This window comes from Myxococcales bacterium, assembly GCA_016706225.1.
In the GTDB taxonomy this organism is placed as follows: Bacteria; Myxococcota_A; Polyangia; order Polyangiales; family Polyangiaceae; genus JADJKB01.
In genome coordinates, this window is record JADJKB010000003.1 from 344673 (window position 1) to 460015 (window position 115343).

Annotated in this window: 96 protein-coding genes and 1 tRNA gene (2 of these 97 cut by a window edge); 54 read left to right on the forward strand and 43 right to left on the reverse strand. The window is 67.2% G+C overall.

The annotated features are described in order from the left end of the window. The 3 genes from IPI67_03330 to IPI67_03340 all read left to right on the forward strand — a co-directional run. Positions 1-1034, forward strand: the 3' portion of a protein-coding gene (locus IPI67_03330) for an ABC transporter substrate-binding protein (protein ID MBK7579216.1). The gene continues 451 nt to the left of window position 1, outside the view; 1034 of the gene's 1485 nt are visible here — the last part of the coding sequence; its start codon lies beyond the left edge, outside the window; the stop codon is at positions 1032-1034. 95 nt (positions 1035-1129) lie between these two features. Beyond that, positions 1130-1672, forward strand: a complete 543-nt coding sequence (locus tag IPI67_03335; GenBank protein MBK7579217.1) for a hypothetical protein — start codon at positions 1130-1132, stop codon at positions 1670-1672. Between the two features lie 191 nt (positions 1673-1863). Next, the gene (locus tag IPI67_03340; protein MBK7579218.1) at positions 1864-3528 is read left to right on the forward strand and encodes a CTP synthase; all 1665 of its coding nucleotides are present in this window, start codon (positions 1864-1866) and stop codon (positions 3526-3528) included. 18 nt (positions 3529-3546) lie between these two features. Here IPI67_03340 and IPI67_03345 read toward each other — a convergent pair whose 3' ends face one another. After that, positions 3547-4479 (reverse strand): hypothetical protein, encoded by a 933-nt coding sequence (locus IPI67_03345; protein ID MBK7579219.1) that lies wholly within the window; start codon positions 4477-4479, stop codon positions 3547-3549. A 20-nt stretch (positions 4480-4499) separates the two neighbouring features. On the opposite strand from IPI67_03345, the gene IPI67_03350 reads away from it, so the two are divergent. From IPI67_03350 to IPI67_03370, 5 genes are all read left to right on the forward strand, one after another. Next, on the forward strand, positions 4500-5777 hold the full coding sequence (locus tag IPI67_03350; protein ID MBK7579220.1) for a hypothetical protein: 1278 nt from the start codon (positions 4500-4502) through the stop codon (positions 5775-5777). 100 nt (positions 5778-5877) lie between these two features. Next, on the forward strand, positions 5878-6807 hold the full coding sequence (locus tag IPI67_03355) for a hypothetical protein (GenBank protein ID MBK7579221.1): 930 nt from the start codon (positions 5878-5880) through the stop codon (positions 6805-6807). A gap of 173 nt (positions 6808-6980) precedes the next feature. Beyond that, positions 6981-7964 carry a TRAP transporter substrate-binding protein DctP gene (gene dctP, locus IPI67_03360; GenBank protein MBK7579222.1) on the forward strand — a complete coding sequence of 328 codons (984 nt, stop codon included), beginning with the start codon at positions 6981-6983 and terminating at the stop codon, positions 7962-7964. A 134-nt stretch (positions 7965-8098) separates the two neighbouring features. Continuing rightward, on the forward strand, positions 8099-9655 hold the full coding sequence (locus IPI67_03365; protein ID MBK7579223.1) for a hypothetical protein: 1557 nt from the start codon (positions 8099-8101) through the stop codon (positions 9653-9655). Then, the gene (locus IPI67_03370) at positions 9655-11334 is read left to right on the forward strand and encodes a TRAP transporter large permease (GenBank protein MBK7579224.1); all 1680 of its coding nucleotides are present in this window, start codon (positions 9655-9657) and stop codon (positions 11332-11334) included. Before IPI67_03365 ends, IPI67_03370 begins: the two co-directional genes overlap by 1 nt. Before the next feature lie 32 nt (positions 11335-11366). Here the strand turns inward: IPI67_03370 and IPI67_03375 are convergent, their stop codons facing one another. The 3 genes from IPI67_03375 to IPI67_03385 all read right to left on the reverse strand — a co-directional run bounded on the left by IPI67_03375 (position 11367) and on the right by IPI67_03385 (position 17743). After that, on the reverse strand, positions 11367-13235 hold the full coding sequence (locus IPI67_03375; GenBank protein ID MBK7579225.1) for a DEAD/DEAH box helicase: 1869 nt from the start codon (positions 13233-13235) through the stop codon (positions 11367-11369). A gap of 97 nt (positions 13236-13332) precedes the next feature. Then, positions 13333-14775: an MATE family efflux transporter gene (locus IPI67_03380; GenBank protein ID MBK7579226.1), complete on the reverse strand. Its 1443-nt coding sequence runs from the start codon at positions 14773-14775 to the stop codon at positions 13333-13335. Between the two features lie 115 nt (positions 14776-14890). Then, positions 14891-17743, reverse strand: a complete 2853-nt coding sequence (locus tag IPI67_03385) for a protein kinase (GenBank protein MBK7579227.1) — start codon at positions 17741-17743, stop codon at positions 14891-14893. 140 nt (positions 17744-17883) lie between these two features. Here IPI67_03385 and IPI67_03390 point away from each other — a divergent pair, with 140 nt between their 5' ends. The 3 genes from IPI67_03390 (at position 17884) to IPI67_03400 (ending at position 22538) form a co-directional block, all read left to right on the forward strand. Beyond that, positions 17884-18300 (forward strand): hypothetical protein, encoded by a 417-nt coding sequence (locus tag IPI67_03390; GenBank protein MBK7579228.1) that lies wholly within the window; start codon positions 17884-17886, stop codon positions 18298-18300. A 234-nt stretch (positions 18301-18534) separates the two neighbouring features. Next, positions 18535-20505: a thioredoxin domain-containing protein gene (locus IPI67_03395; GenBank protein ID MBK7579229.1), complete on the forward strand. Its 1971-nt coding sequence runs from the start codon at positions 18535-18537 to the stop codon at positions 20503-20505. Then, positions 20502-22538 (forward strand): thioredoxin domain-containing protein, encoded by a 2037-nt coding sequence (locus IPI67_03400; protein ID MBK7579230.1) that lies wholly within the window; start codon positions 20502-20504, stop codon positions 22536-22538. Before IPI67_03395 ends, IPI67_03400 begins: the two co-directional genes overlap by 4 nt. 10 nt (positions 22539-22548) lie before the next feature. On the opposite strand, the gene IPI67_03405 is transcribed toward IPI67_03400, so the two are convergent. Continuing rightward, positions 22549-24720, reverse strand: coding sequence for a protein kinase (locus tag IPI67_03405; protein MBK7579231.1), 2172 nt, complete (start codon positions 24718-24720; stop codon positions 22549-22551). Positions 24721-24815: 95 nt separating this feature from the next. Beyond that, a complete protein-coding gene (locus IPI67_03410) occupies positions 24816-26222 on the reverse strand; it encodes a TIGR02266 family protein (GenBank protein MBK7579232.1) in 1407 nt (468 codons plus the stop codon). Between the two features lie 208 nt (positions 26223-26430). Here IPI67_03410 and IPI67_03415 point away from each other — a divergent pair, with 208 nt between their 5' ends. Continuing rightward, positions 26431-26766 (forward strand): PilZ domain-containing protein, encoded by a 336-nt coding sequence (locus IPI67_03415; protein ID MBK7579233.1) that lies wholly within the window; start codon positions 26431-26433, stop codon positions 26764-26766. Positions 26767-26770: 4 nt separating this feature from the next. Here the strand turns inward: IPI67_03415 and IPI67_03420 are convergent, their stop codons facing one another. Together IPI67_03420 and gloB are read right to left on the reverse strand one after the other, a co-directional pair. Continuing rightward, positions 26771-27790 carry an esterase gene (locus IPI67_03420; GenBank protein MBK7579234.1) on the reverse strand — a complete coding sequence of 340 codons (1020 nt, stop codon included), beginning with the start codon at positions 27788-27790 and terminating at the stop codon, positions 26771-26773. Next, positions 27787-28560 (reverse strand): hydroxyacylglutathione hydrolase, encoded by a 774-nt coding sequence (gene gloB / locus IPI67_03425; protein ID MBK7579235.1) that lies wholly within the window; start codon positions 28558-28560, stop codon positions 27787-27789. Before gloB ends, IPI67_03420 begins: the two co-directional genes overlap by 4 nt. 142 nt (positions 28561-28702) lie before the next feature. Here gloB and IPI67_03430 point away from each other — a divergent pair. The 4 genes from IPI67_03430 (at position 28703) to IPI67_03445 (ending at position 30183) form a co-directional block, all read left to right on the forward strand. Continuing rightward, a tRNA-Arg gene (locus IPI67_03430) sits at positions 28703-28776 on the forward strand. A gap of 61 nt (positions 28777-28837) precedes the next feature. Then, positions 28838-29071 (forward strand): hypothetical protein, encoded by a 234-nt coding sequence (locus tag IPI67_03435; GenBank protein ID MBK7579236.1) that lies wholly within the window; start codon positions 28838-28840, stop codon positions 29069-29071. Beyond that, positions 29064-29495: a type II toxin-antitoxin system VapC family toxin gene (locus tag IPI67_03440; GenBank protein MBK7579237.1), complete on the forward strand. Its 432-nt coding sequence runs from the start codon at positions 29064-29066 to the stop codon at positions 29493-29495. The genes IPI67_03435 and IPI67_03440 overlap by 8 nt, the downstream gene beginning before the upstream one ends. 385 nt (positions 29496-29880) lie before the next feature. Next, a complete protein-coding gene (locus IPI67_03445; GenBank protein ID MBK7579238.1) occupies positions 29881-30183 on the forward strand; it encodes a hypothetical protein in 303 nt (100 codons plus the stop codon). Positions 30184-30201: 18 nt separating this feature from the next. Here IPI67_03445 and IPI67_03450 read toward each other — a convergent pair whose 3' ends face one another. Continuing rightward, a complete protein-coding gene (locus IPI67_03450; protein ID MBK7579239.1) occupies positions 30202-30426 on the reverse strand; it encodes a hypothetical protein in 225 nt (74 codons plus the stop codon). Between the two features lie 398 nt (positions 30427-30824). Next, positions 30825-31811 (reverse strand): hypothetical protein, encoded by a 987-nt coding sequence (locus IPI67_03455; GenBank protein MBK7579240.1) that lies wholly within the window; start codon positions 31809-31811, stop codon positions 30825-30827. A 60-nt stretch (positions 31812-31871) separates the two neighbouring features. On the opposite strand from IPI67_03455, the gene IPI67_03460 reads away from it, so the two are divergent. After that, positions 31872-32666: a hypothetical protein gene (locus IPI67_03460; protein MBK7579241.1), complete on the forward strand. Its 795-nt coding sequence runs from the start codon at positions 31872-31874 to the stop codon at positions 32664-32666. Here the strand turns inward: IPI67_03460 and IPI67_03465 are convergent. The 4 genes from IPI67_03465 to IPI67_03480 form a co-directional block, all read right to left on the reverse strand. Further along, the gene (locus tag IPI67_03465) at positions 32650-32955 is read right to left on the reverse strand and encodes a hypothetical protein (protein MBK7579242.1); all 306 of its coding nucleotides are present in this window, start codon (positions 32953-32955) and stop codon (positions 32650-32652) included. The two genes, IPI67_03460 and IPI67_03465, sit on opposite strands and share 17 nt — an antisense overlap. Positions 32956-32983: 28 nt before the next feature. Further along, complete coding sequence (locus IPI67_03470) at positions 32984-34516, reverse strand: hypothetical protein (GenBank protein ID MBK7579243.1); 1533 nt, start codon at positions 34514-34516, stop codon at positions 32984-32986. Positions 34517-34532: 16 nt separating this feature from the next. Further along, a complete protein-coding gene (locus tag IPI67_03475) occupies positions 34533-36449 on the reverse strand; it encodes a hypothetical protein (GenBank protein ID MBK7579244.1) in 1917 nt (638 codons plus the stop codon). 118 nt (positions 36450-36567) lie between these two features. Beyond that, on the reverse strand, positions 36568-38397 hold the full coding sequence (locus tag IPI67_03480; GenBank protein MBK7579245.1) for an IgGFc-binding protein: 1830 nt from the start codon (positions 38395-38397) through the stop codon (positions 36568-36570). A 149-nt stretch (positions 38398-38546) separates the two neighbouring features. Between IPI67_03480 and IPI67_03485 the strand changes: the two genes are divergently transcribed. Continuing rightward, entirely contained in the window at positions 38547-39173 is a 627-nt protein-coding gene (locus IPI67_03485; protein MBK7579246.1) for a glutathione S-transferase family protein, read from the forward strand. 112 nt (positions 39174-39285) lie between these two features. Here the strand turns inward: IPI67_03485 and IPI67_03490 are convergent, their stop codons facing one another. Beyond that, the gene (locus tag IPI67_03490; GenBank protein ID MBK7579247.1) at positions 39286-41742 is read right to left on the reverse strand and encodes a hypothetical protein; all 2457 of its coding nucleotides are present in this window, start codon (positions 41740-41742) and stop codon (positions 39286-39288) included. Positions 41743-41855: 113 nt separating this feature from the next. On the opposite strand from IPI67_03490, the gene IPI67_03495 reads away from it, so the two are divergent. The 6 genes from IPI67_03495 (at position 41856) to IPI67_03520 (ending at position 45757) form a co-directional block, all read left to right on the forward strand. After that, positions 41856-42809, forward strand: a complete 954-nt coding sequence (locus IPI67_03495; protein MBK7579248.1) for a hypothetical protein — start codon at positions 41856-41858, stop codon at positions 42807-42809. A 40-nt stretch (positions 42810-42849) separates the two neighbouring features. Continuing rightward, the gene (locus IPI67_03500) at positions 42850-43800 is read left to right on the forward strand and encodes a carbon-nitrogen hydrolase family protein (GenBank protein MBK7579249.1); all 951 of its coding nucleotides are present in this window, start codon (positions 42850-42852) and stop codon (positions 43798-43800) included. Positions 43801-43869: 69 nt separating this feature from the next. Further along, positions 43870-44511: a pyridoxamine 5'-phosphate oxidase family protein gene (locus IPI67_03505; GenBank protein MBK7579250.1), complete on the forward strand. Its 642-nt coding sequence runs from the start codon at positions 43870-43872 to the stop codon at positions 44509-44511. A 93-nt stretch (positions 44512-44604) separates the two neighbouring features. Continuing rightward, the gene (locus tag IPI67_03510; protein ID MBK7579251.1) at positions 44605-45057 is read left to right on the forward strand and encodes a hypothetical protein; all 453 of its coding nucleotides are present in this window, start codon (positions 44605-44607) and stop codon (positions 45055-45057) included. Between the two features lie 107 nt (positions 45058-45164). Further along, complete coding sequence (locus IPI67_03515) at positions 45165-45404, forward strand: hypothetical protein (GenBank protein MBK7579252.1); 240 nt, start codon at positions 45165-45167, stop codon at positions 45402-45404. Positions 45405-45412: 8 nt separating this feature from the next. Next, complete coding sequence (locus IPI67_03520) at positions 45413-45757, forward strand: hypothetical protein (GenBank protein ID MBK7579253.1); 345 nt, start codon at positions 45413-45415, stop codon at positions 45755-45757. Between the two features lie 48 nt (positions 45758-45805). On the opposite strand, the gene IPI67_03525 is transcribed toward IPI67_03520, so the two are convergent. Continuing rightward, positions 45806-46261, reverse strand: coding sequence for a hypothetical protein (locus tag IPI67_03525; protein MBK7579254.1), 456 nt, complete (start codon positions 46259-46261; stop codon positions 45806-45808). Between the two features lie 101 nt (positions 46262-46362). On the opposite strand from IPI67_03525, the gene IPI67_03530 reads away from it, so the two are divergent. From IPI67_03530 to IPI67_03550, 5 genes are all read left to right on the forward strand, one after another. Beyond that, positions 46363-46791 (forward strand): acyl-CoA thioesterase, encoded by a 429-nt coding sequence (locus IPI67_03530; GenBank protein MBK7579255.1) that lies wholly within the window; start codon positions 46363-46365, stop codon positions 46789-46791. 6 nt (positions 46792-46797) lie between these two features. Then, positions 46798-48168 (forward strand): flavin monoamine oxidase family protein, encoded by a 1371-nt coding sequence (locus tag IPI67_03535; protein MBK7579256.1) that lies wholly within the window; start codon positions 46798-46800, stop codon positions 48166-48168. A 232-nt stretch (positions 48169-48400) separates the two neighbouring features. Continuing rightward, on the forward strand, positions 48401-49264 hold the full coding sequence (locus tag IPI67_03540; protein MBK7579257.1) for a glycerophosphodiester phosphodiesterase: 864 nt from the start codon (positions 48401-48403) through the stop codon (positions 49262-49264). An 84-nt stretch (positions 49265-49348) separates the two neighbouring features. Continuing rightward, complete coding sequence (locus IPI67_03545; protein MBK7579258.1) at positions 49349-50302, forward strand: hypothetical protein; 954 nt, start codon at positions 49349-49351, stop codon at positions 50300-50302. After that, complete coding sequence (locus IPI67_03550; protein MBK7579259.1) at positions 50299-50751, forward strand: hypothetical protein; 453 nt, start codon at positions 50299-50301, stop codon at positions 50749-50751. Before IPI67_03545 ends, IPI67_03550 begins: the two co-directional genes overlap by 4 nt. A gap of 49 nt (positions 50752-50800) precedes the next feature. Here IPI67_03550 and IPI67_03555 read toward each other — a convergent pair whose 3' ends face one another. Next, positions 50801-52411, reverse strand: coding sequence for a hypothetical protein (locus IPI67_03555; GenBank protein ID MBK7579260.1), 1611 nt, complete (start codon positions 52409-52411; stop codon positions 50801-50803). Beyond that, the gene (locus IPI67_03560) at positions 52408-53412 is read right to left on the reverse strand and encodes a hypothetical protein (GenBank protein MBK7579261.1); all 1005 of its coding nucleotides are present in this window, start codon (positions 53410-53412) and stop codon (positions 52408-52410) included. Before IPI67_03560 ends, IPI67_03555 begins: the two co-directional genes overlap by 4 nt. A gap of 295 nt (positions 53413-53707) precedes the next feature. On the opposite strand from IPI67_03560, the gene IPI67_03565 reads away from it, so the two are divergent. From IPI67_03565 to IPI67_03585, 5 genes are all read left to right on the forward strand, one after another. Next, entirely contained in the window at positions 53708-54403 is a 696-nt protein-coding gene (locus IPI67_03565; protein ID MBK7579262.1) for a hypothetical protein, read from the forward strand. Between the two features lie 25 nt (positions 54404-54428). After that, complete coding sequence (locus tag IPI67_03570) at positions 54429-55424, forward strand: B-box zinc finger protein (GenBank protein MBK7579263.1); 996 nt, start codon at positions 54429-54431, stop codon at positions 55422-55424. 83 nt (positions 55425-55507) lie between these two features. Further along, entirely contained in the window at positions 55508-57316 is a 1809-nt protein-coding gene (dauA, locus tag IPI67_03575; GenBank protein MBK7579264.1) for a C4-dicarboxylic acid transporter DauA, read from the forward strand. Between the two features lie 19 nt (positions 57317-57335). Further along, positions 57336-58235, forward strand: coding sequence for a hypothetical protein (locus tag IPI67_03580; GenBank protein ID MBK7579265.1), 900 nt, complete (start codon positions 57336-57338; stop codon positions 58233-58235). Between the two features lie 15 nt (positions 58236-58250). Further along, positions 58251-58859 carry a hypothetical protein gene (locus tag IPI67_03585; protein ID MBK7579266.1) on the forward strand — a complete coding sequence of 203 codons (609 nt, stop codon included), beginning with the start codon at positions 58251-58253 and terminating at the stop codon, positions 58857-58859. Between the two features lie 4 nt (positions 58860-58863). Here the strand turns inward: IPI67_03585 and IPI67_03590 are convergent, their stop codons facing one another. Next, positions 58864-59544 (reverse strand): hypothetical protein, encoded by a 681-nt coding sequence (locus IPI67_03590; GenBank protein ID MBK7579267.1) that lies wholly within the window; start codon positions 59542-59544, stop codon positions 58864-58866. Here IPI67_03590 and IPI67_03595 point away from each other — a divergent pair. After that, positions 59543-60358, forward strand: coding sequence for a DUF4336 domain-containing protein (locus IPI67_03595; GenBank protein MBK7579268.1), 816 nt, complete (start codon positions 59543-59545; stop codon positions 60356-60358). The two genes, IPI67_03590 and IPI67_03595, sit on opposite strands and share 2 nt — an antisense overlap. A gap of 28 nt (positions 60359-60386) precedes the next feature. Here IPI67_03595 and IPI67_03600 read toward each other — a convergent pair whose 3' ends face one another. Next, entirely contained in the window at positions 60387-62612 is a 2226-nt protein-coding gene (locus IPI67_03600) for a hypothetical protein (GenBank protein ID MBK7579269.1), read from the reverse strand. 306 nt (positions 62613-62918) lie between these two features. Between IPI67_03600 and IPI67_03605 the strand changes: the two genes are divergently transcribed. Further along, a complete protein-coding gene (locus tag IPI67_03605; protein ID MBK7579270.1) occupies positions 62919-63419 on the forward strand; it encodes a hypothetical protein in 501 nt (166 codons plus the stop codon). Between the two features lie 2 nt (positions 63420-63421). Here IPI67_03605 and IPI67_03610 read toward each other — a convergent pair whose 3' ends face one another. The 3 genes from IPI67_03610 to IPI67_03620 all read right to left on the reverse strand — a co-directional run bounded on the left by IPI67_03610 (position 63422) and on the right by IPI67_03620 (position 66145). Further along, positions 63422-64207: a hypothetical protein gene (locus IPI67_03610; protein ID MBK7579271.1), complete on the reverse strand. Its 786-nt coding sequence runs from the start codon at positions 64205-64207 to the stop codon at positions 63422-63424. A gap of 256 nt (positions 64208-64463) precedes the next feature. Continuing rightward, positions 64464-64646, reverse strand: coding sequence for a hypothetical protein (locus tag IPI67_03615; protein ID MBK7579272.1), 183 nt, complete (start codon positions 64644-64646; stop codon positions 64464-64466). 302 nt (positions 64647-64948) lie between these two features. After that, entirely contained in the window at positions 64949-66145 is a 1197-nt protein-coding gene (locus IPI67_03620; GenBank protein ID MBK7579273.1) for an HNH endonuclease, read from the reverse strand. A gap of 941 nt (positions 66146-67086) precedes the next feature. On the opposite strand from IPI67_03620, the gene IPI67_03625 reads away from it, so the two are divergent. Continuing rightward, positions 67087-67446, forward strand: coding sequence for a PilZ domain-containing protein (locus IPI67_03625; protein ID MBK7579274.1), 360 nt, complete (start codon positions 67087-67089; stop codon positions 67444-67446). A gap of 7 nt (positions 67447-67453) precedes the next feature. Here IPI67_03625 and IPI67_03630 read toward each other — a convergent pair whose 3' ends face one another. Beyond that, positions 67454-68182: an N-formylglutamate amidohydrolase gene (locus tag IPI67_03630; GenBank protein ID MBK7579275.1), complete on the reverse strand. Its 729-nt coding sequence runs from the start codon at positions 68180-68182 to the stop codon at positions 67454-67456. A gap of 48 nt (positions 68183-68230) precedes the next feature. Further along, positions 68231-69868 carry a hypothetical protein gene (locus IPI67_03635; GenBank protein ID MBK7579276.1) on the reverse strand — a complete coding sequence of 546 codons (1638 nt, stop codon included), beginning with the start codon at positions 69866-69868 and terminating at the stop codon, positions 68231-68233. Positions 69869-70215: 347 nt separating this feature from the next. Here IPI67_03635 and mdh point away from each other — a divergent pair, with 347 nt between their 5' ends. From mdh to IPI67_03650, 3 genes are all read left to right on the forward strand, one after another. Further along, on the forward strand, positions 70216-71157 hold the full coding sequence (gene mdh, locus IPI67_03640; GenBank protein ID MBK7579277.1) for a malate dehydrogenase: 942 nt from the start codon (positions 70216-70218) through the stop codon (positions 71155-71157). Between the two features lie 131 nt (positions 71158-71288). Further along, the gene (locus tag IPI67_03645; protein ID MBK7579278.1) at positions 71289-72560 is read left to right on the forward strand and encodes a hypothetical protein; all 1272 of its coding nucleotides are present in this window, start codon (positions 71289-71291) and stop codon (positions 72558-72560) included. An 81-nt stretch (positions 72561-72641) separates the two neighbouring features. Continuing rightward, positions 72642-73574 carry a hypothetical protein gene (locus IPI67_03650; GenBank protein ID MBK7579279.1) on the forward strand — a complete coding sequence of 311 codons (933 nt, stop codon included), beginning with the start codon at positions 72642-72644 and terminating at the stop codon, positions 73572-73574. A gap of 9 nt (positions 73575-73583) precedes the next feature. On the opposite strand, the gene IPI67_03655 is transcribed toward IPI67_03650, so the two are convergent. The 3 genes from IPI67_03655 to IPI67_03665 form a co-directional block, all read right to left on the reverse strand. Further along, entirely contained in the window at positions 73584-75257 is a 1674-nt protein-coding gene (locus IPI67_03655) for a hypothetical protein (GenBank protein ID MBK7579280.1), read from the reverse strand. Between the two features lie 64 nt (positions 75258-75321). Further along, positions 75322-75786: a CBS domain-containing protein gene (locus IPI67_03660; protein ID MBK7579281.1), complete on the reverse strand. Its 465-nt coding sequence runs from the start codon at positions 75784-75786 to the stop codon at positions 75322-75324. A gap of 169 nt (positions 75787-75955) precedes the next feature. Continuing rightward, positions 75956-77725 (reverse strand): acetate/propionate family kinase, encoded by a 1770-nt coding sequence (locus IPI67_03665; protein ID MBK7579282.1) that lies wholly within the window; start codon positions 77723-77725, stop codon positions 75956-75958. A 120-nt stretch (positions 77726-77845) separates the two neighbouring features. On the opposite strand from IPI67_03665, the gene IPI67_03670 reads away from it, so the two are divergent. Both IPI67_03670 and IPI67_03675 read left to right on the forward strand, forming a co-directional pair. Further along, positions 77846-78634: an intradiol ring-cleavage dioxygenase gene (locus IPI67_03670; protein MBK7579283.1), complete on the forward strand. Its 789-nt coding sequence runs from the start codon at positions 77846-77848 to the stop codon at positions 78632-78634. A gap of 103 nt (positions 78635-78737) precedes the next feature. Continuing rightward, complete coding sequence (locus IPI67_03675; protein ID MBK7579284.1) at positions 78738-82196, forward strand: hypothetical protein; 3459 nt, start codon at positions 78738-78740, stop codon at positions 82194-82196. Positions 82197-82235: 39 nt separating this feature from the next. Here the strand turns inward: IPI67_03675 and IPI67_03680 are convergent, their stop codons facing one another. Continuing rightward, complete coding sequence (locus IPI67_03680) at positions 82236-82655, reverse strand: peptidylprolyl isomerase (GenBank protein ID MBK7579285.1); 420 nt, start codon at positions 82653-82655, stop codon at positions 82236-82238. Between the two features lie 167 nt (positions 82656-82822). Here IPI67_03680 and IPI67_03685 point away from each other — a divergent pair, with 167 nt between their 5' ends. Then, entirely contained in the window at positions 82823-83176 is a 354-nt protein-coding gene (locus IPI67_03685; protein ID MBK7579286.1) for an aminotransferase class I/II-fold pyridoxal phosphate-dependent enzyme, read from the forward strand. Between the two features lie 27 nt (positions 83177-83203). Here the strand turns inward: IPI67_03685 and IPI67_03690 are convergent, their stop codons facing one another. Together IPI67_03690 and IPI67_03695 are read right to left on the reverse strand one after the other, a co-directional pair. Further along, positions 83204-84055: an NAD(P)-dependent oxidoreductase gene (locus IPI67_03690; GenBank protein MBK7579287.1), complete on the reverse strand. Its 852-nt coding sequence runs from the start codon at positions 84053-84055 to the stop codon at positions 83204-83206. Positions 84056-85299: 1244 nt separating this feature from the next. Continuing rightward, entirely contained in the window at positions 85300-85584 is a 285-nt protein-coding gene (locus IPI67_03695) for a hypothetical protein (GenBank protein MBK7579288.1), read from the reverse strand. A 379-nt stretch (positions 85585-85963) separates the two neighbouring features. On the opposite strand from IPI67_03695, the gene IPI67_03700 reads away from it, so the two are divergent. After that, positions 85964-86506, forward strand: a complete 543-nt coding sequence (locus IPI67_03700; protein MBK7579289.1) for a hypothetical protein — start codon at positions 85964-85966, stop codon at positions 86504-86506. A 125-nt stretch (positions 86507-86631) separates the two neighbouring features. Here IPI67_03700 and IPI67_03705 read toward each other — a convergent pair whose 3' ends face one another. Then, a complete protein-coding gene (locus IPI67_03705) occupies positions 86632-87528 on the reverse strand; it encodes an SDR family oxidoreductase (GenBank protein ID MBK7579290.1) in 897 nt (298 codons plus the stop codon). A gap of 93 nt (positions 87529-87621) precedes the next feature. Here IPI67_03705 and IPI67_03710 point away from each other — a divergent pair, with 93 nt between their 5' ends. Continuing rightward, entirely contained in the window at positions 87622-87957 is a 336-nt protein-coding gene (locus tag IPI67_03710) for a hypothetical protein (protein MBK7579291.1), read from the forward strand. A 16-nt stretch (positions 87958-87973) separates the two neighbouring features. Here IPI67_03710 and IPI67_03715 read toward each other — a convergent pair whose 3' ends face one another. The 3 genes from IPI67_03715 to IPI67_03725 all read right to left on the reverse strand — a co-directional run bounded on the left by IPI67_03715 (position 87974) and on the right by IPI67_03725 (position 95295). Continuing rightward, on the reverse strand, positions 87974-89515 hold the full coding sequence (locus IPI67_03715; protein MBK7579292.1) for a DNRLRE domain-containing protein: 1542 nt from the start codon (positions 89513-89515) through the stop codon (positions 87974-87976). Between the two features lie 60 nt (positions 89516-89575). Beyond that, positions 89576-91486: a hypothetical protein gene (locus tag IPI67_03720; protein MBK7579293.1), complete on the reverse strand. Its 1911-nt coding sequence runs from the start codon at positions 91484-91486 to the stop codon at positions 89576-89578. 74 nt (positions 91487-91560) lie between these two features. Beyond that, positions 91561-95295: an Ig-like domain-containing protein gene (locus IPI67_03725; protein MBK7579294.1), complete on the reverse strand. Its 3735-nt coding sequence runs from the start codon at positions 95293-95295 to the stop codon at positions 91561-91563. A 260-nt stretch (positions 95296-95555) separates the two neighbouring features. On the opposite strand from IPI67_03725, the gene IPI67_03730 reads away from it, so the two are divergent. From IPI67_03730 to IPI67_03750, 5 genes are all read left to right on the forward strand, one after another. After that, positions 95556-96392 carry an acyltransferase family protein gene (locus tag IPI67_03730; protein MBK7579295.1) on the forward strand — a complete coding sequence of 279 codons (837 nt, stop codon included), beginning with the start codon at positions 95556-95558 and terminating at the stop codon, positions 96390-96392. Next, positions 96392-97342, forward strand: a complete 951-nt coding sequence (locus IPI67_03735; protein MBK7579296.1) for an NAD-dependent epimerase/dehydratase family protein — start codon at positions 96392-96394, stop codon at positions 97340-97342. The genes IPI67_03730 and IPI67_03735 overlap by 1 nt, the downstream gene beginning before the upstream one ends. A 16-nt stretch (positions 97343-97358) precedes the next feature. Next, complete coding sequence (locus IPI67_03740; GenBank protein ID MBK7579297.1) at positions 97359-97964, forward strand: Hsp70 family protein; 606 nt, start codon at positions 97359-97361, stop codon at positions 97962-97964. A gap of 71 nt (positions 97965-98035) precedes the next feature. Then, entirely contained in the window at positions 98036-99469 is a 1434-nt protein-coding gene (gene cls, locus IPI67_03745) for a cardiolipin synthase (GenBank protein ID MBK7579298.1), read from the forward strand. A gap of 212 nt (positions 99470-99681) precedes the next feature. Then, positions 99682-100335: an AgmX/PglI C-terminal domain-containing protein gene (locus IPI67_03750; GenBank protein MBK7579299.1), complete on the forward strand. Its 654-nt coding sequence runs from the start codon at positions 99682-99684 to the stop codon at positions 100333-100335. A 17-nt stretch (positions 100336-100352) separates the two neighbouring features. Here the strand turns inward: IPI67_03750 and IPI67_03755 are convergent, their stop codons facing one another. Further along, positions 100353-101015 (reverse strand): NAD-dependent epimerase/dehydratase family protein, encoded by a 663-nt coding sequence (locus IPI67_03755; protein ID MBK7579300.1) that lies wholly within the window; start codon positions 101013-101015, stop codon positions 100353-100355. Positions 101016-101193: 178 nt separating this feature from the next. Between IPI67_03755 and IPI67_03760 the strand changes: the two genes are divergently transcribed. Then, on the forward strand, positions 101194-102084 hold the full coding sequence (locus IPI67_03760; GenBank protein MBK7579301.1) for a family 16 glycosylhydrolase: 891 nt from the start codon (positions 101194-101196) through the stop codon (positions 102082-102084). On the opposite strand, the gene IPI67_03765 is transcribed toward IPI67_03760, so the two are convergent. Beyond that, positions 102014-102418, reverse strand: a complete 405-nt coding sequence (locus IPI67_03765; GenBank protein MBK7579302.1) for a CBS domain-containing protein — start codon at positions 102416-102418, stop codon at positions 102014-102016. The two genes, IPI67_03760 and IPI67_03765, sit on opposite strands and share 71 nt — an antisense overlap. Before the next feature lie 109 nt (positions 102419-102527). On the opposite strand from IPI67_03765, the gene IPI67_03770 reads away from it, so the two are divergent. Next, entirely contained in the window at positions 102528-103226 is a 699-nt protein-coding gene (locus IPI67_03770; GenBank protein MBK7579303.1) for a hypothetical protein, read from the forward strand. Positions 103227-103243: 17 nt separating this feature from the next. Here IPI67_03770 and IPI67_03775 read toward each other — a convergent pair whose 3' ends face one another. Beyond that, positions 103244-103843 carry a DUF924 domain-containing protein gene (locus tag IPI67_03775; protein MBK7579304.1) on the reverse strand — a complete coding sequence of 200 codons (600 nt, stop codon included), beginning with the start codon at positions 103841-103843 and terminating at the stop codon, positions 103244-103246. Positions 103844-103952: 109 nt separating this feature from the next. Here IPI67_03775 and IPI67_03780 point away from each other — a divergent pair, with 109 nt between their 5' ends. Together IPI67_03780 and IPI67_03785 are read left to right on the forward strand one after the other, a co-directional pair. Further along, positions 103953-106043, forward strand: coding sequence for a TonB-dependent receptor plug domain-containing protein (locus IPI67_03780; protein MBK7579305.1), 2091 nt, complete (start codon positions 103953-103955; stop codon positions 106041-106043). Further along, complete coding sequence (locus IPI67_03785) at positions 106043-106945, forward strand: hypothetical protein (GenBank protein ID MBK7579306.1); 903 nt, start codon at positions 106043-106045, stop codon at positions 106943-106945. The genes IPI67_03780 and IPI67_03785 overlap by 1 nt, the downstream gene beginning before the upstream one ends. Positions 106946-106970: 25 nt before the next feature. On the opposite strand, the gene IPI67_03790 is transcribed toward IPI67_03785, so the two are convergent. From IPI67_03790 to IPI67_03810, 5 genes are all read right to left on the reverse strand, one after another. Beyond that, entirely contained in the window at positions 106971-108722 is a 1752-nt protein-coding gene (locus IPI67_03790; GenBank protein MBK7579307.1) for a class II glutamine amidotransferase, read from the reverse strand. A gap of 126 nt (positions 108723-108848) precedes the next feature. Continuing rightward, positions 108849-109898, reverse strand: coding sequence for an aldo/keto reductase (locus IPI67_03795; protein MBK7579308.1), 1050 nt, complete (start codon positions 109896-109898; stop codon positions 108849-108851). A 61-nt stretch (positions 109899-109959) separates the two neighbouring features. Continuing rightward, positions 109960-110940, reverse strand: a complete 981-nt coding sequence (locus tag IPI67_03800; protein ID MBK7579309.1) for an alpha-E domain-containing protein — start codon at positions 110938-110940, stop codon at positions 109960-109962. Continuing rightward, positions 110937-112400, reverse strand: a complete 1464-nt coding sequence (locus IPI67_03805; GenBank protein ID MBK7579310.1) for a circularly permuted type 2 ATP-grasp protein — start codon at positions 112398-112400, stop codon at positions 110937-110939. Before IPI67_03805 ends, IPI67_03800 begins: the two co-directional genes overlap by 4 nt. Next, positions 112397-115343, reverse strand: partial view of a transglutaminase family protein gene (locus IPI67_03810; GenBank protein ID MBK7579311.1) — the 3' portion only. It continues 332 nt past the right edge of the window; only the last 2947 of its 3279 coding nucleotides appear in the window; the start codon falls outside the window, past its right edge; its stop codon occupies positions 112397-112399. The genes IPI67_03805 and IPI67_03810 overlap by 4 nt, the downstream gene beginning before the upstream one ends.

A 115343-nucleotide genomic window follows, 5' to 3' on the forward strand; every position in this document is an offset into this window, starting at 1 on the left:
CCCTGCTCACGGATCTCGAGGTCCCCATCTTGCGGGAGGATCAAGCGCGGCTCGGGCCAAGGCCGCTCGGTGATCTGGACGGCCTCGGCCCGTACCGCGTGCAGAGCGCTACCCCCTCCGTGGTCGAGCTCGAGCCTGCGGACACCGGGCTCGTTCCCAAACCTCGGCACGCCCTGGTCATTCGCAGCATCCGCGACGAGAACGCCCGCGCGCTCCGGCTGTTGGCCGGGCGCGCGGACATCGCGCCCAACGCCCTCTCCCCCACGCTCTTGCCGTCGCTCGACGGCCGAGCAGGGCTTACCGTGCGTTCGCGGGCAGGCGCCAACGTGAGCTACCTGCTGTTCCAGAACGATCGTCCGCCGTTCGATCGCCCCGAAGTGCGGCGAGCAATCGGGCAGGCCATCGATCGCGAGCGCATCGTACGAACCTTGCTGGCGGGACGGGGCGAGACGGCGCGCGGTCTGTTACCCCGCGGACACTGGGCCGCACCGGCATCGGCGGTTGCGCTGGCCTACGATCCGGCGGCGGCGAAGGCGGTGCTGTCGAGTCTGCCGCCGGTCACCCTCGTCACGAGCACGGATCGCCTGCGCTTGACCATTGCACGGGCGATGGCGCAGATGCTCGGAGACGCCGGCCTCGAGGTCCGCGTGGTGTCCCTCGACTTCGGCGTGTTGCTCGCCCGCCTCGACAGCGGTGATTTCGAAATGGCGACGCTGCAAATGCCGGAGCTGACCGAGCCCAACGTGCTCAGCTGGTTCTTCCACCCCCGCGGGGTTCCGGGGGAAGGAGGCGAAGGGAAGAACCGCGCTCGTTATCGCGACGCCGACGTGGGGCGCTGGCTCGATGACGCTGGCAAGACGCGCGATCTCGCAACCCGGCGCGCGCGCTACGGCGAAATTGCGACCAGCATGGCGCGCGATTTGCCCGTCCTACCGCTCTGGCACGAGGATCAGGTCGCCGTGGTCTCCGAGCGCGCCGCGAAGTTCTCACTCTCGGCCGAGGGCCGCTGGCTGCAGGTCGCGCAGCTGCCCTGAAGTACCGGCGTTTTTCCCGAGCTGGCGTGACAAAGCAGACGATCTCGAGCCGGACGGCTTGCGCTCCGGCGGCCGCCTGGACGATAAGGCGATCCGTGCGGCTCAGCCCCCTCTGCCCAGTTCTCGCGCTCAGCGTCTGTCTGACGGCGGTGACCACGGTGCGCCCTGCCCACGCCGACGAACCCCAGCGCCCGACCCGAGTGGCGGCAGACGTCTATCCTGCGCCGAACACCCAGCTCGACCTCGCATTGGTTGGTGTGGGCGTGACGGCCGCCTGGTACGGAGCAGCCCTCGGATTTTCGTACGCCTGGCCCGACGCACCCGGCGCGGACAACCTGCGCATCCCGGTGGCGGGCCCGTGGATGGCACTTGGTGAGACCGGCTGTGCGAATGACGATCCGAACTGCTCCACCTTCACCGTCGTGCTGCGGGCCATCCTGACCACGTTGGACGCGGTCGGGCAGACCGGCGGCGTGCTCGTGGTCGCGGAAGCGGCGTTCTTGCCAACGCAGGAACCCTCCGCCTCACCCAGACGTCCGCGACCCAAGCTTCGACGAGAGCAGGGGCTACGTGTCCTGCCCGTGCCGTACACGGCTGGCACTGACGGGGTTGGCCTCGGCCTCGTCGGCCGATTCTGAAGCGTCACGCGCCCGGCGCTTGCGGCGGCGAGAGCACTCCGGAGTGCGCTCGGTCGGCGCGCGTGAAACTTGCGTGACGGCGTTTCACGCGCGTCGTGGGCCAGCGTTTCCGCGCACATGGTCGTGGTCGAAATATCGGGGGTGCCAATCTCGCTCAGGCGTGTTACTCCGCCACGCTTGGAGGTCGAGCGGTGAGCCGACGGACGAAGTTCGTATTCATCACCGGCGGAGTCGTCTCCTCCATCGGCAAGGGACTGGCAAGCGCGTCAATCGGCGCGCTGATGGAAGCGCGTGGCCTGAAGGTCACGCACATGAAGCTGGACCCCTACATCAACGTCGATCCGGGGACGATGTCGCCGTACCAGCACGGCGAGGTCTACGTCACCGACGACGGGGCCGAGACCGATCTCGACCTCGGCCACTACGAGCGCTTCACTGCGTGCCGCCTGACCCGTCAGGCCAACATCACGACGGGGCGCATCTACGAGGCCGTGATCAGCAAGGAACGCCGCGGCGAGTACCTCGGCGCGACGGTGCAGGTGATTCCTCACATCACCGACGAGATCAAGGCCCGGGTCAAACAGGCGACCAGCAATGTCGACATTGCCATCGTCGAAATCGGCGGCACCGTCGGCGACATCGAGTCCCTGCCGTTCCTGGAGGCCATCCGGCAGTTGAAGCTCGAGGCCGGGCACGAGAACGCCATCAGCGTGCATGTGACCCTGGTCCCCTTCATCGCCACCGCCGGTGAGCTGAAGACCAAGCCGACCCAGCACTCGGTCCGAGAAATGCGCGAGATCGGCATCCAGCCCGACGTGCTCATCTGCCGCTCTGATCGGCCGGTTGCCCGGGGACTCAAGGAGAAGATCGCCCTGTTCTCCAACGTGCCGGTCGGGAGCGTGTTCAGCGCCGTGGACGTCGGCTGCATCTACGAGCTGCCGTTGGTGCTCCACGCCGAGGGCCTCGACACGGTGATCGCAGAGCGCCTGAACATCTGGTCTCGCGACCCGGAGCTGAGCCACTGGAAACGAACCGTCGAGAAGTTCAAGAAACCTCAGAACGGCAGCGTGAAGATCGGTGTGGTCGGCAAGTACGTCCACCTGAAGGACAGCTACAAATCCCTGCACGAGGCCCTGGTACACGGCGGTCTCGGCAACGACTGCGCGGTCGAGCTGGAGTACATCGACTCGGAGCAGATCGAACGCGGCAGCGCACCGGCAATGCTCAGCGGGCTGGACGGCATCTTGGTACCGGGCGGGTTCGGGGATCGGGGTGTCGAGGGCAAGATCTCGGCAATCCGCTTCGCGCGCGAGAACAAGGTGCCGTTCTTCGGCATCTGTCTCGGCATGCAGCTCGCGGTCATCGAGTACGCGCGCCACGTGTGCAACCTGAAGGGCGCGAGCTCGACGGAGTTCCAGAAAGACGCACCCCACGCCGTCATCGACCTGATGCCCGACCAGCAGGGCGTGATGGACAAGGGCGGTACCATGCGCCTCGGCGCCTACCCCTGCGCGCTCTTGCCCGGCAGCCGGGCGGCGCAGATCTATGGCGCGGGCGAGATCAGCGAGCGCCATCGCCACCGCTTCGAGTTCAACAACGAGTACCGCGAGCCGCTCTCGAAGGCCGGCCTGGTGCTCAGCGGAACCAGCCCGGATGGGCGTCTGGTGGAAATCGTCGAGCTGCCGGAGCATCCCTACTACGTCGGCTGTCAGTTCCACCCCGAGTTCAAGAGCCGCCCGATGGCGCCGCATCCGCTCTTCAGTCAGTTCGTCGCCGCGGCGCTCGCTCGTCGGGACGAGCTCTCCGCCAGCGCGCGGGAAGACGCAAAAGCCGAAGCAACACCCAGCGTGAACTGAGTCCCCTCCGAGGGGTGCTCAGCGGACCACGAGCATACGCACCCGCGGGCCTGCGCTGACCGTGAGGCGTTTGGCGCTCAGTAGCTCGCCGTCGAGCACGTACGGTCCCTCGGAGTCGGGGAACTCCACCGAGAAGCTACCCACCAGGTCATCGAAACACCCGGCGCCTCGCAGCCGTTTGCCCAGCAGCACCCGCGGCGCTTGGGGGCCGAGCGCTCGGGCCGAGAGTGGAGCGGCGACCAGATGTGGGCGCTCGGGGTCCTCCGCCGCGCGGTGGGCCACCAGCATGTGGAGCCCAAGATCGCGCACGACGGCGCACACAACGAGGCTGTAGGCAGCGGGGGCGAGCTTCTGCCCATCCACCTCGAGCTTGCAGGGCAGCGGCTCGAGGACGCTGCGCGAGTAGCCGTCACCGATGAACGAACCGACGAACACCCGCGCGACGATTCGTGCAGCAGTGGCGTAGCCGCCAGCGCCGGCCGCGTAATAACGTCGGAAGAAGCGCGCAACCAGCCCGGTGCCAAAGATGAACCCGACGCGCGTGGCACCGCCCTCTTCGCTCACACGGAGGGTCGGCTGCAGCCTGACGTCGAGCACCTCGGATGCGCTGGTTGCGCGACGCACACTCTCGACCAGGCCAGCGCGCTGACCCAGATTCTTCGCGACAGTCGCGACGGTGCCGCCGGGCGCCAGGCAGATCTCCGGCAGTGGATCGCTGCCACACTCGGCGAGCGCGCTGAGCGATGCCATGAAGGTGCCGTCCCCGCCGCACAACACGACGCGCTCGGTGCCCGCCGCGCGGATCTCCGCCGCCGCGGCGCGAAGCTCCGCCATGGTATGGGTGACGAACACCCGGGCGCGCTCACCCGCCGCCCGGGTGACCTCGAGGGAAAGCCGCCGATCCGCGGCAAATGCGGCGGCATTGGGGTTGACGACGACGTCGGTCCTCACTGTGCTATCACCGTCCGAACATGCGTTCGCGCTCTGTGAATTGGCTCATCGGTTCGGCCCTACTCCTCGCCGGCTGCGGGACGGCCGGTGTCGTACAGACCGCCCTACACGGGGACCTCGCCTCGCTCAAGCGAGAGGTGCGAGAGAGCCGCGAAGCTGGGCGATTGAACAAGGCCACGGTCGAGGATCTGGCCGCCGCGGTCGCCGGTCGTGAGGTTCGCTCGTCGACTGGGAACGCGGCCGTCGATCGCATCAAGGACGTGCGGCCGTGCGCCAAGCCGCTCGTCTCGGTGCTCGAGGCGCGCGCGGGACAAGCCGACGATGCCGCCGCCCAGGCGACCTGGACGCTGTTCGAGCTCGGCCGCCGTGACGGCGACGAGCTCGTCCGGAAACACCGTGACGCATCGAGCGGCGCGTGGCGTGCACTCGCAGCCCGCGCGAGCGGTCGCAAGGAGCACGGGCCGCTGCGGCGCAAGTACTTCACCGATCCCGACGAGCGCGTGCGACGCGGAGCTCTCGCGGCCGCCATCGAAGCCCGTTCGGTGGACGATCTCGATCCGGCCCTCGAAGCAGCACGCCTCGACCCGGACCTGTTGAGCAAGGCCTTCGCGACCCGAGCGGTCGGGGCCATCGGCGGACAACGCGCGGTGCTCGCCCTCGTCGACCACTGGGTGCGGGCCGACGAGAGCACCCGAATGACGATCATCGACGCGTGGGCGATGCCCGCCTCGTACGCCGCCGGCGGCGAACACGAGCTCACCAGCCTTGCCGAAAACAAACAGGGCCTGCTCGCCCTCGTGGCCGCGGACGCCCTGGTGCGCTCACGCGGCCGGTTCGTCGCGTCTGGAGTGGCGACTCTTCTGCGCGCCGTGAAAGAGGGCACGGAGGCGGAGCGGCGCCTGGCGATCCAGCTGATCCCCTTCTCGGACAAGGACGCGGTACTGGCCATCGAGAAGGCCAGCGCGGACAGCGACAAAGAAGTGAAGGTCATCGCCCTGGCGCGCCTGGCAGGCGAAGGCTCCACCAAGGCAAAGGCCCTGGGCGGCCTGCGAGAGCTCGCCAAGCTGGACGATGACCTCGGGCTCCAGGCCCGTGCCGCTCTTGCCGCAGCGGGGGACACCGGGGTCAAGAAACAGCTGACGGATCTGCTCACCGCGCCCAAAGCCCGAACCCGCACGGTCGCAGCTCGGGGGCTACTCGCCCTCGGGGACTACGGAAACGCCGCCACCGCCCTGGCGGACGACGACCCTGGGGTCCGCACCGCGGTAGCTTGTGCGGTGCTCGCGGGGCGGGACTGAGCACTTTCGGGGCCAGCATCCGGGTGTGGGCTGCGGGTTTCACCCTGATCCCGATCCCCACCGTTGAAATCCCGGGGAAATGCGGCTATCCCCGCGCACCATGAAGCTAGCACGGGGTTTGGGTGTGCTGTGCCTCGCGGGCCTCGGCCTGACGAGCACCGGCTGCCTCAAGGCATTGCTCCTCAAGGGGCAGATCAAGGGCACACGCGACGGCTCCGCCGCGGTGAACACGCTGCACGACTGGGAGATCGCTCGCGGCGTCGCAACGGCCGGCATCGGTCAGCTCGAGGGCATGCACAAGCTCGCCCCCGACAACACCGACGCCCTCTTCATGCTGACCCGTGGCTGGGCCGGTGTCTCCTTCGGTTTCACCGAGGACGACTACGAGGAGGCCTACGAGAAGGGCGATGACGTGATGGCCGAGTACCATCTGCTGCGCGCCCGAGCCGGCTTCGCCCGAGCGAAGCACTACGGCATCGAGCTCCTGGGTCACCACGCCGAAGGCTTCGACGCCGCCAAGCGCAACCAGGAGACCATTGCGAAGTGGCTGCAAGAGAACTTCACGGACAAAGAGCAGGCGGAAGACCTGCTCTGGATCGGGTACGCCTGGATCGGCCACGTGTCGACGTCGAAGGACGTGCCCGAGATCGTCGGAGAGCTCTACATCGGCGTCGAGATGATCAAGCGCTCCGCCGCGCTCGACGATCAGCTCGCCTACGGGACCGCTTACACGGTGCTTGGCGCCTACCACGCGCGCACGGCCATGGCCGAGCTCGATCAGTCGAAGGCTTCCTTCGAAAAAGCACTGGCCATCAACGGCGGGAAGTTCCTGGCCACGAAGCTGAACTTCGCCCAGCGCTACTACTGTGCGAAGGGCGACAAAGAAAACTACGTCAAGCTGATGAACGAGGTCCTGGCGGCCGGCGACGACCTGCCCGAGGCCCGGCTTCAAAACGTGATCGCCAAGCGGCGGGCCCGCCGCTACCTGGGGAACAAGATCTGGCAGGAAGAGTGCGGATTCCGCATGTGACGCACTGCGGCTGAACAGGGAGTCAGGGTTGCCCCGCCTGGCCAGCCGAAAGAATTTCGCATATGCGTTGATGGGTTTTGAGCGCCGCTCCGTCTCACACAGAGCCGGCGTCTATCTGGCTGACCTGCCATTGCCGGCCCGCCATTCGTTTGGAATCGAGGAGGTAGTTCGAGATGGTTCGAAAGGTTCTCGCGGCAGTCTTGGCCGCTGGTTTTGTGGTTGGTTCGGCCGGCGTCGCGGAAGCGAAGTCGACACTGAAGATGGCGACCCTCGCTCCGAAGCGGAGCCCGTGGGGTAAGGTCTTCACGACTTGGTCGAAGGCAGTCGCGCAGAAGACCAACAACGAGGTCGCGGTCGACTGGCTGTGGAACGGCACCGGCGGCCCCGAGGGCGGCGTGGTCGGCAAGATCAAGTCCGGTCAGCTCTCCGGCGCGGCCATCACGGCCATCGGACTTGCCTCCATCGACAAACGCTTCATCGCGTTGCAGATGCCCGGTGCGTTCGATAGTTGGTCCGAGCTCGACAAGGCCCGCGAGAAGCTCGCCGCCGAGATCCTCAACGACGAGGACATGAAGAAGAAGTTCCACATCGCCGGCTTCGGTGACGTCGGAATTGGCCGCGTGATGAGCAAGGGCTTCGCGGTCTCGGTTCCGTCGGACCTCAAGGGCAAACACCCCGGCATGATCAGCGAGGACATCATCGCCCCGAAGGTCTACGAGGCCATCGGCGGCGTGTCCGGCGTTCCTTCGCCGGTGACCGGATTTCTGCCCAAGCTGAACAGCGGCGCCATCGACGTGATGAACACCCCCTCACTCGCAGCCGAGCAGCTGCAGTGGGCGTCCCGCCTCGACAACATCAACACCGGCAATACCTACTTTGGTATCGGCGCCGTGGTCATGAGCCAGAAGGCGCTCGACGGTCTCACCAGCGATCAGCGCGAAATCCTCAAGTCCACCGGCAAACAAGCGGCGGACGCGCTTACCAAGCGCATCCGTAAGGCGGACGACCAGTCCTTCGAGCGGCTGAAGAAGAAGATGACCGTGCACGAGTCGACCGCCGCCGAGAAGAAGCAGTGGAAGGACGTCTTCAAGAAGGCGTGCCAGAACCTGAAGAGCTCGATCCCCGGCGACGCGCTCGGCAAGATCGGCGCCTGCTGAGTTTCAGGCAGCAGGTACCCACGAGCGGGCTCGGGCAGTCGCCTGGGCCCGCTGTTTTTTGTGGGCGGAGGCGCCCGGTTTTGGCCCGAAAGGGTGACGTCGGGCCCCGATTCCCCTAACGTCCGGGCCCAGGGATGTCGGACAAAGACGAGACGGCCGACAAGGCCGAGGGCGAGGGCACGGCAAAGCCAGCGGACGGGGACGCGGCGAAGGCTGAGGCTGAGGCCGAGGGCGAGGGCACGGAGAAGGCAGAGGGCGCCAAGGACTCCGCCAAGGACTCCGACGCAAAGAACGCAGAGAACACAGAGAACGCAGAGGACGCGAAGGACTCGAAGGGTGGCGAGCTGGCGGTCTCCGATGCAAAGGCGGAGGGCGCCAAGAACTCCGACGCCAAGGACTCCGACGCAGAGAACGCAGAGAAGGCAGAGGACGCAGAGGACGCGAGGGACTCGAAGGGTGGCGAGCCGGCGGTCTCCGATGCAAAGGCGGAGGGCGCCAAGGACTCCGACGCCAAGGACGCAGACACTGAGGGCACCGCTGCCGCCGAGACGGAGCCGAAATCCAAGCGGTCGCCCACCGTGGAGGCGGGTCCCCCGGAGGAGCGCAAGGCACAGGCCTGGGGCCGCCCCCTCGTGCGCTTCGACGCGGCCTGGACCAAGTGGGAGATGTGGCTCTGCGCCGTCGTCGTGATCGCAGAAATCCTGGTGCTCACGCTGTGGGTGGCGCTGAAGGGGCTCTCCACCGCATCCGACGGGAGCAGCAAGGCGGGCCTCGTATTCCGTGCGCTGACCGGCGCAATCGTGCTGGGGCTGGCGGCGAGGCTGACGCTGAAAAAACAAGCGGAGTCGGTGCGCGCCGGCGGCACGGTGGCTGCGGCCGTCGTCGGGCTCTTGCTGGCCAAGACCTGGGGCCAGTTCGGCGTCGAGTGGGCATCGAACATGCTCAATTGGTTCCAGCAAGCCTCGTTCCTGACGCTACTGGGTGGCCTGCGCGGAGTGGGCACGCGCCTCACCCTCTTGCTCACGCTGCTCGGCGGCTCCCTCGCGACCGCGGCCGGAAAACACATCACCATCGACCTCCTGACCCGTTACCTCGGCCCCAAGCGCCGCCTGCCGGTCGTGATCGTCGGTTGGATTGGTGCGAGCATGATCGTCGGCACCGCCTCCTGGGGTTTCTTCGATCACATCGCGATCGACGAGTTTGACGCCCGCGCCGAGGCCGGCCCGGGAGAGAAGGTCTCCGCGGTGACGACCCGCCTCGGTGAGCACTTCTTCGTCGCCAGAAAACAGCTGGCACTGGACGTCAAGACGTTGCCCCACGTGCTCAAGGGCGAGCGTTATTCGGAGTGGATGAACGCCAACGAGTGGAACGCCTGGGTCGACAGCGCCGGCTTCGACGAGCGCTACGGCCGGGAAAAGTCCCAGGTCTTGAAGATCAGCGGCGACATGAAGAAGACGCCGATCGTCGTGGTGCCGGAGAAGGGTGAACCTCGCGCAGAGCTGGTCAAGGCGGCGAACCTGGTCTTCCCGATTGGCCTCTTGATCATCGCCCTCAGATTCCTCCTGCTCTCGCTCTTGACCTTGAGCGGCCACCGCAGCGTCGCCGGTGACGGGCACGCCGACATGAACGTCGTGCCGGGCGGCAAGACCAGCGCAAAGCTCGAAGAAGAGCCGGTCAAGGAGGATGCCTGATGTTGATCCTCCTCTTCGTGTTGGCGTTCGGGCTGATCGGTGCGCCCGTGTTCGCGGTGATGGCGGGCGCGACGGAGCTCGCCTGGCTCAATCATCCCGATACGACCAAACACTTCATGCGCTTCCTCGCGCCGGACGTGCTGGATGAACGTTTCGCCGGCTCGCCGATCTTGGTGACCGTGCCGCTGTTCACCTTCATCGGCTACGCGCTCGCCGAGTCCAAGGCCCCGGAGCGCATCGTGCGCGCATCCGAGGCGTTCTTCGGCTGGATGCCCGGCGGACTCGCGATCGTTTGTATCATTGCCAGCGCCTTCTTCACCACGCTCACCGGCGGCAGTGCCGTCACGATCGTCGCAGTCGGCGGCTTGCTCTACCCCGCCCTGGTCAAGTCTGGTTACCCGAAGGACTACTCCCTCGGTCTGGTGATGACCGGCGGCTCGCTGGGGCTGCTGCTCCCGCCCTCGCTGCCAATCTTGATCTACTCGATGGTCGCCGGCATCGACTTCAACAAGGCCTTCAAGGCCGGTGTCGTGCCGGGCCTGTTGGTGGTCGGGCTGCTCGCCATTCACGCGGGCTACGTCGGGCTGAAATACAAGATCCCGCGCACCAAGCCGAATCTGAAAGAGATGGCGGGCGCGCTCTGGGCCATCAAGTGGGAGATGGGCATCCCCGTGATGATCCTGGGTGGCCTCGCCACGGGCCTCACGGACATCGACGAGGCCGCGGCGCTCGCCGCCTTCTACGTGCTGACGGTCGAGCTGTTCGTCTACCGGGACCTCAAGGCCAAGGACCTGCCGCGGCTCGCCGCCAACTCGATGGCGCTGGCGGGTGCGCTCGTCTTGATCATGGCCATGGCCATGGCGCTCACCACGTACCTCATCTACGAGGGCGTTCCGACGAAGATCTTCCAGTGGTTTACCAGCTTGGGCATCACCAAGCCTTGGCACTTCCTGGTGATGCTGAACTTCTTCATGTACATCCAGGGCGCGCTGATGGAGGGCTTCAGCTCCATCCTGGTCGCCGTGCCGCTGCTCTTGCCGTTCGGCGCCGAGTTCGGCCTGTCGCCGTTCCACCTGGCGATGATGTTCTTGCTGAACCTGGAGATCGCGTTCCTGAGCCCGCCGTTCGGGCAAAACCTGTTCGTCACGAGCTTCCGGTTCAACAAACCGATGGCCTCGCTGTACCGGATATCCCTGCCATTTTTGGGCATCCTGATCGTCGGGCTCCTGATGATCATGTACATCCCTCGCCTCTCGACCATCGCAGTGGAGAAAGACATTGCGGCAGCCAAGGCAAAGTCCGCCGAGCTGGGCGAGGCGCCGCGCGAAGCCTGGATGATGGAGTGTGTGCAGGAGGACCGGAACAACCCCCTGCCGTGCACCGCCGAGGACAAGGCCAAGTGGGGGACGGGCAAGGACGTCAAGCCGGCGGCGGAAGAACCGGAGACCCCCATTCCCGACCCGAGCGCGGAGCCGGGTGGCAACACGGACGACGACCTTCTCGATCAGATGATGGGCGACGCCGGCGAGAAGAAATCCGGCGACACCGACGACGACCTGCTCGAGGAAATGCTGGGCGACGGCAAGAAGAAAGAGACCGACGCAGGCGCTGCGGAAGAACCGAAGCAGGGCGGCGAAGGCGACAGCGACGACAAGCTGCTAGAAGAGATGCTCAAGTAGCGCGCGCGTCGCGGCCGCTAGCAGAACCCGCGTCAGGATTTGGGCTTCTTCTTGGCGCCCGGCTGCGAAGCGTAAGGCTTGGGGGCGTAAGGCTTGGGCGCGTAGGGTTTCGGCGCGTAGGGTTTGGGGCCTGACGGGCCGTAGGGCTTGGGGCCACGCTCGGGTCGGAAGGGGCGCGGAGAGGGACCACGCGGGGAGCCACCGTGGCGAGGTGGACCCCGGTCGGGGCGACCGTGCTCGGGACCGCGCTCGCCGCCGCTGCTGGACAAGAGGCGAATGACGACGTTGGGTTCCCGGGGATCGGGCTTGGCCGTCGCCCGCGCAAAACCCTCCGCGACGCGCGCGTCGACGTCGACGATGGAGTGCCGGCGGAGCACCCGAATGGCGCCGACATCGCTGCCGTGAATCTGGCCGCGCCGGCACGACAGCGCGAGCAGTCGGCGGGGCTCCGCACCGTGCTCTTCACCCCACGAGATGTGAAATGACACCCACTCGGTGGCCTGGCGCTCGGAGCGCGTCGGTCGCGCTTGAGCGTGCCGCCCTCGCTGCGCGCCGGGCTCCGGCTGGTGTAACTCGCGGGGTTCGGTCGGCCCGACCTGTCCGGCTCGAAGCATCAATCGAGCGAGCACCCGCACCACACTCGGGTGCTGCGCCAAACGCTTCGCCAGTGTCCAGGTGGTCGGATCGAAGGCTGTCACCACGCCGTCCGCCTCGTCGGCCACCAGATCTTCGTACCAGCGCGCGCTGCGCAGTGCGCGGATCTCGTCTGCGCTGGGGATCGGCAGAAAGCGCGCCTCGACCCCGGTGCGATTGAGCATCGACACGACGCGCGCGACGCCACCTGGCGCCACCAGGACCGAGCTCACCCCCTTGCGCCCGGCTCGTCCCGTGCGACCGCTGCGATGAGTATAACTGTCACGGTCGGTGGGCGGTTCGAAGTGAACGACGCGGGCGATCCCTGCGACGTCGATGCCGCGGGCGGCGACGTCGGTGGCAATCAAGGCTCGATAACGACCCGTCTTGAAGGCGCTGAGGGCGCGAGTGCGCTCGGCTTGCTCCATCTCGCCGGACAGCGAGGCGACGACGAAGCCCACCTGCATCAGCTCCGAAGTGATGCGCGCCACGTCGGCCCGCGTCCGAGCGAACACCAACATCTGCTCGTCCGGGTAGGCCAGGAGCAGGTTGACCAGAGCATCGAAGCGCTCGCGCGGTTCGATCATGTGAATCACGTGCTCGATGTCCTGATTGGCAGCCCCCTGCGGCGTGCCGAACACCTCGCGTGGCTCGTGCTGCACGCGATCGGCCAGCGCCTTCACCTCCCGCGGAAAGGTCGCGGAGACGAGGTGCGTGCGGCGCCGCGACGCGGCCAGCGCGAAGATGGCTTCGATGTCGTCCCGGAAGCCGAGATCGAGCATGCGATCCGCCTCGTCGAGCACGACCGCATCGAGCCCCGTGGCAAGCAGTGCTCCGCGCTCCAGATGATCGAGCAACCGGCCGGGCGTGCCGACGACGACGGCCGGCGAGCCGGCGAGGGCTCGGCGCTCGTCGCGATACGAAGCGCCACCCGTCACGGACGCGACGGTGACGGCGTACGGCGCCAGCAGCCATGACAGCTCCCCCTCGACCTGTTTGGCGAGCTCGCGCGTCGGAGTCACGACGAGGGCGACGGGCGGCGCAATGCGCTCGACCCGGGTGGCGTGTCGCTCGACCGCCTCGCGCAGCAAGAACCCGATGGCGACCGTCTTGCCCGATCCGGTCTGTGACGAGAGGCGCACGTCGTGCCCGACCAGCTCCTCTCGGAGCACGGCCTCCTGCACCGGTGTGAGCTCGGCGTAGCCTTTTTGCTCCAAGGCGCGCGCCATCTGCGGGCCAATGCGTTCTTCTATCTCGAGGGATGCCATGGGAAGGGGCGCGCCGCTTTCGGAGGTCCGCAGGCGCCAGTGCGGGTACTCGTACTCGCACTCGTGCGCGCGTTCGACCTATTTCTCGACCGAAAGCTCAAATCTTGATGTTCTTCCAGTCTCCGCTCGCGAACTTCCAGACCATCACCGAGCTCAGGAGCACCACGTAAGTGACGGCCGCACTCCAGATGCCGATCAGGCCAAAGCCGAGCGTGATCCCGAGCAGCCAGGCCAGCGGGACCAGACACAAGAAGTGGAGCACGAGCTCGACGAGCATCACGAAGCGGGTGTTGCCCGCGCCGAACAGCGCCTGAGTCAGGATCATGCCGACGGCGATGGCCGGCGTGCAAATCCCCATGACCCGCATGGGGAGCAGCGCCGCCTCGATGACCGGCGGACTGTGACTGACCACTGCCAGGATCTGATTCGGAAAGACCACACCTTCGAGCAGGCCGACGACACCGAAGATCATCAGGCCGAGGCGCACGCTGACCCAACCGAAGCGCGACGCCTTGTCCGGGTTGCCTTCACCGAGGGACTGGCTGACCAGCGTGGCGGTCGAAGTGCCAAACGCCAAACAAGCCGTGAAGGTGAGCTTGAGAACGCCGACGATCACCGTCGTGGCCGCGCTGTTGACGGCCTCGGCTTGGCCGCCCGGACAGGCCGGATTCACGACGGCGTTGGCGCCCGCGATGCTGTCGAGCTTGCTGACGATCATGGCGAACAGCGCGAACCCGCTCATCACGGCCACGGTCGCCACCGCGCTGGGGATCGACAGCTTGAGCACGTCCCAGGTCAGCGACTTGTCGAGGGAGCTCAAGGCGAACGGGCTGAACGGCGCGCGGTACTTCTTGAACGCCACCCACCCGATCATGATGAACAGGCCGACCCAGGTGGAGACGAAACCGGCAAAACCGGCGCCGGCGATGCCCATGCGGGGCGCACCGAAGCGACCGAAGATGAACACCAGACACAGCACGATGTTGAGGGCGTTCATCACGATGGCGCTGACCATGTGAACGTGGGTCTTGCCGATCCCATCGAAGAACGACTTGAAGCTGAACGTCATCGCCATGCTGACGATGCCGAGCAGGCGCCAGTGCAAGTACTCGGTGGCCGCCGTCCGCACCTCGGGCACCTTGATCAAGGCCGAGAGCACGTAGGGCAACACCAGGTAGCCGGCGATCGTGAACAGGATGCCCGCCGTCAGCGCAAAGAACCACGAGTTGACCAGGACAGCCCCCGCATCGGCGCTGCGATGTTGCGCGAAGCGCCGTGCGGCGATGGCCTGGGTACCGACGGAGATGGCGGACAGGGAGCCGCCGAACATCCAGAGCAAGATCAGCGACGGCAAGAGCGCCGCCTGCGCATTCGACGACTCCGGGCACGGAAGCCAGGAGAAAAAGACGATGTCCACCTCGTTGACGACGCTCTGCGTGAGCATCGCCAAGACGGTGGGGGCCGCGAGCTTCAGCACCACCTTGTACGGCGATCCGGTGGTGACGAGCTGAACGCCGGATTGTACGGGGACGGTGGCCATCGAGCCGATCGGGGAGGCAGGCTCTTAAAACCGGCGCGCCGGGCTGTCCACAAGGACGACCCGGCGCACGCTGGTTTTCACAGAGGTTGAGACGAAATCGGCGGAATCAACGGATTCAGCGCTGGGCGACGCGCGCTTCCGGGCTGAGGCCCTTCAGCATGGCGCGCGCCTCCTGACAGCCCGGGCGCTCGGTGATCAGCGCGTTCAGGGTCTTGATGGCGTCCTCACGCTTGCCGACCTTCTTCTGCATGCTGGCCAGGAAGATGCGGGACTCGATGCCTTTGTCCAGGGCCGCCCATTGTCTGGCAACCCGCAGTGACTCGCCGTAACCCTTCATCTGCGCCGCTGCCTCGCTCCACGCCTTGAGCGCTCGCGGGTCCTTGCGGTTCTTCTTGCCGATCTTCCGGTACTCGTTCAGCGCCTTCACCTTCTTGCCGCTCTGCAAGAACTCCGCGGCCTTGGCCAGCTGTCCTTCGACCTGATCACCACTGTCGGCCTTGACCGGCTGCGCACTGAACATTTCGTCGTCGGCACCGGCGGCGTTCTTCGCGCTCTGCTCGGGCTCGGCTTTGGTCGGCTTCGCGGTGTCGGCCTCGGCTTTGTCGGCTCCGGGCTCGGCGTTCTCGGCGTCATCGTCCGCCGTGTCCGCCTTCGCGGTCTCCTCACCCTTGTCCTCAGCCGGAGTATCACTCGCGGTCTCGTCGCTGGTGTCCGCCGCTGGGTCGACCTTCTCCGCGGTGGCCTCCTCGGCCGGAACCGCGGCGGAGTCGTCGACCGTCTCACCGGTCTCTCCGACAGGAGCCTCAGTCGCAGCAACCTCGGGAGCCGCGGGCGGCGGGCCCTTGAAGCGATCGATCATGGGCTTGGCCGCGGCGTAGGCGCGGGCGCGCACGTCCGGCTTGGCGGCGGCAACGCCACCGAACACACCGATGGCCACGAGCGCCGCACCGACCACGGACATCCCGATCCGGCGCCGACGGCGCCGCCGCTCCACAGGCTCTCTGAGCGCGGCTTCTAGCGCTTCGCGCATTTGCTCGGCGCGCTCGAAGCGTTCGTCGGTGTTTGGCTCCATGGCCTGGGAGATGGTCTTGTCCAGCATCTTCGGTATTCCTCTCTGTGAAGCCCGCAGGCTCGGTGCCTCGGGTTTGGTTCGGGCTTTTGCGTCGAGCAGAGCGACGGTGTTCGGCGCATCGAATGGCAGGCGTCCGGTCACGAGCTCGTAGAGCACTGCGCCGAGCGCATAGAGATCACTCCGGTCGTCGGCATCACCGCCGTGACCTTGCTCCGGCGCCATGTACTCTGGGGTACCGATGATCGAGAGCGCCTCGCCGACGTTCTCCACTTCGACGCCCCGAGCGACCTTGGCAACGCCAAAATCGAGGAGCTTCAGCGTCCCGGTGTGGGTCAAGAGCAGGTTGCCTGGCTTGATATCGCGGTGAATCACCCCGGCGCCGTGGGCAGCCTCGAGGGCGTGACACGCTTGCACACCAATGCGGGCGACCTCGCGCCAGTCGAAGATCTCACCCTGCGCCAAGCGGCGGTCGAGGGTCTCGCCTTCGAGGAACTCCATCACGTAGAAGGCACGTCCATCGCTGGCGATCCCGAAGTCGACGAGGCGAACCAGGTTCTCGTGCTCGACACGGGCAATCGCGCGCGCCTCGGCCCGCAGGCGTTCGGACGCGGCCTCCGACGACTGCTCGGGTGGCAGCACCTTGATTGCAAAACGACGGCCGAGGTCGACGTGACACGCCTCGTGCACGACCCCCATGCCGCCTGCACCGATCTCCCGCAGCAAGCGATAACGCGTCCCGGGCAGTAGCGTGGAGTCGGCGTCAGCGGGGGGCGGTGAGGGGGACGGGGGCGGCAGGATCAGCCTGGGTTTGTCGAGCTTTCGGGCCTGGGCCAGCAGGCGCCCGAACTCCGCGCGGCTGCGCGCGGGCTCTGCGGGATACAACCGCTGCATCAGCTGGGCGATCCGGCTGCGCACACCTCGCTCGCCGTTCGGCAGGCTGGGGGCACGTTTCATCAACAGCGCGAGATCCGTGAGCGCCTCGCGCGCGGACGGGTAGCGGTCCTCGATCTTCGTCGCCGTCAGCCGCGCAATGATCGAGTCCAGCTCCGGCGGTGCGTCGCAGAGCGGCGCTACCGGTGTCGGGACGCGTTTGCCGGAACCTACGGCGGCCATGTGCTCCGAGGCCTCACCGGTCAGGAACCGGCGCCCAGCGATCAGCTCCCAGAGCATGATGCCGAAGGCGTACAGATCTGCGGGTACACCCCCGGGGTTGTTGTTCGCAACTTCGGGCGCCACGTAGCCAGGCTTCGCGAAGACGATCCCCGCCACCGTGTGGCAGCGGCGGTTCTCCCCCCGCGCCGTACCGAAGTCGATCAGCTTGAGCTCACCGCCGTAGCCGAGCATTGCGTTCTGCGGGCTCAGATCGCGGTGAACGATCTCGAGCGGGCGCCCCGCTGCGTCAGTGCGCTCGTGCACGTGGGCGAGCCCTTCAGCTAGCGAGAGCCCGATTGCCAGCGCCTCGGGCCAGGTGATCCGCGCACCGAGCTGTTGCACGCGACTGCGGACCTCGCCCAGGTTCCGCCCTTCGACGTGCTCGACCAAAACGAAGGGCTGTCCCGTGGCGTCGGTGGACGCCTCGAGGATCTGCGCGACACCCGGGTGGTGGAGCTGCGCTTGGATGCGCGCCTCGTCCAGGAAGCGCGCCAGGAAGGAGCGGTCTCCGGCGTGCTCGCGCCGGATGATCTTCACGACACAGGGCCGCTCGGCTCCCTCGATGGCCCCGGTCGCCGCCAAGAACACCTCCCCCATGCCCCCTCGGGCCAGGAGTCGGAGCAGGGTCAGGCGGCCGAAGCGACGAGGCAGCGTCTCCCCGGCATCGCCTGACCCGGTCGCGCTGCTTTCAGCGACATTCTTTGCCGATTTCGCTGAGGTCTGCACAGAGGGCTCACCGGACATGGGCGCATGGTGCCAATGTAGGCGAAGGTGGCCAACTAAACGACACCTGTGCTTTTCGTGGGAACACTCGACGCGCGAGGCGGGTTGAGCATCGCCTTCCTCGGAGTAGACTCCGCCGGCCCAGCAACGGAAACGATTCGGTGTTTCAAGGCGTCCTCATCCAGACCACTCGCCGCGCCAAGGCGCGGAGCGTCGCCGTGCTGGCTGCGCTTGCGGTGCTGTTGGTCACGGGACTCGCAGCGGCCACGCCGGCCCCGATGTGCGACGAACACGCCCAGAGCATCGCGGCGCCGTTCCCACTGTTCCCAAGCTTCAACGGCGAGGTCCGCGGCGTTCGTCCCTGCGCCGGCCGACAGGCGCATCAACTGGGCCAGGCGCCGACGCCAGAGCGCGACCACCCTCGAGCCAGCGCTGAGACCTTCGACCGTGCCCCGCCGAGCGAGCGCTTCGTGGTCGTGCGCGTGCGTGGCCAGCTCCAACCGCCAGCCCGAGCCGACGGCTCGGGCCCGCGCGCGGGAATTCAGAACAACGTCTTCCGCCCGCCGCGCGCGCGCTGAGTCGTCGAGACGTATCCAGGCCCGCGCGCGGTCAGCCGCGCTCGTGAGCCTGGCAACACTCGTCGACTCGAAGCTCCGCGACTCGAAGACGAAACAACTCTGGCGCCAAGCGAATGCCCGGCGCGCAGGTCATCGAGCCCGCAATCGTCGTCTCGACCCGTTAGCGGGTGGAGGTCGACGCTGGCGTCGCTCCTACGACTCTTTTTCAAGTGTGAGTATTTTCAGGAGATTGAAATGAACAAAGGAACCGCAATCGTAGGCTTCTTCCTCTGCTTCTTGGCAGGGATGGGGCTGATGTGGGGCGTCGATCGCAGCAAGGGCGTAGCGATCAGCGCCGAGAGTGGGGCTGAAGCCGGCTCCCTCGACCACAGTGCCTCGCCCGTACCCGTCAGCGGCAAAGACCCGTCCTGGGGCAATGCCGATGCGCCGGTCACCATCGTGGAGATCAGCGATTTCCAGTGCCCCTTCTGCAGCCGCGTCGGACCGACGATGAAGCAGATCAAGGACACGTACGGGCCCCAGAAGGTGCGCATCGTCTGGAAGCACCAGCCGCTGCCCTTCCACGACAAGGCTCGCCCGGCGCACGAGGCCGCGGCGACGGTGTTCGCGCTGGCCGGTAGCGACGCGTTCTGGAAGTTCCACGACAGCGCGTTCGCCAATCAGCAGGCGCTGACCCCGGAGAACCTCGAGAAGTGGGCGCAGGCTGCAGGCGTCGACATGACCAAGTTCAAGGCGGACTTCGCGGCCAAAAAATACGCCGCCAAGGTCGACGAGGACATGGCGATGGCAACCAAGATTGGCGCGAGCGGCACCCCCGCGTTCCGCATCAACGGCGTGACCGTCGTCGGCGCGCAGCCGTTCGAGAAGTTCAAGGAGGTCATCGACGCGCAGCTGGGCGAGGCGCAGAAGCTGATCGCTTCGGGTACGCCGAAGGAGAAGGTCTACGTCGAGCTGTCCAAGAAGAACGCCACGGCCGCACCCGAGGAGGCTCGCCCGAATCCCAACAAGCCTGCAGACAAACCCCAGGCGCCGCCCGAGGACACGACCGTCTACAAGGTCAACATCGGCGCGGACGATCCCATCCTCGGACCGAAGGACGCGCTCGTCACCATCGTCCAGTGGTCGGACTACCAGTGCCCGTTCTGCAAGCGCGTCGAGGACACGATGAAGCAGGTCGTCGACACCTACAAGAGCGACGTCCGGGTGGTCTGGAAGGACAACCCGCTACCGTTCCACCCCCGCGCCATCCCGGCAGCCTACGTGGCGATCGCCGCGTACAAGGCCAAGAGCGACAAGGGCTTCTGGGACGCGCACCACGCGCTGTTCGAGAGCGCGCCGAAGCTCGAGGACGAAGACCTCAAGGGTGTGGCCGAGAAGCTCGGTCTCTCCTGGGACGCCATCAAGAAGGACGTGGACGCCAAGAAGTACGCGGCGAAGATCGACGCCAACATGGAACAGGCGGGAGATCTGGAAGCCCGCGGTACGCCAGCGTTCTTCATCAACGGTCGCAAGCTCTCCGGCGCACAGCCCTTCGAGGCGTTCAAGACTCTGATCGACGCAGAGCTCGCCAAGGCCAAGGCCCTGGTCGCGAAGGGCACGCCCAAGGCGCGCGTCTACGAAGAGATCATGAAAGAGGGCAAGGAGCCGCCGCCGCCCGAGAAGAAGGACGTGCCGCCCCCGGACGCCGACAGCCCGTGGAAGGGTGGGCAGAATGCCAAGGTCGTGATCCAGATGTGGAGCGACTACCAGTGCCCGTTCTGCAAGCGCGTCGAGCCGACGGTCAACGAGATCGAGAAGGAGTACGGCAGCAAAGTGAAGATTGTCTGGCGCGACATGCCACTGCCGTTCCACCAGGAGGCTCCGATGGCAGCACAGGCTGGTCGTGAGGCGTACGCACAGAAGGGCAACGCCGGTTACTGGAAGTTCCACGAGAAGGCCTTCGAGGTTCAGGGGAATCCCGACGGGATCAAGCGCCCGGGCCTCGAGAAGATCGCTCAGGAAATGGGCCTCGACATGGACAAGTTCAAGGCGGCGCTCGACAGCGGCAAACACAAGGCCCGCGTCGACAAGGACAACGAGGTCGGCAACAAGGCGGGTGTCAGTGGCACCCCCTCGTTCGTCATCAACGGTTACTACATCAGCGGAGCCCAGCCGGCCTCCGCCTTCAAGAAGGTGATCAACCGCGCGTTGAAGGAAGCCAAGTGACAGTCAGCCGAGCAGCAAAGGCCATCTTCGTACTTGGGCTGCTGCTGCTCGGCGTCGCCTGCGGGGGGAGCCCCGGCTCCCCTGCGCACGCGAAGCATCCGAAATCGACAGAAGTCGATCTGACGAAGGCCGACACTTCCGAGACGAACCTCGGTGAGGTCGCGGCCCACGGCACCTGGACGAAGCCGACGAGCGGCGGCGCGACGAGTCGCGAGGTTCCGGTCGATGCCACTGACGCTGTGTGGGGCACAGGTGATGCCCCGGTCACCGTCGTACTCTTCACGGACTTCCAGTGTCCGTTTTGCTCGCGGGCTCACCCGCGCGTCACCCAACTGATGAGAGACTACGGTCCGGACAAACTCCGGATCGTCTTCAAGCACAACCCGCTGCCCTTCCACCAGGACGCCGTACCCGCGGCGCTGGCTGCACAGGCAGTGTACGAGATCGCCGGGCCCCAGGCGTTTTTTGCCTACGTCGATCTGTTGTTCCGAGGCCAGAGTCAGCTCACGGATGCGAATCTGCTCGCGTGGGCCCAGGACGTTGGCGTCGACCGCAACGCGCTGCTCAAGGTGGCAATGTCGAGCGAGGTCCGCGCGAAGATCGACGCGGACATGGCGCTGGCGAAATCCGCCGGGCTGTTTGGGACTCCGGCGTTCCTGATCAACGGCGGGAAGCTGGTTGGAGCCCAGCCCTACGAGGCGTTCAAGGAGCGTGTCGACGCCGAGCTCGCGGCTTCGCAAGCGCTTCGAACCAGCGGTGTCGCACCCGCGTCGGTGTACGCGAAGCGGGTCGCGGAGAATTTCAGCAAGCCCGAGCCCGAGGACGACCGGCCAGCTCGGCCCGCGGCCCCGCCCGATACGACCATCTGGAAGGTGCCGGTCGGCAAGTCTCCCAGCGTTGGACCCGCCAGCGCGCTGGTGACCATGGTCGAGTTTTCGGACTACCAGTGTCCATTCTGCAAGCGGGCGCAGGCCACGGTCGACGAGCTCCTGCGCCGCTACCCGACCAAGCTCCGCGTGGTGTGGAAACACCAGCCGCTTCCGTTCCACAATCGCGCGCTGCCCGCCGCACAGCTGGCAATGGAGGCGCGAGCCCAGCGCGGCGACAAGGGGTTCTGGGAGGCCACCAAGCTGTTGTTCGAGTCGCAGCGCGGACTCGAGGACGATGACCTCTTGACGATCGCGCGACAGCTGAGGCTGAACGAGGCGCGGGTGAAGGCCACGCTGGCGAAAGAGGCCCACAAGACCGCCATCAACGCGGACATGGACCTCGCCGACGAAGTGACCGCGAAGGGCACGCCAACCTTCTACATCAACGGGCGGAAGCTCTCGGGCGCGCAACCGCTCGAGCGATTCCAGAGTTTGATCGATGAGCAGCTCGCGCTCGCCGAGGCCAAGGTCAAGGCGGGTACACCCGCGGCTCAGCTGTACGCCACGCTGATCAAGGACGGCCGGGCGGGCGAGCCCCTCGAGCTCGCTAAGTCCACGCCAGCCGTGGGTAAAGGCAACCCGACCCGAGGCTCGGCCAGGGCGCCGGTGACGCTCCAGATCTTCTCGGACTTCCAGTGCCCGTTCTGCTCGCGGGTAATGCCGGCGCTCAACCAGGTCGAAAAGACGTACGCGGGGCGGCTTCGCATCGTCTGGCGCAACATGCCGCTATCGTTCCACCAGGACGCACGTCCGGCCGCAATGGCTGCCATGGAGGCCTATGCGCAGAAGGGCGACGCCGGGTTCTGGAAGATGCACGAGCTGCTCTTCACGAACCAGTCGAACCTGGACCGCTCGAGCCTCGAGACCTACGCACAGAAGGCAGGACTCGACCTCACCCGGTTCCGCGATGCCCTCGATCAGAACAGCCACGACGCATCGATCAAGTTGGACGAGAGCGCCGCGAGCGCCGCCGGCATCGACGGCACGCCGGCCTTCATCATCAACGGCTACCACCTGAGCGGAGCGCAGCCGTTCGCGAAGTTCAAGAAGGTCATCGACCGGGCACTGGAAGACGCGCGGCTCAAGAGAAAAGCCGCTCCCTGACGCCACGCGGCTACTTCTTGCCGCGCCCCTTGACCGCTTCGATGGCCTCTTCAAGGCGGCCGTCGGAGCGCATGCAGTCGTTGCAATCGTCGCGCCTCTTCTTTCCACACCCAGTCTTGTCGCGGTAGCGCACGAACAGCCCGAGGGCCCGCTCGTCGCCCTGGTTCTTGGCCCGCAACAAGAGCGCGTAGCGCTGTTTGCAGGTCTGCGCCTTTTCCAGCGCGACCAGCACGTTCAGCGCGGGGGTCGAACGTTTCTGGAAAGCCTCGGTGCCGAGCCAGCGGTCCGCCCGCAGCTTGACCTCACGTCGCACGCCGCGGGTGGTCGCCAGATCATGGAGCATGTCCGCACCGCGCGAGCCCATCGAGCCTTCGAGGAGCGCGAAGGTCGCATCTTCGGAGTCCCTGGCCTGCGCAGTAGTCCACAGTGCACTAGCCAGCTCGGGACTGTCGTTCTGCCCGGGGTCCACGCCCAGGATCTTTCCGAGTGTTCCCACCGCCTCGGTGTGTTTTTTCTCGCTGATCTGCAGCTTGGCCAGGGCGAGCAGGACTGCCGTGTCCTTCGGGTACCGGGCGGAGAGCTCCGCGAGGGCGGCAGCACCCGCAGCCGTGGCCTGCGTGAGCTCACGCTCCGGAGCCACGGCCGAGCTCGGCGCTGATTCCTCCGAAGCGATCGGATCTGGCGCCGAGCCCGATGCCAGCGCCGATGGGCTTGGCTTTGGATGTTTGTCCCGGCTGCCGCCGACGACGAGCCCAACGAGCAGCACCAGAGCGAGCACCCCGCCCCCGACGAGTGCAAGCGCCCCGAAGAGCAGCGCAGTCGCCGAGACCTTCGACAGCGGCTCGCGCACCGCCGGAGGCAAGCGCAGTCGCTGCGCGTCAATCCACGACAGCGTGTCGCCAAAGCCAGTCTTTGCCTTTGCAACGATGTCGTCCAAGGCTGCACGGAAGCGATCCGGAGACGCCGAGGTCGGAGGCAGCGCCAGGCTGGGGCTCGATGGATTCTCGAGATCCGCTTCCAACACGTCGGGCACCGAGGCCGGGCGCCCGAACGCCTCGGGCGCCGGAATGATGGCGATGTCGTGTCCTGGCGAGCTCGGTAACACCCCCGGCGACGACGGCAGCCTGCGCAGTGCATCCGGGGGCACCAGCACGGGCACCGGGTCGTCCAGATCGGGGATCGACCCAACACGCGGGTTGAACGGCGATGAAGGGGGCGAGCCCGCCGCCATCGTGAACAGCCGCGCACCGCTCTGGGGGGCCGGACCGAGCAGCGCGTCGATAGCGGCCACGACATCACTCGCAGTCTGCACGCGCTCGGATGCCTCCCGCGCCAACATGTGTTGCACCAGGTGCTCCACCGTGGGCGGCACGAACAGCCCCGGCACACGCTCGGCGATGCTGGGGGGGGTCTTGGAGAGTTGTTGGCCGAGGATCCCCACGGGGCTCTTGCTGCTGAACGGGCGCACGCCCGCGACCATCTCGTAGAGGATCACACCCAGCGCGTAGACATCGGCGCGACCATCGACGCTCTGACCGAGGGCTTGCTCGGGGGCCATGTACTCCGGCGTACCAAAGACCATTCCGACCTTGGTGATCGGCTTGCTGCCGCGGTCGTCCCCCCCAACCTCGCCGATCGGAACCTTGGCGATCCCGAAATCGAGCACCTTCGCGAAATCAGGATCACCCCCTTTTTCGATCAGCATCACGTTCTCGGGTTTCAGATCCCGATGCACGATCTCGAGCGCGTGTGCGGCGGTGAGTCCGGCTGCCATTTGACGAGCGACCGAGAGCGCCCGTTCGATGGCCATGGGGCCCTTGGCAATCTCGTCGCGCAAGTTGCGCCCCTGGACGAACTCGAGCACCAGGAACACCGAACCATCGGCGAGCTTACCGAAGTCAGTCGCCGCGGCGACGTTGGGGTGATCGATGTTCGCAGCCGCCATTGCCTCGCGCTCGAATCGAGCGACCACCTCCGGCACCGCCGTCAGCTCGCGGTGAAGTACCTTCACCGCCAACCGCTTGCGCATCATGACGTGCTCGGCCGCGTACACCTTGCCCATGCCGCCCTCACCGAGGAGCGAGTCGAGGCGATACCGATCCGACAGCACCGTCCCCACGCGCGGATCGTCGCTCTGGCCGCCCCCGGCGGCGTCCGAACCTGGGGTCGTCGGGGGCGACATTGGGCGGCGCGCTTAAGTGTGTTCTCGACCGGTGGAGTCGGGGAGGTTGACCGATTCGTGGGCGGGCGGCTTCCGTCGATGCCGAGCGAACGCGATCAGTAGGGGTTGTCGCTGGTATTGACGGGTGGCGGGGGTTTCGGCGCGACCGGCGGAGGCGCGACCGGCGGAGGCACGACCGGCGGAGGCTTCGGAGCAACCGGCGGAGGCTTGGGTGCAACCGGCGGAGGCTTGGGTGCGACCGGCGGAGGCTTGGGGGCGACCGGCGGAGGTTTCGGAGCAACCGGCGGAGGCTTGGGTGCAACCGGTGGGGGCGCCGCAACGCTCTCGGCCGGAGTGGGCTCCGGCGCGGCGCTTGGCTCCGGTGCCGCGGTCTCGGTCACGGTGGGAGTGGGCTGGGGCGCCGGCTCGAGGGTCGCGGCCGTTGTCACCGCTGGAGTGGGCTCGGGCGGAGGTGTGGTGGTCGGCTCGGGCGGCTTTTCGCGTGTGAACAGGAAGACTGCGCCCGCGATGATGCCGACCGCGGCGACGAGTGCGATGCCCTTTCCGGCACCACCACCCGACGCTGCGGGAGCAGCCGCTGCAACTGCCGCCGGCCGCACGCTGACCGGCTTCTTCGTTTTTTCTTCGACGGCCTTGGCGGCCGCCGGTCGCACGCTGTCCTTCTTTGCGACGTGGGACTCCGGTGCCGCATCGGACTCGGCCGCGGGGCGCACGGAGGGCTTCTTCTTTTCGTCAGCGGCTGCCGCCGCAGCTGGCTGCTCGCTCTTCTTGTCGGGCGGGGGGTCGCTCGCCTGTTTCGCCGGGGGTTTCTCCGAGGCTTTTGGCGCGGGGGCTTCACCGACTTCATCCATCGAGCCGCCGGCCTCGCGGAGCGCGTCTTTCAACAGCTCCGCCGCCTGTTTCATCACGGTCCGATCTTCCGGCGGAGGCATGTCCTTTTCGGAGTCGGTCTTGGGGAAGAAGGAACCGCCGTCCGGCTCTTTGGCCTTGGCGGCGGGCGCGGGCTCCGATGCTTTCGGGGCCGCGGGAGCCGTGGACACCGCACCAAGACCGATCATGGTCGCCTTGCGCTTGGCCGGCTCTGGACCCTTCGCCGCTGCAGCAGGCGCCGCGGCAGCCGCCGGTTGCTTGTCGGCAGCCGCAGCCGCCGGCTCGGGAGCGCTCCCTCCGTCGCTCTCGCCCGCCTCGAAGGCCGCGCCACCCTCGCCTCGGCCTTTGACCAAGGTATCGATGACTTTCGTCGACTCGTCATCGATTTTGATGAACTTCACGCCCATGCCCGACGGCTGCTCGGCGTCGGTCGAGCCGGCTTCGCGTTTCCAAACCACGCGACCGACACCCTGCATGACCTTCTTGTCCTCGGCGATCTTCACCTCGAACTTGAGCAAGGTACCCGGGGGGAATGGCGACGGAGTCTTGATGAACATGCCGCCGCGGCTGACGTCGTGGGAGTGGTGCTCGATGAATTCGTCAAGGGTCGCGCTCTTGTAGCGGACCGTCATTGTCAGCACCTTCGCGCGCGGGTCTTTTCGCGTGTCCTGGGACATGTAGCTCTCTTCCGTACTCTGACGCGCCGCTTCTTTGCGGCCTTGGGCGCCGGCCGGAGGCCAGCATTGGGACGTTATCCTACCCCCACCTGTGCGGCGACCCCAAGTCCATCACGGTAAAGCCCGAGGTTCGTGGCCCCGTGCTAGCTTGGTCCGGCGAAGCATGAGCGGACACGGCCATTTCCGAGGGCTCTGGCGGCGCCCGGCCCGGCTGGCCGGGGCGCTCGGCGGAGCGGACGGCCTGTGGCGAAGGCCGGCGACCATCGTCGATCTGTCGCTGGGTGGTGCTCGGGTGCACACCGACGCCGAGATCCCGGCGGGGTCGGTGGTGCGGCTCGAGGTCGAGAGCCCGAATCGCTGGGATCCGCTCGAGGTGAGCGCCCGGGTTGCCTGGACCAACGTCCGGGAGGGCGGGACCGAAATGGGGCTGGCCTTCGAGGTCTCTTCCAGCGTGATCCGCGGACTCGTCGACCTGTTGGCGGCCGACGGTTACGGCTGAGCTCTCATTCGATCGGCGCCACTCCGCGCAGTACTCGATCGTGGAAGGTGAGCATCTCGTACACACCCGGACCCCGGTTGAAGATGTAGTCGTGGGGCCCGGGGATCACGTCGAGCACGTGGTCGACATCGGCGGCGCGCAACGCCTTGGAGATGTTGCGAGTCGAATTGAGAAAGAAGTCGTGATCGCTAGTCAGGAAGCGGAGCGCGAGCTTCGGGTTCTTCTCCCGCGCAGCCTTCGCGCGCCGTGTCAGCTCCGGCGCGTCCGCTGAATCGAATGCCGCCTGAAGAGCCGCGACGGCACCGAACGATTCGGGGTACTCGAGCCCGATCAGGACGGATGCGCGTCCTCCCAGGCTGACCCCGTCGATGCCCGTCGATGCCGGCGTGCCCAGCGCGGGAGTCTCACGGTAGACCCTCGGCAAGAGCTCGTTCACCACAAAACGCGCAAACGGTCGCGCGGAGCTGAAGGGTTTGTCACCGCTCAAGATGTCGGGCGTGAACGGACACACGACGATCAAGTCTCGGTAGGGCTGCCGCGCGAGCGCCTGATTCAGGTGCGCCAGCCGCTGTTTGTCCGCGAGCCCTTCGAGATCTTCATCGACCAGCGGCGGCGCGTGCAGGCGATCGAGCGCGGTCACCAGTCCGTAGTCGTCGATCCAGCCGCGAGCGCCATGCGCCGGGCCTTTGAACGACTCACCCCGCCCGTGCATGGCAACGAGCACGGGAAAACGCTGCCCTTCTCGACGCGCTGGCAGGCGAACGACGACCTGCATCGGTCCGGCCTGGGTCGAGTCGTAGACCCAGGTGAGCTCACTCGCTGGTAGCAGGCGCGCGAGCGGCGCAGCGCTCGCCGAAGCCGGCGCTGCGCTTGGCTTGGCGACCGCCGAAGGCGTGCGCGTCGTGCGTGCGGACGTCACCGACGCCGGGGGCGCGCCTGACGGGCTCGAGCCACCGCGCGCTCCACAGCCATCGCAGGCCGCCAGGAGCAAGGCGCAGAAGATCGGGGCCCGCCGCCCGCTCACCGGAAGCTGTCTTTCTCCGCTCTGATGGCGCCGAGCACATCTCCAGGGCTCGCGTCGGCGGCGAGCTCGGCCGCGAGGTGCTTGCGGAGCTCGGCGCTGTCGCAGCGCATGAAGGGGTTGGTGCGGCGCTCGTCGCCGATGCTGGAAGGCACGCTCGGCTCACCGCGCTCGCGCAGCGCAGCCACCCGCTCGGCCTTGCCCCGCACGTCGTTGTTGCTGGGCTCGAGGTGTGCGGCGAAGCGCAGGTTGGCCGCGGTGTACTCGTGGCCACAGAACACGCGCGTGGCGTCGGGCAGCGCGCCGAGCTTCTCATTGAGTGACTCGTACATCTGCGCCGGCGTACCCTCGAACAAGCGACCGCAACCGGCGGCGAAGAGGGTATCCCCGGTGAAGACGGCATCACCGCACACGTAGGCCACGGCACCCGAGGTGTGTCCAGGGACGTGCAGCGCTTTGAAGGACAACCCGAGCTCCTCGAACTCGTCGCCGTGGTTGTGCTGCACGTTGAGGAGCGGGATGCGGCCGGCGTCGGATGCGTGCCCATGCACGGGCAGCTCGCCGAACGCCTGACACAGCGCCTCGTTGCCGCCGGTGTGATCCCAGTGGTGGTGGGTGTTGAGGATGGCGCCCAGCGTCAGCTCGTTGCGGGTGAGTGCGGCGATGACGGGATCGGCCTCGCTCGGATCGACGACCAGCGCGCGGTTGCTGCCGTCGGCGACGATGAGGTACGCATAGTTGTCTTGGAGGCAGGGGACGGTGATCACACGCATGAGGCGAGGGAGCCTAGCGCAGCGCGGCCGACATGACAGGTCCGAGAAGCGCGCTGATTCGCCGCCCGATCCATCGCAGCAACAGCCAAATTCCGCCGGGATTGCCCCGCGCCACCCCCTGAGCTAATGAGAGCGCCCTTTTGCGCCCGTAGCTCAGCTGGATAGAGCGACGGCCTCCGGAGCCGTAGGTCAGAGGTTCGAATCCTCTCGGGCGCGCTGAATCGGTGCCAGGCGCGGAGCCCGGCTGCGTTCATCGTGGGGTGCTATGATCCCCTCGATGGCGCAACCGAAGCTCCCCGCCGAACTGGTGCCAGCGGCGCTGAAGCCCCTGGTCGATCAGCTCGCGTCGTTGCCCGAGGAGCAGCGGGAAGCCGTCATTCACGCGGCGCGGCGCGAACGGAGCGCCCTGAGGCTCCGGCCGGTTCCCTGGGATCACCTGCTCGCTGCGGTGGGCAAAGTGAACCTCGGCGGGGACGCCATCGAGGACTGCAAAGCCCTCTACGATGGCTGAAGTCGTCCTCGACGCGAACGTCCTCGTCGGGTTGCTCGACGCCGGGGACGTGCATCACGCACGTGCAAGGGCGCTCGTCGATCGGCTCCAGGCCGACGGGCATTCCACGGTGCTCTTGGATGTGCTGGTGGGGGAAGCCGTGTCGGTGCTGTGCCGGCGACGGGACCGGCGCACGCAGCCACCGCAGCTCGAGCCCGCCCTCGGGTTCGTCCGGGAATGGTTTCAAGCGGGCGATGTGACGAGCGTGCAGGGCGAGGCCACGCGGCTGGCCGAGGACATCCTCGACGTGGTGCTAGCGACGCAGGGCACGTTGAACTTCAACGACGCCCTGCTGGTGGTGCTGCGGCGCGAGGGTACCATCGACAGCGTCGCGTCCTTCGACCAGGGGTTCGACCAGGTCGAAGGGTTCGCTCGCATAGAATAGCGTCGTAACAGCGTGGAAACGACCTTGCCAGGTCGCTCCGGTCGCTCCCGCGCCGGGCCGACATCCAGAAGAGAGCGACGCGTTTTCGCGATCCTTGCATCAGGGTCTACGGATACTCTGTGCCCGCCGCGGATGGGGCACGCGAAGTGGACGCGTCCTGGTACTACTCGGCCGACACGGCGATGCGGTGAGCACATGAAAGCCACACTCTGCGCGATCGTGCTCAGCGCCTTCTGCGCGTGCTCGACATCCGACGACGCATCCTCACCCCGTGACGCTTCGCCCGATGACGGAGTCTCCGACGTCTCGACGACCGATGGCCCCGACTCGGGAGGCGACGCGAGGGGTGGCAGTTCGGGCGATGCCGGGGCAGAGCACGCCAGCGATGCGAACCAGGACGTCGATTCGGGCGAACCTGACCCCCCTCTGCGAGGGACTTGATGAGTCAACCTGCAAGAATACGCCGGGTTGCATCGCCCTGACGGGCCAGCAGTACTCGACCGGAAAGTACGGCTTCGCGGGCTGTGCACACTGGTGCGCAGGCTCCACGTCTCCCACGTGCGGGATCGCTCCCGACAAGTCCTGCTGGCAGTTCGTCGATGCCTGCGTGCCGGACGGGTGGAAGCTGATTGAATTCTGTTCGTCGCAGGCGAAGTGCTCGGCGATCTCGGATGCGGCGGCGGAGTAGGGCAGGCCGCGGGCCGCATTACTCGCCCTTGGTCTTCAGCATCGAAGCACGCTCACCGCAGAGGCGGCCGGTGGGCCACCGCCTCGCCACCTCCCAGAGTTGCTTCTCCGCGTCCATCCTCGCAACGGGCCTCAGCGCCCGCTCGGTGATCAACCTCGGCGGCGTACCCGGTGGGAGCAATCGGAGCCACTTCTGGATGTCCGGATGCAGCTTGAGCAACGCCAAGATGGACCCCACCCGCATCGCCGAGACCCCTTCCCTTGCTGCGATCGCCGCCCGGCTCCTCACGGCCCCGGCATCGAGCTCACACTGCCACTCCTCGGCCTGAGCCAGCAGCCGGGTGATGGGCGGCGGCTCGGTCGGCCGCGGCCAGCGTCATCGTCGGCGCGTTCATCGGAACCCACCGGGCGCACTACTTCGAACTCCAGCACGTCGATCTCTGGGGCAAGCGCTACCGCGACGTACGAGACGTGCTCGCTGACATCGAGGAGTTCTTGCCGCCCGCCGAGCGAGTGCACTCTCCGATTCATCGCTCCGAGCGACTTCCGCCGCGGTCATCTCCATGACGCGAAGCCGGCCTCGCTGTTCCGCGATAGAACATTTGCAAACCCTTCGGCACCACGTCGTTGCCGCCACGCTGCTCAGGGCTGCACGCTCCGCGGCGACAGCCCGGCGACGTTCGTATACGTGCCGGCGCCGACTTCGAAGTCCAGGGCGGCCACCGGGGTCGTCGCGCCCGCCAGGGTCTCGTGCATCGTGTGCTTTCCCGGAGCGACGTTCCACCATACGGGCCACGCTGACTTCGTTGCGCCCAGGCTCCCGTCGGGCTGCACGTACCCGGTGGGTTGCACGCCGTCGAGATCCACCGTCACGTCACTGCGCCAAGACAGGTTGCAGTCGAGCACGTCCGCGATCACCAGTCCGGTGCCCGGGTCGTAGGTCACACCGGCGGCCTGGGCGAGGGCGGCCATCTTCGACTTCTTGACCGCGCCGTAGTGGGAGTTGTCGCCCACCATCGCGTGCTGCGGATTGCGCACGGCCGGGCGCAGCAGCAGGCGCGTCGCGAGGTCGGGCCCGTCGAGGGCGATGGTGCCCAGGAAGCCGTCCTTGCCGGCGGGCACGTGAAGAACGAACCGGCCGGCGGCGTTGGTCGTGGTCTGAGCGAGGGGCGAGGCGCAGCTCGGGTCGGCATCGGCACAGGCCTTGACCCTGACGCCCTCGATCGCCGGGTAGCTCGATGCTTCGACGCTCACGTAGTCCAGCGTGATGTCGAGCGTGGACTCCAGGGGAGCGGGCTCGCCAGCCGTCCCGGTCGTGCACTCCCAGCCTTGGTTCCCGGACATGTTGATGGGACCGCCGCAGTGCGGATCGCACACGACCGAGCTCGCGGAGCGCTCGAGCAACTTCGCTATCCAGTCCGTGAGCGCCACGCCGCCCGCCTTCATCGGATACAGCTGGGCGTGCGGAAGCAGCGTGTGTTTCCAGCCCGACGCATGGCCGAGACCTTCTCCCGAACCGCAATCGACGCCTGGCTCCTGACCACCCCCAATGACCAGCTCCCGCTGCCAGGCCTCGGCTTGCATCAGCAGCCGTGTGATGGGCGGCGGCTCGGTCGGCACCGGCTTCACTTCGCCCGCTCGTCGCGCCAGGGACTCCCGCGCGGGTGGCGTCCCGCGTACAATCCAAGCATGGCGTCGTCTCCGGGCTCGCGCGCCCGGCGGGTTCGGGGAGGGCTGCTGCTGATTGCAGCTGCCGTCATCGCCGGCATCTTGAAACTGGCGGGCGTCTCGGTGGGCACTCTGGCGCTCGTCCTGGGCCTCGCGGCGGCCGCCTTCATCGTCACCGCCTTCATCGCGACCCACCGGGCGCATTACTTCGAGCTTTCGCACCTCGATCTCTGGGGCAAGCGCTACCGCGACGTGCGCGACGTGCTCGCTGACATCGAGGAATTCTTGCCGCCCGCCGAGCGAGTGCACTCTCCGATTCATCGCTCCGAGCGCAGTTGGTGGCGAGACTTGCTGGCGACACAATTCGGGACGGCCGCTCCGGAGCGCACAGCGGAAGCTCACCTCTCGGAGTGGAGGCTCAGCGGGCGGCTGGGCAACGGTCGCGCGTTTTGGCTCGAACCGCCCCGGACGCTCGCCGTCGCCTGCGCGCGCTCGGGCAGCTTCCGGATTCACGCCGACTACGATGGCGGTCCGTATCCGCTCGCCGAGCAGTCGCTCGCACCCTTCTGCGAAGAACATGCGCTCGGGTTCGAGCAGATTGCCACCCTGGCCGAACAAGTCTTCGAGCGTCGAACGCGGGCGCTGGAGCTCGCGGACGGTTGGTTGCTCGCTCACGGCTCAGCGAGCGACCCGGAGTTTCATCCGCGGCTCTTCTCGACGATTCTCGAGCGGCTCGACGCCCTCGCACGCGCGCTCGAACACCGAAGCGGACCAGAGAGCACGCTCGCCGGAGACGACCTCACTGCGAGCGTTTGAGCAGGGCGCCGCCTTCGCCGGCGATCCACACGTTCTTCCCGTCCGCACCCCACACGGTGTTCAGGGTCTCCTTGACGCCGGAGGTCTGCTCTTCCCACACGCTGCCGTCGAAGTGCAGCACCTTGCCGCTCGACCCGACCGCGTACACGTCGGTCGCGGCGCTGCCCCAGAGATCGTTCAGCGAATAGAGCTCCCCGGTAGTCACGACGTTCCAGGTCTTGCCATCGTAACGCGCGATGGTGCCGTTCAGTCCGACCGCCCACACGTTCGCGGCGTCGGCTCCCCACACGGCACGCAGCGTCGGGGTCGCGCCCGCTTCATTCGCGACCGGGTACACCCCACACCGCGCCGTCCCAGTGCAAGAGTGTGCCCGAGTCCCCCACGGCCCAAGCGTCCGTGGCGCTGGCGATCCAGACGTCGTTCAGGTTCTGCGCAGTGTTGCTCGGTGTCGCCACCCAGCTGGTCTGGTTCAGAAGCGCGAGCAAAGTGCCCTTCTCGCCGACGATCCAACCGCCCGTCGGCGTGAGCTGCACTGCGCGCAGCCAAGCCTGGGTCGGCACCTCGACCGTACTCCACCCCTTTTGAGTCCCACCCCAGCGAATGATCGTGCCGCCGGTTCCGACCGCCCAGGCATCGTTCGCGCTCACCGCCGCGACGTCGTAGAGCGCGCGTGGGGTGTTCGGCTCGACGACCTGCCAGCCGCTGCCCTGATTGTGCAGCACCTCGTCTCCGACGGCCCAGACGTCTTTGGCACCGGTGCCCGCGAGCGCAAGTCGGTTCGCGCTGGAGCCGGAGGAGAGCAACGAACGCGCGTCCCCATCCCAACGCTGGATCACTCCGCCTTCGCCGAAGCTGATGACCTTCTGATCCCCCACCCGGATCAGCGCAAACAAGCTCTTCTTGGTCGCGGATGGCAGAGACACCCAGGCGGGTGCGATTGGATCGTAGCGCAGCGTCTGACCGCCCAGGCCGACCGCCCACACGCCCTCGCCGTCCACCGCGACCGCCAGGTTCGATGTGGCGCCGGGGATCTGAGTGACACCCCAAGCGCCCGCCGCGAGCACTGCGTAGAACCCGCCGTCACCCACGGCGACCACACTCGTCGAGTCTCGGCCGGCGAGCGCACGCCAGCGCGGTCCAGAGACGAGCGCGATCGTCCAATCGGTGCCTTGCCGCGCGAGAATCGTCCCACCCTCGCCCGCCGCCCAGACCTCACCGGTCGGCGCGGCCCAGACCGCGTACAACGGCGTCGGCGTCGGGCTCATCTCGAGCTTCCAGCTCGCGCCGTCGTAGTGCCAGATGGCGCCGGCATCACCGACCACCCAGACGTCCTTCGCCGACGCGCCGTGGACCGCGAAGAACTTCGTGGTGACACCGGCGTCCGTCGCCGCGTCCGCATCGGTCGGCAGAACCACCTGCGACCAGCTGCCGTTCTCGTACTGTACGATGGTGCCAGCCGCCCCGACGGCCCAGAGGTGCTGTGCGTCCGCGCCCCAGATCGCCGACAGCGTCTCGTCCGTTCCGACATCGACACCCGCCCATCCCTTGCCGTCCCAGTGGATGACCGTGCCCTTTTCACCCACCGCCCACACGTCGGACTCGCTCGAGGCCCAAGCGCCGCCGAGGGTGTTTCCCTGGGGCCTCGGCAGCTCCCAGCACCAGCCGTCGCTCGAGCACGCGCTGTAGGTCTTGGTGACGGGCCCACCGTCGCCGTCCGCGCCGTCGACCGCGGCGTCCGTGCCGCCGTCGGACTTCTTCTTGCCCGAGCCGCCGTCGTCACCGCAGCCCGACGCCAGCGATAGGGCCAAGGCCGTCGCGGTCGCCGCGCCGATGAGAATTCGCATTTTCAAGCCAAGCTCCTTGTCATCAACACGGAGGGCAGGTCACCTGACCGCCGCATCCGTCGGATCCGCTGTACCCACACTTGCCCGTACAGCTCACGGGCAAACAGCAGGTTCCGCTCGTCAAACACACCTGACCGCCGGGACACGCCGGGCACGCAGCCTGACCGCCGCAGCCATCGGGCCAGCTGCCGCACTGCTTGCCGAGCGCCGTGCAGGTCTGCGGCTGACAACACTGATTGCCCTGGCAGACTTGACCCGAGGCGCAGGGCCCACACACGAGCTGCCCACCGCAGCCGTCGCTGGTGTTGCCACAGGCCACGCCCTTGGCAGCACAGGTCGTGGGCTGGCAGCACTGGTTGTTGTAACAGACGTCCGACGCGTTGTTACACGGGCCACAGTCCACCTGGCCGCCGCAGCCGTTGCTGGTCTTGCCACACTGCTTGCCGAGCGTCGTGCAGTCCTTCGGAGTACAGGGTGCGCAGACGTTGGCGGTTCCACTGCCGCCACACACCTCACCGTTGGTGCAGGCGCCGCAGTTGAGCTGCCCGCCGCAGCCATCGCTGATGTTGCCGCAGTCCTTGCCCTGGGCCGCGCAGGTGGTCGGGGTGCAGCACTTCCCGCCGCCGGTGCACTTCTCGTTCGTCAGGCAGGTGCCACACTGTACCTTGCCTCCGCAGCCGTCACTGTGCTCGCCGCACTCGAGGTTCTGATCCTGGCAGGTCTTCGGAACACACGGCGCGCACACGTTCGCCGTGCCGCTGCCGCCGCACTTCTGCCCGGTCGGGCAGTCTCCGCACGCGATCGTCCCGCCGCAACCGTTGCTGATGTTTCCGCAGTTCTTCCCCTGCGCTGGACACGAGGTCGGCGTGCAGCATCCGCCGCCGTAGCACAGCTGATTCGTGGCGCATGTGCCGCACGACAGCGTGCCGCCGCAGCCATCACTCGCGGGGCCACAAATGATTCCCTGCTCGCCGCACGTCTTCGGGATGCAGGCGACGCACACGTTGTTGGAGCAAATTTCACCCGGCAGGCAGCTGCCGCAGTTCAACGGCAGTCCGGTGCAGCTGTTGGTTACCGTGCCGCAGTTCTTGGCCTGGCTGTCGCACTCCGGCGGCGGGGGCGGCGGCAGACACTTGCCTGCGACGCACTGCAGACCCCCGGCGCAGGTGCCGCAGGTCAGCACGCCGCCGCACTTGTCACTGATGGTGCCGCACTGGACCTTCTCCGCCTGACACGTCGTGGTCGCACAGGTGATGCACTTGTTGCTCACCGCATCACAGGTCTGTCCCGGGCCGCACGCCGTGCACGTCACGCTGCCGCCACAACCGTCGGGGAAGGTGCCGCACTTGTCACCCGCGCACTGAGCCGGCACACACGGTCCACACTTTCGCGTGGCGCCATCGCAAATCTGTCCCGGCGCACACGCGCCACAATCGACGCTCTGCCCACAAGCGTCGTTGATGACACCACACTCGGCGCCAGCCGCCTTGCAGTCGTCCGCCGGCGGCGTGCAGGCGTGGGTGCTGTTCGAACAAACCTGACCTGCGGGGCATGCCCCACACGCCACCGTTCCGCCGCACTCGTCGTCGACGGTGCCGCAGGTCGCCTTCGCGTCCACACACGTCTTCGGCGTACAGCCCGCGCCGCCTGTGCCCGTCGCGCCGGTACCCCCGGCCGCCGCGCCGCCGCCGTCCGCTGCGGTACCGCCGTTGCCACCGGTGGCCGCGCCGCCCGCCGCGCCATCGAGCCCGCCGCCGTCCGCCGCCGAACCGCCACTGCCGCTGGCGGCGACACCGCCCGTTCCGCCCTTGCCCTCTTCGCTCGAGCTGCCACAGCCGAAGGCCAGTGCACCAACCGAGAGAAGTCCAAAGAGCAGGCTGACTCGCACTGCCCGACCCAAGCTCATTGCCTTCGAATCGTTGCGCCTGCGCTTGGTCATCGTCTGACTCCTCGGTGTGCCCGCCGCGGACGGACGCCGTTCGAGAAGAGTATAACCGATGCGGTGCGGGTGCGACTTCTCGTCCCGCACCGGAGGCGGTCTGCCCGAGGTTCTGCGCTCAGAAGACCGGTGGGATCGTGATCGGCGTCAAGTCGAGGCCGCCGGCATACATGTAGCTCGTGTAGCGCCCGTAGCCGTACACCATGATTCCGAAGGGGCTGCCGGACTCGATGCGGTGAACCTCGAGCCCCGCCGGGAGCTCGACGCGGGTGACCGCGTACCCGCTGGCGCCGATCAGAGACGGTGTGCCGGAGAGCGGCGCGCCGTCCAGGCTGACACTGGCGCCCGACTTGGTGATCACGTTGACGAAGCTGGTGTCGTAGGTGGCGCTGGTGATGAAGAGGTAGTCCTTGCGATACTGCGCCGCGGGTACGGCCAGACCCAGGCTCGGATCACCCGAGCCGCTCGGGACCGAAGCTTGCCCCTGCATGAACTGGGCGACCATGAACGCCTTGTCTCCGCTGACCTTGAAGTCCTCGGTCACGCCCGAGAGCTCGAGCGGTGCGTCCGTCGGGCTCAAGGTCTTGTCACCCGAGACGCTCGCAGGATCGAAGGTGAGCTTGGTGTTCGGCTCGATCGCGACGATGCGCACGACGTGCGGCGACTGACTGGCGAGGGCCGCGGGAAAGGCTACGTAGTACTCCTTGCCAAGCGTCTCCACGGGCAGCATGGCGTGCTCGATGTGGTCACAAGCGTCGGTCGCGGCAGTGGGGATGTTCGCGCACGAGTGCCCGCCGATGACCTGCACGGGTTTGCTGGCCTTGAGGCGGGTGCCGCTGATGTCCGCGCCGTACTGTCCGCTCGGGCCGTCGTGTCGCGCGATGACCTCGAGCACATCGCCGCGAGCGAGGGTGACCTTGCCGTTGCCACTCGTATCGATGCCCGCACCCGCTGCGAACTCACCCTTGCCGAACAGCTGCACCTCGGTCCCATCTTGGGTTGCGGTCACGGCCACGAACCCGGCGCGATTGGGCGCGCTCGGCCAGGCGACGCTGGTGTAGTTCCCGGTCAGGGTCGTTGATGGAAGCAGCAGCGTCGCGTCGTTGGAGAACGCCAGGCAGTCACTGCCGAAACCACCGGGGCACTTGGCACCGACCGGGCACTCGGCAGGCGCGGGCTTGATCTCGTAGCGGAGCGGCGAGAGCTGGTACACGGTCACCGGCTGATCGGTGCGAAGCCGGTAGGCGCCACCCTTCACCACGCGCGTCGCGCCGGGATCCGGCGGCAGCTGACAGGCATCGACGTCTCCACCCTTGAGCTCGGGCACCCAGGGCAAGCTGAGCACCTCGAGAGCGCCGGCCGCGACGCTGGTCTTCTTGACCTCCGTCGTGCCGCGCGTCACGACCACCGAGGCTGCGCTCTTGCCCGCGTTCGCCACAGCCACGGCGAACTCGAAGCCGCTCCACACCGGATTGAGCGTCACCGTCGGGAAGTAGTCGCAGCCCAGGTAGCTGTACTTCAGGCTCGGCGGTGTACAGCTGCCGGTGCAGCCGCTCGTTTCGCACTTCATGCCCTGGGTCGCGTCACACTCGAAGGTCTCCCAGGCGCTGCCATCGTTCTTGCAGATCTTGGCCGTGCCGTTGGCGCACGACTGCGATGTGGGCGCACAGGTGACACAGCCGAAGAAGTCGACACAGATCTTGCTGGACGCCGCGCAATCGACCGGGTCTCCGACCTTACCGCCGCCGAGGCAGGGTTTGGCTACGTCGCCGCTGCACACGAACTGACCCGCGGAGCAGGCCAACACGTCGATGCCGCTGTCGGCCGGCTTGCCGCCGGTGCCGTCCTTCTGGACGACCTCGGCATCGCTCGAACAGGCAAGGGCGAGCGGGCCGGGTGACAGCACTAGACACAGCGCGAACCAGAGAGCGGGAGAGCGCAACGCCATTCCCGCAGCATAACCGAGCCGCGCGCTCCCCGCGAACTTCGCTCGGCTTCGCCCGCCCGCGGCGCGCATCGGAGCCGCGGTTCGCAGATCGAACGTCGCTCCCCGCGCGTCCTGGTCTAGCCTCTTGTGCCGAACCAAGGCAGGTCCTCATGTCGATCGTTCTCTACCATCACCCGTTTTCTCGCGCGGCCACTGTCGTCTGGATGCTCGAGGAGATCGGGGAGCCCTACGACCTCTCTTACGTGGACATCATGAAGGGGGAACAGAAGGCACCCGAGCTCGTTGCGCACAACCCGATGGGCAAGCTGCCCACTCTCACCGACGACGGCGTCGTGATCACGGAAGGCGCAGCGATCGGGCTCTACCTGGCCGATCGCTACGCTTACGGCCGCCTCGCTCCGCGGGTGGATGACCCCGCTCGGGGCACTTACCTCAGGTGGTCCCTGTTTGCGCCGTCGGTGATCGAACCGGGAGCGATGGCAAAACTCGCTGGCTGGTCCTTCAAGGAAGGGCAAGCGGGATGGGGTGCGTACGAGTCGATGCTGTCGGCGATGGAGAGCGCCATTTCGGACCGTGGTTTCATCCTGGGCGACACGTTCTCGATGGCCGACGTGATCTTCGGCGGCACCCTGCGCTACATGCTCGCTTTCAAGATGCTGGAGCCGCGCCCGAGCTTCACCGCGTACGCGGAGCGCCTGGCACAGAGGCCGGCGCTCGAGCGCGCCGAAGCAAAGAACGCGGCCATCCGTGAAGAGCGAGGGCTGAATCGAGTTTGACTCGGGCGATCGCGGCTCTTCGCGGCACCGCGTTCGCTTCAGGCTCGACTGAGCGGACGCTCCGGGCTGAATGGTCGAACGGGCAGACCCCTTGGCGAGTGAGGGTCGTCTGTCACTCGGTGGGCGCGGCGCCGGCGAGTTGCGGGCCAACACACGCGATGAACACGGTCGAGCCCGACGCCGGGGTATCGTCGCCGCTGAAGAGCAGCTCGCGCGCTGGGGAGCAGCCTTGTACCAACAAGGGGTTACCCACGCCCTGCGACGGATCGACGTAGCACCAACCGTAGTTGTTCGGCTGCGGACCGGTCTCTTCGCAGGCCTGCCTGTCTTTCACGTAGCCGATCTCGCACTTGCAGTAGTTTTCGGGCTTGCAGCTGTCGCCTGCGCACTGCCCGGTTAGCTCGAGTCGATTCATCACGGGCTCAATCACCGAGTGAGTCACCTCGCTGCGCCGCAGGCTCGTGTCACATGCGGCGCAGGGGCTGCCGGGGCCATCGCGCGGAAGCACCTCGACCATCACACATCGCGGAATCCGACTCGGGTCTGGTTTGCCCGCTTTGTCGAGGGGAAAGGCGACGGGCGGATTCAAACACTGGCCACTGATGACTGGCTTCAGTCGTTCGATGATGGCTGCCATGGCCGGGTTGAAGCCGTAGCTCGGGTTGCTTTTATCGTCGGTGATCTTCGGACAAATGCTGGCCACGACGCTGTTCTCGCCGAAGTCTTTCAGCACCTCTAGCTCGCGAGTCCCGGGGAAGGCCTTCGCGTGCGTCTGCAGCTTGGTGAACTGCCCGCTCTGGCTCTGGCACAGCGGGTTGTTCGCGGTGTAACCCGTGCCCACGTCATCACAGTCACAACCGCCGCCGGGCGCAGCACCGCAGTCCTTCGGTTGCGACAGCTCGAAGATGCAAGCGTACTGCAGGTCGCCGTCCGCGGTCAGCCACTCGTGACCGTTGATCGGGTTCGCCATGGGAGCCGAGCTCTCGGGCGCTAGCTCGACGTTCAGGGCCGGGTTGTTCCCGGTGCGCGGCGCGCTCGACTCGATCATGAGCGCGTCGTCGGGCTGGTCGGTCAGGTCCCACTTGTCGCAAATGGCCTTGGGGCGAGGCAGCTCGTTGCCCGGGTTGTTGCTCGCGTTCTGTGCGACCGTCTCCTTGCACTGCGGCAGCAGCCAGTCCCAGGGGATCGCCGAGGGCCGCAGGAACTCGAGCCGGGACGGGTCCGCGAGCGTGGCCGGCGTCGCGATGTCCTGCCAAGGCACTCCGACGATCCCAGCGAGGTAGATCAGTCCCGGGTCCCGCGTCAGATTGTCGCAGGCTTCCGGAGCGCCCAAGTCCTTCTGGAAGAGCGGGTTGCACACGCGGTAGCCCTTCGCATTCGGCTCGTCGAACTGGCAGCCAACCGGACCGTTCGCGTCCCACACCGGACAGATGCGCGGCTGGCTCAGGGCCTCGACGTAGCGCCGGGTCGGGTACAGAAACTCCTGACCGAAGCGCTGCTTCTGCTGCCAGCAGCGCAGGTTGGGGTGGTCTCCTGCGTCGTCCCAAGCGCCCTTCTGGCACTCCGGGTCGCTGCCAAGTGGCAGGCAGCCGGAGGGCGGCGCGCTCTCCGAAGCCTTGCACGAGCGGCAGCAAGGGCTGTCCGGAGCCTGCACGCACTCGGAGGTGGCGCGGGGCAGATGAAACGCCGAGGCGTCCGGGTTGCTGGTCTGTGCCGCGAGCCAGTTGAAGTCGCCATCGATGATCGAGCAGTCGTTCTCGTCGCTCAACATGACGATGGCGACCAACGAGTTGGGGCGCAGGAAGTCCTTGCGCTGCTGCAGCAGGACGTCGTCCACGCCCTGGCGCTCTGCGGCTCCGTTCACCACCACCACCTTCGACGGCGGCGCGGGGTCGACCAAAAAACGGTACCAGGACTCGAGCTGGGCCTCGTAACCGCAACCGCTCTCACCCGTCGCCTTCACGTGCTCCGCGAAGGTCGCCTCGAGTTTGTTCTTGTCGAACTCACCGGGGCCCGCAGGGCCCTGCTTGCCGGTGGGGGCCCACCACAAGAAGCCCAGGTCAGCATAACTCTGGAGGTTGGGTCGCAACAAACCGATCAGGTGGGCGTTGTCGCGCTGGGTCGGGTTCGACTTCGGGTTGCTCTCGGAACACTCGTCCCCGCCGTGTCCACCCAAGCTGCTCGACACGATCCCGATGTGGATGTCCTTGATCGGTTCGAACTCCTCCCAGGCCTGTTTGCTGCAGGGCTGATCCGTCAGCTTGCCCGAGCCGTCATCGCACTTGGGCGTGATCAGCCGCTTGAGTAGCTCCGGCACCGCCTCCGCGAGGAGCGTCTGTTTGTCGGCCATCGAGATCGAGTTGTCGATCATGAAGAGCAGATCGATCTTGTCGAGGCGGCTGAAGCGGACGTCCTGCACGAACCACTTGGTGCTGTTCGGCGAAGAGCCCGACTCGGACCGGTCGAGGCAGCCGGACACCGCGAGCGCGGCGGCGAGGCTCAGACCTGCCAAGCTCGCCCGAACCCACGCTTGCTCCGCCGCCATCGCCGGGAAACGAGCAAGCGGCATACCGGAAGGATGGCCCTGTTTCTCTGCCGGGCGCCCGCAACTGGGTTGGCAGTGCGCCAACCCGAGTGCACCGCGAAATTGCGGGGCTGCTTCTCCGCTGATAACTTCACGGGATGCTGCGATCGCTGAGCGTGATGATCTTGACTGCATCGCTCGTCCACTGCTCGGCGGACGATGGCGGCATCGCCGGCAACACCGGCGGTGCGAGCGTCGGCGGCTCGACCGGCGCCACGGGTGGGTCGAGCGGCGACGCGAGTGCGGGCAGCGGCGGCAACGGTGCCACCGGAGGCAGCGGCGGCTCCATCATTCTGCCGGACGCAGGTCCGTGCACCCCCACCTCGGCCACCGAGACCCTCTGCGACGGGCTCGACGACGACTGCAACGGAAAGGTCGACGACGTCGACGTGGGCAAGGACGGGATCTGCGACTGCCTCAGCATCGGCATCATCGGTAATCCCGGCTCGAATCCCTCTGCGAATTTTCAGGCCTGGCTCACGGCGCGCGGCACCTCGGTCGAACGCACTCATTTGACGGCCACCGAGAGCTTCGACTCGGCGTTGTTGAGCAAGTACGACGTCTTGATCCTCGACCGACTCCCGCGTTCGTACACCAACCCGGAAGCTGACTCGCTGAAGAGTTGGGTCGAGAGCGGAGGGGGATTCGTCTCGATGACCGGATACACCGACTCCGCCCCGGACTTCTACGCGAACACCCTGCTCGCGCCGTTCGGGCTGGCTTACCAGCCGGGGCTCTACTCCGAGCCGGTGACCCAGTTTGCCACTCATCCGGTGACCACGGGTCTGACGTCGGTGACCTTCGCCGGCGGTTACCTGGTGAAGGACAGCGGCTCGACCGGCGGCACCAGCACCGTCATCGGCAGCATTTCTGCCGGGCCCGTCGCGTTCGCCCACGAGCGCAGCAAAGGCCGCGCGGTGATCTGGGGTGACGAGTGGATCGAGTTCGACAGCGAGTGGCAGAAGCTGCCCGAAATCGAGAAACTCTGGGTCAACATGCTGGCCTGGATCGGTCCGCAGGACAGCTGCCAGGTTCAACAAGTCCCACACTGAAGCGGACACCGAGAAGGCGGGCGCGTAGGCTCGGGAAATCGTGACCGAGCCTCGAACCCTCCGCGTCGCGGCCGTGCAGGTCGAGAGCCTCAACGGCGACGGCGCGAACAACTTGAAGCGCACCGAGCCGCTGGTCGCCGAGGCCGCACGGGCGGGAGCCCGCCTGGTCCTGTGCCCCGAGTTCCTGGCCGCGGGATACATCTACAGCGAGTCCATCTGGGACGCGGGCGAGCGCCAGACGGGAGCCACCGAGACTTGGCTCAGACGGGTTGCTGCGGAGCACCACGTCTACGTCGGAGCCACGTATCTGGAGGCGGAGGGCGACGACTTCTACAACACCTTCGCTCTCGCGGGACCCGACGGCCGCATTGTCGGCCGCATCCGCAAGGAGTCCTTGCCGGCCTTCGAGGGCTGGTATTTCAAGAGCTGCCCCGAGCCGAAATCGATCGACACGGAAGACTTTCGGATCTCCGTCGGCATCTGCCAGGACAACCACACGGCGCGGTTCTTCGAGCGCGTTCGGCAGGAGAAGCCGGACCTGCTGCTCATGCCCCACTCGGCACCTTGCGTGCCCTTCGGAACGTCCGTGATGCAGAACAACCTGGGTGAGGTCGCGCCGTACTACGCCAGGGCGTTCGGCATCCCCGTGGTGCTGGTGAACAAAGCAGGCGGCCGCTGCCACACGCCGATCCCGGGCGTCCCGCTGGTGCGCCTGCGCTTCGACTTTCCCGGTCTCTCGTGCATCTGCGACGCGGACGGTCGCGTGCTCGAGCGCTTGGCCGACCGGGAGGGAGTGATCGTGGCGGACGTGTTGCTCGACCCGAGCCGAAAGCGCCACCCGCCCGCTCCGAAGCACTGGTACTGGTCACGAGCGCCCCGGGTCTTGCCCCGCGTGCTGGGCGCGTTCTTCGTGGTCATGGAGCGCCTGGGCAAGCGCGCTTACTCACGCAATCGCGGTCGCCCCGTCGCGGCGCGCGGTGTTTCTTCCTGAGCCACGCGAGAACAGCAAGGACCGCGGGCTCGATTGCGGCGCCCTTCGGTGAATGGAACGCTTCGGCTCATGCCTCCAGCGTCCAGCGCGGATCACAGGATAAATACCGAGACCGAGCTGCGTCAGCTGATCGGTTCACCCACCGAGCTGGTGTGCAAGAAGCTCGCGGCTCGGCTCAACCCTCTGACCCGCGAGTTCATCCTGCGCTCCCCGTTCGTGTGCGTCGCGACCACCAACGCCGAAGGCAACTGTGATGTGAGCCCGCGAGGCGACCCGGCTGGGTTCGTGCGTATCCTCGACGATCAGACCCTGCTAATCCCCGAGCGCCCGGGCAATCGCATCGCGGACACCTTGACCAACATCATCGCGAGCTCGCGGATCGGGCTCTTGTTCCTGGTCCCGGGAGTCACGGAGACGTTCCGGGTCAACGGCCGCGCCACGCTGACGACGGATCCCGAGCTGCTCGCTCCCTGTGCGGTCGAGGGCAAGGCGCCGCGCCTCGGCATCGTCGTCAGCATCGAGCAGGCGTTCACCCAGTGCTCGAAGGCGCCCCTCCGCGCGCAACTCTGGGAGCCGAGCCTGCACGTCAATCCGGAGTCGATGCCCAGCAACGGACAGATCCTGCGCGCCATCGAGGGCGATGGGTTCGACGCCGAGGGTTACGACGCCGAGCGCAGCGAGCGTTATCGCCGCCGCGAAGGCTTTTACTGAGCGGTTCGTGGGCGGGCTTGCCGGCGGCCTGGGAATCAGGCTGCGAGGAACGCCGTTGACAGCGTTGGAAATTCATCGGACCTAGGTGTGATCATGAACCTCGTGCGACTCGTCATCGTCTGCTTGGCTGCCACTTGTGTCGTCGCCTGCAAGAGCCCGGAGCCAGGAGAGCCGGCGGCCTTCGCCGAGGTCTGCGGTCCAAAATTCGATCCGGCGCCCAATGGCGACCTGAAACGCGTGAGCGTGGAGGGGTACCTCGGCATTCCCGGCGGACTGTTCGTGATGTGCAGCGACACCTGCGGCATGGTGCTCAGGGCCAATCCGACCGACAAAGAAGGCCTGCGCGTGAATCTCAGGGTCGGCGGCAGCAAGAACCAGATGGAAAAGCTGCCCAAGGACTTCTCGGAGAAGGACCTCTCCGTCACCACCGCCGAAGGCAAGACGGTCGGCGTCGGCGCCAAGGTCCGGGTGACCGGCGGCAGGCTGGGCGGGCTCGAGCACAAAGACTGCCAGCTCTACAAGGTGGACCTGATCCAGGCGCTTTAGTCCGCGAGTCCCTCCGCGCCCGAGTCGCGCCGCGCGGTTCGTGCTCGCCCTAAGTGAGAGCGGTCACGTCGAGTGACGGCGCGCCAGGCTGGCGCTAGTCTCAGCGCATGCGCCAGGGGGTTTGGGTGCTGCTCGCGGCCGTCATCGCTGCGTGCGGCTCGGAGGACGGCGCGCGGAAGAGCCCGCCGAACGCCAACGTATCGGTGAGCGACTTTCGCCAGAACCGCGTCGACAAGATCGACGTGCTCCCACGCCAGCTGATCTTCAGCGGCAACGACACCCCCGCCGCCGGCTCGGGAGTCTTCGTCGCCTGCACCGGCGCTGCGGGAGCTGACCCGGGACCGTGACTGCTGGCATGAAGACCACCCCCATGCTCTTCACGATCGGACTCGTCGTGGCCGTGTTGTCCACCGCCTGCACCAAGAAGGAGTGGAAGTGTACGGCCTGCGTCTCGGGATCGACGGCAGAGTGCGCCGATTCGAGCCGCTACGTCCAGAACCGCACCGAGGCCGAGGCACAGTGCAGCGCGGGCGAGGAGCTGTGCTCCAGCCTCATCTCGAACGGCGCGACCTTCGATCGCATCTGCAGGGGCAAGAGCGCGACACGCATGTTGGGTTGTTCGGAGGCGTTCCTGGGACAGCTCACCTTCCAGTGCGCAGCGGACACGCAGCTGAACGCGCCGCTGCCCGGCGTGCGTTGACCGGCCGCGGGGACGATCGCGAGCTCTGCGTGGGTTGACGGTTGACGCTCAGAAGTTCTCCCGCACGAGATCTTCCGCGGTCTTGCCCTTGGCCCCGCGCAGCTTGAGCGCGGCCTTGAGGGCTGGGCGCGGACCGAAGCTGTCCGTCGGCGTCCCCGCGCTCGCACTGGCACTCGGCAGCGCGGCCGTCGCCGTTCGCTCGCTTGCGACGGCCAACGGGGCGGCGCTGGCCGCCGGCGCAACTGCGCTCGGGTCCGCGGTCATCGCAGTTCGGGCAGGTGCCGCCAGCTCGTCCGACGGCTGCGCTCCAAAGGACGCGGACGGAACGGGCGCTGCGCTCGGAGCCACGCCGGCGTCATGACTGCGCTCTTGAAGCGCAAACACCGCGGCCAGGCTCACACACGCCACCAAGCCCACGGCAATCAGCCTCCCGTGCTTCGCGGCGGACGGCTCGCTCGAAGAGGGCTCCGGAGTCCGCGGCTCGCGAGTGCTCCCCTTTGCCATGTCTGCGCAGGATAACGACACGGAGCAGCGCCGCAAGCGCGGAACGCGCGCACGGGCTTCACCGGACAATCACCAAGCAAATGCGGCTATGCTCGCGGGTGATGTCCGATCCGTCGAACAACCCCGCGCGTCCCGTGTGCATCGAGCTGCCCGTGATGTGGGGCGACATGGACGCCCTCGGACACGTCAATAATGCGGTCTACGCCCGCTGGCTCGAGCAGGCTCGCATCGCGTATTTCGAGCGGCTCGGGTTGATCGGCGGCGGCAGCGTCGGCCCGATCCTCGCTCGGCAGGCGATCGATTTTCGCGAACCCGTCACCTATCCCGACACAGTCAGCGTCTCGGTCGGCGTCACTCGTATCGGTACGACCTCTCTCACTCTCGGATATCGCACGACCAGCCAGGCCAAGCAGGGCATGACCGTCATGGAAGCAGAGAGTGTGATCGTGGTCTTCGACTATGCGACCGGCAAAAAAACTCCGGTGAGCGCTGAGCTCAAACGCGGGATCGACTCGCTGCAGAAGGAGTGACGGCGCGTGTTCGATGCCGAGGTCATCGTAGTGGGAGCGGGCATCGCGGGACTCACCGCGGCGCGCGAGCTCTCACGGGCAGGGCAAAGTGTGCTGGTGCTCGAGGCGCGCGAGCGCGTCGGCGGTCGCACCTTCAGTGGTGAGCTCGACGGCGCCGAGGTCGACTGGGGCGGGGAGTGGATCGGCGACGGTCAGCCGCTCGTGCACAGCCTGATCGAGGAGCTGGGGCTCCGGACCTTTCCCACCTTTGATCAGGGCAGAAAGGTGCTCGAGCTGCGGGGACAGATCTCCACCTACGCCGGGACCATCCCGCGCATGGCGCCCTGGAAGCTCGCCCAGATGCAAGCCGCCATCTGGGTCATCGACGCCTGGGCTCGCCGCCTCGATCCGGCCGCGCCCTGGCGGCACGCTCGCGCGGAGCTCTGGGACGGAACGACGCTGGACGCGATGCGACGCAAGCTCATGTGGAGCGAGGACGCACGCACCACGATGGACGCCGCCATGCGCACCATCTTCGGCGCCGACTCGAGCGAGCTGTCGTTGTTTCACGCGCTGAGCTACGTGCGGTCCGCCGGCGGGCTCGAGCGCATGATCGCGACCGAGGGCGGCTTTCAGCACGAGCGCATCGCCGGCGGGGCGCAGGCCATCGCGCTGGCGCTCGCCGACCGACTCGGCGCGGAGCGGGTGAAGCTCGGCACTCCGGTCGCTGCCATCAAGCAGGATGGCGAAGGGGTCAGCGTGACCAGCAGGGCCGGGCAGACCTGGCGCGCAAGACACGCCATCGTAGCCGTGCCGGTTCCGCTCGCGGAGCAGATCGAGTTCAGCCCTGGATTACCCCGAGCGAGGAGCGAGCTGCAGAAGGGCGCCCCCATGGGAGCTGCGGTGAAATGTTTCCTGCGCTACGAGCGCACCTTCTGGCGCGACCGCGGTCTGTCGGGCGAAGCCGCCAGCGCCGATGGTCCGATCTCGGTCACGTTCGATCAGTCGAGCGAGGACGGACGCACTGCGTGTCTCCTGGCGTTCATCGGGGGACCGCCGGCGCGGAGCTGGCATCGCCTAGACCCCAGGGAAAAACAGCGCATCGTCACCGACAAGCTGGCGCGGTTTTTCGGCGACGAGGCCAGACACCCGCTGTCCTACGCGGAGTGCGACTGGACCAAGGAGGAGTGGAGCGGGGGCGGCCCCGTGGCATTGTTCGCGAGTGGTATTCTCTCGCGCCATGGTCACGCGCTCAGAGAGCCCGTCGGTCGTCTGCACTTTGCCGGCACCGAGAGCGCGCGCCGCTGTATGGGATTCATGGAGGGCGCCATCGAGTCGGGAAAGCGAGCAGCCGCAGAGCTCTCCCCGGCGGGAGCGGAGGCAGAGCATGGCGCCTGAACCGCAAGACGGCAGAACGGCCGAATGCCTGCTCCGCTCAAATTCAAATCCTCCCCCCTTCCAACTTCCTGTGAAAATTTCTGCCTCTTCGATTCCGCCTTTCCGCTGCTCAAATTCAAATCCTCCCCCCTTCCAACTTCCTGTGAAAATTTCTGCCTCTTCGATTCCGCCTTCCGCTCAGATCGCCCCCCCGCGCCAGAGCGCGACCTGGCGCGGCTCCCTCCGGCGTGCCGTGCGCTGGGTCGGCGCGGGCGCACTCGCCGTCTTCCTGCTTGGCTGCGGCGATGATCCCAAAGAAGACACCCCGAAGGGCTGCAATCCGAGCAAGGACCGCTTGCTCAGCTGCGCGCCCCTCTTGATCGCACACCGCGGAGGCGGCGCGCTGATGCCGGAGGAGACCCTCCCGGCCTTCGACAACGCCAGCACAATCGGTGCCGACGTGCTCGAGCTCGACGTGCACTCTACGGCTGACGACGAGATCGTCTGTTTGCACGACGACGAGGTCAATCGCACCACCGACGGGACAGGACTCGTCCACGACTTCACCCTCGCCGAGCTGCGGAAGCTGGACGCTGGGTACGCTTTCACCCAGGACCAAGGAGCGACCCACCCCTGGCGCGGCAAGGGAGTGACCATCCCGACGCTGGCGGAGGTGCTCGACGCTCACCCGACCGCGTGGTGGTCGATCGAAATCAAACAGACGACACCCGGCATCGTCGATCTCGTGCTGGCGGTGCTCGACGAGGAGGGCGCTGCGCCCCGCAGCGTGCTGGTCTCCTTTTCGGATGATGTCGTGCAAGAGGTCCGGGCGAAACGGCCCAACCAGCTCACCGGCATGGGACTCGGCGAGATGCTCGAACTGTCCACCGTCTCCGATGAAACGGAGGCCGACTACACGCCGGCCACGCGCCTGGTCCAGCCCCCGTATGCCTCGCTCGACGCGGCGCTGGTGGCGCGGGCCAACCGGCTGGGCCTCGTCCTGCACGCATGGACCGTCAACGACGAGACCGACATGAATGCGTTGCTCGACCTGGGTGTGCACGGCATCATGACCGACGACCCGGCACTGCTCAAAACCGTGATCGACGCGCGCTGAGGCCGATTGCCGCCGCGCCCGTCGGCTGGCGAAAATCGGAGGATGACCGTTCCCCAGCCGCGCGCGCGTGATACCGTCCGCCGCATGGGGATCGACGACCTTGCAGCAACGTTGGCCGACACCGGACGCATCGGGTTGAACGCCGAGTTGGCGAAAAAGTTGGGCGTGCAGAACGTGGACGTCACGCGCGGGCGCTTGATGTCGCAGGGCGACGGGGACCAGGGCCACCTGGGTGTGTACCTGCTATCGACCTACGTCGTCGACGACACCGATTTCTGGGGCGACGGCGAGATCTATTGGTGGTGTGTCCCCGTGCTCACCCGGGCGGGAGGCGCCGTCAGCCGTGAACCACTCGTGGGCCTGCCCAGCGGCGCGCCGCCACACAAGGTTGGGTCACTGGAGTGGATGACCAACATCTCGCTCAGCAATCCACCACTGCTCGCGGTGATCCCCCCGGAGGACGACATCGAGACCTGTGTGCTTCGGATTGCCTTTTATGACGACGACGGCGCGGCGGCCGATCTGCCCAAGGCGATGACCGCGGGGCTCGAGGCCTACTCCGAGATCACCAGCCAGGGTCTCAATGGCGCCGAGCAGATCATCCGGCCCGTTCGCGACGCCATCTACAAGAGCCTGCGCGCCGAGCAGGACGACATCCTGGTGGACCAGGACGTGATCTTGCGCCGCGGAGAGGTCGTGCGCTTCGGGCGCGGCATGATCGGCTCGGTCATCAACGCCATGGCGCGGGTCTACTACTACGTGAAGGACGAAAAGAAGACCGAGCAGTTCGGCCCCATCGCCCTGCACAAGGGCCAGACCGAGACCGTGAAGTTCGAGAGCAAGCTCAGCGGCGGCGGGCGACTGGCGCTCTTCGCCCGCGGCGCCGACGTGACATGTCAGGCCTTTGGCGAGCTGAGCACCGACATGCCGTTCCAGAACCGCATCATCGACGGCCGACAAGAGGCCAGCCTCGCAGGGGGTTTCAGCGTGTCCGGGACTGGCGCCGCCAAGCTGATCGCTTTTTACACTCCTCCGTGAGCCTCATGCTCGGCGTGATCTGGGAAGCGCCGCAGAGCCTGCTCGGGCTCTTGAACCTGGCGGTCCAGCGCCTGCTGGGCAACATCGAAGCGCTCGAGCAGCGCCACGGTCGAGTGTTCGTGAGGCTGCGCGGCGCCGGGGCGGTGTCGCTCGGATATTTCGTGTTCTGGAGCACCCACGACACGGCCTTCGTGCGCGTCAATCCACACAACGACCTGCACGAGTGGGGCCACGCCAAACAGTCCCGCCTGCTCGGGCCACTCTATTTGCTGGTGGTCGGTGTGCCGTCGTCGCTGCGCGCGACCTACGCCATGGCGCAATGGCCGTTCACGCGGCGCCCCTGGGAGGGTTACTACGATGGCTTCCCGGAGGCGTGGGCGGATCGCCTGGGCGGAGTGTCGCGCCCGCGGGGCGCCAGTCCGCCCCTGACCACCGCGCCACCGAGGTGAGCTTCGCCAGCGCGTCGTCAGAGCGCAGCTCCGCCGCCACGAGCCGAAGTCAGGCGCTCCGCGCTCGACGCCGTCGGGTGAGGCCCAGCGCCAGCGCCAGCATCCACCAGTGCGCGCCCGACCTTGGCGCTACTCCACAGCCGGAGCTGTCGCCGGAGTCCTTCGCCGCGCCGCTACCCGCCGCGGCACCGCCGGTGCCTGACGCTGCGCCCACGCCAGGCGCGCCGCCGGCAGCGGACGTGCCGCCGACACCGACTCCGCCCGCCGCGCCGCCAAAGGCCGAGCCCGCAGCACCACCAAAGGCCGAGCCCGCCACGCCACCAGAGCCGCTCGTTCCCGCTGCGCCGCCGAAGCTCGCGTCTCCGGGCTCACCGCCGGCGTCGGGTTTGGGCGTGACACCCGAGTCCGGCACTGCGCCGCCGCACTTCGACGACGGCATGCAGTACTTCTCGCCCGCGCCGATGTCCGCGCAACAGCCCCCGGGAAAGGCCGCGCAGTCGGCAACGCCGGTGCACGGTTTGCTGCAAAAGCTGGAGCTCGACGTGTAGAGGCAGGTGTCCACGCCAAGGTTCGGGTTGCAGAAGGGTAGGCTCTTGTTACCCGGGTACGAACACGCGCTGCTCGGTCCACCCTTGAACTGGTACTTCTTCGGGCCGGCGCCGCAGGCCTGCCCGCTCGACGGCGTGAAATTCACCGTCAAGGTGTACGGACCACTGAGCGCCGTGCCTGCCTTGGCGAAGGTGTCCGCCACCACATAGTAGCTGCCGCAGTCGATGTTCTTGCTGAAGCTCGTGTCGTGCCGCGCCACGCAGTCGTTGGTGTTCATCGACTCGTACAGGTGCACGTCGATGTCGACGCCCACGTCGTCCGAGACACTCACACTCAGTACGCCCGGCTGGCTCACCGTCAGTTTGTAGATGTACTCGGGCCCGGACTCCGGGACACTCGGGTCGAGAGCGCAGCCGTCGAGCACGTCGCTCAGCGATTGCGCCGTGTTCCTCGAGTCCACGAACGGAAAGCTCGAAATGACGATGGGGTTCTCGGTCGTCCCGCTCGGATCAGCGGCGCTCGTACCCGTGATGTTCTTGTAACGGCGGGGGATGAACCCGTTCAACCAGGACCAGCCCGGCAAGCTGTAGTGCACGTTGTAAAAGACCGACTCGTAGAGCGCCGGCTCACCGTTGGCGAGCAGGTGGCTGTACATCGCCATGTGATTGCCGGCGTCATTGAAGATGTCGCCTGGCAGCAGCTGGGCCTGGCTGATCACGGACGACACCTGATCGACGTCCGAGGTCGTGTGATGACCCGAGCCCCACGCCTGGCTCACGAAACCGGAGCAATCGAGACCGGAAGTGCAGCTCAGGATCCCGTCCGCCGGATACGACCCGGCGCCGTAGCCCTGGGCGATCTCCTGATCGAACTGGAACAGCGACATGTAGCCACCCCAGTCGTACGGCAGTCCCATGTAGTCGCCCGGAGCGTAGATGCTCTTGTAAGCGCCGTTGCACGAGGCGGTGCCGTTCTGGGTCTTGGCGGTCCAGGGATGAAAGGAGAACGCCTTGGCCTTGATGATCGCCTCGGTGCGCGTGACGCCGAGCGCGGTGCCCGAGAGCGCGAGACCAAAGCCGGCAATGGCAGCGATGAGACGCTTCCGGCTCATGGCGCCACCTCCTTCTCGAGCACTCGGACGCTGGTGACGGTGAGGCCCGCCTCGGTCGGGTGAATGAAGGCGAGCCGCCCGGCGCCGAACGCAAGCTCGGTCCGCGGGGTGTAGAGGCCGGGGGCCGGCAGCTCTTCGTCGAAGACGACGTTGCCGGTAAGCGCATCGGCGCACAGGGCACGACGACTGACCGAGAGCGCGGGTGAGGAGCTGACCGTCTCGGTCCGGAGGCACACCACGTTGCCACGCCCGCCGATCACTCGCGCCGCGGTGAAGGCGCCAGGCAGCCAAATCTCTTTTTCGATTTCGCTGCGCGCTTGCTCGTCGGCCGACTGTGAGACCACGAGCAGGTGAAGCACTCCGTCCTTGGCCCGCACGGCCACGCCGCGACCGTCGGGCAGCTGAAGCGCACCCTCGCGTTTGGTCTCGAGAGCGACGTTCAGCGGCAGTGGCGCGCTGGGGCTGCCGAGCTCGATCACTTCCTGGTGGGCGCTTCGAGCGCGGACACGCCGTGAGCTCCCGATCTCGAAGTCGACCGTGTCTCGAAGCTCACGCGGGACCGCGAGCTCTCCAACGCTGGCCCCCGCTGCATCAAAGAGCTGAGCGCGGGAGCGAAGCGGGCTGAACGCGAGCCACGTCCCGTCGGAGCCGGCGGCAAGTGCTTCGGTGTCGACCGACACGGCCGCCAACGTGCGAAGCGGCGCGACCGAGTCCACGACCACCACTCGACCTGCCAGGCGATCGAGCACGATGGGGCGGCCATCCGGCAGTACGGCCACGGCGTTCGGGCCGTAAACCACGCTCTCTTTCAGCGCAGGCGAGCGACGCAGCTGTGCCGCCGACTCTCCCCAGGGGATGTTGCGCTCGAAGCGTTCAGCGAGCTCCGCGGAGGCCACGCGAGCTTGGTTCTTCTGGGTTGGTTCGGACTCCCGCGCCACTGCGCAGGCCGCCAGACATCCGGCGATGCACAAGGATGCACGCCACGCTCGTTCGTTCGTCATCTCCACCTCTCGTGTCGGTCCCGCGATGCGAGGCGGCGCCGACGGGTCGCGCGCGCTTTAGCACGAGCACGCTGCATGCAAAACCCGAAAGCCCGATCGACGGCGCGCCGCTCTCGTCACTCGCAGCTCAGCGCACGTGCGTCCGATCGAGAGGGCAGCTCGCGCGAGCGCGCGAGCCCAGCGATGGCACGACGGTTGCTGATGTGGACTCGAGAACGCGAGAACCGGGCTTCTCACCGGATCCCGCTGTCGCCGTCTGGCACAAGCTGTGCCGCCTCGAGCAAAGGAGCCCAACGTGTCCAGAACCCGCCGCTACCGCGCACCCTTCGTGGTTACCCTCGCTTCCGTCGCCACGCTCGCCTGCGGCGGGTCCACCGACAGTGATCCGAACGGCAGCGGCGGCAGCGGTGGCTCCGGCAACATGAGCGGGGGCGGTGGCTCCGGCAACGTGAGCTCCGGAGGTTCCGGCAACGTCGGCGGCTCGGGCGGCAACAACGCCAAGTGTCCTCCGAGCTTCCCGCAGAACGAACAGAGCTGTGCACTGCCCGAGGGCACGAGCTGCAAATACGACCAAGGCACGTGCTGTCCGCCGTGGGAGGCAATCTGCCAGGGCGGCAAATGGCAGGGGTTTGCTAGCTCCTGCAATCCGCCGCCGCCCGAGCCCTGTCCGAGCAGTCCCCCCACACCGGGGTCGACCTGCGGGTCGTCAGATCCGTGCGGGGGTCAAGACCAGTACTGCACCTACGGAAAGTGCCAGGACGGGAGCCCGTCGACGGTCGCGACCTGCAATGGCGGGAGCTGGGAGGTCGCCGAGTCGGACTGCATCCCGGCGTCGTGCGAAGGCCTGAGCGCGTGTGAGTGTTTCGATCGCCCCGACTGCAAGGCGGTGAGCGATAGCTGCATCTGTGAGTGCGACTACAACTGTCCCGGAAAACCCCCGTGCGCGTGTGCCTGCGGCGGCGGAAATTATCTGGGCTGCAAGCCGCTCTGACCGAAGCTGGCTTATGCTCTTGCGCGTGCCCCTCGCGCGCTGCTCCGCACACCCCGTCGAAACCGCGCTGGCGCGCTGTCAGCGCTGCAGCGCGCTCTTGTGTGGGGATTGCTTCCGGCTGTACGCCGGCGGTAAGCCGTGTTGTGACGCGTGCGCGGTGGAGCTGAGCTCGGGGCCCGCTTCCCGCTGGCCTTTCGCGATCGCGTTTGCAGCGATCGCGCTCGCGATCTCGTTCGCGGGCTACCGGCTCGAGGGCAGCGTCGAGATTTGGGGAATCAGCGCCGTGGTGGCCGTGGTCGTCGCGGTCGTGCTCGGTTTCACGGGCCCGTCATCCAGTGCGACCGCGAGCGTCGAGCTCAGCGAACGCGAGCCCGATCTCGAGCCGGCGGACCAGCTGCTGGTGCGGGCCGCACAGCCCTATCGTGTGCGGGTCGCACGGGTCGCGCGCCGCATCGTGCCGCTCTCGGGGCGCGCGACGGCATTGGTCATGACCGCCGCCCTCGTGCTCTCGGCGGTGGTGTTGCCGCTCGGCCTGAAGCTGCCGCATTGGATCGAGGCGGAGCTCGTGGTCGGGGTCTGGTGGCTGGCCGTTGCGTCCCTTCTGACTGGGTTGCTCTACACCGGGCGCCGCTTGGCGGAAGACCATCGGCTCGCGCTCGGCGTCCGCGGCTCCCACGACGGGGGCGACAAGGCGGCGAAAGGCGCCAAGAGCCCCCTCGGGGATCTCGCGGGCTGCGGCTCAGCCGCTGGCTGCGGAGAAGTCATCGCAGTCGTAGCCGTGCTGGCGGTCGCGGCGGCAGCCGCCTGGCTCGTGGTCGAGATCGTCCTCCCCGTCGCGGTGTTCGCCGTCTACTTCTTCCTGGTGAAGGCCGTGGGCCGGGTGGCTCGAGATCAGCACGACTGCGAGGGCAGGCTCGGCCGCGCCATGTTGTGGGGCGCGGCGTGGGCGAGTGTCTACGCGGTCCCGATCGCTCTGCTCATCTTGACCATCCAGGCGGTCGTGCAGCTGAGAGCCCATTGAGTCGCGGGACTTTGCAGGCGCCGACGCGATCGCCTATGTTCGCGCGCGTTGGAGAAAGGCGCGCTCTCGGCGCAATGCGCTAAATGGTCAGAAAAAGGGTGGCACTCGCCGCGTCCCTGTTTCCCATCGCCACCACGCTGAAGCTGGGCGCGGCGCTTCGGGAGCGCCTGCGAGCGGGCTACGGTCGACGCGACCTAACCCGGGACATCTTGGCCGGGCTCGTCGTCGGGGTCGTGGCGCTACCGCTCAGCATGGCGCTCTCTGTCGCCAGCGGCGCGCCACCTCAGAACGGCCTCTACACCGCCATCGTCGCAGGAGCAGTCATCGCGCTCCTGGGCGGCTCGCCGGTGCAGGTATCGGGACCCACCGCCGCGTTCGTCGTGCTCCTGACCCCGGTGTCGGCGAGATTCGGGCTCGGCGGGCTCCTGATGGCTACCGTCCTCGCGGGCACGATGCTGGTGGTCATGGGGATTGCACGCCTCGGCCGCTTGATGCAGTTCGTCCCGTACCCGGTGGTCAGCGGGTTCACGGCCGGCATCGCGACCGTGATCGGGCTCTTGCAGCTGAAGGACTTTCTGGGGCTCACGGTGGTGAAGATGCCGGAGCACACCCCCGAGCGAGCGGTTGCGCTGATTTCCGCCCTCCCGAGCGCGCGCTGGGAAGATGTCGTGATCGGCAGCTCCACGCTGTTTGTGTTGATCGTCTGGCCGAAGCTGACCCAACGCTTACCCGCCCCTCTGGTTGCGCTGGCGTTTGGCGGCCTGCTGGCCTTCGGACTGACTCGTCTCGTCCACGGCTTCCGCGTCGACACGATCGCGACTCGTTTCAGCTACGTGCTCGACGGCGTTTCGCAGCCGGGGATCCCACGCGCGCCACCGATGCCATTCTTGCCTTGGGAGCTTCTGGGCCCGGACGGCAAACCCCTCGGGCTCTCCCTCGATCTGCTCCGGCAGCTGTCAGGCCCGGCGTTTGCGATCGCGATGCTCGGGGCAATCGAGTCATTGCTTTCTGCGGTCGTTGCCGATGGCATGGCTGGCACCACACACGACCCCGACGTCGAGCTGATCGCCCAGGGTGTCGGGAACATCGTGGCGCCGTTCTTCGGCGGCTTCGCGGCCACGGGGGCCATCGCCCGCACAGCGACCAACGTCCGTTACGGTGCGCGCTCACCCATCGCCGCCATCGTGCACTCGGCGTTCGTGCTGGTGGCAGTGCTCGTGCTGGCTCCACTGCTCGGCCATCTGCCCATGGCATCCCTCGCCGCTCTGCTCCTGATCATTGCCTGGAACATGAGCGAAGTCCGCCACGTGATCCGCATGGCGCGCATCGCCGCGAAGAGTGACGTCGCCGTGCTCGCGACCTGCTTTTCACTCACGGTGATCTTCGACATGGTCGTCTCCGTGACCGTGGGTGTGATGCTCGCGGCGATGTTGTTCATGCGCCGCATGGCGGAGGTGTCGAACGCGGAGCTCGTGGGGGCCGGTGGCCAGTTTGCCGGAGTTCGCGTGCCGGAAGGCGTTACGCTCTATCGCATCGAGGGGCCGCTGTTCTTTGGCGCCGCCCAGAAGGCCATGCACACGTTTTCGGAGATCGGCACCGAGACCAAGGTCGTGATCTTCGACATCTCGGCCGTACCGGTCATGGACGCAACGGGCATCGTCAACCTGGAGAGCGCCCTCGAGCGGCTGCAGCGGCGGAACGCGCTGGCGATCGTCCTGGGCGCTAGAGAGCAGCCGCAGGCTCTGATCGACCGAGCAGGATTGGTCGGCGCGACGGGCGTCCACATGTGCGGGGATCTGGCCGAAGCCCTGAGCCAAGCCGAGGACTTCATCGAGGCGCGAGTCCACTCGGTGAAACCTCCCTCCGTCGGGCACGCGCGCCAGAAGAGCTGATCGTGCTAAGCTCCGGGCTGTGCTGCGGTTGTTGCGCACGCTCCTCTCGGTAGGTGGTCTCGCTGCCGCCGCCGCCTGTGCGGTGGGCACGGACGCCGAAGAACCTCCGACCGACGTGCCGGATGCGGGGGCGGGCTACGGCGGCTCCGCAGGGCTCGATCCGGGCAGCGGAGGCGGATGGGCCTACGGCGGTGCAAGCGGCAATGCGGGGGCCGCGGGAGCAGCGAGCGGCGGCACCCCGAGCGGTGGCACCTCGAGCGGCGGCACCTCGAGCGGTGGCGCTCCAAGTGGCGGAACCTCGAGCGGTGGCACCTCGAGCGGCGGCACCTCGAGCGGCGGCGCTCCAAGTGGCGGAACCGGAGGCGGCACCGGTTCGTGCTCGCCAGGTTCGGTGCAGCAGCTCGGAAGCTGTGAGAAGTGCGGCAGTGCTCAACGCACCTGCAACGCCACGGGACAGTGGGACGCACCCCTCTGCATCAACCAGAAGGACTGCAACCCGGGCGACCCTGGCAGCCAGCCTTGTGGCAACTGCGGCACGCAGACTCGAGCCTGCAAAACCGACTGCACCTGGCCCGCGTGGGGCACTTGCTCGGGCGAAGGCGTGTGCGCAAAAGGCGCGACGGCGTCCTGCGGCAACTGCGGCACGAAGACCTGCAACAACAGCTGCGCCTGGGGTAACTGCACCGGCGAAGGCGTATGCGCGAAGGGCGCAACGAAGGCGGGGAGCTGTGACAGTTGCTCCCATCTCGTGTGCAACACGTCTTGCCAGTGGCCCACGAAGTGCACCCTCAAAGCCGGCAACTCATGCGACTGGGAAGCCGGCACGAACTGGCAGTGCTGCGGCTCGGGAAAGTGGCAGTTCTGCGGCTCGAGCTGCCAGTGGTTTCCGTGTCAGGCGTGCTCGGGCTGCGGCTGTTAGTCTGTGTGTGAAGCCATGACGAGACTGCTCGGGATCCTTCTGCTGCTTTCAGGTGGTGTGGCGGCCTGCTCCGACGACACCTACATCGCGACCAACGAGACCCTCGGTGGGGGCGGCTCCGGCGCAGGAGGCGGCTCCGGCGCAGGAGGTGCGGCAGCGGGTGCCGCAGGCACGGCCGGCAACGCGGGAAGTGCAGGCGCAGCCGGTGCAATCAATACTGGAGGCGCGTCCACGGGTGGCGGTGCCGGCGTGGGCGGGACCGGGTCGAGCTGCACTCCGGGGGCAAAACAAGATCTCGGAAGCTGTCAGAAGTGCGGAACATCGCGTCGCACCTGCGAGCCGAACGGCACCTGGGGGGCACCGGTCTGCGAAGCTCAGAAAGAGTGCAATCCCGGCGACCAGACGGCCAGCGGCTGCAGCGACCCGTGCGCCGAAAAGACCTGCGGCGCCGCCTGCAGCTACGGCGCGTGCGCCAAGAAGACCGGCGCGAAGTGTCTCTACAACGGCGGCAGCGAGTGGCAGTGCTGTGGCACGCAGAAGTGGCAGTATTGCAGCAGCGCCACTTGTGACTGGCACCCCTGCGCCAGCTGCCCGTCGAACTCGAGCTGTTACACCAAGTGCTGAGTGCTCAACCGCCGTCCGGGGTCGCACCCGCGTCGGCAGACTCGCTCGTGCCGGGCACCGTCGCTTCGTGAGCCCGTTTCACGGGCAGGCGATCGGTCAAGATGATCTTGTGCTGGAACTCCGGTGTTCCCGGGTTGCCGCCGTGGCACGATTTACAGCGCAAGGGTTTGTGATCGGAGGCCTGGAGATCTTCGACCAGGTGGGTCGTCATCCACTCCGCCGCCCAGCGCGCGTCGCGAGGCGTGCCGAGGATCTTGGCGGTGCCCTTGCCCTCCACCGTGTGACAATCGTTGCACCACAGCTCGCCGCCTCGTTTCTTTTCGAGCGACGGGATGAGCTCGCTCGCCATCCAGTTGGCGACGTGTTTGCGGTGCGTCATCTTCGCGTAGTCGCTCTCGTCGTGGCAGTACCCACACTTCACACCGAGGAAGTGGGTCACACCCCCCATGATGGTGAAGACCTCGCGCTGGCAGCGCGCCTTGGCCGCAACACCGGTGTACTGACGCTTGAGCGGCTCGGGCAACGGTTTGCCGGGCACGACGGCGCAGTCGTCGGTGAGCTTGGCCCGGCGCGCGGGCGCGGGCGCATTGCCGGGGGCCGGATCCGCCGGGAGCGGTGCCCCTCCGCAGGCCCCAATCCAGGCGGCCGCAAGCAAAGCGACCAAAAGCAGGACTCCCGAGCGCATGAAGCCGGGACGATACACGATATTTCCGGGGCGCGAGACCGCGACGCGAGCAGGAGATCTCGGTGGGCAGCGGCTCGAGCCCAGCTCTCGAGCGGGGCGCGACTCGGTACTGCGGAGCGGCTACTCTGGCGCACCGATGGTCAACCCACTCGAGCCCTTCGCCGAAGACCTCTGGACCCTCTCGCGGCCGCAGAAATTTTGGGGTGTGGAGACCGGTACACGCACGACCGTCATCCGCCTTTCTAGTGGCGGGTTGTTCGTCCACTGTCCGGTCGCGCTCGACGCGGCGACCCGCCGCGAGGTCGACGCCCTCGGCCCTGTCGAGGCGGTCGTCGCACCGAGTCTGTTTCACCACCTGTACGTCGGAGAGTGGCTCTCGGCTTACCCCCACGCGCAGGTCTGGGCCTGCCCCATGCTCGAACGCAAGCGCTCCGACCTGGCCTGGACCGGGGTGCTCGGTGACGCGCCGGTCGACGTGTGGAAGGCCGACGTCCAGCAGGCGGCCTTCACCGCGCGCTTCGAGAACGAGATCGTATTTTTCCATCCGAAGAGCCGCACGCTGGTGTGCGCGGACGCACTCTTGAACCTGTCGCGCCACCCTTCGCGCATGACACGCGCTGCGGCTCGCTTGATGATGAACACGGGACCGGGCAAAGGTTACCTGGAGCGCATCGCGGTTCGCGACTACCGCCTCGGCCGCCGACAGGTCGACCGCATCGCAGAATGGGACATCGACAAGATCACCCTGGCTCATGGCGACCAGATCCAGCGCGACGGTCGCCAGACCTTGCTCGAAGCGTACTCGTGGCTCTGAGCTCGGTTGCGGGGCTCGACACCAGCGCTCACTGACCGAGGGCGGCGCCCACACAACCCACGAGCACGTTCGCCCCCGGGGCGGGCGTCTCGTCGCCGGCGAAGCGTACGAGCTGGCGGCTCGTCTCGGGGCAACTCGCGACCAGCGCGGGGTTGCCGATGCCACGCGCGGCCTCGACGTAACACCAGCCAGTTCCGCTTGGTTTCGGGTCGTTCTGGCACGACTTCATGTCCGTTGCGGCGCCGATTTCACACAAGCAGAAGGCCTCACAGGCGAGCTGCCCGGGAGAATTCGGGCCGCACTGAGCGGAGGCGCGGAGCTCCCGGCGGGCCGCCTTGGCGAGCTTCTCGCTCAGCGGGCGCCGGTTCTTCGTGGCGTCGCAGCTGCACGCGGCCGCGGGCAAGGCCTCCACCACCGCGCACTGTGCGCTGCCGTCCGCCGCGAGCGAGAGCGGGCGCGGCATACACTGGGTGAGCAACTTGTCGCGTAGGCGTTCGACGATGGAGTCGACCGCCGGATTGTAACCAAAGCTCGGTGAGCTCGTCTCGCCACCGGACAGCTTGGGGCAGATGGAGAGCGCGATCGAGTTCTCACCGATTCCCTTGAGTACCTCGAGCTGACGCGTTCCAGGGTAAGCCTTGGCGAAATGCTGAGTGGTGCCGTAGGTTCCGGTCACCGGATCCTGACACAGCGGATTCTTGCTCGGGTCACCCGGCGCGACGTCCTTACAGGCGCAGTCCGCCGTTGCCGTGGTGCAATCGCGAGGTTTCGCCAGCGGGTAGATGCAAGCGTACTGCAGATCGCGATTGCCCGTGTTCCACTCGTGACCGTTCACCGGGTGAACACCAGGCCCATCCGGCGGCACCAACGGCACCCATGTTGCCGGTTGTGTGCCCTGCCGTGGCAACACGGACTCGCGCATCAGAGGATCGACGGGCGGACCCGCTGCCGACGGCAGGAGCCACGACCAGCGATCTTTTTCCGTCAGCTCCCTCGCGGACAGATAGCGAATCGTGTTTGGATCCGACAGACTCTGCTCGTCAGCCAGGTCGTGCCAGGGCACACCCACGATGCCGGCCAGGAGCACGTTGGCCGGACTGCGTGGCCTGGCACCAGTGCCGGTCAGGTCGGAAAAGAGCGGGTTGGGTACCAGCTGGCCAGCTCGATTTCGGACCGTGAGCTGAGTGAGGCCCTCGATGTATCGCTGCACCGGGTGCAGGAAGTCGACACCAAAACGCCGCTTCTGCTGCCAGCAGCGCAGGTTCACGTCGTCCGTCACATCGTCGTGCTGTGGCGTTTGGCATCCGGGATCCTCGAGCAGACTCGGGCAACCCGTCGGCGGCGCGCTCTCATCGGAGCCGCACGAGCGACAGCACACGCTCTCTGGGTCGCCGTCGCAGGCCGCGGTTGCTCGATACAGGTGCGCTTCTTGTGCGATGTACGACGACTGCCCGCTGTCCACGATCGAGCAGTCGTTCTCGTCGCTCAGCATCACCACGAGCAAGAGCGAGTCGGGCCTCAGAAAATCTCGCCGTTGGGTGAGCAGCACCTCGTCGATGCCCTCGGCGACGGTAACGCCGTTCTGATTCACGACCGCCGCCGGCGGGTCGGGGTCGATCAAGAAGCGATACCAGGCCTCGAGGGAGGCTTCATACCCGCAACCGTCGTCCCCCGCGGCCTTGACTTGCTCGGCAAAATTCTGGATGAACGAGCTCGGATCGGCCGCATCAGTGCCGGGGCTCCAGTCGAGGTGCGCCGTCGCCCCGCCAAGAGCCCGGCGCTCGCCGAGCAGATGAGCGCCGTCGTCCTGGGTCGGCGACCAGTTCTTGCCCTTCGGGGTGCAGTAGTCGGCGCCGTGTCCGCCCAGGCTCGAGCTCAGCACGCCGACGTGAATGTCCCGCACCGGGCGAAACTCCGGCTCTCCGCTCTGGCAGGGGTAGTTGCCGCCGGACACGGCACCCGTCACCGGATCGACGCAGCGCGGGGCCACCAGGCGACGCACGAGGGCCGGCACCGCGTCGGCCAGCAACGCTTGTTTGTCCGACATCGACTGGGAGTTGTCGATCATGAACAACACGTCCAGCTTGCTCGGCGCCTCCTGGGCGAGCTGTTTCACCACGACGTTTCGGGTCTCGGGCTCGGTCAGCGCCAGGGGCCGGTCCAGACAGCCGCTCGAGAGCAGACCAATCAGTCCCGCGCCCAACCTGTACGCCGATCTTCGAGCACACCCGTTCCGTTCGGCCATCGCTCCCATGCGCGCCTCCTCCTTCGTTCGTCGCGCGACGAGCCCGCGCGGATCGGCCGACGGCAGAAGCGGCCCTCGCCGATCAGCGTCGCTCGATGGGAGGTGCAGCCGTCGACGAGTGGTGAAGCAGTCGCGCGTCAGAAGCGAAAGTCCCAGATCGGCGAGCGATCGTCGCGCACATGCGACCGGTCGTGTCCGAAGAGCATTCGGCCAACGTGGGTCGCGCACTCCCTCCCACATTGGAAAATCCCGCGGGTTCGTGGCGATTCGCCATCGCATTGTCGCCGCGCCCGATGGGCGTTAGGGTCCGGGCGCGTGAGTCACGGGGCACTCCCTCCGCCCAGCGTCGTCTGTGTGGGCTGCGGTCAGCGTATCGATCTGACGAAGGATCAGTGCGCCGTGTGCGGCAAGTCCGTGGTGCGCGAGCCAGAAGACTCCGACCCGACCTGGCCCGAGCCGGTTGAAAACCCAGCCATCATGGGCACACCCCTGGCGGGCGCGAACAAGAAAGAACGCCTCGATCGGCTGGTCCGTCACCTCGTCGTGGACGTGACGCGCGCGGGGCCGACGCTCCAGATCACGGTCTCGATCAAGCGCGGCATGCCGTTTCCGGAGCTCCCGATCGAGCTCGGTGTCTCGGTGCTCGATGCCCAAGGAAGACACAGCGGCCCACCCGATGCGTTCGTTCGCATCGAGGCACTGGAAGAGCCAGTGCTCTGCTCGGTTCCCCCACGTGGGCTGCGCGCCGGCTCGTCAGTGGCGCTTTCTTTCAGCGCGGGCAACGTGGACAGTGAGCTCGAGACGCTGGTCGGCTGAGGCTACTGCATCACGTCCTGACACGAGCTCAGCGTGGCGTCGCAGGTGTCTAGCGGGAACTTGCATGCCGTCTGAGCGCCGGCAGGGAGAGTCTCGACGGTTGCCTCGAGCAGACAACCCGACGGCCAGCTCGGTTTGCCCGTGAACGCGACGAACGTGAGCGGAGTCATCGAGCTGCACGCGCTCGGCAAGTAGAGCGCGACGGTCTCGGGTTTTGCGGCAAGTCCCCAGCTGCCGACGCCACTGCAGGGCCAGAACGGACCGTTGGCGCTCAGGTTCTTGCCTTCATTGAAGGTGGCAACTCCATTGGGTTCGAGGCGCACCCAGGAGAAGTGATTCATGCCGCCGCTCCAACCCACGAGCCAGAGTCCTTCGAGCGCACCGGGGTTCAAGATGCTCGTCGGCGCGCAACCCAGGTAGTTCCCGCCGCCGCAAGCGCAAGCGCAACTCGGAGCACAGGGCTCGACTCCGCAGGGACAGAAACAGGCCTCCGAGAGCACCTTGCAGCTCGCGTTGGCGCTGCAGGCGCAGTAATCGAGCCCGGCACAATCAGCGGAAGCGCCCGCTCCCACCCCGCCGCTCCCGCCGCCGACGCCGCCGCTCCCGCCGCTCGCACCCGCGCCGCCGCTCCCACCCGCGCCGCCGCTCGCGCCCGCGCCCCCGCTCGCGCCTGAGCCAACCCCGCCGCTCGCGCCGGCTCCGCCGTTCCCACTCGCCCCGTCATCCGACGTCGAGCCGCCGCAGGCCAGACATAGCCCTAGGGCCGCGAGCACCGGAATTCGCTGCATATGGCTGAGCATAGCGCGGCTCGGTTCGAAACCCCGCGCCTTTGCATGCAAGGCCCACCCGCGATCGGTTCTTCCCAGGCCGCGCGCGGTCGTCCACCATCAGCTCGGAACGGCGGCCCGAGTCGAGGCGGCGGAAGCGCTCGCCGGCCGCGCAGGGCGCACGCGCCCCCAAGCCACGGCGGGGGCGGTGGGCCGAAGGCGATCGGCCACGGCGGAGGTTGTCAAAGAGCAGGTCGGCGCGGGGCCTGGGCAACAACTACGCAGGCGCGGGCGGGCGGCGGTGCCTGCGCAAGTTTCGAAGTTGCTCCGCAGTCGCGGTGACGGCGGCGAGCAAGATGTTGCGCATCAGGTCGCGCCAGGGTCGCGCCTGCTGCTCGTCGCTGCGCAGCGCCACGCCACGCCAGGGGGCCAGCAGGCTGTAGCCGATCCGCCGCGGCATTCGAGCGGACCGGTGGGGTGAGCTCCGGGGTCAGCTGCTCGACGTCGCGCAAGCTCTTGCTCCCTGCGACCAGCCCGAGCAGCGCGCCGGCCAAGAGCGCGCTCTGCTCCCACCGGCGGGCGCGCCAGTCGCGCGAGTCGGGGACCTCGTCGAGCCTCGCCTGGCCGATGCGTTTCTGCGGCATGCCGATGAGCCTCTGCCTGGTGCGTCCCCCTCGCTCGCATTCGTGCCCACGACGCTGCCGCTGCCGAGACCACGAGCACCTGCCGGCACACCCTTTGTGGGGGTGTGCCCGGACCGTCTCAGGGTGTGAGCACGGCGATCGCGGCCCGAAGCAGGGGTTCGACCCGAGGCTCGATCCCGCGCAGTCGCACGTGCTCGACAGCATGCCGTGCCTGGGCCCGCTTGAACCCCGAGAGCACCAGCGCCGAGCGCACCTTCTCGAACACTTCGGGCTCGGGCGCGGCCGCGACCGCAGGCGCTGGCGTGCGGTTCGTTTCGCGGCGAGAGCGAGCCCCGGCGATCTCGTTCTGGATGTGCTCTTCGCCGAACACCTGTCGCGCTCGGTACGAGTTGTGAGCCGAGCAGAGCAGGCAGCAGTTGTCCACGGTGGTCGGTCCGCCCTTCGCGAAGGGAACGATGTGCTCGATGGTCAAGAAGCGGGTCTCCGAGCATCGACGCCCCTCGGCGTCGCGGAAGGTGCACTGGTCAGCGTCCCGCTCCCACACCTCCCGCTGGACATCGACGGGCACGTGCCGCGAGCCCGGCTTCGTCTCGCGACGCTTGCGCGGCTTGCCCGCGCCCGAGCGACGTTGGATCGCGGCCGCGATCAGCAGGTCGAGGCCGAGCTCGAGGAGCGTCGCCAGGTCGCCGCTGGGGATCTCGTGGCTGAGCAGGTTGCGGGCTTGCTCGAGCTTGTCGCGGAGCTCGACGCGGGCGGTGAGCTCCAGCCGAACAGTCGTCGGCGAGAGGGGCTCGAGACGAGCACGATGCATCGAGGGCCGAGGCGGTGGCACAGAGTTACCTGCCCCGGACACTGTTGACAACTCCGTCTGCGCGGGCTCGGGCGCCATCGTGGTCAAGGTGGTCGGCACGTCCGGCTGCGGAGACCAGCGGGCGATGAGCTCTTCGAGCTGACGCTTCGACTTCCCTCGAGCCTCGGCGAGGAGCTGCTCGACGTTGTCCTCCGTGAGGTGCCTGGAGAGGAGAAACAGCCCGGTCAGGTGCACGTTGCCGGACGCGAGCTCGTCGAGGATCTGAGGAAAGCGCTGTGCCAGGCGGGCGACGCGCACGCGCTTGTTGGCGCCGTCCTCGGAGTACCCCAGGCGCTCCACGCAGTACGCGAAGAGCGACGAGCACGCGTCCTCGAGATAAAGCTTGCGGCGGTCGAGCTCCGCCAGGTGAAAGACGACGTCCGTCGATGCGGCGCGCTCGCTGCTGACGGCAGCCGAGAGGCGTTCGCGGAGCTCGAGATCGGAGACGGAAGAGAGGAGAGGCATGCTTTCTCGCATACCATGCGATTTTCCGACCTCGCCGCTGCCATCAGGCGCGACGCTCACGACGTGGAACGCTTCGAACGTCACCGCGACGCGCAAAGCGCGTACAGCGCTCACCCTCGTGGCAAAGCGTGATGGTTTCCGCGTGACTCGTCGCAAGCGCGCGCTGCGCGCCCGGAAACCCGTCAAGAAGAATGTGAATCGAATCGTCGCGCGACCGCTTCTTTTCACGCACGCGCTTCGGCGCGGCGCAGAGCTCGGAACCACGCCTCTCGCACACCTCGAACCAAGAGGGGTGCACCGATTGCCCTCGGTGGTCTTGGCAGCGGCAGCGTCCTCGAGCTCGCCCGCTCGCGCGGAGAAGCGAACCGCTTCGGTGCCCGAAGGGAGCGCGCGGTGCGCGCTTGGCGTGAATCGCTGGCGGTTCCACGCATGCGACGGCAGCACGCGACGCACACGCTAACGACGCGCGGTCGCGCGCATGCGCTGACGGCACGAGGCGCGCTCACGCCCGCACCCTGCTCTCCTCGCGGCCCGCGCACCCCATCCCTGCGCCGCAGAGTGGCTACTTCTGCTTCGGTGCTCTCTTCTCGCGGCCGCTGCCTTCGCCGACCGCGCGGTCCTCGGCGCTGACCTTCCAGCGCTCACAGACCCTTCCCCCCCCGCGGCGACCCGCAGGCCGCGACAGCGGCCGAGGACCGACGCTTGGGGGGGAACGACCGCCACGAGGCCGCGACAGCGGCCGAGAGCCGGGCGAGGCGGGGGCACCTCGGCCGGACTCGAGCTGCGAATTTGTGCCTCGCTCCCCGGCCCTCCCCCGCGGCAGCGCAACTGATCGAAGGCGCGTCCCTTTTCCCAACCCGTCCGGCCCGACTACCAATCAGGGCTGATGCAAGGCCAGTGCTCGTGCCGTGTCGATCACTGAAGACCCCCGGAGGAACCCCATGGAGCGTCGCGTCAGCCCCCGCAGCAAGACCTGCACCCCCATCGCCGTGAGCAAAGGCAAGACCCGGTATCTCGCCCGCTGCGTCGAGGTTTCCCAGACCGGCCTGCTCGCCATCGTGCCGAAGAAGTTCCGAGATTGTGCCTTCGAGTACCTCTCCGCACGCCTGATGCTCGACACCGGCATCGTGACCGTCCTCTTGCGACGCGTACGGCTCCAGAACGAGCTGGTTGCGTACCGCATCGTCGACATCGATGACGCATCCCAGAACCTGCTCACGGAGTTCCTCTTCGATCAGCTCCACTCGGCGCTGCCCAAACCCACCCGCCGAAGCATCGCCCCGAAGACCGCCGCGGCCTGAGCGCACCTCAGCCCAGCGTTCTGCCGAGGGCCACCATCGCGCGTACGACCTGCGCGCGCACCTCGGGCGAGGCGGCGAGATCTTGGCGCACCTCGAGCTCCAGCGCGCGGCGCCCATGTTCTTGTGCGTGCCATTCCGCGCTGAAGATCAGCCCTGCGCGCCCGGAGTACGGTTCGTTCATGCGAACGACGAGGCCAGTCTTGGCGAGCTCGATGCGGGCGCTCTCGGCAAGCTGCTCGTCGCGATCGAAGAGCACCCCGACCTCGACCGCGCGCGTCACACCGTCGAAGACCGGCGTGAAAGTGTGCATCGCCAGCACGACCGGCGCTCGATCACGCCCGAGCTCTCGCTCGATCGCCGCGTGGTACGGGCGCCACAGGCGCTCGAGCCGGAGCTCGCGTTCGTCGGCGTCGATGCCGCGGTTCAGCGCGACCTCCCGCCCTTCTGCGCGGGCCAGGAACAGGCCGGGGGAGGCCTCGTCCCGATTCGGGTCGACGAGCAGCCGGCTGAACCGCGAGAGCACTGCCGTTGCGCCGATTGCCCGCGCAAGCTCGCGCGCGAGGTCGGCGGCTCCGAGATCGTAGGCCCAGTGCGTACCGACCAACCAGGCGTCCTCGGGGGGCAGCCGCCAGGGATCCGGAAAGCGCTCGGACGCGTGCTCTGCGGTGATCAGAAAAGGAGCGCTCGGTGTGTCTCCGCGGAGCACTTCGACGGCGTCATCGAGTTGGGCCAGCACTTCCGCCGCTCTTTCGCATGGATGGGCGGGGTGAGGCAATGGTCCGCGCTAACAGCAGAAGCCTAGACAGCACCACTTTCCACCACCGCAGTCCTGCTTGGTGCAGCACTGCGCGCAGTACGACCCGCAGTTCTTCCCGCCGTACTTGCAGACGCAGTTGCCACCGGAACACTGCTGACCGAGCCCGCACGTCTTCCCGCACTGGCCACAATTACCGTTGTCCGTGTACACGTCCACACACTGGTTGGCGCAGACGGCGACGCCGGTGGGACACACAGCCGCACAGACTCCGTTGCTGCAGGAGGGCGTCCCCCCCTGGGCCGCCGTACAGACCTTCCCGCAGGCGCCGCAGTTAGCCACGTCGGTCTTCAGATCCAGACAGGCGGTGCCGCAAGTCGACAACCCCGCGGCGCACGTGATGCCACAGGCGCCACCAGCACAACTCGGTGTCCCGGTGCCGCTCGTGGGCCCCGGGCAGGTCTTGCAGCCCGCGCCGCAGTGCAAAACATCCGTGGTCGTGTCGAAGCAGGTCGTTCCCGTACCGCAGGTGGCAAATCCCGCGGAGCACCCCACCCCGCAGCCGCCGTTCGTGCAGGTCGGAAAGCCGTTCGGCGTGGTGGCGCAAACCTTCCCGCAACCGCCGCAGTTGCCCGGATCGTTCGTGGTCAGCGTCTCACAACCGTTGGCCGTGTTCCCGTCGCAGTCGGCGTAGCCCGTCGAGCAACCGCCGGTGCTGCACTTTCCTCCCACACAGACCGGCGAGCCATTTTGGGATGGGCACGCTTGTCCGCACGCCCCGCAGTTCAGCACGTGCGAGTTGAGGTCGGTCTCGCAGCCGTTGTCCTTGTTGTTGTCGCAGTTGCCGAAGCCGGAGTTGCAAAGCAGATCGCAGACCCCGTTCACGCAGCCCGCGACTCCGTTGGTGGAATTGCACTTCTTGCCGCATCCACCGCAGGTCGACGGGTCGGTGCTGGCGTTGCTCTCGCAGCCGTTGGCTGGATTGCCGTCACAGTCCGCCCAGCCGGCGTCACACTGCTTCACGAAGCAGCGCGCCACGGGGTTGCCGGTCGGGTTGGGCTCACAGCCCGCGGTGGCGTGGGCCAGCTGGCACTTCTTGCCGCAGAACGAGCAGTTGTTTACGTCCGCTATCAGATCGACCTCACAACCATTGGTCGGGTCGAGATCGCAGTTTGCCGTGGTCTGAGGCTGGCAGTCGTTCGGGACGCACTTCCCAGCCTGACAGGTGTACCCCGGCCCGCTCGTGACGAAACAGTCGGTGCCACACGCACCGCAGTTCGAGGGGTCCTTGTCGAGGCTCGTCTCGCAGCCATCCACTGCGTCCTGGTTGCAGTCGCTCCAGCCCGCGTCGCAGGCTCCGACGTCGCAGCCCTTGATTGAGCACTTGGCCGTGGCTTTCGGCACGATGCAAGGAGCGCAACCGGTCGACACGAGGCAGCCGCTCGCCGGGTCGTCGCCGGAGACGCAGGTCAGGTCACCCTTGTCGTCGGGGCAAGCCTTGGCCCCAGGGAAACATGTCCCGCTGTTGATGGTCTGCCCGCCATCGGTGCCGGCACCACCGCCAGCGTCGGCCGCCGCGGGGGCGGATCCGATCGGGTCGATGCCGCACGCACTCGGCAGGCCGAGCGCAACCGCGAGCATGACCGCTAGCCCAGTGGCACGGCGCATCACCGCTAGCCTAGCGGTCAGCGGCCCCGGGCTCCACTTCCGGCCGAAAACGCCGAGGTATCGCCGAGCTTGGCGCCTCACGCACGGTCTGCACGGAGCCTTTCTTCCCCAGATTGCCCTCCTTCGGGCGTCGCGCTACACGGATGTCGCCGCGCGAACCGGAGCCTCCCTCCCGCTCTCGCGGCACGGTCGACGAGGCGACCTCGTGTCGCACGGCGCCCCCCGCTCGCACGCACGGCCGAACCCGGCAGCGCGCACGACTCCGGGGAGGGCGGCAGGCCGGGCTCAGACGGCGAACAATCCGCGGACCGTTTCCGCGTCGCAGCAGAAAGAGAAAGGTCACCATCATGGCAAGGAAGAAGATCGCACTCATCGGCGCAGGCAACATCGGCGGCGAGCTCGCCAACCTGTGTGTGACGAAGGGACTCGGCGACGTGGTGCTGTTCGACATCGCCGCCAAAGAGAGCTTCGCCAAGGGCAAGGCCCTCGATCTGGAGCAGAGCTCGGCGATGAACGGCGGCGACGTGAAGGTCACCGGCACGTCGAACTGGGCCGACTGCGCTGGCGCGGACGTGCTGATCATCACCGCCGGCATCCCCCGCAAGCCCGGTCAGAGCCGGGACGACCTGGTGGGCGTCAACCTGCCCATCATCCGCGATGTCGCGGACAACGCGAAGAAACACTGTCCCAACGCCTTCGTGATCGTGATCTCGAATCCGCTCGACGCGATGGTTTACGAGTTCAAGCGCCGCACTGGTTTCCCGGCAGAGAAGGTCGTTGGAATGGCCGGCGTGCTCGACAGCGCGCGGTTCACGCTGTTCTTGGCGCGGGAGCTGAACGCGAGCATCAAGGACATCCGCGCCATGGTGCTCGGCGGTCACGGCGACGACATGGTGCCGATCTTGTCGTATTGCACCATCAGCGGGGTCGCTCTCCCGCAGATGATCGAAAAGGAAAAACTCTCCTCCATCGTCGACCGTACCCGGAAGGGCGGCGGTGAAATCGTCGGACTGATGGGCACGAGCGCCTACTACGCGCCGGCGGCGGCCTCGATCGCGATGGCCGAGGCCTACCTGGGTGACCAGAAGCGCCTCTTGCCCTGCGCGGCGTACCTGACCGGACAGTACGGCTACAAGGACCTCTACATGGGTGTGCCGGCCGTGATCGGCGCGGGCGGCGTGGAGAAGATCCTCGAGTTGCCGCTCAACGACGAAGAGAAGGGCATGCTCGCGAAGAGCGCCGCCAGCGTTCAAGGCGTCGTCGACGTCGTAAAAAAGATGGCGGGCTGAGCCCAGCGGTCAGCGACCCCGTCACCACCGGCCGCCCCCCCAAGCTTCGCCCCAGGGCGGCCGGGACCGACGATCCCCACTGCCGGGGCTGTGTTCCCGCTGGGAACAAATCCGCCCTCGACCGGAGTCGGTTGTCCGCTATCCTCACGGCCGAGGTGATGGTGATGCGCGCTCGCAGTGCAGTGTTGGGTTTCGTTGTCTTGAGTGTCGCGGCGGCCTGCGGCGGTGACGATCGCTCGTTCTCCGGTTCGACCGGCGGGACCGGCGGCGCGGCTGGGGGCTCTGCGGCGACGGGCGGCTCCGCGACCGGCGGTGCAGGCGGCGGCAGCGCAACCGGAGGCACGACCAGCGGCGGCGGTAGCGCCGGTGCAGGCGGCGCGACCGGTGGCAGCGGAGGCGTGTCGGGAAGTGGTGGCGCTTCTGGTAGTGGGGGTGCAACCGGCGGAGCAGCCGGCAGCGGTGGCACGACCGGCGGCGCCGGTGGCGCGACCGGCGGCAGCGGTGGCGCGACCGGCGGCAGCGGTGGCGCGACCGGCGGCAGCGGTGGCGTTGCTGCGTGCGACACCACGAAGAACATCTGCGCTGAGACTCCGCCTGGCGGTTGGACCGGCCCGCTGGCTTTGTACAAGGGCGCCGGCGCGCCTCCGGGTTGCCCGGGCGCCTATCCAACCAAGATCAGCGACGGGAAGACCGGCTTCAACCCCGGCACTCCGAGCTGCGCATGTAGCTGCGATCCCGCTACGGGCATCGGGTGCGGCGGCGTCGCCGCTGCGGTGTATGACGTTCCGAACAACCTCGCTGGCTGCACGGTCAATCCCACGGGCTACACCAAGGTCTGGGGCGCCAACGCGGGCGTTTGCACGAAGGCCAGCGCGAACGCGCTGGGGCAGGTGGCGCTGTGGTTGGGCTCGCCCACCTCGGCCGGGGCCTGCGCGCCCAAATCCAACCACGTACTACCCACGCCGACTTTTTCGGATCAAACCCGCCTGTGTACGGGTGCTACCGCGGTCGCTGGCAGCTGCGGCACTGGACAAACCTGCATGCCCCAGCCGTTCAAGCCGTTCGACGTGTGCGTCTACCACTCCGGAAACCTCGCGTGTCCCAGCGCTTACCCGCAGAAGACCGTGGTCTTCGACGGCTATCAGGATACGCGCTCCTGCTCGGCATGCTCGTGTGGAAACGCGACCTCGAGCTGCAAGGGAATGGTGCAGTTCGCATCCACGTGCTCCTCGGGGGGGATTGCCTACGGGGCGGTGTCGGGCTGCGGCACGCCTAGCCCGGACATCGCGGCGACTCAGTACGGCACCTACGTGCCCAACCCGAGCGGCACGTGCCCCGCGTCATCCTCGACCCTCACGGGCACGGCAGTCCCCACCGGCGAGACCACCGTCTGCTGCAAGTGAGCGCCACCGCCGGCTGACCTAAACCTCGGCGAGCCGCGAGCGCCGCTTGCCAGCGCCTCTACCCCAGGACAAGAAGGCAGCATGTCCGACCCCGAGCACGGTTCGTTCGCTGAGCTGTGGCATCGCGTCTGCTGGCCTGTGTCGATCACGCTGGTGGTGCTCGTCATCGCCGGCGCGCGCTACGAGGGCACACAGCATCTCACGGCCACCGTGCTCGCGCTCGGAGCGCCGCTCGGTGTCATCGTCTTTGGCATTCTGCCACTGGGGGAGTCAGAGAGGCCATTGAGGCTCGCCGGCATCGCTGTCGGGGTGACGGCGCTGTTACTCGCCGAGGCGGAGATCGGCCACCTGTTCTTTCCACCGCCGCCCCTGGCCCAGGCCACTCTCAGCGAGAAGAGCCCGGACGCAACCCTCGACGGTGTCGAGGGCCGAGGCGAGTTCGAGCTCGAGTCCAGCGGCTCACTCGGGACATTCAAGGGCTCGGCCGAAGAGAAGTTCGTCCTCGACGTCGAGCGCGCCGGCGCTCATCGTCAAATCGAAGGAGCCTTCTCCAAGAGCAGTGCGACCCGCGTGTCGCGCCGTCGTACCCCCACGCAGAGCAGCTCGCACGCCATCGATGACGATCGCCAATTCCTTTCGCTGCCGGGCGCCGGACCAATCCACGCGCACCTCGTACAACTGAGCGGCACCGGACCGCGCTCACTCAAGCTGAGCCTGCGCCCGACTCTCCCCGGCGGACGCTTGCTCGAGTGGCTACTCGAGTTAGCCGTCGTGCTCGCGGTCGTCGTACAGGCAGCCGCTGCGCGCCAAGGTGCCCGCACACAGTTTGCGGCCTTCATCGGCATCGCGGGCGTGCTCGCGCTCTACCTCCCCCATCACTTCTCGGCCTCCGACCCACTGGGCGCGACCTTCGGCGGGCTGATCGTCGCGCTCTTGGTCGGCGGTCTCGGGGGTTATTTCATCGGCAGCGTGGCCTCACGCTTGGCCGGACGCCGCGACGCCAACTCCGCTTGATCGGGCCGACTACCTCACCGTCACCGGTGTCACACTCGCATCCGGGTCGATGCGCAGCGCGCGCACCCCGGAGCCCGTGACGCCGAGCAGGAGCACGGCAGCCTTGCGCCGCGCGACGAGGGACAGCTTCACCACGGTGCTGCCCTCGAACTGACCCCCGTTCAGCGTGCGGTCGTCGAACACGAGGTTGTCCTTGGCCGAGGCCACCTCCCCCGCCACCGCGATGCGAGCCCGAACGCCACCCGCCGCCGAGCGCCAGATCAACAGGAGCTTGCCCCCGAGGCCCGCAGCCACCACGTCCCCCGCGCTGGTCCCACTCGGACGATTCGCGTCCGGTGAGTCTTTGAGCACCTGATCGAGATCGACCTCTTGGGTGTGGCAGCTCTCCGCAGTGCAGCGCGCGTACTGAACGATGAAGCCGATGCGATCGCTGGGCGTTCGCTCTCGTCGACGGGTCACCACTCGCGTCAGGGTCAGGTCGTCCAACCCACAAGCAAACACCCGGCTCGGTACCTCGACATCCGCCGACAACTTCGCGGAGTGGACCGGCGACGTTTCTCCAGCCTTGAAGAACACCACGCGCCCGTCCGCTCCGCGGGAGAAGAGCAGCGCGAGCGCATGCTCGGTGCGACACGCCTCGAAGTCCGAGGGAACGGCCTCGACCTTCGTCAGGCGTTCGGGCTTCCCGAGGCTCAGGGGCTCCAGCCCGAGCTTCGCGGTCATCAAGTAGTCGTAGTCGTCGTCCGCGCGGGCGATCCAGAGCAGGCGCTCGCCGAACAGGACCGCTCGTTCCGCCTCCCAGTCGAGACGCACTGGTTTGCCGTGGCTCTTGCCTTGCCAGTGCAACAGATCCCAGCCCTCTTCCGCTTCGGAACGCGGGCTCGGCCCCAGAGTGACGAAGCTGCCGTCCGCATAGCCAAATGCCCACGCCGCTCGACTGGCGTTACCCGCGTCGAACGTCGTGCCGTTGTCGGCGCGAAAAAAACGATACGCGCGACCGTGTGCGGCCACCGCGTCGCTGATCAGGGTCGGGGCTCCATCATCGGTGCGAGGCCAGAGCGCGAACTCCTGCATGCCGGTCGGCGCCTTGGCACCGACGCGAGTGCAGGCCGCGCTGGCGAGATCTGCACCAAATAGACAGAGCTCCCCTTCCTTGAACAAGACCGTCAGCTGAGCACCCGGCTGCGCGTCCGTCTGAAGGCCGTCGAGGGTTGCGCCCGCAGCAAGGCCCGGAATCGACTCGTCGGCGACGACCGCAGGGGCGGGCGCCGCGACCACACCCGCCGGGGCGGCGACTCGCGCAGCCGACGACTCGAACAGGATGTCGATCTTCGATGCCGAGGCAGCAAACTCACCCGTCTCGAGCCCTTCCGCGAGGGCCGCGCTCACTTCTTCTGCGAGCGCCTCGCGCCCCGCGCTCTCGAGTGCGCCAACCCACTCGCCCAGGTAGAGCTTGCAACGCTTTGGCCAGTCACCCGACGGCTCGCCGAGCCCGATGCGCCGGATGCGGCCACTCGCCCGCTCTCCGGCCGTCAGTGGTTGTCCCAAGAGACAGAGCTCGAGCGCCGCGCGCCGCGAGTCCGCTTTCCTGCCCGCGTTCCAGCGCAACCCGAAGCGAAGGCCGATGCCCAGGAGCACGAGCGCAACGACGATCACAGCCGCCGTGACCCCACGTTTTTTCACGACCTCGAGGCTACCTCGGTCGACCGGCCTCGGTCACTTCCGAGTTCGGCGAGCGCCGATCGGCTCAGCGAAGCGCGCTGCTCGGCGGGGGAGGCCGCTCGCCATGGGAGAGCTGCAATACCCACAGGCGAAGGAAATCTGCCTCCGTGAGAATGCCGACCAGGTGGTCGTCCTTCTCGGTCACCGGCAGGCAGCCCAACTTCGAGTCCCACATCAGCCGCGCGGCATCGACCAAGAGCTCGGTCGGGGCAACACTGACCACGTCGGTCTGCATGATCAGCTTCACCGGTTGGCTGTAGATGATCTCGTCCCGCTCTTTTGCCATCGATGACAGAAAGCTCGACGATGCGTGCAGCAGGTCGCGGTGGGTGACCAGACCGACGAGCTTCCCAGCGTCGACGACCGGCATGTGGCGAAAGCGGAAGCGCTTGAAGCCGTCGTCGAGTGACGCGATGGTGTCGTTCTCGGTGATGGTGACGACCTTGCGGGTCATCACGTCGCCGACGGTCTGAGTCGAAGGGGTGGTCATTACCTGACTTCGTAGGTTGTGGGGACGACGCGAGTCAAGCCGCGGCGGTCCGTCGCGCCGCGTCACGACCGGCTGCGCAGGGCCAAGCTGCCACGCGCGGCCCCGCGAACCCCTCGCTCGACCGGGAACCGACCGTAGAACTGGGGCTCACACCCCGGCGGCGTGGCGCTCAGCCAGGGCCGCGCACTCGCTTCGGCTCGAGCGACGCCCGCGCACCGACCACGTCGGTGTAGACGAGCTGGCCGGCGGCGTTCGGATCGAGCTCGGCAGCGTTGGCCTCGTCGGTGTCGATGTGCATCTCCAGCTTGAACTTCGGGCTGACCCGCACGAGCACGTCGCCGAAGGTGAGATCGCGCGGACCGCCTGTGATGGCGACCTCGACCTCGTCGCCGTCATCGACGCCGAAGCGCTCCGCGTCGCTCGGGGTCATGTGAATGTGCCGCTTCGCGCAGATCAACCCCTCGCTGAGTGAGACGCGGCCGAGCGGCCCCTCTAGCACGATCGGCGCGGAGCCAACCGTGTTACCGGAGTCCCGAATCGGCGCGTCAACGCCCAGCTTGAACTCGTCCGTTCGAGAAACCTCGACCTGATTCCGGGGCCGCAGCGGGCCGAGCAGACGCACGCCGTCGATGCGTCCTCGCGGGCCAATCAGGTTCACCTGCTCCTTGCAGGAGTACTGCCCGGGTTGGGAGATGTCTCGGTGATGAGTCGGCGTCGCCTCGGGACCGAACAGCTCGGCGAAGGTCTCGGTGGTCAAGTGCAGGTGACGAGCGCTGACGGCGATCGGGATCGGGCCTGGCGGCGTGCCCCGCTCGCGCTCACGCAAGACGGCGACCGTTTGCCTTGCGATGGACAGCTCCTCGTTGGTCTTCACGACCAGGCCGGCCACGCCGGAGTTTGCCGAAGTGACGAATGCGACCGGTGCCTCGTCCGACACCCGGGCGTCGCGGTTCTTGTCCTCGTCGAGGTCGATGCCCAGAAAATCGAACCGCTGCAGGATGCGGCGGCGCATGGTGGCGCCGTTTTCACCGATGCCGCCGCTGAATACGACGGCGTCGAGCCCACCCATGACCGCCGCGTAGGCCCCGATGTACTTGCGCACACGGTGAGAAAACACCGTGATCGCGAGGCGGCAACGATCGTCGCCCGCTTCGGCCCGCGCTTCGATGTCTCTCAAGTCGTTGCCGACACCCGAGAGGCCCGCGAGCCCGCTCTTTTTGTTCAACAACTCCTCGAGCGACGCGGTGTCGTAACCGGCGCGCGCGAGCATCAGGAGCGCGCCGGCATCGAAGTCGCCGGAGCGAGTGCCCATCACCAGGCCTTCGAGCGGCGTCATCCCCATGCTGGTCTCCGTCGAATGTCCGAGCTCGACCGCGCAAGCGCTCGCGCCATTCCCCAGATGCAAGGTGACCATGCGCAGCGCCGACAGCGGCCGGCGAAGCGCCTGAGCGGCGAGCTCGGCAATGTAGGCGTGCGAGGTTCCGTGAAACCCGAAACGACGAATTCCGTGCTGGGTCGCCACGTCCTGATCGATGGCGTACGTCGAGGCGCGCCGCGGCATACGCGAATGGAACGCGGTGTCGAATACTGCCACGTGCGGCACGCCGGGCAGGACGCGCCGCGCCGCACGAATGCCGGCGAGGTTTGCGGGGTTGTGCAAGGGCGCTAGCGGGATACAACGCTCGATCGCCGCTTCCACTGCGTCGTCGACCAGGGTCGCGCTGGTGAAGTCGGCCCCCCCGTGCACGACGCGGTGACCGACAGCGCGGATCTGGTCGCTCTTCACTTGTTCGAGCACCTCGCGCACTGCCTGTTCGTGGGAGCGCCCAGCCTCGCCGATGCGCTCGACCACGACCTTGAACAATAGCTCGCCGGACGCGGGTTCGAGGAGCTGGGCCTTGAGGCTGGATGAACCGGCGTTGAGCACCAAAACTGACATGATTGCCTCGGTAACACGAAACGCGGGCGCGGCCCGAGCGGAGCGGCCTGGCGCCACCGGCCGGCCGCCGTTATCCTTGCCTGGCTCGAGGGGGGACGAAACGGGGCGGCAAGGGGCTCGATGAAACGAACCAAGGCGAAACCACTTCCGGCGGCGAACGAGCCGACACGTAGAGCGTTTTTCGCGGGGGCGGCGGGCGGCGCAGTCGCCCTCCTCAGCGGCTGTGCAAGTAGCTCGTCGCAGGCGCCGGCGAGCGGCGGTGCGACCAGCAGCGGCGGTGCGACCAGCAGCGGCGGCGCAACCGGCAGCGGCGGCGCGTCGGCCGGCGGCGGGGGCACGGGCTCCGTGAGCTGCACGGTCTACCCCGCTCAAACCGCGGGCCCGTTCTATCTCGATCTCGATCTCTTGCGCGGCGACATCACCGAGGCAAAACCCGGCACCCCCCTCACACTTCGCATCACCGTGCAGCGCGCCGCCGACTGCGCACTGCTCAAGGACGTGCCCGTCGACATCTGGCACTGTGACGCCGGGGGCATCTACTCCGGTTACCCCGGGCAACTCGGGGGGCTCGACACCACGGGCCAGAAGTTCCTGCGTGGCACCCAGGTCACCAACGCAAACGGGCGCGTCGAGTTCACGACCATCTACCCGGGCTGGTACCCCGGACGCACCACCCACATCCACTTCAAGGTCCACCCTTCGAAGACCACCGAAGCCGTGAGTCAGCTCTACTTCCCCGAAGACACCTCGAGCGAGGTCTACAAGTCGGGCGCGTACGCGGCTCACGGTCAGAAGGACACGTCGAACAACGGTGATGGCGTGGTGGCGGGAAAACTGCCACCGTTGCTCGTGCTCGAGAAGACTGCGTCGGGCTGGACCGCAGCGCTCACGGTATCCGTCGCAAGCTGAGAGCGTCCGTCGAGGGCGACACGGGGCTGAGCGCAGCCCGCCGAAGCTCTCACCGGCAAAGCCCGTCGTCGCCCGCGTCAGGCTCGACTGATATACTGCGCCAATGCGCGCGCTTCGTCTCGGGCTCGGCCTCCTCGGATTTTGCGCGATGCTCGGCAGCGCGGCACCAGCCGAGGCCTTCACCACGCGCTTCCACATCAAGCTCGCCAACGACGTGCGCAAGGCGTTGATCGAGAGCGGCGGGGCCGGCGTACCGCTGCGCTTCGGCAACTACTCCGTCGTGCTGAAACCCGAGGACGTCGACGCGCTCACCAACCACCCGCTCGAGTTCCGGGCCGGCGCGGTCGGGCCGGACAACATGGCGTTTCCGGGCATGACCGATCCCTCCCACGCCGTCGGCCAGCGTCCCTACGAGCAGTGTGAGCTCCTGTACCAAGAGGCGATCTTGCCCGAAGAGCGCGCCTACGCGCTCGGCTGTTTCCTGCACGGCGCGAGCGACGCCATTGCACACCACTACGTCAACTTCATGACCGGCGAGACCTTCACGCTGGCGCCCATCACCAGTGGCCGGCAGCAGTCCTGGAGCAACGTCGTGCGCCACATCATCGCCGAGACCATGGTGCAGGACGCAGCGTTCGAGCTCTCGCCGGGCTCGTTCACGACCGCGGAGCTGTCCCACAGCATCCCGAAGAGCTTCGTCGAGCGAGCGTACTTTTCGGAGGCGAGTCCGCTCTGGAAGATGGTCAGTGCGAGCGCGCTGGCGAAATTCGAGTCGACCCAGGCGCAGAACCCGGGGGAGGTGCTGACGCTGTTGATCCCCAAGGCAAAGCTGGCGACGGCGGACTCTCTGGTGCTCGCGCCGCGCTACTTGCGCTACCTGGACGACGAACGGAAAGGCATCCGCAGCAAGATCGAACAAACAATCGCGGGGCTACAGAACACGACGACCACCGACGGCGCCACGCTCGGCGTGAAATCCGGGCCGGACGGCAAGCTCGGGACAACCGACGACACCACCGCCTGCACGGCGACTTGCCCGAGCCTGTACGGCAAGTACAAGACCTACGTCGCCCTGCTCGCTCCCCGCTTCGACGCTGCGCAAAAGCCCCTGCCGCCGGCCTTCGACAAGATCAGCGACAAGCTGCACGACGACCTGTACCAGTTCATGCCGGCGTATCTCGCCGTGGTCGAGAACCTGTCGAACAAACTCAACACCCCGCTCACGGCTGGCGGCGACGGCCTGAGCATCGACAAGGGCGAGGTCGCCACGCTGTTCTTGCCGCTCACCCAGTGGTCCGGCAACTTGACCACTATCGACTACCAGGCACTGACGACCGCCGTCCTCCCCCAGTGGCTCACCGATCTGCAGAACACGCTGCAGATCGTCGGTGTGAACATCTCGATCCCCAACCTGATTGCCGCCCTGCTCGATCCGGTGATCACACCGATCAAGGACGCCATCAAACAATACGTGATTGACGCGGCCTCGGACTACGTCGGGGAGCTGGTCGATCAGTACAAACAAGAGTTCGCGGTGGTGAAATCCGAGTTCACGACGCGCCTGGTGCAGGCGGCGCCGGCGGGCCAGGGCGGCACGTTCCTGGATCAGCTATTCGACAGCGGCCTCTACGGTCACTCGTTCAACATCGCTGCGACCGCCATCGCCGACCACCGCGTGGTGCTGCCCACCACCAAGGACACCATGCTGGGCCCGGTGAGCTTCGATGCATCGTACACACCCGCGTGGATGCAGGCAGGCGTGTGCGAATACCTGCAGAAGGTGATCTTTCCGCTGGGCGTCGACGCGGCCGCCCTGATGAGCCTGTGGAATGCCGGCTCGAAGCTGCCGGCGCAGCTCGGCACGGACAGCCCGACCGAGTGCCATGACGGTTCACTATCTGCGTTCTCTGCAAACCCGAGCCCGGCGGTGTGCCAGCTCGTGGCCCTCGATCCCCTGCTCGCAGACCCAGCCCACAAGGGCACGTTGACCCGCGCTCATCCTCCGCTCGCGGGTGCCACGCCGGTCGACTGCGTGGGACTGTCGATCGACGGACTGCCGGGGCCACCACCCGGCATCGGGGGTGTTGGTGGCGGCGGCAGCGGCGGCAACGGCGCAAACGGCGCGGGCGGAGCGGCGGCGGGCAGCGGCATCCCATCGACCGGTCCGGGCTCGAGCGATGACACCGGTTCTTGCGGCTGTCGTGTTCCGGGCACGCCGTCCCGCGGAGGTTCGCTCGTCCTGTTTGCCATCGCAGCGCTCAGTCTGCGCCGGCGTCGCGCTCGTGCCGGCGCGGAAAGACGTCGCCCGGGTGAGTCGCTGCTGCTCTTGCTCTCACTCACAGCCTGCAGCGCCAACGACGGCTCGAGCGGTGACGGTGGTGCGGGAGGGTTGCCAGGCGGTGGCGGCGCGGGCGGCGCGGGCGCGACGGGCGGTGGTGCAGGCGGCTCGTTCGGCGGCAGCGCGGGTGCGGGTGCAACGCCATCCGGAGGCCAAGCTGGCGCGAGTGGAAGCGGTGGCGCGGGCGGTGCAGGCGGCGTGGGCGGAACCAGCGGCGCGGGCGGCGGCGGTGGCAACGCCGGGCTCGTGTTGCTCAACCAGCTCGGCACGAGCGTGTGGCATGGGACCCAGACCCGGAACGGCAAACCGCGGGCGGTCGAGCTGAAGTTCGACGCCCCCAACCTGTTCTGGGCGGAGACGCAGAATCCCTACGGACCGGCGCGCAAACGCCGTCTGCGCATCATGCAGGTGCAAGCCGACGGCAAGACCGTCCAGACGACCCAGACCGTACCGGCGGGGTGGCCGGCTGACACGGACAACGGCAAGAAAGAGAGCTTCGCAGTCACGCTCTTGCCGGGCCCGCCCAAACAACTGCGCGTGGAACAGGGCGCGAACATCGAGCTGTTCGACGAGGGCGCCTGGTCACCGCCGACCACGGGGCTCACCGCCATCGTGCGCGCCTTTTCGGCGACCGGCGCCATGGCCAAAGCTTTCTGCGAGGCGAGTAGCCTGACCGCACCCAATCGCGCCGTGATCTGGGAGTTCGCCCGCTCGAAGTCCACCGAGATCGCGCTTGCTGAAGACATCGTGGCGGGCGCGCCACTCAGCAAGTGGACGGACCCGACCGGCCTGAACCAGTTTGCCATCACCAACGTGCCGGGCTTCGACAAGAACGGCGGCACGGAGCTGTCGGATCAGTTCAACTTCATCGTGCTCTACCTCGGCACGGTCACCCACCCCGCTGGAGCCATCTCGATCCGTGAAAAGGACGACGTGGTCAGCGACGGGATCTGGGTGTTTCTCGGAGCCAACGTCGGCAGCGCCAACACCAACGACGTCTTTCTGGAGGTGCACAGCCATGCCACGACGGATCTCACCGTCGACGCACCTACCGCCAACTTCCCGACCCAGGATCTGCCGATCGAAGCGATGATCTTGCGCTGCAACGACAAGTTGATCGACATCGACATCGAGCTGTCCCAGGGCGGCGGCACCTTCGCGGCTTTCACCGCCGGCAAGACCAAACCGAAGCTCGATTCGAAGCTCTTTCCCCCGGCGCTCTGAGGCGGCTTTCGCCCGAAAGGCGACCCACGAGTCCGAGGGTCATTCACTGCGGGCGATCACGTGAAAACCCCGCGGGGTCTCGACCACGTGACTGAGCTCACCCACGTCCAGAGCAAAAGCGGTGTTGGCGAAGGTCTCGTCCAGGTCGCTCTTGGCAACACTGCCGAGCTTTCCCTGCGTGGCGTCGCCGGCGTCACTGAACTTCTTTGCGATGTCGTCCCACTCACCCCCCGCGAGTAGCTGCTCGCGCGCCATGCGCGCACGCAAACACGCTTCACCTCGGGAGCGCGTCGCCCCCTCGGAGCGTTTCAGGTCGCGGTGCCGCACCAGGATGTGGGCGACCGTGATCTTGTCCGGCGCACCGCTGCGCGGCGTTCGGAGAGCGCCGGCTTCTTTCAGGCACTCTTCCTCGGCGGACCCGGCGGCGGACGCGGGCGGAGCGGTCTTCGGGGTGTCCACCCCCGGGGCAGCTCCACCACACGAAGGTAGGCAGAGCGCTGCAACAATCTGCCAACACACAGCTCGAATTCGAATCGGCGTCCCCATGGGCGTTCGAGCATAACGGTCCCGCCGCGCGGACGCGACTCGTTCGTGAGTGTGCCGGTTCGTTGTTACAGTGTCCTCCCATGTTCCCACCGGAGGCCTGGGTCGACGGTTACCTGACGACGATGCGGGAGCGCCTGCGTGTCGCTTACCGGCGGGTGACCGCGGCGCTCGACGACGCAGCAATTCCCTACCTGGCAGCCGGCGCTGGTTTCTTCCTGCTGCTCGACCTGCGGCAGTTCCTGGCTGAGCCGAGCGCCGACGCCGAGCAGGCGCTGTGGCGCAGAATTTTGGACGCGGCCAACGTGAACCTGACCCCCGGCGCTGCGTGCCGCATCCACGAGCCGGGTTTCATGCGCCTGTGTTTCGCGGCAGTGCCGACGGACACCGCGGTCCTCGGCGTGCAAAAGCTGGCGCGGGTCCTGTCCGCGCGTTGAATCGGGCAGCGTGTCCGCTCGCGGGGTTCAGCCGAGCGCATCCTTCACGATGACGGTCCAGTCGTCCTTTGCGTGGCCGCGCTCGAGCCAGCGGTCCATCTCCGCGGCAATGGCCGGGATGGCGGCCAGCGGCACACCGCCCTGCGCGGCCTCCTCACACATGAGGCGCGCGTCTTTGCGCGCCATGGCGAGCTCCCACGACGGATGTGCAAAGTCGCCCTCGAGCATACGAGCGACGCGAGCGGGCACCATCGCGCCCGGGTTGAACAAGTCGAACAGCGTGCCCGCCTCGTTCGCCGGGATGCCGAGGGCCTTCGCCAGCGAAAACGCGTCCGCCAGGCCCGCGGTCATGGAGATCAGAAACAGGTTGCCGATCAGCTTCATGCCGGCGGCGCGCTCCTCTGCGGGCCCCAGGTAGGTGAGCTTGCCGGTCATCTTCGCCAGCTCCGGCGCGAGCGCATCGAAGCGTGCACGCTCGCCCGACGCCAGCATGAGCCCGCTGCCCTCGAGCGCGTTCGACGGGCCCATGAACACCGGGGCGTGCTGAAACGCGACGCCGCGCTCGGTCCAGCGTCTGGCCCGGGCCAACGTGCCCGTCGCGGTCGTCGTCGTGTGATCGACCAGCACGACCGAGGCCGAAAAACCGGGGCGCGCGCGCTCGAGCACCTCGTCCACAGCGGCGTCATCCGACAACGTCAGGTGTACCCGCGTCGCCCCGCGTGCAGCCTCGGCGGGGTCTTCGAACGCGGTGGCTCCGTCAGCCTCGAGCGCCTGTGCCCGGACGTGGGTGCGGTTGTAGACATTCACGACCTCCCCGCGCCGACGGAGCGCACGCACGAAGTTCGAGCCCAGGAGTCCCATGCCGAAAAACGCGATCATGTTGGCTGCTCGTAGCACGGAAACCGCACTGACAGCGGAGTTGGGCGCCGTGTGGTTTGGCGGCCCCATCGACGAGCACAAAAGATGCGGGCCTCACCCTGCCGACTGGGTAGACTGGGCTCTGCCGTGTTTCATCCCCATGGTCTACAGCCGGGGAGCGTCTTCGCGGGCGACTTCCGGATCGAGCGTGCCCTGGCCATGGGCGGCATGGGTGCTGTCTACGTCGTCGAGCAGCTGAGCACGGGTCGCAAGCGCGCGCTCAAGCTGCTCCTGCCGTCGTTGACCGAGAACGAGAAGTCGCGCGAACGCTTCGAACAAGAAGCCCGCATTGCCTCGCGCATCGACAGTGATCACGTGGTCGAGGTCGTGGCGGCGGGGGTCGATCCGACCACACACGCGCCGTGGCTCGCGATGGAGTTGCTCGAAGGCGAGACCCTGGCAGAGCGCATCACACGCGGCGGACCCATGCGTCCGGTCGAGGTGCTCGAGGTCATGCGGCAGCTGTGTCACGGGCTTGGCGCGGCGCACGCCACCGGCCTGGTGCATCGCGACATCAAGCCGGAAAACGTCTTCCTCGCCGCGCCCCGCCGAGAAGGCATCCCTTTCACGCTGAAGATCCTCGATTTTGGCATCGCCAAGCTGACCGAAGACGTGCGTGGTCAGGGCAACGTCACCGGCGCAATCGGCTCGCCGCTGTGGATGGCGCCGGAGCAGGCCTCCGCGTCGGGCGTCGGTCCGTCCACCGACGTCTGGGCACTCGGCCTCGTCGTGTTCAACTGCCTCACCGGGCAGTATTTCTGGCGCAGTGCGACCGGCCCCCAAGCGTCGCTCCAGAGCCTCATGAAAGAGGTGATGTTCGACCCGATGCCGCTCGCTTCGGTTCGCGCAGCAGAGCTCGGCTTCGCCGCGTTCTTGCCGCCGGGCTTCGACGCCTGGCTCGCCCGCACCACCTCACGAGACCCTACCGCGCGTTTCCGCGACGCCACCGAGTGCCTGGCGGCGCTGCATCCTGTGCTCGATCCGCTGTCGCCGACCCTGGTGGAAACCGAGCGGAGTGTGCTCCCGCATTCCGTCCCGCGTGGCTCGTCGGTACCAGCAGCGTTCGGGGCGACTGCACCGGTCGCAAGCGCGCCGCTCGAACCCGCGCGAGGCAACAAGACCCTGGTGTGGATCATGGCAGGCCTCGCTCTCTTCCTGTTTGGAGCGGTCGCGGTGGTCGGCTTCGCGGGCCTCGGATTCGGTTACTATTTCACGCGCGACGCCGCTGTGGCGCCAAGGAGCGCCGCCGCCCCGGTCATCGCCGGGACGGAAACCGCCTCACCGATCTCCACGCCTGGGAGTGCCCCGTCCGTCCCCGAGAGCGGTGGCGCCACCTCGACCGGAAAGCGCTCAGGGTCACCGACAGCACCGGGAGTCCCTGCGCAGCCCGGTGTACCCGACTCTCCCGCCTCCCCGGCAACGCCTGCCACACCCACCACACCCGCCACACCGAGCAGTCCGGCGGCTCCGTCGTCGACGGTCGTGGCGATGAAAGACGTCTCGGAGCAGCCGGCGCGGGACTACAAGCTCGCCTGGTACAAACAGAAGATCACCGCCTGCTGGCAACAAAACGAGGGCGCCAAACCCGACGCTGGCAGCTACTCGTGCACGGTCACCGTGAAGCTGGACGAGCTCGGCCGAACGTCGAGTGTGAGCGTCAGCCCGAGGCCATTCAAGAGCTTCGCCGGCTGCACCGTCGTGCGCACTTCCGAACACCCCTGGGGCCGAGGCCCGGTGGAGACGAAGTCATTTGGTTTCAGCTTTTGAGCGCTTGCGACAAGCGTGCGAACCGCCTCCTGGCCGCTGGTTGCGTTGACAGTACACTCTTGGTTCTGCGCTAATGCTCGAGGCGCGAGGAGCCACCCTGCCATGATCGTCACCCGCCGCGGTTCAGTGCTCTTGATGGCCGGCGCGGTGTTCGCCTTGGGCTGCAGCTCGAGCTCGACCAACGAAGCGAAGGGCGGCGCTGGCGGGGTGGCCGGAACGAGCGGTTCGGGCGGGGTGAGCGGCTCGAGCGCTTCGGGCGGTGCTGCGGCAACCATCACCTGCGGCTCGAGCCAATGCGACATCGCCACTGAGAAGTGTTGTTTTGGTCTGATCGGGGAGGGGCTCACAGCAACGTGCAGCCCGCTCGCGACGGCTTGTCCCGATGGCGCGAAGCGCACCTCGTTCTGCGACGACAGCGCGGACTGCAAGGCGCAAGGCAAAGAGGGCGCGATCTGTTGCGCGACGACGGGCCCGGTGTGCAATCCCGGTAATCCAGAAGGCTGCATCACGGGCGTCGTGTGCGCGGCACCCGCGGGTTGTCCGAAGGGCTCCGTGATCCTCTGCGACCCGGCCGGTGGAACGTGCCCGAGTGGTCAGAACTGCACTGCTCCGGGCGGCGCGCTGAGCGCTGGGATCTGCAAGTAGACGCCGGCCCACCGCGCCTGCCAAGTCGGGGTCTGCGCCCGCCGCTCACTTCGCCGACTTCGCCAGCTCCAGCTTGATGGTCACGACCGAGCGCTCCACGCTCGCGGCGGCCCGGTGCCGCGCCCTCAGACCTTCGCGACGATCCGTTCACTGACCTCCCAGAGTCGTTCGGCGAGCGCCGGATCTCGCCCCGGGCCGGACGTATGCGCTTCGTTGCAATCGACGAAGTACCTCCCACTGACACCTGCCAGCGACGGGTGGGTCGCGACGTAACACTGCGTCGCCGCACCCTGGTGCACGTCTTTCAGAAAGAGCGACGCGACAGGCATGGCGAGGCGCAGCGCCGCGGAGCTGCGCCACAGGTTCGTTGCGATGACTCCGGGGTGAACGCCGTTGGCGCTCTTCGAGGTCCCTGAGAAACGCTGGGCCAGACCCCGGGCAAACAGCAGATTGGCGAGCTTCGACTGGCCGTAGGCGACGTTCGGCGAGTAGCTCCGCTCGAGCGTCAGATCATCGAACTGAATGCCCCCGGGCGGTGCCCAGGCGTGGGCGCTGCTCGACAGCACGACCACGCGCGCGTGCTCGGACAAAACGTCGAGCAGGCCGCTGACCAACATGAAGTGCCCGATGTGGTTGGTCAGAAACTGAAGCTCCTGCCCGTAACGGAGCGTGCGCTCGGGCAATGCCATGATGCCCGCGTTGCACATCAACACATCGAGCGGCACGCCGAGCGCGCGAACGTCGGCGACACAGGCGCGGACCGATGCCGGCTCCGAGAGCTCACACTCGAGTGGAAGCGCGCCATTGCCCAGCGACGCCGTCACGATCTCCGCCTTGTCGCGCGTGCGTGCCGCGCCCAAAACACGGGCGCCGCGGAGGGCGAGCACCCGCGCGGTCTCGAGCCCGAGCCCCGAGTTGACTCCTGTGACCAGCACGGTCAGCCCACTAAGATCGAGGCCGTCGGTCACCTCGTGGGCAGTGGACGCATACCCAAAACCACTCGCGCCACTCCGGTGTAATATCCGCGAGATCCAGGCCACGCGGGCAGCGTTGTGCCCGCGGGCCCGGCGCGCAAGGGCTAGCGAGGTCGTCCACGGCGTGCTCGAATGCGCGGCATGAAGCTCGCTTCTTTGATCGTGACGCTCGTGGTCGGCCTCCCCGTGGTTGCTTGCGGTTCGAGCCAACCCAACCAGCAGCCGGAGCAACCTCCGCCGGGTTACTATCAGCAGCCGCCCCCCGGTCCGCAGCCGGCACCAACCTACCAGGACCCGGTGCCCGCGCCCGCGCCCGCGCCCGCGCCTGCGCCCGCGCCTGCGCCGGCACCGGCAGCAAGCGGCTCGGCTGGAACGCCAACCGCGATCCCCGGCGTCACCAAGAACGCCGATGGTACGTGTTCGCTGACCGTTCCCGGCGGCCAGCCGATGACCGGTCCCTGCCCGCCCGGGATCTGAGTTTCACGCGCCGTGCTCAACGCCGCGTGCGACGACGCAAACGTCGAGCGGCGGCGATCAGAAACGCGGCGCCCACCAGCGCACGCCGATCCCCGCTGCGGCTCGGCGTGCGGCAGCCACAACCGCCGTCATCGCTGGCGTTCGTGCCCCCGCTCGGGAGTTTGCCGCCAGTGCCGGCCCCGCCACTCGCACTGATGCCGCCGGCGTTACCGAACCCACCGCTGCCCGCGTCGCTGGGCTGAGCGTTGGTGGTCTTGACGTACAAACGAGGGCCCTGGGTGGCGCTCGCCTCTTTCGACAAGTAATGGACTCCGTTCGAGTCGGTGGAGACGACCGCCAGGCCCACGTTGGCTCCCGTTTTCACCAGTGCAGTCACGTCCCACTCGACGTCCATGTCTGGATCGACGGAGCTCGATACACCGGCGCAGGACGAGCCAACCGGAGGTCGGTTTGCCCAGGTCATGCTGGTCTCACTCCAGCTGTCGTCGGCGACGCCGCAGATCACACCGGAGGCTCCCGCAGCAGACGCCGCTTTCGCGGTTCGCAGCTTCAGCACGGCGTTCACCACCGTACCGCTCACCGGTGGAAAGCGAAGATATGCCACTGCCACGGGAGAGGCCCCGTCCCCCTCCGGGTTCAGGTCGTTTTGATCGGGATACACCCCGGTTTCCCAGCTTGCCGCGGTGACGTCGGCGAGCACCGTGTATTCGTTCTCACTACTGCCCGCGTCCTCGGCGCCGGCATCGCCGGGCGCACCGCCCGCCCCGGCGGTGCCGCCAGTTCCAGTGCTCCCGCACACCGGTGTCATCGCGCCGGGCGTGCCAGTGATCAGCACATCCTTGAACACGAGGCCCTTCGGCATCAGCGCCGCTCCGGGGTAGACCCCATCGTGGCGCGGTGAACCGAGGCGCACCCGGAGTGGCTTCGGTGCATAGGTACCCGGGTACGAGACGCTGCCAAGCTCGACGTTGTCGCGGAAGAACGACATCTTCCCATTCCCCCACTCGATGGCCATGCGGTAGGCCTTCGAGCCGTCCCAGCCAACGTCCTTGTCGGTGCCGTTGGCGTACGCTAGCGCGCTGCCATCACACGCGGCGCTGCACACCTCGTCATGGTGCCAAGGGTCACCTCGCGGACAGAACGCAAGCTCGAGCTTCATGGCGCCGTTGCGCCCGGGCTCCTGCATACCGAAGATGCGCGTGAAGGCCTTGAAGTCGTTGTTGCGAAAGTACGGGCTGTAGGCGATCGGTTCTGGCTGTCCGGTCGGCGCCTGGTACAGCGTGAAGATGTCGTGATCGGCGCCCGTGAGGCTGGTCGTGGTCGAGATGCCCGTGACCGTGTACTCGATGCGTGCCGAAGGCAGCGCCTCGGCGACCTCCCACCACACCGCATCTGGCTCCTCCGCCGTCGTCCAACCACTCGGCGAGAACGACCCACCCTTGTTGCCTCGGCCCGCGAAGCTCGCGGACGTCAGCGGATCATTGACGTACTCGACCGCCAGCGCGTGGGGGGCCGCCAGCAGTACCAACAGTCCCCAACGAACAGCCGAGAGCCCCATGAGTCGTAGTATCGCACGCCGAGGGAAGAGTGGCCGATTAGCGGTGGGGGGCGTCAGCCGCTAGCAGCCAAAGGCCTGGAACTCGTAGATGATCGGATTGGTGGCGTATCCGCAAGTAGCTGCGTAGAGGCCGTAGATCCGCACCTTGGTCGTCGAGACCGGTGACGGGAAGATGAACTCCCAGTCGGTGGTCTTTGCGGAAACGCTACCGGCCGTCACCCAAGAGCTGCCGTTCCACCACTGGATGGTGCCGCCTGCCACCGTGCGCCCGGCGAGGATCCCACAGCCGGCGACGGCACAGGCCGCGGTGTCAATCTTGATCCGACCGACGGTCTTGGCAGTGGTCAAGTCGAGCTCCGCGTACGCGGTCCCAGAAGACGAGGTCGCGGTGATCCAGTGCCAGCCTTGCGCGTTGCAGTCGACTTCGCCGTATCCGTCGTTCATGTTGTCCGGGCCCAGGGTCCCGGCTCCGCCACCGTTGCTGAGCGCGGTCGCGGTCGTCGCGAGGTTCAGCGTCGGATTGCAGTTGTTGACGCATTTGCTGGCGGTGCAGGTCTGGGTCGACGTGCACGTGATGCCGCAGCCGCCGCAGTTGTTCTCGTCCGTCTTCGTGTCGACGCACTGGTTCGAGCACTTCGTCAGCCCAACACCGCAGACCAGGGTACAGGCACCGGCCTGGCAACTCTGCCCGCTCGGGCAGACCTTGGCGCAGGACCCGCAGTTGGTCGGGTCGATCTTGGTGTCCACGCACTTGTTGGAGCAGGCGGTCAGACCGGTGCCGCAGACCAGCACACAAGCGCTGTTCACACAGCTCTTGCCCGCGGTGCAGGCGGTCCCGCAACTCCCGCAGTTGCTGGGGTCGAGGTTGAGGTTGACGCAAGTATTGGAGCAGTTCGACGTGCCGCCCGCACAGACCAGGGTGCAGGCGCCCGCCACGCAGTCGTAGCCGGAATTGCACGGTTTGTCGCAGGCGCCACAGTGGACCTGGCTCGTCTTCACGTCGACGCACTGACTGCCGCACTTGGTCAGTCCCCCGGAGCAGACCAGCGTGCACGAACCGCCCTGGCAGCTCTGGCCGGTCGGGCAGGTCTTGGCGCAAGCCCCGCAGTTGTTGGGGTCGACGCTGGTGTCGACACACTTGCCGGAACAAGCCGTCGTACCCCCCACACACGAGAGCGCGCACTTGCCGGCGCTGCACACCTCACCCGTGCCGCAAACCGTGCCGCACTTGCCGCAGTTCTTCGGATCGACATCGATGTCGACACAGGTATTGTTGCAGTTCGTGGTTCCTCCGAGACATCCGATTGCGCACTTGCCGACGGAGCAGACCTCGCCAATGGCCGTCGAACACAGCTTCCCGCAGTCACCGCAGTTCTTTGGATCGACGCTGGTGTCGACACACTTGCCCCCACACAAGGTGAGCGCGCCGCCGCAGCTCGGATTACAGGCACCCGCTGAGCAAACTTCCCCAGCAAAGCAGATGTTCCCGCATTTTCCGCAGTTGGCAGGGTCGGAGGTGGTGTCCACACAGGTGCCATCACACTCCGTGGTCCCCGCGCCGCACTGCGAAGCGCACTTGGCCTGGACGCAGAGCTGCCCGCTGGGGCACGCGGCGCCACACCCGCCGCAGTTCAACGGATCGGTGTCGGTGTCAGCGCACTTACCGTTGCACATGAGCTGATTGCCCCAGCAGCCCGCGCTGCAGATCCCAGACTGGCAGCTCTCTCCCTGAGGACAGACCTTGCCGCAAGCACCGCAGTTGCTGGAGTCGACGCCGGTGTTGGTGCAGACGCCGTTGCAGGCCACGGTCCCCACACCACAATTCGACGCATCCGGGCCGCCGCCGCCCGCTCCGCCCACTGCGCCCACGCCTCCAGCCCCACCTCCGCCGTCGTCCGTCGAAGCAGAGCAGCTCAGCACCAGCGCGGCGGCGAGCAACCAACACACACACACCCAACGGACCGCTCGCATCTTCCCTCCATTGTGGCACGGGTGAGCTGAGGCGCGCAGCCCCAAGTAGGTGGGACTCGGGCCCACACGCGGCCTCAGGCGGCTGACCGATCGAGGGAACGCCGACGTGCCGCGCGCAAACGTCGATGCAAGATCCCGCACCCGAGCGCCAAGATCACGCTGAACGACGCCGGCGCTCGCCGTCTCGTGCCGCCGAGTGAACAGCCCCCGCCCGCCTCGAACCCCGGATCGGGGCGGATCAACGCGCCATCGTCCAGCTCCAGCAGGAACCGCTTCAGGTCCTGACGCTCGTCAGTCGACAAGCTCGCCACGTCGCCGTGCAGCCCCGTGGATGCCGCCTGCTCCAGCACGGCGTCCAGGTCGGGAGCCGAGCCATCGTGCAAGTACGGCGCGGTCTCGAACAGACCAATCAACGTTGGCGTGTCGATGCCCTCGAGCTCGCCGAACAGGCGAGAGCCGGAGCCCGGCGTGAGCGTGCCCACGTCCTTCAGGTTCGCCTGAGCCGAATCGGTGAAGTCCCGGCCTCGGTGGCAGCCGTCACAGCCGAGGCGCTCGAACACATGCGCACCGCGGCGTGCCGCCGCCGTCGGCGTGCCGTCGGATTCGCGATACGGGCTCGCGTGGGTTCGAGTGAGAGAGGTCACGTAGGCGTCGAGGGCGTCGAGCTCGGCGCTCACCCCGGCCTTGGGGCCCAGCAGGCTCTGATCGCGCCCGGCGTGAAAGTCTTGGTCCGTCATGAACCCGAGCCCAGCGAACGCATTGCGAATATCGTGCTCGAAGTCCTGGACCTCGTCGAAATTAGCGCTCCAGTGCAGCCAACCTTGGCCTGTGCCGCGCTTGCCCAGGAGCGAGATGGTGTTGCGGAGGCCCTCCCCGCGATCGCTGAAGTCCCAGACTCGCCCGTCGTGCTCCCCGTCGAGGTGACAGCTCGCACACGAGAGGTAGTGGTCTCGGCTCATGCGCCGGTCCATGGCGTCGTAAAACACGCGTTTGCCGAGCAGCTCGTCCGCGGCGAAGGGCTCATGAGCAACCGTTTGCACCTCCGCCAGCTTCTCGACGAGGTTGTCGCCGGACTCGATGACCCCGGAGACGTCGTAGATTGAAACGCTCCGAGAGCTCGCTGAATGCACGAACAACTCCCCACCACTCGCCGACAAGGCGAGCCCGTCGGGCCCGGCGCCGACCTTCTCGAGGGTGGTGACGAGATCGCCAGCGTAGGCGTCGCGGACATCGACGGTGTTCGTGCCCTCGGTGGCCACGAAGATCAGATCCCCAAGCGGAGAAAACTCGACCGCGCTGGGCAGACTGCGGTCGTTGAGATCGAGGCGGGCGCCCGTCTCTTCGCCGCCGTTCATCGAGAGCGCGGCAACGCTCGCGCGCACCGTGTTCTCGAAGCTGAGAGGCAAGAGATCGTTCCATAGCCCGCGCGCGGTATTGTCCTTTTTGGCAGGCACGAAGGCCCGGGCCCCGTCCGGAGAGATGGTCGGGCTGCGCAGGTAGTTGAGCACGCCGCGACCGCTGGCCTCGGTGTCGGGGCCAAGATCTGCCGTGAGCTCCTCGACGCGCACGAGCGACAGGCTGGCGGTGTCGACCACGCGGACTTCCGCGTGGTCCAGGGGAGAGACGAAGCGCGAGACCAGGAGAGTCGTTCCGTCCGCGCTGAGCGCGAGACCTTCGGGGGTCGGCCCGACGTCGAGCTCGCGGGTGACACTGCGCGTGGCCGCATCGATTTCCACCAGCTTGCCCGAGCCCCGCAACGCGACGTAGACGCGGCTTCCGTCCGGGGCCTGGACGATGCCCGACGGACGCGCGCCGTACGGCAACTCGAGCTCGGCAAGGCGCTGGCCGCTCGCCTCGAGCAGCGTCACGCGCGAGGCTCGATCACTGACCACCCACACGTCGCCGTTCTCCGAGACCGAGACGGCGCGCGGCGCGCTCGGCACGCTGACCTCCCGCTCCCGCACGCGCGCCCCGAGGTCGATGGCGCTCACCGAGCTCGCGTCCGAGTTGACGACCCACAGTCGGTTTCGCTCCACGTCGAGCGCGACCCTGGAGGACCGCCGAGGCCGGCCGGCGACCAGCGGTCGATGCACGGTCTGCGCGAGGGAACAGCCGCTCACCACATCGTTCGTCGTTGCGTCCCGCAGCGTCGCCGTCACCGCGTAGTGTCCAGGCGCGTCGAAGGTGTGACTCGTGAGAGCTCCTTGGCCCGCCGCCCCGTCACCGAACGCCCAGGCCACCTGGCAGCCTCCGGCGCACGCCGGACCGGAGAGCTCGACGCTGTAGGCGACCGGTTTGCCGACGAGGACGGGCTGCCGCGGCGCGATCTTGCACCCTGGGCTCTCGAGGGTCTTGCCGGTGGAGAACCAGCTCACGAAGCTCTCCGAGAGCGCGTTGCCAGCGACGTCGCGCACGCCACCTTTGGGCAGCCGGATCTCGAACGTGGTGTCCGACGGCAGCACGTCGACCGTCGAGAAGCTCACGATGTTGGTCTGGTAGCTCAGGATCACAGTCACCGGCTTCGGCGTTTGCCCCGGACCGGCGGTGCGCGAGACCTGAAAGGTTGCCGGTGTGACCGAGTCGAAGTCGATGGCGTCGCTGAAGGAAATACCAATGCGGGTCGTCAGCGGTTGTCCGAGGGCTCCCTGCTGGGGCTCCATGCGAGTCACGCTCGGCGCCGTCGTGTCCGGAGCCGCCTGGTGCGGGATGATGCTCGTGCCGTTGCCGTGATCGTCGCCGACGAACACCAGGTTCCCCATCGCAGTAGCAAAATCTTCGTCGCGGCCCGGGATCTTGCTCGACGCAAAACCGACGACCGTGGGAGCGCTGGGCGTCGTTGCGTCGACCTTCAAGTAGCGGTTCGACGCGCCAATGTGCACGAAGCCATCCTGAAACGACACGTAACCGCCGCGGTCACCGTACACCGCCGTCTTTCCCAGATCGGCGATCTGCGTGGCTTTGCTGACGTCGTGCAACGTGACGAGGCCTCCGGTGCCCGCGCCGATCAACAGGTTGCCATTCCAGAGCCCGCTGTAGATGGCGTCGACCCCGCTCTTTCGCGTAGCAAGCAGCTTCGGGCTCGCGGGATCGCGGACGTCGACCATCGAATAACCAGCCTGGTCCATGCCGGTGATCGCCAGGTAGTTGCCGATGGCAAACACTGGACCGGTCTTGAATGCACCCAGATCACTCACGGGGATCGGGTTCGGCCCGCCATCACTGCGCACGACGAGCTCAGGGTTGGCGGGGTCAGCCGCCCGCACCACATAGAGCCCGTTGCCCGACCCGCCCACGAACAGATACGCCCCCTGCCAGAACACCCACCACGCGCCGGTGCCATAGTCGCTCGCGGTGATCCCCGGCAGCTTCAAATACGCGCTGCGAGTCGGCGCGAGCTCGTTGGTGATGTCCCAGATCTGCACGCCCAGACTGGCCTGCATCGCGACGTAGTCCCGCCCCTCGATGCGGGAGAAACCGAAGCCGTGGGCCTCACGGATATCGTAGGTCTCGTCGTCGTCCCTGGCGTAGACCAGCTTGGGTTGGGTCGGATCGGCGACATCGAAGAACGCAAAACCGCCGTCCCCTTCCCCCGAATCCCGGGAGAAGATCAGCAGCAGGTGACCATGGTGCATGGCCAGGTTGCCGTGGGCGCGCGGCGCGCCGGTCGTCGAGTCGATGCGCCCGATCACCGTCATGACCTGATCCGACGTGTAGGTCTTGTTGGGCAGGCCTGGACCCGTCGCGTGCGCTGCGCCCGCCACGGAGAGCGCAGCCGACGCGCACATGCAGAATCCCCTCGCCCGCACCATGTCAGCTCGAGCCTAGAGCCCATCTCGGTTGGCAGCCAGACGGCAATCGCGCCCGCCCCGATCTCGTCGGCGGCCGCGCTAGGTTTGCGCGGCTCGGCCGTCCGCTCGAGCGCCAACCTCTCGCCTGCGCATGTTAGCGTCGGTTCTCGTGACGCGAGACGCGCTCTGCCGCGCGCTTGCCGGAGGGACCTGGCGGCTCATCCGCCAGGACACAACTCAGCCCAACCTACCTCGGCCTCAGCAGGCCGGCCTCGCCACTCATGTCCATCAAACGCCGTCTCAAACTCGCGCTCGCAAGCTCGTTGCTCGCCGACGCGGACCTCCAAGCCATGCGTCGGCTCGACTTCCGCGATGCGGGACACGGTCTGGACGTGCTCGGCTTCGACCCGGATTCGTTCGCCGTTGCGATGGGCCTCAGCCGCTTCGCCTACGAACGCTACTTCCGCGTCGCCAGCTACGGCAGTGAGAACCTGCCGCGCTCGGGCGCTGCCATTCTCGCGGCGAACCACAGCGGCCTCCTGCCCATCGACGGCGCGATGATCGTAGTCGACGCCGTTCGGCACACCTCGCCGCCACGAGTGGTTCGGGTCATCGGTGACCTCTTCATCCCACTCCTGCCATGGGTCGGCACCATCTTCAGCCGAATAGGCGTCGTCGCCGGCAGCCCGGGTAATTTCCGCCACTTGCTCGAAAATGGTGAGCTGGTCCTGGTTTTTCCGGAGGGCACACCCGGCATCGGAAAGGGCTGGAAGAAGCGCTACCAGTTGCAGGACTGGCGGGTCGGTCACGCGGAGCTCTCACTCCGCCATCGTGTACCGGTGATCCCCGTCGCCGTCGTGGGCGCGGAAGAAGCGTGGCCCGAGCTCGCTCGACTCGACTCCTTCAACGCGTTCGGCGCGCCGTTTCTGCCGATTCCGGCGACGCCCATCCCCATGCCTGTGCGCTTCCACGTGCACTACGGCGAGCCACTCGCGCTGTACGAGCGCTTCGGCGACGCCGACGACCCGACCGCAGTGCGTGAGGCCGCTCGACTCGTGAAGAGCGCCGTCCAAGAGCTGATGGATCGAGGCCTCTCGGAGCGAAGAGGGCTGTTCTGATGCGACGTGTGCTCGTCACCGGAGCAACGACTCCCATTGGGCGCTCGCTGGTCGAGGCGTTGCTCCGAGACCCGGCCACGGAGCTGGTGCTGGCTGTGGGCGCGGAGCGAAATCCTCTGCGCCTTGGTGCCCAGGACCCGTCGCGCTACCAGTATCGACAGGTCAACCTCACTCGCCCCCGCGAGCTTCACGACCTCCTGTTCGCGGACGCGCGCGAGCTCCGGGTCGGGACTCTCATGCACAACGCGCTGCACCGTAACGCACGCGACGAGGGGCCACGCGTGCATGCCCTCAACGTGGAGTGCACACGCGAGCTCTTGGCACTCGCTGAACGCCACCCCACCTTGCACCGCTTCGTGTTTCGTAGCGCCGGGGCGGTCTACCATGTCGATCCGCGGCGCTCGACGCTGATATCGGAAGAAGATCCGCTCGAGCTCGCCCCGGACGCGCCCCAAAAAGTCCGCGATCGGGTCGAGGCGGATCTGACGGTCTGTACCCGCATGGGCATGTCGCGCCTCGAGATCGTCGTGCTCCGCTGCGCCGAGATCCTGACCGCCGAGAGCGGCAGTCAGCTCTACGACTACCTGGGCTCACGCGTCTGCCTGCGCCCCCTCGGCTTCGACCCGATGCTGAACCTGCTCTCGCTCGAGGACGTGACACGGGCGCTACTGCTGGCCGTGGATCGAGACAAGAGCGGAGTCTTCAACATTCCCGGCGCGGACACGCTGCCGCTGTCCCGCGCAGTGGAGCTCTGGGGCAGGTTGGGGCTCCCGTTGCCGGGCCCCTTGCTCGCGCCGCTGTATCAACTCCGTTCCAGCGTGTTCGACCGGGACTTCAGATACGACCTCAATCATCGGCGGTTCCACTACAGCGCGGTGCTCGACGGCCGCCGCGCCCGTGACCAACTTGGCTTCGAGCCAAAACACCGGCTGGTTTGGCCGAGAGCCTGAGTCCTACCGAGTGCCGGTGGGCACCAACCTGCTGACCATGCCGAGGATGATCAGCGAGCACCTCTGCTCCCCAGCCCACCTGTCGATCCTGCGACGGCAGGACATCGCCGAGTTTCTGCGCAACGTCCGCAGCTGGAGCGTCGGCCACGACGACCGGGCGAAGCTCGAACAGCTCGAGGTGCTCGTCGACGACGCCTTGGGGTTCACCGTGTTCGAGGTGATCGAGAAGGCCAAACGCCGACTCTCGTCGGAGCTCGAGACCGAGGTGAGCTTCGAGTACCCATCGATCGCGCTCGCGGAACACCTCACGCGACCGGAGTTCGACGCCCTCTCCCGGCAAGAGACCGATGCCATCCTGGACTGCCTGGACACGACGCTCGACGCGGCGGGCGTGTTTGCCGCCGATATCGAGCTCGTGTGTTGCACCGGCGGAACCGCGAAGGTCACTCGCATCGCAGACGAGATCCGCCGGCGCTTCGGCGACGCTCGGGTGAAGGACTGGAAGAACTTTCACTCCGTCGTCGAAGGGCTCGCCGTCCACGCACGCTCGATCGCGCGGGGCGAGGCCGACCCGGAAGGCGGCGCCGACCCCGGCTCCGCCGCGCGGGACTCAGGGGATTGACTGCTGCGACCGCTTCAAGCCCAACGGCAGCGTGGGACCCGCGTCGAATCCGAGGTAAGTGAACAACGTCGATGGCCGCTGACACCATGCTCACTGCGCTCACGGTCATCGAGCCGATCTACGTGCTGCTCCTGTGCGGCTGGATCCTGCTGGAGAAGCGTAGTCCCGCCGCAACGCTGGCCTGGATCTTCGGACTGATTGCTCTGCCCGGCGCCGGCTTCGTGATCTACTTCTTCCTGGGTCCGCGTCGCATTCGTCGGCGACGGCTGAAGCGACTGCGAGCCCAGAACGCCATCGCACGGCTCGTGGTGCAACCCGAGGCACTTTCGAACCCGGATCCGGGAGTATTGCGCGACGCGGAACAGCTGGTGCGACTGGGCGAAGCCGTGAACAAGGCAGCGCTGAGCACCGCAACGGGGTGTGAGTTGTTGCTCGACGGCGCTCAGACGTTCGACTCGATCCTCGAGGCCATAAGCGCCGCGAAGGACCACGTTCACGTCCTCTATTACATCTTCGAGCCGGACGAGACCGGTCGAGCGCTCCGCGACGCGCTGGTCGAGCGAGCCCGCGCGGGTCTCACCGTCCGACTGCTGGTTGATGCGGTGGGCTCGGCGACCGCGCGCCGGCGTGACTTCTTTGCACCGCTGGTCGAGGCCGGAGCGGAGGTCGCGGCGTTCAATCGGCTGGGCCCCGCCGCACTGTGGGGGCGGGTGCTGAACTTCCGGAACCACCGGAAGATCGTGGTGGTCGATGGCAGGATCGGGTTCACCGGCGGCGTCAACGTCACCGACGAAGAAAATCCCAAGGTGCGCGCCGACGCTTGGCGCGACACGCACCTCCGGCTCGAGGGACCTTGTGTCGCGCAGCTGCAGCTGATCTTTCTCGAAGACTGGTGCTACGCCTGCGGCACCACCCCCGAGCGTCCGGAGCTGTTCCCGCGGCACGACGTTGCACCCGGGGAGCTGGTTCAGATCTTGGACTCGGGGCCGGACAAGGAACACGAGACCATCAAAAGTGTGTATTTTGCCGCGATTTGCGCGGCGATGTCCCGCGTGTGGCTCACCACGGCGTACTTCGTGCCGGACGAGCCCATGTCGTTCGCGCTTCGAGCGGCGGCGCTGCGCGGCGTCGACGTTCGAGTGCTCGTGCCGAAGAACGGCGACTCGCGCACGGTCGCTGCCGCGGCACGCTCGTACTACGACGCACTACTCGGCGCGGGGGTGCGGATCTTCGAGTACGAGCCCAGAATGTTACACGCCAAGACGCTGGTCGTTGACGAGTGGCTGGCTGCCATAGGAACGGCCAACTTCGACAACCGCAGCTTTCGACTCAATTTCGAGGTCTCGGCTCTGGTGTACGGCCGGAAGCTCTCGAGCGCGCTGGCAGAGGCCTTCGAGCGAGACCTGACCCACGCGAAGCAGGTGACCGGGGCCAGCCGCGTGCGCTTGCGCCTGGGACCACGGATCTTCGAAGGCATGGCACGCGTGCTGTCACCGATGTTGTGAGGCCCCCGGAACTTCGCCCCCCGCCCAGTGTCGGAGTCCGCATGGCGCGGCGGAGAGTTGTCATTTCTGGCGCGCTTCCAGCCTTCATCTGTGCCTTCGGTTGCGCCACGGGAAGAGCTCCGCCGATCGCGGCGCATCCGGTCGAGCCCACCCGCCCGAGCGCATCGCCCCTTCCACCAGCCACGGAGCCCGATCCGGCGGCCCGCTCCGCATTGAACGCCAGCATCGCCGAGGCCGTCGGCCGCGGAGCGAGCCGGAGCTTCTTCCGAGACGAGAGCGCAGCCACCAACCCGGTGTGGAGGCCCAACCCGTTGACGCCGGTCGCCTCGCTGGTTCGCAGCGAGCCACCTCCAACTCTCGGGCCAGTATCGGGCGCTCGGGGCCATCGGCTGCCGCCTCAGGCCGTGCAGCGCGTGCTCGTGCAAAACAAGGGGCGGTTTCGCGAGTGTTACCAGCGTGGGCTGCAACGAAACCCGAAGCTGGCAGGTCGGGTCGTGATGACGTTCGTGATCGGCGCGGACGGTCGAGTTTGGCAGGCCGGGGAGCGCTCGCCCACGCTGCCCGACCCGAGAGTGCGCGCCTGTGTTCTCAACCACGTGTTCACGCTGTCGTTTCACAATCCGCTGCACGACACCGTCTCCATCGACTACCCGCTCTACTTCAGCCCCGACGCCCCCTCTCCCAAGCTCCGCCTCGACGACGCGGACCACGTGGCGGACGCCCCACCTCCAGGCTTCGCCGAGGCATACCGCGCGGGTCGACCCGCGCAACGACCCGATGTGGACGCACCCACCAGAGGAGCGCCGGCACCTGCAAGACCCTCCGCCTGCGACCCGGGCGATCCGCTTTGTGCTGACGGCCCGTGAGCCGCGTCCCTCGCGCTTCACGCGAGTGCGTTGATGTCGTCGTTCTCGAGCACGGTCTTCGGAGCACCGTCCCGCGCCACCCTCAGCATGGCGCGCCCGACCTTCTCCGTGGTCGTCGTGTACTTGGGCAATGCACGACGAAGGATCGGCGTCAGCGGGCCAAGCACGGTGTACGCGGCATTGTACAGCTTCGTCTTGGACTTGATCCCGTGTAGCGGCTGGATGAACGCCGGACGAAACATGTACGCGGCATTGAACGGCAAGCGCAGCAGTGCGTTCTCGGTCTTGCCCTTGACCCGAGCCCACATGCTGCGGCCGCGCTCACTCGCGTCGGTGCCCGCTCCGGAGACGAAGACGAAGGTCATGCTCGGATTACGCTCGGCCAGCACCTCGGCAGCAGCAAGTGCGATCCCGTAGGTCACGCGCGTGTACTCCTCCTCACTCATGCCCGCCGAAGAGATCCCGAGGCAGAAGAAACACGCATCCCACCCCGTGAGCTCGTCGGCTATCGGAGAGAAGTCCGCGGTGTCGGTGTGCACCAAGTCTCGCAGCTTGGTGTGGGTTTGCCCCGTGGCGCTACGCCCAACGCTGAGCACGTCCTCGACATCCGGATCGAGCAGGCACTCCCGGAGCACACCCTGCCCGACCATCCCGGTCCCGCCGAAAACGATCACCTTCATCACCAGCGAGCATAGGGCGAACGCGGCGCACACCCGTCGAAAAGTCGACCTTTGCACGCAGCCGTGCGGCGCGTAGTCTGGTTCGGATGAAGTCTCGCACCGATTTGAGCCGCCCAATGATCTCGAGGCGAGCTGCTTTGACCCCGCGCAGGTCACGGTCACGAACGGCGCGCTCGAGCTGACGGCGGTCGCGACCTCGAAGTCCGGTTGTGTCAAGAAGGACGGGAGCAAGGCGGCGTACGCCTCCGGCCTCGTGATGAGCGACGGCCGCTACAATTTCACCTACGGGTTCGTCGAAGCCCGGATGTGGCTCCCCCCCGGTACGGGCACGCCGGAGAACTGGGCGGCGTTCTGGGTCAACGGCAAGGTCTGGCCAGAAGACGGCGAGATCGACATCATGGAAAGGCAAGGACGTCGGCGGCGTGACCTCGGCCGGCCTCGCGGGCGGCGCGAAGACCGCGAGCAGTCCCCACTACTTCATCCTGAATCACGGTCTCAACGGCAGCTACCCAATCAAGGTGCCCTCGACGCTGAAGATCGACTACGTGCGCCACTGGCAGTGAGCACGGGCTGTCCGGGCGCGGGGGCTCACTGCTTGGGGCCGCTCATTGGTTTGAGGCACGGCTGCGGGATAGGTGGCGGAGAGAGGCACGGACGCGGCGGCGTTGGCGGGGCAATGTTCACCTTGCCCGCGTCGCGCCCCGCGTCGGGCGGCGGCAGCGCAACGCTCAAACAGGGGCGAGGTTCCGCGTCGCCTGCGCCGGCGTCTGCGCTGGCGTCGGTGTTGGTCACGATGCTGACGGACGCATCAGGCGGAGGCATGGGCGGGGACAGACAGATGGTCGGCGAAGTGGCCCCGCTGTCGATGCTCATTTCGAGACAGGGTTTGAACACCGTGTCACAGCGCGTCTGTGAGACGGCAATGCTGGCCAGAGCCGAGGTCACGAACAAACGGCGCCGCGCCAGGATGGCATCGCGGTCCGATTTGTCACGCGCGCTCACCGGTCTTGCTCCGGGTCAGTCAGCTTGCCGTTCACGAACGCTCGCACCACGTCCATGCTGGAGATGATGCCGGCGAGGTGTCCGCTCGAATCGACGACGACCAGGCGATGACTCCCGGTCTCCACCATGCGCTTGGCGGCATCGAGCACCGACTCGGTTCGGTCGATCGCAAACACGAAGGGGCTCATCACGTCCTCCGCCGTCGCACTCTCGAGGCGGCCCGGGCGGGTCGGATCGGCGAGATCACTCTTGGTAACGAGCCCCAAGAGGTGTCCGCCGGCGTCGAGCACCGGCGCGCCGCTCACGCCCTTCTGTGTCAGCCCCCAGGCCAAATCGTCCAGCTTCGTGTCGGGCGTGATGGTCATCACCTTCTTCGTCATGATGTCTTCGACTTTGAGCATCGCCGTTCTCCCTCGGAGCTGGACCCCGATCAGCTTTAGCGGCGGTCGGCCCGCCGATCAACGCTGGCGCGCCTCCCCCGGGGCTCTCGGCTCATGTAGGATCCCGCCCGTGTCGAACAAACGGAAGCTCCGACGCGCGCAGGGGAAGTCCGGCGCCACACCCCAAGCCGGCGGCCCGAGGCCTGATTCGCTACGGAAACAAACCGCCAGCGAGCGTTTTGCCAAACCGGGCTCGGACAAGTTGTGGTTGGCGCTCCTCGGTTGGCCCCGCGAGCGCCAGAATCGCATCTGGCTCTGCCAGGCCATGCATGACGGTGCGCGAGCCAAGGAGCTCGGTGCCTACACCGCCGACGCCGTCAAAGCCGCGTTCCAGTCCAAGGCGCCGAGCCACGCGGAGAAACTCGAGCTGGCGGCGATCGAGAGCGGCGTCGACGTTTGGCTCGCTTCCGGGGACGGCTACGACCCGTCCGACCCCGACCCCAAGTGGCACTTCCTGGTGAACGTCGCGACCAAGCTCGGCCTCGGCACGGTCACTCCTGAAAGCCTGCAAGACGACTGGGAAGCGTGGTGCAGTCTGGTCCTCGCGTCCGGTCCCCGCGCGAGCTTGATGGCCGCACTATCACAGACCGAACAAGCGGCGGTCCTGCTGCAGAACACCACGCGTTCCGAGCGCATCGGCGGCCTGGTCAACCTCTCCCGCGCCATGTGGACCGCGCTCGCCTACGGCGACGACGCGACCTTCGCTCACCTCGAGCGCGCCGGCACCGAGTGGCTGGCGAACATTGCCGGCAAGACCCGACCCGGCTGAGCGCGCGGTTCGGCGCGTCAGAACGACGAGCCAGGCGTTTTCAGAAACTCCTGCTCGTCGGGCGTAGATTCGCGCCCGAGCACCGCGTTCCGGTGGGGGAAGCGCCCGAAGCGCCGCACAATGTCACGGTGACGCCGCGCGAAGTCGGCGGCCGCGACGAAGCGCTTCTTCACTCCCGCGTCGTCGCTCGCTGCGACCTGGGCATCGAATAGCTCGATGCACCGCTCCTGATCCTCGAGCTGTTCGCTGTGCATCAGCGGCATGATCAGGAAATAACGCTGCAGCGGCATCAGTCGTTCGAGGTCACCCGCGTCGATCCCGTCTAGTGCCAGGCGGAGCGCCTGCGCGTCTTGTGCAAAAGTCGCAGCCTGGCCCCGGAACAGATTGCGCGTGAACTGATCGAGCAGGATGACCAGGGCCAGGCGACCCCTCGGGGTGTCCGCAAGAGAGGACAGCTCACCCCGACTGGCGCGCGAGTGGGCGTCACCAAAGCGGTCGCGAATGAGCGCGTCGAAGCTCTCATCCTTCTTCCAGTACTTCGCGAATACTGCGTCGGGGACATCCCCAGCCGGATCTGGCGTTCCGAACCAAAACTCGAGCACTTCGTCGGGCAACATGCTCGTGCATCAGACCCGACGCGGGGCGCGCAGTAAAGCAACCCCGCTCGCGGCGCGCGCGAGGGCCCGGACCGGGACTTTCTCCGGAAAGTCGCGCTACGCTCCGAAGGTGACCGAGGGCAAGCGCCTTCTCGCACGACGACACAACCTCGTCGCCAGCCGAACCTCCGTGCGTCGGCGGGCGCGGTCCGCGCTCGTGCGCGCGGCCCTCGGGCCCGCTGCCCTGCTCTCGCTGCTGTCGTTCGTGCAGCTCGCCGCAGCGCAACCCGAATCAGAGACTGGAAGCGCAAAGCCGACCGCGCCGCTGGCTACCGCACCGAAGGCCACGCCCGCCGTCGAGCAACAGCCCGAATCCGGCGACGAGCCCGCCCCCCCACCGGAAGTGGAAAAACCCATCGAGGTGGTGGTGCATGGCGAGCGCGTCGAGCCTGCCGGCACGTCGCTGAGCCGGGCCGAGGTGCGCCAGCTCCCGGGCGCCTTTGGCGATCCATTCCGCGCCATCGAGGCGCTCCCCGGTGTCACTCCGATCGCCTCGGGCGTGCCTTTTTTCTACGTGCGCGGCGCGCCGCCCGGCAACGTCGGCTACTTCCTCGACGGCGTGCGCGTGCCCTACCTCTATCACATCGGCCTCGGCCCCTCGGTGATCCACCCGGCGATCGTGCAGCGTGTGAACTTCTACCCAGGCGGGTATCCCGCGCGCTTCGGGCGCTACGCAGGCGGAATCGTCGCAGCCGACGTGACGGAGCCGAGGAGCGACCTGCACGGCGAAGGAAACCTGCGCCTATTCGATGTCGGCGCGGTCGTGGAGAGCGGCTTTGCGGACGGCCGCGGAACCGTGCTGCTCGGCGGGCGCTATTCGTACACTGGTACGCTGCTGTCCTTGATCGTGCCGGAGATCAAGCTCGAGTATCGCGACTACCAGGCGCGGGCTTCGTACGATCTCGGGCCGCGAGATCGCGTGAGTGTCTTCAGCTTCGGCGCCTACGATCTGCTCGGCGAGCCCAAAGACCGCGGGCTCGACGTGCTGTTTGCGTCGGAGTTCTACCGCGTCGATCTGCGCTACGACCACTTCTTCTCCAGGGACAGCAGTCTGCGCTACGCCGTGACCTTCGGTTACGACCAGACGCGCCTGGCCGAGTACCGCAACGGTCACGACAAGATGGTCGGCTCCCGCGTGGAGGTCGTTCACCGGGCCGGCGATGGAGTGATGCTGCGAGGCGGTGCCGATCTGACCGTCGATGCCTACGGGGCGAGCAACCTCGAGTACGAGGATCCAGACTCGCCGGACCTCGCTCGGAAAAACGCGCTGTTTCCCGAGCGAAACGATCTGGCCCTCGGCGGTTACGTGGATGTGGTGTTCGAACCCACGCCGGAGCTCGAGCTGACGCCGGGCGTACGCCTCGACCTGTATGGTTCGGTGGGAGCCGCGGTGCTGGCTGTGGACCCACGCTTGGCCGCCGTCTTCCACGTGAGCCGAGCGGTGCGGATCATCCACGCCTACGGCCTGGTTCACCAGCCACCGTCCTTCTTCGGCCCGATCCCCGGGCTCACACCCGGGACCCTGGCCAACGGGTTGCAGACCAGCTTTCAGACAAGCGCGGGGGTCGAGGTGGATCTGCCCGAGGACGTGACCGCCGGCACGACCCTGTTTCACAACGCCTTCTTCAACCTGACCGACACCCTCGCGGTCTCTTCGGGCGAGTTCGACTTGACCTCGGATCGCCGCACGACGGGTGACGCCGCCGGTCTGGAGCTGTTCGTGCGCCGGAAGTTCACCCGCCGACTCGGCGGATTTCTGTCGTACACCCTGTCGCGTTCGAGCCGCAGCGTGGGGAGGGAGAAGTTCCCCAGCGCCTTTGATCGCACTCACGTGGCCAACGCAGCAGTGGGTTACGATCTGGGGCGTCGCTGGCGCGCCGGCACTCGCGTGGTGTTCTACACGGGCACACCCAAGACCTACCCGTCGAATGGACTGATCGTGCCCCTGAGGCCCCGCGCGCCCGACCGCGGGCCAGCTTTCTACCGGGTCGACTTGCGCATCGAAAAGCGCTGGCCCCTCGCCAAGAGCGCCTGGCTCTCGTTCGTTGGTGAAGTCATGAACGCCACCCTCAGCAAAGAGACCTTTGCGTCCGGGACCGGCGCGGACACCACCATTGGCCCCGTCACCATTCCGAGCATCGGGCTCGAAGGAGGTTTTTGATGCGACGCTTCGAGACCGCGTGGTCGCGACTCTCACTCGTGGTCGGCGCGGCCCTGTGCACGCCGGCCTGCCTCCAGAACGATCCGCGCCCGCCGCCGGGCAGCGTCCTCGTCACCGCGAGTCCCGACAGCGTGATCGAGACCGGAGTCGTCACGGCGGACGGCTGGCAAGTCGACTACCAGAGGTTCCTGGTGTCGCTCGGGTTTGCGTCAGCGGAGGACGACGAGGGCACGTGCAACCACACCTACTCCGATCCCAACTACAGCCGCGTTCTGGACATGAAGTCTGGGCACGAGCAGAAACTCAACCTGGTCTTCGCGCTCGGAGTCTGCAGCATCGATCTCGAGCTCTCGAGCCCAAAAGAGGACTCGGTCCTGGGGCAAGGCGCGACGCCCGCCGATCGGAAGTTCATGCGCACGCCGGAGAGTGACGACTACGTCACGGACGGCGGCATCAGCATTCACCTCGAGGCGACGGCGCGAAAGGGGTCGGTCGAGAAGCGGCTCTCCTGGTCGTATCGCTACCGCATCGACTACACCAACATCGGCACCAGACAGGGCACCGAGGTCAAGCGGGGCTTCGAGCTGAAGGAGCACGACGAGCTCGGCCTGGACGTCCCCATTCTCGGAGGCGCGCTGTTCTGGGACCAGCTGAGCGGCGAGGGACAGCTACGCTTCGACGCCATCGCGGCGGCGGATCAGAACAACGACGGCGAGGTCGCGCTGCACGAGCTCGAAGCGGTCCCACTCGCCAGCATCGCCGACTCGTCCCGCTACGCAGACGGTGAGGCCAAGGGGCTGATGACCCTCGGGGCCTACGTCTACAAGGGCCTGTTTCAGCGGGTGGTCGACGCCAACGCCAAAGAGAAAGACGTCTTTCCCAACACCCGCAACCCCGAGTGACGCGCGCGGCGCGCGATCTCAGGCGTCAGCCGTCGGAAAGCACCTCGGCGCGCACGTCGACCCGCAACGTCTCCGTCCCGCCGCCAACGTAGATGGTCCCCGACGTCGGAGTGGCGTCCACGTAACTTCGACCACACGCCACCCGCACGTGATCGGTCTGAGTGTGGACACCGTTCGTCGGGTCGAACCCCGTCCAGCCGGACTCGGGCAGGTAGAGCTCGATCCAGGCATGTGACGCCTCGGACTGCGCCTGATTGTCGGCCTTGGGCCCGGTGTAGATGTAACCACAGCGGTAGCGCGCCGGAATGCTCAGTAGCCGTGCCAGGCAGATGAACACGTTGGTGAAGTCCTGGCACACTCCGCGACGATTCGTATACACCTCGAACGCCGTCGTCTCGTTGGTAGTCGCGCCCGGTTTGTACTTGTATTCCTTGTAGATCGACCGGTTCATGTCGAGCACGGTGCCGATCAGATCGTAGTCGTTGCGCTCGACGAAGGTCATGGCGTAGTCGGCTAGCTCCTGAAGCTGCGTCTCCGGAAGCTCGGACGGAAGCAGGTAGGGAGCCATCATTTCACGCTGCCAGGGCATCCAGACCAGCGGGATGGCCCGGCGCGCGTGCAGCGGCTTGAACTCGAGCGGGTCCACCGACAGTACGTCGACCACGGACCGCGAGACCACGCTGAGCTCGTTGTACGCCTGTTCGATGACGACTCGGTGTGCACGGTTTCCGAAGACGTCGTCAAACTCCAGCTGCCGCCCCTGGAGCGGAGCACCATCGATCTGAAGCTCGAGCACGTGCTCGCGAACCGTCTGCGAGCGGTCGTGCGCCGGGGCGAGCTTGAACAGGTGGCTGCTGCGTTCGACGGGCGCCGAGTACCGATAATGAGTGCTGTGAACGACCTCGATGGTCTTTGGCTCGGCTCGACGCCGCTGTGGTTGACCGGAGCGCAGGCGCGGACGCGGTCCCCCGTCCTCCCCGGTCTCCACACCCAGCTCCGCGATGACGGCGCCCTGACGAATGATAGTGAGGTGCCCCGGCGGAACCCGCGCCCATTCCATGGGTTGGCCGTCGGTCCGGCTGAGCGGGTTCGAGGACACCAGCACACCTTTGCGGCTGATCTCCCCGCGTCGGGTCAGGTCCACTTGCAGGTCGGAATCGCCGAACACCGTGCGCTCCCCGAACGGCGGCAGGAGGTGGCTCAAGAAGAGCCCGCCCTCGTCGTGGGCGTCCGAGTAGACCAGCAGGTCGACGCCGTCACTCAAGACCAGAGAGAGCGCGCCAGTGCGGTTCAGATCTCCGAGCACTTTCCCGAGCTGCGCGAGGTCACCTTCGCCGATTGAACGCCAGCCCGCGTCAGCAAACCTCTCGAGCAAGTGGCAGAACACGAGCTCGGAATCGGTGGACCCTACCGGCTCGAAGCGGCTCCCGACGGCGAGCCGTTCCCGAAGACTTCCGCTGTGACCGATCAGCCAGTCACGACTGGCGTGAGGGCGACAAAACGGCTGCGTATTCGCGTCGGTGTTCTTGCCCCACATCGCGGTGCGGATGTGCACGACGAAGATCGACGAGGCCAGGTGATCCCAGGCGCTGACCAGCTCGCTGCGGATGCTGCCCGAGCCGGGCGCGGGCTCTTTGAGCACACACGCGGAAGGCTCGCCACCCGGGTAATATCCGATGCCCCAGCCGTCCGGGAGCTTGCGGCCGGCCTTGAGACAGGTGAGCTCGAAGGACGGAGCCAGCGTGCCTTCGAACGACATCCCGAAGAGGTTGGGCATGGTGTTCGCTAGTGAAGCCTGGGGGCGCGGATCGCCGAGCCCAATGGCCCGAGAAGAGACGACCGCGCCGACAGCGTGCCGAAAGCCACCGACGCTGACAAGGTCTGCGCGGAGCTTTCCCCTCGCTCATTGCCGGGCAACACGCCCATCGATGCGGGTCCGGATTTCTCCGCGCACCAGATCACGCACGCCCTTCGACGCCAGGAAATCGTGGGGGAAGCCCAGCTCGATGCGGCTCACCTCGTCGAGTCGGGCGAGCTGCTCAGGGCTCAACTTGACCTCGGGAGAGCCCATCGAGTCCTCGAGCTGCGCGACCTTGCGCGCCCCGACAATTGGCAAGAACTCGTAACCCTGGGCGCGAACCCAGGCCAATGCCACCTGGGACGAACTGGCCCCGAGCTCGTCGGCCACCGTGTCCACCGCGCGCGCGACCTCGAGGGACTTCTCGTTGGTCCGACCCCGCTGTTCGTTCCCGGTCTTTCGCAACGAGTCGTTCTCGACCCCACTGCGTGTGTACTTCCCGGTCAGGACACCCGCGGCGAGCGGACCCCAGGCGAGGACGGAGAGCCCGAAATACGCGGCCATCGGCAAGAGATCGCGCTCCGGCGCTCGCTGCAGCAGGCTGTACTCGATCTGCAGCCCCACGAACGGCGTCCAACCCCGGAGCTCGGCGAGCACGTTCGAGGCGGAGACGATCCAGGCTGGCGCGTCGCTGACGCCGAGGTAGAGCACTTTGCCACTCTGGACCAGATCGTCGAGCGCGCGCAGCGTCTCTTGGTACGGCGTGTAGTCGTCCCAGGCGTGAACCCACAAGAGATCGATGTAGTCGGTGCCGAGTCGTCGCAGACTAGCCTCGACGGAGTGCACCAGGTTCTTCCGGTGGTTACCCGAGGCGTTCGGGTCAGCGTGGTCCATGCTCAGCGTGTACTTGGTGGCGACCACCGTGCGATCACGGCGACCCGTCAGCCAACGCCCGACGATCTCTTCGGTCTGGCCGCCGTGGTACTTGTTGGCACTGTCCAGGAAGTTGCCGCCGGCGTCGGCGTAGGCGTCGAGCACGCGGTGGCTCTCGGCCTCGTCGGCGCCGAAGCCCCAGTTATCACCAAAGCTCATCGTGCCGAGACACAGCTCTGACACCCGCAGTCCAGATCTTCCGAGTAGTCGATAACGCAACATTCGAGGCCTCCCTGGCCCCGCTACGTGAGGTGGTGACCCCACGATGTCAATCCCGACGCCGTCACTGGGGGGTCGCGTCAGCGCCGGCTTCGGGCACTTCACCCCACAGCTCGTCGCTCACGTCGGCAGACACGGCGTCCCCCTCCCTCACAACGTGGGTGAGCACCTCGTGGACGCGCTCCCCCGTGAGTGAATCGGCCGGGAGCTCGAGGAGCCAGGCCTCGAGCGCCTGCAGTCGAGTGAGCGCCGAACGCCCGGGCAGCTCGTCGTTGTTGCAGATCGTCGCGAGGCGCTCACGCGCCGACGTGGTGCAGTAGCGAACCGAGCGCGGAAATGACGGCTCGAGCACCAGAAACGCGGCAACCGCGGCGCCCGTGACCCGACCCTGATTGCGCTTCATGAACGGTTCGAAGCCGGAGCAGGCACGAAGCAGCGACAGCCAGAGCGCCGTATCGAGCACCGGATGCTGGCCATGGTTGGCGTTCATGGCGTGGTGCTCCACATCGAGCAGACGCGCCGTCTGTCCCAACCGCTCGAGCAGCACACCAAGCCAGATGAAGTCGAGGGGGGTGTCGTGCAGCATCGTGCTGCGCAAGAGCCCCAGCGCAAGCTGAGTGGATTGGCGTACCCGGAGGTAGAGCGCGTCCTTGTCCGTCTGGTACATCGCGTCGGCCTCGCTGCTCGAGAAGAACAGGTGGAGCTCGTTGACGATCTGCCAGACCTCGAGGCTCACGACGTCGCGAATCGAGCGGGCGTTCTCCCGGGCCGCAGCGATCGAGCAGCGCAGCGAGACGCCGTTCTCGGGATCCCTCGCCAGATAGTGCTGGACCTGCTCTTCGACCCCCAGCGCCTCCCGACCAAAACGCTCGACGAAGTCCTGCTCTTGCCCCGAGACGATCACCAGCGGCGGCCAGACGCGCCCCGGCGGCAGCTCCGCATCCAAGGCCAAGGTGTCGGTGACATGCAGGTGCCGAGCCGTGCTCTCGGCTCGCTCGATGTACCTTCCGAGCCAGAAACAGTGATCTGCGACGCGAGCGATCATGCACCCTCCGACAGGACCCAGGTGTCCTTCGAGCCGCCGCCTTGGCTGGAGTTCACCACGTACGAGCCCTCGCGCAGCGCGACCCGGGTCAGCCCGCCGGGCAGCACCCAGGGCCCGTCCGGACCGGTCAAGATGTACGGCCGCAGGTCGACTCGCCGCGGCACGAGGCGTCTGGGTTCACCGGTCCAGGTGGGGCAAGACGAGAGCTCCACCCGATGCTGCGCCACGTATTTGCGGGGCTCGGCCTCGATGCGCCGGCGAAACTCGTCGCGCTCGGCAGCGCTCGACTGCGGCCCCATCAGCATGCCGTAGCCCCCGGCTTCGTCCACCGCTTTCACTACCAGCTCGTCCAGGTGGTCGACCACGTAGCGCCGGTCGTCCTCTCGAGCACAGACGTAGGTCGGCACGTCAGCGAGGGCCGGCTCTTCGTTCAGATAGAAGCGAATGATGTCCGGAACCAGAGCGCAGACGGCCTTGTCATCGGCCACACCGTTCCCAGGAGCGTTCGCCAGCGTCACGTTTCCCTTCGCCCACGCGCGAAGCACACCCGGCACACCGAGCAGGCTGTCCTTGCGAAAGACCTCGGGATCGAGGAACGCATCGTCGATTCTCCGGTAGATCACCGACACACGACGGAGCCCGCGCGTGGTGAGCAAGAAGACGTTGTCATCCTCCACACACAGGTCACTGCCGTGCACCAGTTCGACGCCCATCGTCCGCGCCAAGAAGCTGTGCTCGAAGTAGGCCGAGTTGAACGGACCCGGCGTCAGCACGACGGTAACCGGCTCTTCATGGGTCTCGGGCGCCGTGGCGCGCAGCGTCTCGGCCAACCGCGCGGGGTAGTGATCAACGCGTCGCACGCGAGACTCGGCGAAAATCGTGGGAAACACCCGCTTGGTCACCAGCCGATTCTCCATCACGTAAGAGACCCCGGAGGGCGTTCGCAGGTTGTCCTCCAGCACTCGAAAGACGCCATCCGGGTCGCGGATCAGATCGACGCCAGCGACGTGAATGCGCACACCGCGGGGCGGCCGCACACCCCGGAGCTGCGGCAAGTAATGCTTGGCGCCGAGCACGACCTCGGGAGGAATGCGGCGTTCGGCGAGGATGCGCTGCTCACCGTAGATGTCGTCCAGGAACAGCTGCAGCGCGGTGATGCGTTGTATGAGCCCGCGTTCGACGGGCTCCCAGTCGGCCGCGGCAATCACCCTGGGCACCAGGCAGAAGGGGAAGATCTTCTCGGCGCCGCGCTCGTCGTCGTAGACCGAGAACGTCACGCCTTGGTTCATCAGCGAGCGCTCCGCGAGGGCTTGCGCCCGCGCCAGCTCATCGGCGCGAACGTTGAACAGCGCCCGCAGCGGCCCCTCGAGCCCGGCCCGCACACGCGCTGGTCCTCCGAAGAGCTCGTCCCATGTTCCATCCAGCGGTCGGTAGCCGGCAAACAGATCGCTGGGGCTCATGCGGACTCCTCCGGGCTCGCATCCAGATCGAGGTCGGGGTCTGGCATTGGATGATCGATGGCAAAGCGACGCAGATCCAGGGTATGTGGTGCCTCGGCGCTCAACGGCGACGGTTTGGCGCGCACCGGCCACGGCGTCGGCCCCTCTAGCGTGAAGCGTTGTGCGCGACGCGCCTGTGCCTCGAAGCGTGTCAGCGGCGGCACGTCGAAGGCCCGACCCTCGGGGTGCCAGACGTGATAAGCGCACGCGCCAAGAGAGCGTTTGCCCCAGCGGTCACACAGCTCGAAACGGAGCGGGTGATGGATGCCGAGGTGCGGGTGCAGGCTGTGGGGTGGAGCCCAGGCGCGGAAGCGCACGCCACCGACGTACTCCCCTGCAACACCGGTGGAGCGCAGCGGGAGCTCGTGACCGTTCACGATCACGGTGTGCCGCTCTGGCAACAGCCCCGTCGCGCGAATTTCCACGCGCTCCATGGAGGAGTCGACGTAGCGCGCGGTGCCCGTGGCGGTAACCTCGTCGCCGAGCACGTTCCATGGCTCGATGGCGTTGCGCAGCTCCAGGAAAACGTCGCCGGCGGACAGCGTGCCCACGACCGGGCAGCGGTGCTCTAGAAACACGCGAAATCCCTCGCCGGGCAGCCCCAGCCCCGCGCGCTCCAGGTGAGCGAGCACGTCCTCGAAGTCGCGCCACAGCCAGGTCGGCAAGAGGAATCGATCGTGGAGCACCTGACCCCAGCGCACCAGCGGGTACTGGTACGGCTCTTGGGCGAACGAGGCCACCAGTGCCCTGACCAGGGTGACCTGGGCGCTGGCCATGCGGGCGTGCGGCGGCATCTCGAAGGCGCGCAGCTCGAGCAACCCCTGTCGACCGTGGGGCGTGCTCGGGTCGAAGAGTTTGTCGATGCAGATTTCAGTGCGATGCGTGTTACCGGAGACGTCCACGAGCAGGTTGCGGAACAGCGCGTCCGAGAGCCACGGCGCCGGACGGCTCGGGGCCGGCTGAAACGCCCGGGCCAGGGCAATCTCGAGCTCGTACAGCGCATCGTGTCGCGCCTCGTCGACCCGCGGCGCCTGCGAAGTCGGGCCGACGAATAGCCCGCTGAACAGATAGGACAACGACGGATGGTGCTGTACGAACGTGATCATGCTGGCGAGCAGATCGGGTCGCTGCAGGAACGGGCTCGCGAGCGCAGTCGCGCCACCCAGAGTGATGTGGTTGCCGCCGCCGCTGCCGGCCTGCCGCCCGTCGAGCTGAAATTTCTCCGCATGAAGCCCCGCGTGCAGTGCCGCGTCGAACACTGACTGCAAGAGCGCGGTGTGTTCGCGGCTCGTGCGAGTCGGCGGGATGTTCACCTCGATCACACCGGGATCCGGCGTGACCGAAAACCGCAACAGCTCGGGCGATCGCGGCGGCGGATACCCCTCCAGAACACCCGACAGGTCGAGCTCCGCGAGCGCTGCTTCCACGCCCCGCACCAAGGCCGAGAAGCGCTCGGCGCTCGGCGTCGGAGGCAAGAACACGTGGAGTTTGCCCTCGCGCACTTCACAGACCAGCGCTGTGCGCACACCCTTCTCTCGGGCCTTGGCCGCGCCTTCGTCGGGTTTTGCGCGCCGGGGATCCGGCGGCCCCTCGAAGGCTTCTTCTTCGGGCAGCGGGGGCTCCGGCCCGACGATGGCGCGGAGCGGCAGCCTGAGGCCCGCAGGGCTATCGCCCGGGACCAGATACAGTCGCTCGCGACGGAAGCGCCAGACGTCGCTGAGCCAACCCTCGCCAGGCGCCGGCCCCAGCGGCAACACGAAGCCGACCGGAGTCTCGAGCCCACGGTCGAGCACCCGCGCGAGCGTCAAGCGCTCTTCTGGATCCGACAGCTTCACAGCCAACGGGTCGACGCCGACCGGGAGGCGCGCCTCCTCCGCCACGAAGTTCCATGGATCCTCGAGCGCAGGCTGCACACCCTCGGCCGAAACACCCAGGCGCGCCGCAATCGCGCGGACCGCGCGCTCGGCGTCGGACAGAGCGGCGTCGCGGGCAGCGCCCGCTGACCGGCCGGACGCGAGCGGCTCGCCATCGGTGCGGGCGATCACGTCGAGCGCCCAGCGGGGCAAACTCTCGCCGGGATAGCGCTTGCCAAAACCGTGCAAGACGATGCCGCCGGGTGCCAGGCGCTTGCGGAGCGCGTGCGCCAGCAGAAGGCCATGCTCCGACTTGGTCTTGCCGAGGGCATCGGTGTTCCACTCGGGCTCCGCCGCGTGCACGCGCGAAGTGAACGTGGGTTCGCCTCCGACGGTGAGCGCGAGGCCCGCGTTCGCCAGCAGCGCGTCGCTCTTGTCACCCGCCGCGACGAGCAACTCCCAGGTCTCTTCCGTGAAAGGCGCGGTCGGGCGCGGCTCGTGACCCAGGCGGCCGACGGTCATCTCGAAGCTGACCTCACTGGCAACGACGTCGCTCGTGCCCTCGATGGGGGAGGCGGCGGCCGGGCGCGCCGCACAGGCGAGGGGGATGTGTCCCTCGCCGGCGAAGAGCCCACTCGTGGCATCGAGCCCGATCCAGCCCGCACCCGGGAGATAGACCTCGGCCCAGGCGTGCAGATCGACCACATCGCGCCCGACGCCCTTCGGCTCGTCGGGGATCATGCCTTCGTCCGTGAGTTGAATCAGGTAGCCGCTGACAAATCGCGCCGCCAGCCCGCGGGAGCGGAGTGCCGCCACGAGCAACACCGCCGAGTCCCGGCAGCTGGCCCGACCTTCGCCGAGGGTCTGCTCCGGGGTCCAGACCCCGCTCTCTTCCCGGATCACGTATTTCAGACGCGCGTTCACCTGGCGATTCAACTCGACGATCAAGTCGACGGTCCGACCGCCCTGGGGCAAGTCTCGCAGGAATTCCGTCAAGCGTTCGCCGCCCGCGTACGCCGCGTCGGTGGTGTCCAGATACGGGAGCAAATCC

Coding starts and splice junctions, on each gene's coding strand:
- IPI67_03350 (MBK7579220.1), top strand. CDS start 4,500: ATGCGTTCGCGCTCTGTGAATTGGCTCATCGGTTCGGCCCTACTCCTC.
- IPI67_03355 (MBK7579221.1), top strand. CDS start 5,878: ATGAAGCTAGCACGGGGTTTGGGTGTGCTGTGCCTCGCGGGCCTCGGC.
- dctP (MBK7579222.1), top strand. CDS start 6,981: ATGGTTCGAAAGGTTCTCGCGGCAGTCTTGGCCGCTGGTTTTGTGGTT.
- IPI67_03365 (MBK7579223.1), top strand. CDS start 8,099: ATGTCGGACAAAGACGAGACGGCCGACAAGGCCGAGGGCGAGGGCACG.
- IPI67_03370 (MBK7579224.1), top strand. CDS start 9,655: ATGTTGATCCTCCTCTTCGTGTTGGCGTTCGGGCTGATCGGTGCGCCC.
- IPI67_03375 (MBK7579225.1), bottom strand. CDS start 13,235: ATGGCATCCCTCGAGATAGAAGAACGCATTGGCCCGCAGATGGCGCGC.
- IPI67_03380 (MBK7579226.1), bottom strand. CDS start 14,775: ATGGCCACCGTCCCCGTACAATCCGGCGTTCAGCTCGTCACCACCGGA.
- IPI67_03385 (MBK7579227.1), bottom strand. CDS start 17,743: ATGTCCGGTGAGCCCTCTGTGCAGACCTCAGCGAAATCGGCAAAGAAT.
- IPI67_03395 (MBK7579229.1), top strand. CDS start 18,535: ATGAACAAAGGAACCGCAATCGTAGGCTTCTTCCTCTGCTTCTTGGCA.
- IPI67_03405 (MBK7579231.1), bottom strand. CDS start 24,720: ATGTCGCCCCCGACGACCCCAGGTTCGGACGCCGCCGGGGGCGGCCAG.
- IPI67_03410 (MBK7579232.1), bottom strand. CDS start 26,222: ATGACGGTCCGCTACAAGAGCGCGACCCTTGACGAATTCATCGAGCAC.
- IPI67_03415 (MBK7579233.1), top strand. CDS start 26,431: ATGAGCGGACACGGCCATTTCCGAGGGCTCTGGCGGCGCCCGGCCCGG.
- gloB (MBK7579235.1), bottom strand. CDS start 28,560: ATGCGTGTGATCACCGTCCCCTGCCTCCAAGACAACTATGCGTACCTC.
- IPI67_03435 (MBK7579236.1), top strand. CDS start 28,838: ATGGCGCAACCGAAGCTCCCCGCCGAACTGGTGCCAGCGGCGCTGAAG.
- IPI67_03440 (MBK7579237.1), top strand. CDS start 29,064: ATGGCTGAAGTCGTCCTCGACGCGAACGTCCTCGTCGGGTTGCTCGAC.
- IPI67_03445 (MBK7579238.1), top strand. CDS start 29,881: ATGCGAACCAGGACGTCGATTCGGGCGAACCTGACCCCCCTCTGCGAG.
- IPI67_03450 (MBK7579239.1), bottom strand. CDS start 30,426: ATGCGGGTGGGGTCCATCTTGGCGTTGCTCAAGCTGCATCCGGACATC.
- IPI67_03460 (MBK7579241.1), top strand. CDS start 31,872: ATGGCGTCGTCTCCGGGCTCGCGCGCCCGGCGGGTTCGGGGAGGGCTG.
- IPI67_03475 (MBK7579244.1), bottom strand. CDS start 36,449: ATGACCAAGCGCAGGCGCAACGATTCGAAGGCAATGAGCTTGGGTCGG.
- IPI67_03480 (MBK7579245.1), bottom strand. CDS start 38,397: ATGGCGTTGCGCTCTCCCGCTCTCTGGTTCGCGCTGTGTCTAGTGCTG.
- IPI67_03485 (MBK7579246.1), top strand. CDS start 38,547: ATGTCGATCGTTCTCTACCATCACCCGTTTTCTCGCGCGGCCACTGTC.
- IPI67_03490 (MBK7579247.1), bottom strand. CDS start 41,742: ATGCCGCTTGCTCGTTTCCCGGCGATGGCGGCGGAGCAAGCGTGGGTT.
- IPI67_03495 (MBK7579248.1), top strand. CDS start 41,856: ATGCTGCGATCGCTGAGCGTGATGATCTTGACTGCATCGCTCGTCCAC.
- IPI67_03505 (MBK7579250.1), top strand. CDS start 43,870: ATGCCTCCAGCGTCCAGCGCGGATCACAGGATAAATACCGAGACCGAG.
- IPI67_03510 (MBK7579251.1), top strand. CDS start 44,605: ATGAACCTCGTGCGACTCGTCATCGTCTGCTTGGCTGCCACTTGTGTC.
- IPI67_03515 (MBK7579252.1), top strand. CDS start 45,165: ATGCGCCAGGGGGTTTGGGTGCTGCTCGCGGCCGTCATCGCTGCGTGC.
- IPI67_03520 (MBK7579253.1), top strand. CDS start 45,413: ATGAAGACCACCCCCATGCTCTTCACGATCGGACTCGTCGTGGCCGTG.
- IPI67_03525 (MBK7579254.1), bottom strand. CDS start 46,261: ATGGCAAAGGGGAGCACTCGCGAGCCGCGGACTCCGGAGCCCTCTTCG.
- IPI67_03530 (MBK7579255.1), top strand. CDS start 46,363: ATGTCCGATCCGTCGAACAACCCCGCGCGTCCCGTGTGCATCGAGCTG.
- IPI67_03545 (MBK7579258.1), top strand. CDS start 49,349: ATGGGGATCGACGACCTTGCAGCAACGTTGGCCGACACCGGACGCATC.
- IPI67_03555 (MBK7579260.1), bottom strand. CDS start 52,411: ATGAGCCGGAAGCGTCTCATCGCTGCCATTGCCGGCTTTGGTCTCGCG.
- IPI67_03560 (MBK7579261.1), bottom strand. CDS start 53,412: ATGACGAACGAACGAGCGTGGCGTGCATCCTTGTGCATCGCCGGATGT.
- dauA (MBK7579264.1), top strand. CDS start 55,508: ATGGTCAGAAAAAGGGTGGCACTCGCCGCGTCCCTGTTTCCCATCGCC.
- IPI67_03585 (MBK7579266.1), top strand. CDS start 58,251: ATGACGAGACTGCTCGGGATCCTTCTGCTGCTTTCAGGTGGTGTGGCG.
- IPI67_03595 (MBK7579268.1), top strand. CDS start 59,543: ATGAAGCCGGGACGATACACGATATTTCCGGGGCGCGAGACCGCGACG.
- IPI67_03590 (MBK7579267.1), bottom strand. CDS start 59,544: ATGCGCTCGGGAGTCCTGCTTTTGGTCGCTTTGCTTGCGGCCGCCTGG.
- IPI67_03600 (MBK7579269.1), bottom strand. CDS start 62,612: ATGGGAGCGATGGCCGAACGGAACGGGTGTGCTCGAAGATCGGCGTAC.
- IPI67_03610 (MBK7579271.1), bottom strand. CDS start 64,207: ATGCAGCGAATTCCGGTGCTCGCGGCCCTAGGGCTATGTCTGGCCTGC.
- IPI67_03615 (MBK7579272.1), bottom strand. CDS start 64,646: ATGCCGCGGCGGATCGGCTACAGCCTGCTGGCCCCCTGGCGTGGCGTG.
- IPI67_03620 (MBK7579273.1), bottom strand. CDS start 66,145: ATGCCTCTCCTCTCTTCCGTCTCCGATCTCGAGCTCCGCGAACGCCTC.
- IPI67_03625 (MBK7579274.1), top strand. CDS start 67,087: ATGGAGCGTCGCGTCAGCCCCCGCAGCAAGACCTGCACCCCCATCGCC.
- IPI67_03635 (MBK7579276.1), bottom strand. CDS start 69,868: ATGCGCCGTGCCACTGGGCTAGCGGTCATGCTCGCGGTTGCGCTCGGC.
- mdh (MBK7579277.1), top strand. CDS start 70,216: ATGGCAAGGAAGAAGATCGCACTCATCGGCGCAGGCAACATCGGCGGC.
- IPI67_03650 (MBK7579279.1), top strand. CDS start 72,642: ATGTCCGACCCCGAGCACGGTTCGTTCGCTGAGCTGTGGCATCGCGTC.
- IPI67_03660 (MBK7579281.1), bottom strand. CDS start 75,786: ATGACCACCCCTTCGACTCAGACCGTCGGCGACGTGATGACCCGCAAG.
- IPI67_03665 (MBK7579282.1), bottom strand. CDS start 77,725: ATGTCAGTTTTGGTGCTCAACGCCGGTTCATCCAGCCTCAAGGCCCAG.
- IPI67_03670 (MBK7579283.1), top strand. CDS start 77,846: ATGAAACGAACCAAGGCGAAACCACTTCCGGCGGCGAACGAGCCGACA.
- IPI67_03675 (MBK7579284.1), top strand. CDS start 78,738: ATGCGCGCGCTTCGTCTCGGGCTCGGCCTCCTCGGATTTTGCGCGATG.
- IPI67_03685 (MBK7579286.1), top strand. CDS start 82,823: ATGTTCCCACCGGAGGCCTGGGTCGACGGTTACCTGACGACGATGCGG.
- IPI67_03690 (MBK7579287.1), bottom strand. CDS start 84,055: ATGATCGCGTTTTTCGGCATGGGACTCCTGGGCTCGAACTTCGTGCGT.
- IPI67_03700 (MBK7579289.1), top strand. CDS start 85,964: ATGATCGTCACCCGCCGCGGTTCAGTGCTCTTGATGGCCGGCGCGGTG.
- IPI67_03710 (MBK7579291.1), top strand. CDS start 87,622: ATGAAGCTCGCTTCTTTGATCGTGACGCTCGTGGTCGGCCTCCCCGTG.
- IPI67_03715 (MBK7579292.1), bottom strand. CDS start 89,515: ATGGGGCTCTCGGCTGTTCGTTGGGGACTGTTGGTACTGCTGGCGGCC.
- IPI67_03720 (MBK7579293.1), bottom strand. CDS start 91,486: ATGCGAGCGGTCCGTTGGGTGTGTGTGTGTTGGTTGCTCGCCGCCGCG.
- IPI67_03725 (MBK7579294.1), bottom strand. CDS start 95,295: ATGGTGCGGGCGAGGGGATTCTGCATGTGCGCGTCGGCTGCGCTCTCC.
- IPI67_03730 (MBK7579295.1), top strand. CDS start 95,556: ATGTCCATCAAACGCCGTCTCAAACTCGCGCTCGCAAGCTCGTTGCTC.
- IPI67_03735 (MBK7579296.1), top strand. CDS start 96,392: ATGCGACGTGTGCTCGTCACCGGAGCAACGACTCCCATTGGGCGCTCG.
- cls (MBK7579298.1), top strand. CDS start 98,036: ATGGCCGCTGACACCATGCTCACTGCGCTCACGGTCATCGAGCCGATC.
- IPI67_03755 (MBK7579300.1), bottom strand. CDS start 101,015: ATGAAGGTGATCGTTTTCGGCGGGACCGGGATGGTCGGGCAGGGTGTG.
- IPI67_03765 (MBK7579302.1), bottom strand. CDS start 102,418: ATGCTCAAAGTCGAAGACATCATGACGAAGAAGGTGATGACCATCACG.
- IPI67_03775 (MBK7579304.1), bottom strand. CDS start 103,843: ATGTTGCCCGACGAAGTGCTCGAGTTTTGGTTCGGAACGCCAGATCCG.
- IPI67_03785 (MBK7579306.1), top strand. CDS start 106,043: ATGCGACGCTTCGAGACCGCGTGGTCGCGACTCTCACTCGTGGTCGGC.
- IPI67_03790 (MBK7579307.1), bottom strand. CDS start 108,722: ATGCCCAACCTCTTCGGGATGTCGTTCGAAGGCACGCTGGCTCCGTCC.
- IPI67_03795 (MBK7579308.1), bottom strand. CDS start 109,898: ATGTTGCGTTATCGACTACTCGGAAGATCTGGACTGCGGGTGTCAGAG.
- IPI67_03800 (MBK7579309.1), bottom strand. CDS start 110,940: ATGATCGCTCGCGTCGCAGATCACTGTTTCTGGCTCGGAAGGTACATC.
- IPI67_03805 (MBK7579310.1), bottom strand. CDS start 112,400: ATGAGCCCCAGCGATCTGTTTGCCGGCTACCGACCGCTGGATGGAACA.